We start from the raw sequence: 112,249 nt of genomic DNA on the forward strand, positions 1-112,249 counted from the left end.
CTTGCACATCTGGATATCCGATCCATCGCGAGTTCAGGAGGTCTCCGTACTGGTGGTGGCGAATCTCGTAGCCACAGTGGTTCGCTTTGTGGGCCTGAGGCGTGTGTTCGCACCGACCTGACCCGGTGAACGGCGGCGTGGGCCGACGTGAAGGTGCAAACGGTGACCCTGCGACGGGGTACTACTCAATTCGGGCGGATTCCCCCGCAGGGCGTCGTCGTCGGGTCAGGATGAGAGAGACCGCCAGCAACCAGATGACGGCGAGAGCGATGACAACGCTGACGCCGTAAGGACGATCGAGGATGGTCGCGTTGTCGGGTGTCTTGTCCGGAGAACGTGGTAGCAGTACGGGCAGCGAGAGGATGACCACGACCAGGCTCGCTGAGACGGCGAGCAGCGCGGGCGGCCACCACCGTTGTGGCAAGACTCTTTTCGCGGCGTAGCCGAGGGCGATGCATGCCGGTGCGAAGAGGGCGTCGTGAACGATCAGCCCGCCCGCGAGCCAGAAGACGATGGAGAGCTGATCTGCACGCGGCATGTCCCAGAGCTGTGAGAGTCCGTACCACCCCAACGCCAGCGCTGTCAGGATCAGGATCGCCCGGATGAGGCGCAGCTTCATAAGATCTCGATTCGTGTCAGCCACTTCGTCTGCAGCACCCCGGGCCGGTTCGGTGCGATGAGCCGGCACGGGTAGCCGTGGTCGACGATCAACTGCTCGCCGTGCAACCTGAGGGCGACGAGCGAGAGTGGATCGTCAGCGGTGTTCGCGGGCAGTGTGCTCACTCCGTAGAGTCCGGCCTCCAGTGAGATGAACCGGACGTCGCGGTGTCGGTCTCCGCCGACGAGCGCCACGAGATCGCGTACCTGGACTCCACCCCACATACCGGTCGCGCTCCACCCTTCCACGCACGCAATCGGAAGGGCGCTTTCGTGTTGCGGCATGGCCCGCAGCTGTTCGAGGGTCAGTTCTTTCGTCACGTTTCCGTTGCTGATGATCAGCCGGTAGTCGGGATCGCGCGCCGACTCTTGGACTCCCGCCGCTGATGCCGTTCGGTTGATCGGAATACCTTGTGGTCCTTCGCCTGAACGCGGCGCGAGAAACGCGAACCAGCGCAGGAAGGGCACGGTTTGTCCGGCAAAGGCCAGCACAGCGAGGGACCCGACGGCGACGGTGCCCCGAAGAACCGTGCGCCGTGACACCACCCCGCGCTCCGGTGCCGGTTCGCTCGTGGTTCTGTGCGCCTCGGACGTCGTGCCAGTCGTGTTGATCGGTGCGGTCGACTCGACTGGACTACCCAGGGCGCGTTGGATGATCGGCAGTTTGACGGCTATGTGTACCAGGATCGATGCCACCACCAGAAACGACATGGCGTAGTGGGTGGTGGTGAAGAAGAACGTCCATGGATACCACTGGGCGGTGTTGAGCAATCCGGTCAGGAGCTGAAAGATCGTCGAGCTCACCAGGACTGCGATCGAGGCGCGCTCGACAGCTCGTGCAGGTGTCCCGATCACGGGCTTGACGAAGAGCTTCGGGTAGACGAGTTGGAGTTTGACCAGCAGCAGCGGGATGGCCACGACGCCGGTGATCACGTGCAGTCCCTGCGTGGTCTGGTAGAGCCACACCGGACGGGACGGCCAGTAGAACCATCCGGGAGGGTGTTGTATCCAATGACTGAGCATCCCGGTCAGGAAACACACGGCGATACAGATCCCGAGCAGCATTCCGACGCGCGCAACAAGTCGGGGACTGCGCAGACCGGTATCGCGATCGGCGTCCTCATCGAGGGTGTTCATCGGCTCATCGACCTCGCGTGTCGGGGCCGAGACCCATCCGGGCGGGAAGAGGCTGCGAATACCCAGTACACGACACGCTCGCAGGTGGCCGTGGCCTGGGCCGATGACTCGATGTGGGAAGTGGTGAACGCCCGATGAGCAGCCGGGAACTCATTCTCGACGACCTCATGTTGGCTCGGAACGATCCCGCGCTGGCTTCGTTGCGAGACGGCGGGTTGTTCGACGACCTCGCAGCGCTTCATGCACGCGCGCACGGCGAGAACGTACGAGGGGTGGTGTCCGCAGGATGGATCGGACCGAGCACCGTTCGGATCTGTTACGACGTGGAAGAGTGCGCAGTCGTCACCGGTAAGCCCCATGCTCGACATCGGTGATCACCGCCCGGTGAGTTCCATCAAACCGCGACCGCCGATGGTCTCACAGCGATAATGCAGCCCGACCGTCTCGGCGAGTTCGCGGGCGTAGTCGATGCCGACCCGCGCCCAGGGAAACCAGTCGCCGTAAGAGCTTTCGGTTTCGACGCGAGCGGCACCCCGCCAGAGCCCGGCCAGACCGGAGTCGAGTTCGACGATGATCGACCCGCCTGCCGCGACCAGCTCGGACGCTCGTCTTGCCACGCGATCGGGATCTCCGCCGATGCCGATGTTCCCATCCAGCAACAGCACGTGTCGCCAACGACCCTCGCCGGGTAGGCGATCGAACAGACTGCGCCGGATGGCAACTCCGCCCTGCGCGCGGGTCATGCTCACAGCTTGATCGCTGTGGTCCACGCCCAGTGCCGCGATACCGTTGCCGGTCAACCGATGCACGAGCCGACCGGGACCACATCCGAGATCAACCGTCGGCCCGAGACATTTGTCGGCCACCCGGCGATCGAACTCCGAGTCCGAACCGACGAGGCTCGTACCGAGCCATCGATCTACCGGCAACAGATTTCGTGTGCCGTCGGCGTGCCTGAGCCACGTGCGCTCACCGGCAAGCCCCTCGGAGACGGCGCCGTCGAAATATACGGTGTCCGAGGACTCATCCGCGACGGTCATGATGATCGTTCCATCAGAGTCGCAGCGGTTCCCGCGAATCGGCTGCCGGGTGCACATCGTCGCGCGACCCCGTCGATGTCCTCGGGGTGGTCGACGTCGCACAGTTCGGGTAGCTCGGTCACCCGGAGCCCTCCTGACTCCAGTGCTGCTCGGGTTGCCGCGCCGGTTTCGGCTGACGACATCGGTACGCCGGTGAGGGTGTGCGCGCCGCGGGCGTCGTGGAGTCCCAGCCCCCACCACCCGCCATCGGTGGCGGGGCCGAGGACACAGTCCGTCTCTTCCAGTGCTGCCAATGCGGCCCGGAACTGACCGGCGGTGATCTGGGGAGTGTCCATCCCGACCTGAAAGACCGCACCGTGGACCACGTCGTCGGTGTCGCGATGCGCATTCTGGAGCCGTTCACCAAAGGTGTTGCCGTGCTGGGCGATCAGCGTGGTGTGGCGCAGTCGCCATCCGATCTCCTCGCCGGCGACGGCGTCACCGAGAGCGCCGGTCATCGCGACGACGACCGGCGCGGTCCCCACCGACAACGCGGTGTCGAGGGTGTCGAGAAGTGCGGCCGCCGCGAGCTCGGCCGCTTCGATCTCCGAAAACTTCTCGGTGAGGCGGGTTTTGACCTGTCCTGGTACCGGCGCCTTGGCGACGATCAGGATTCCTTGCGGCGTGTCAGTGAGCAACTCTCTCCTCCATCTGGTGAAGAACGGTCAGGAAGTCACGGGTGGCCCGCAGCGTTCCCTTCAGTGATCCCGACACTTTTGATCTGCCACCCGACCGCGGCCGATACGTGATGTCCAATTCTGTTATCTGCCAGCGGGCGGCGCCTGCTCGCGCAAGGAGTTCGACCGGGTACCCGAAACGGCGGTCCGTGATTTCCAGACCCACGAGATCGTCACGCCGGACCGCCCGCATCGGTCCGATGTCGTGAATGGGTATGCGGTAACGGTTTCTGAGGCGCCACGCTATCCACTGGGTACCGAGTCGAGAATGCAGAGGCCATGTGCGGCGGTCGACGGGCCGGCGTCGCCCGACGGCGAGATCGGCGCCGGCGGCCACGGCGGCAACCAGTTGGGTGAGGTCGGCGGGATCCATCGATCCGTCACCGTCGATGGTGCAGACGATCTCCGTGGTGCACGCTTCGATACCGGCGTGCACAGCCGATCCATAACCGGGAATCGGTTGACAGACAACGGTGCAACCCAGCGCAGCAGCGACGTCGGCGGTGCCGTCGACGCTGCCGTTGTCGACGACGAGTGCATCGATTCCGGCCGGCAGGGCGCGGATGATCGCAGGCAAGGACTCGGCTTCGTCGCGGCAGGGGATCACGACGGTGGCACTGACCCGTGATGCGCTCTGCTGTCCCATGTCTTCGACGCTAGGGGCGGCTGGTGCACATAGCCAGCAGAATCCGGTGACGGAAGAGTGACGTCTGCGCCGAAGTGTCAACGATGCCGGAAACGAAGCCTAGGTTGTAAGGGTGACCGAAACCCTGAACACCCTCTCGGATTCAGACACGTCAGGACACCAGCGCTGGATCAGCCGGGGAGATCTGCTATCGCTGCTGGCCGCAACAGCCTTGCTGACGACCGCAGTTGTCGCGCCCATCGTCGGTGACACCGCGTGGCGCATCAACATCTTTGCGCTCGCACCACCGCTGTTCGGGGAATACGGACCGCATTTCGGATACGGATCGGTGGCCGCGGTCCTCGTCGCGCTTGCCGTCATCGCGTACGGCCCTACGCTGGCGACCCGATTGTCGTGGAGGTCGATCATCTTCACCGCCATGGCGACCTGCCTGGCGTGGACCTTCTCGTTGGCGATGATCGACGGCTGGGACCGCGGGTTCGCAGGCCGGTTGATCAGGCCGGACGAATACCTTGCCGAAGTGCCAGGTGTCTCGAGCATCACCGGCATGCTCGACGGATTCTCCGGGCGAATCCTGGACTTCCAGCCGGACTCGTGGACCACACATGTGTCCGGCCATCCTCCGGGATCGCTGCTGACATTCGTCTTGCTCGACCGGATCGGTCTCGGCGGCGGCGCCTGGGCGGCCATCTGGGTCGTCCTCGTCGGGTGCAGTGCGGCAGGTGCGTTGCTGATCACCACCGCGCGCCTGAGCGATGAGGCGACGGCGCGGCGGATCGCACCCTTCATCGCGTTGACCCCGGGTGCAGTCTGGATGGGGGTGTCAGCCGATGGCTATTACATGGGCGTCGCAGCCTGGGGGATCGCGCTCCTGGCCATCGCCGCGACCACGTCCGGCCCGCGAGCAGTGGCAGCTGCCGTGGGGAGCGGGCTGGTCCTGGGGTTCGCGATCTTCCTGAACTACGGACTCGTTCTCATGGGTCTCGTCGCCATCGCAGTCCTCGTCGTCGCCCGGGTGTGGCGACCGGTTGTGTACGCCGTCCCGGCTGCGCTGGCTGTCGTCGGGATCTTCGCCGCGTTCGGTTTCTGGTGGCTCGACGGTTACCACCTGGTCGTCGAGCGCTACTACCAGGGCGTCGCGACGCAGCGGCCGTTCTCGTACTGGGGCTGGGCGAACTTCGCCTCGGCACTCTGCGCGGTCGGTCCGGCGGCCGCGGTGGGCATCGGCCGCGCTGTCCGACCAGGATTGATCCGACGTCGCGAGGCCGTGGTGCTGCTGGCGTTGGCGGGTCTGCTGGCGATGATCGTCGCCGACGTCAGTGCGCTGAGCAAGGCCGAGGTCGAGCGGATCTGGCTGCCGTTCAGCGTATGGCTGCTGGTCGCGACGGCCCTGTTGCCCCGACGATCCCACCGGTTCTGGCTGGCCGGTCAGGCCATCACGGCCTTGCTGATCAACCACCTCGTGTGGACCTATTGGTAGAAGACATGTTTGCTGGTGTGGTGCGAGTTCTGATGGCCGATGACGATCCGATCGTCAGCGACGTGGTGCGTCGGTACCTCGAGCGCGATGGGCTGCAGGTGGCGCTGGTCGGCGCCGGGGACGCCGCGCTCGAACATCTGCAGAACCACCAGATCGACCTCGTGATCCTCGACGTGATGATGCCCGGCCGTACCGGCATCGAGGTGCTGACCGACATCCGAAGCGGGCCTCATGCCGGGATGCCTGTCATCCTGCTGACGGCGTCCGGTGAGGAAGAAGATCGCCTGGTCGGATTGGCCGCGGGTGCAGACGATTACGTCATCAAGCCGTTCAGCCCGCGGGAGCTGGCGCTGCGGGTGCAGTCGGTGTTGCGGCGCAGTGTCGCGAACTGGTCGGGCCCCGCGGCGGCCGACGACCTTGCCGACGGCTTAGTCGTGATGGATGCAGAAGCACGCAGCGTCACGGTGGCCGGCGCACCCGTCAGCACGACCAAACGCGAGTTCGATCTCCTGCGCTTCTTCCTGTCCCACCGTGACGCGGTGTTCAGCCGCGAACAATTGCTCTCCCAGGTCTGGGGATGGTCGTTCGGCGACTTGTCGACCGTGACTGTGCACGTCAAGCGGTTGCGCGCCAAGCTCGGCGACTGCGATTCGTTGGAGACCGTGTGGGGTCAGGGCTATCGGTGGGTCTCCGCATCGGTCAGTGAACGGTGATCTGATGCCCACCGACATTCCGCAGATCGTCGGACTCTCGCTGCTCTGGTCGGCGCCGGTGGTGCTCCTGGGGACCTTCTTGCTGCTGGGTCTGCGGCGGTTGTCGCTGGTGACGAGCACCGTGGTCCTGGTCCTGATCCCGCCGGTGGCGATTCTGATGGGCGTCATCGGGGTCAGCGGGTTCATGTTCACCGACGACCTCAAACGCACCGCGACCGTCCTTGCCTCGGTCGCGATCATCGTCATCCCAGCGGCGGTTCTGCTCGCCCGGTTCCAGGCGCGACGCACGGTCTGGGAGCGGCACGCCCGGGAGCAGGAGCGGGCGGCCGAACAGTCACGTCGCGAGCTGATCGCCTGGGTCAGCCATGACCTTCGCACCCCGCTCGCCGACATCCGGGCCATGGCCGAGGCGCTGGCCGATGGCGTGGTCTCCGACACCGACGAGGTATCGACGTTCGCGCGTCAGATCGACAAGGACGCCATGCGGCTGTCGGGGATGGTCGACGACCTGTTCGAGATGTCCAAGATCAACGCCGGCGCCCTGCGGCTCGAACGCGAGAACCTGGATCTACGTGAGGTGGTCGACGAAGTCGTCGCGGGGTGCGCCGCCGCTGCCGACCGAGCCGATATCCGACTGCGGCCAGTCATGCCGGAGGACGCGGTCATGGTCGACGCCGATGGTCGAGCAGTGTCTCGGGTGCTCACCAACCTCGTCATCAATGCGATCGCGCACACGCCCAACGGTTGCCCCGTGGAGATCGAGGTGGGGCGGCGGGATTCGCACGCGTTCCTCCGGGTCGATGACGCCGGTCCCGGAATCGCCGAACACGAGATGGCGCGGATCTTCGAGATCGCCTATCGCGGTATATCCGCGCGGACGCCCACGGACGACAAGGGCATACCGGTCGGCTCTGGAATGGGACTGGCGATCGCCGAGGGTCTGGTCTCCGCACATGGCGGCCGGATCTCGGTGTCGAATCGGGACCCGGGCAGCCGGTTCGAGGTGCACCTGCCCGTTCCCGGCGGCCCTCCGGTTCCGAAAGCTCCCGAGATCAGCGCAGAGGCGCCGTCGCGAACTCGCGCAGGCCCTGCTCCGGCATGATCGAGGCGCGGAAGCCGAGCGTGGCGGCTGCCAATGCTGGGTCGGCCACGATGTGGCGGACGTCGCCAGGCCGATAACGGCCGGTGGTCACCGGCGCCGGACCGGCGATGCCGGTGGTGAGCGATTCAGCGACCTGTTTGATCGAAATCGGCTGTCCCGAACACACGTTGAACGCCTCGAACCGGCCGCTGCCCGTGTCGGGAGCGAGTCTTTCGATGGCCGCGACGTTGGCGGCGGCGATATCGCTGACATGGACGAAATCTCGCATCTGGCCGCCGTCCTCGAACACCGTCGGCGCCTGACGGGCCTCGAGCTGTGACCGGAAGATGGCCGCCACGCCGGCGTACGGGGTGTCCCGGGGCATGTGCGGGCCGTACACATTGTGGTAGCGCAACGCTGTCACCGCACCTCCGGTCTCCAAGGACCAGGCGCGGCAATAGGATTCCTGCGCCGCCTTGCTTGCCGCGTAGTAGCTACGCGGTGCCAGCGGAGCATCTTCGGGGGTCAGTGCCCACTCGGCGGGCTCGCCGCCGGGCAGGTATCGCTCGAATCTGCCGGCCTCGAGATCGGCGGTGCTGCGCGGCGGCGGGTCCACGATCGCCCCGAGGCCATCGCGGTAGGTGCCGTCGCCGTAGACGACCATCGATGATGCGAGCACCATTCGTCGGCATCGTGTTTCGAACATGGCCGCCAGTAGCCGCGCGGTGACGAGGTCATTGTCGGCCGCGTAGTCGGGGGCATCGCGGGCATCGACACCGGCACCGACCCGAGCGGCCTGATGGCAGACGACGTCCACCCCGTCGAGCAGTTCGACCAGTGATGCCTGCCGAAGATCGGCGACCAGTACGCCGTCGGGTGCGATGGCGTCCGACCCGTGTGCGGCAGGAATCATGCCGTCCACCGCGACGACGTCGTGGCCGCGTTCGGTCAACGTGGACCTGATGTGGGACCCGATGAATCCGGCGGCGCCGGTCAGCAACACCCGGGTCACAGCTCTGCCTCCATCAGAGAGGAGATGTCGTGTTCGCCGCGTGCGCATGGACATTCGGGTTCCGCTGCAGCCACACCGATTGCTCTGACGAGTACCTCGCGAACATGTTGGAGCCCGCGCTCGAACACCGCGAATACCTCCGACGCGGTGACCCCGTCGCCGGCCACCAGGCCCGCGTCGGTGTCGGTGACCAACGCGATGGCCGCGTAACACATCTGGAGTTCGCGAGCCAGGACTGCTTCGGGGTGCCCGGTCATGTTCACCAAGGTCCACCCTTGCCGGGCGTACCACTGGCTTTCGGCTCTCGTGGAGAAGCGTGGACCTTCGACGACCACCATCGTCCCGTCGGGAACCGCGTCCGGTGCGGCTGTGGCGGCTGCGCGACGCAGCGTCGGACAATAAGGATCGGCGAATCCTACGTGGATGGCGGGGCCGTCGAAGAAGGTCTGTGCGCGACTGGTCGTCCGGTCGACGAGCTGATCGGGAATGACCATCGTCCCTGGTGCGAGGTCGGGGCTGAGTCCACCCACGGCACAGGGCGCGAACACCTGCCGGACACCCACCGACCGCAACGCCCACGCGTTGGCCCGATACGGAACGGTATGCGGCGCGTATTCATGCGAAAGCCCGTGGCGGGGCAGGAACGCCACCGGTACCCCGCCGACATCGCCGATGGTGACAGCGGCACTCGGGTCGCCGTACGGAGTTCTGACCTCGACCTGCTCGGCACCGGAATCGAAGAACGAATAGAAGCCGGATCCGCCGATGATTCCGACACGGGGTGCTGTGGCAGCGCTCATGAATCCAGCCTGCCTCACCGGGCACTCGACTGACGAGTCGCAGGGGCGACGTCACAGATTCGTAATACGAGACCGGCCCGTATCTCCGCCTCTGGTGCCGGACCATCAGGTGTTCGCGTATGAGCCGCCCGGGCCACGATCGTTCGGCCGACGTCGACAAGGGCTAGGACTATTCGGGCACGCGCAATATCAGCGCCGATCCTTGTCCGCCACCGCCGCACAGCGCTGCGGCCCCGACGCCACCGCCTCGACGTCCCAGCTCGAGCGCCAGGTGCAAAGCAATTCTGGCACCGGACATCCCGAGAGGGTGCCCAATGGCGATGGCGCCGCCGTTGACGTTGACCCGCGTGTGGTCCAGCCCGAGATCACGCGTCGACGCGATGCCGACAGCCGCAAAGGCCTCGTTGATCTCGACGAGATCGAGCGTTGTGGGGTCGATACCCTCGGTGGCGCACGCAGCGGCGATGGCACGCGCGGGTTGCAGTTGGAGCGTCGAATCAGGCCCCGCGACCATCCCGTGGGCACCGATCTCCGCGAGCGGGGTGAGCCCGAGAGCGAGCGCCTTGGCTTTGCTCATCACGACGACCGCGGCGGCGCCGTCGTTGATGGTGGATGCGTTGCCCGCGGTGATGGTGCCCTCCGAGGAGAACGCGGGTCGCAGACGCGCGAGAGCGGTCGGTGTCGTGTCGGCGCGGACACCCTCATCATGGGCGAAGATGACCGGCTCGCCTGTGCGTTGCGGGACGGTCACGGGGACAACCTCGTCCGCGAACAGTCCGTTCTTCCAAGCGGTGGCCGCCCGCTGGTGCGACGCGGCAGCGAACTCGTCCTGGTCGGCGCGGGCCAGCGGGTTGATGCTGTCGGTGAGAGCGCCCATGGCCTGGTCGGTGAAGATGTCGTGGAGCCCGTCGTAGGCGAGGTGGTCGCGCATGGTCACCTGGCCGTACTTGAAACCCGTGCGGGACTTCTCGAGCATGTGCGGGGCCTGGGTCATGGATTCTTGCCCACCGGCGACCACGATGTCGACGACACCTGCCCGGATGATCTGATCGGCGAGCGCGATCGCGTCGATACCGGACAGGCACACCTTGTTGATGGTCAAGGCGGGCACCGACATCGGGATGCCCCCGGCCACCGCGGCTTGCCGGGCGGGGATCTGCCCAGCCCCCGCCGTGAGGACCTGGCCCATGATGACGTACTGCACCTGATCGCCTGTGATTCCGGCTTTGTCGAGCGCCGCCCTGATCGCGATGCCACCGAGGTCGGAACCGGAGAACCCTGACAGTGAACCCATGAGACGTCCGACAGGTGTGCGCGCTCCGGCGACGATGACCGAAGGCGTCATGTCGCTCATGAGATTTCGACATCCAGAGTGGCACCGGTGGCCGCGACGACGTCGTCGGCGCTCACGCCGGGTGCAAGCTCCCGCAGGACGAGGCTGCCGTCGCCGACGACGTCGATGACCGCGAGGTTCGTGATGATGCGGTCGACCACACGCTCTCCGGTCAGCGGCAGAGTGCAGTCGTCGAGGATCTTCGGGCTGCCGCTGCGGTCGGTGTGCTCCATGAGGACGATGACCCGGGCCGCGCCGTGGACGAGGTCCATCGCCCCGCCCATGCCTTTGACCATCTTGCCGGGGACCATCCAGTTGGCGAGGTCGCCGTGGCGTGAGACCTGCATGCCACCGAGGACGGCGGTGTCGATGTGTCCGCCGCGAATCATGCCGAAGGACAACGAGGAATCGAAGAATGCTGCACCCGGATTGACGGTGACGGTTTCTTTCCCCGCGTTGATCAGATCGGCGTCGACCGCGTCGTCGGCCGGATACGGGCCGGTGCCGAGGATGCCGTTCTCCGAGTGCAGGGTGACCTGTACGCCGGAGGTCAAGAAGCCCGGAATCAGTGTGGGCAGCCCTATTCCGAGGTTGACGTACTCTCCGTCGATCATGTCGGCGGCGGCACGCGCGGCCATCTGGTCTCTGGTCCATCCCTTGACAGTGGTCGGTGCGCTCATCGGGTTGCTCCTGCGGTCGCTGTGACGGTGCGTTTTTCGATGCGCTTGTCCTGCGGTCCGGTGTGCACGATCCGCTGAACGAAGACGCCGGGTAGATGAACCGCTGCAGGATCGATCTCGCCTGGTTGCACCAGCTTCTCGACCTGCGCGATGGTGATGCGGCCCGCCATGGCTGCGAGGGGGTTGAAGTTCATCGCTGTTTTCTCGAAGACGAGGTTGCCCTCGGTGTCGCCGACTGCGGCATGAACCAACGCGAAGTCGGCGTTGATCGACTCCTCCAGGACGTAACGTTTCTCGCCGAACGTCCGGGTTTCCTTGGGCGGCGAGGAGATGGCGATCGATCCGTCGGCGGCATAGCGCCATGGCATTCCGCCTTCGGAGATCGGGCTCCCGACACCGGCTGGGGTGAAGAACGCGGGTATCCCGGTGCCACCGGCGCGTAGGCGCTCGGCGAGGGTGCCCTGCGGGGTGAGTTCGACTTCGAGTTCGCCGGCGAGGTACTGACGCGCGAACTCCTTGTTCTCACCGACGTACGAGGCGGTGACGCGGCGGATACGGCCCAGCGACAGCAAGATGCCGAGACCGTGGTCGTCGACGCCGCAGTTGTTGGAGAACACCTCGAGGTCGCTCGCCCCGGCGTCGGCGATGGCGCCGATCAGGGCATCAGGAATGCCGCACAATCCGAACCCGCCGACCGCCAGAGTCGCGGCGTCCCGGATGTCCGCGACCGCTTCGGCCGCCGAACCCACAACTTTCGATGCCATCAATGCTCCCACTTGTTCACTGGACAGACGATCTGCGCTATGGGCCCAGTGAAGGTTTCCGCAGCTCGCAGATCAAGTATTTGGGGCCAAGACGAGTCCAATTGATCGCAGTGTGAACGCTCGAGGCTGTTGCGTTCACTGAGTGAACACGCGAGACTTGGTGCATGGCTGATCTGGACAACCCAAGCGTGGTGGCGCGTGTCGGTTCCCTGCTGCGAGCCGTCGGTGCCGCCGAACCCGCCGGTGCATCGACCACAAACTTGGCCAAGGCCGCCGGTATCGCTCGTCCGACCGCCCATCGTCTGCTGACCTCGCTGTCGGGTGAAGGCCTGATCGATCGGGACATGAAGACCGGACGCTGGGCGCTCGGACCGGAGTTGTACCTGCTCGGCGCGAGCGCCGCGAATCGCTACGACATCACCGGCCAGGCCCGCGACATCCTCGACGGTCTCGCACGTGACACCGGAGAAAGCGCGTTCCTTTCCGCACGCCGCGGCGACGAAACCGTTTGTGTGCTGAGTCAAGAAGGTAGCTTCCCGCTGCGTTCGCACGTCCTGCACGAGGGCATCCGTTTTCCGCTGGGGGTCGCTTCCGCAGGCTTGGTGATCCTCGCCCATCTGCCCGCTCGGGACGTTGACGGCTTCTTCTCGCGGACCGCACTCGAAAGCACCTGGGGTGAGATGCATTCGGAGTCATCGATCCGGCGGCGGATAGCGGCGACGCTGCAGAGTGGATACGCCGTCAACCCGGGGCTGCTCGTCGAGGGAAGTTACGGTATCGGGTCGGCCGTGTTCGACCGATCAGGCCGTCCGGCCTGGGCGCTGAGCCTGACCGGGGTGCAGACGCGGTTCCGGCCGGAGCGGCTACCGACGTTGGGTGCAACGCTTTTGGATGCGGCACACCTGTTGTCGACGCGGCTTCGGCTCTAGTGTGTCCGACTGCGAGTGTGTCCGATTGCGTAGCGCTCGAACCTGTTCAATTCAGGAATGATTTCCCGTACAGTTATCAGGTAAGTCGATGCGATTGCCGCGGCAGTGGTATTGACCAGGTATTCGGGTTCAGCCCCAACAGGTCGGATGCTACTCACAATCGAGCACTGTGACACCTAGCGCAGAAATGGCGTCCGAGCGGTGAGCGGCGCTGCGCCCGGTCCGGCCAGCGCTTCTTCTGACACCACCCGCCCCGACACCGCGAGCAGCAGATCGATGGCCCGGCCGCGCACCGCCAGGCCATCTTCGGGCCCCATTGCCAGCTCGGTGTCGGTCGTGATCAGTCGCAACCCTTCGATGCGCTCTCGTCCGCCGCCGAACCGAACCGAGGTTCTGGACTGATAGTCCAGCGCGTCGATGACGGAAGCAGTGGGATAGTTCGACTTGATCTGCAACGGGCGACGGATGTCTTCCCCGTGGACGAACGCCTCGACCAGTCGCGTGGCCGGGTTCGCGGGCGGCGTGCGCGTCGATGTGACCACCGCACGCATCGCTTCCAGGGTGTCGCGGGGGTTGTCGCATCTGGTCTTGGAGATCCCGGAGGCGTTGTCGTCGTCGAAATCGAAACGCGCCACGATCATTCGCCGGACGAAGCTGAGTCTGGAGGTCCCCGCGGAGTCGATCAGGTGTGCCACGACGTCGTGCACATCCCAACCCGGGCACAGTGACGGCGTCGCCCACGAGCGGTCGGCCAGTTGACCCAGGTCTTCGACGAGCCGCGCTCGTTCAGCGTGAACGACCGGCCACACGTCGGACAATGCGATTCCCATGCTCTGTTGGACCGGGGCCGGACGAAGAACTCATCGCGGCCCCATGTCCGCGGCCGTTCGGTTCTTGCTGAACCGTTGCCCGGTCACGTCGTAGAGATGGTGCAGGGGGCTGGCGCGAGGGAGTGAGTAGCTCGCGCCCCGAGTAGCCGTTACCATTTCGTGACTTTTCGTGACCTTTTCGTGATGTTCGGTGAGTCCTTGCCGACACCTGGTCTGTTCACACTCGAAGGGGTCGAGCAATGGCATTGGACATCAACGGATTCCAGGAAGGAACATGATGGCTGCCATCTTGTTTGGATCAATCAGTACTCTCGCGGACACCTCCGAAATTCAGCGCCGTGCGTTCAACGAAGCCTTTGAAGCTCACGGATTGAACTGGAAGTGGGGTCGAGACGACTACATCTCCATGCTATCGAGTAACGGTGGCGCGCAACGCATTGCCGACTACGCCGAGTCTCGCGGCGAGACCGTTGATGCGGCTGCAGTGCACGCGACCAAATCGTCGATTTTCCAGGAACTGGTGGCGATGCTGGGTATCGAGCCTCGCGCCGGCGTCCTTGACGCGGTTGCGGCTGCGAAGACCCACAACGTCAAACTCGGCCTGGTCACGACGACATCACCCGAGAACGTCACCGCGTTGCTCGCCGGACTTCCGGACGTTTCTCGCGAAACCTTCGACGTGGTCGTCGATTCGGCCACTGTGGACACGGGGAAGCCTGACCCGGCGTCGTACAAGTACGCGTTGGATCAACTCGGGGAAGACGCGGGCTCGTGCGTCGCGATCGAAGACAATGTCGGCGGCGTGCACGCGGCCACCGCCGCCTCGGTGATCTGCGTGGCGTTCCCGAACCAGAACACCGTGAGTGGCGACTTTTCTGAAGCCGTCGAGGTAGTCGGTGAGCTCGATGCAGATCGTCTGCGCGCCTTGACCGGCAACGACCACTAGCGCTCAACGGCAGTCAGAGAGGATTCAGATGAGCGACATCCAAGCCCGTGTCACCGCTACCGAACGTGCATTCCACGTGGAAGGCTACGAGAAGATCGAGTACGACCTGTTATACGTCGACGGCGTCTTCGCCATCGACCAGCCACATCTGGCCGACACCTATCGCGGCTACGGCCGTTGCCTGATGGTGATCGATGAGAGCGTATACGCGCTTTACGGAACGCAGATCCATCGTTACTTCGACCACCACGACCTGCAGCTCACGGTTGTTCCCGTCGGCATTGCCGAAACTGCGAAATCGCTGGGCACCTACGAGGACATCGTCGGCGAATTCGACGCATTCGGCCTCGTCCGGACCGAACCCGTCCTGGTGGTCGGCGGCGGTCTGACAACCGATGTGGCCGGTTTTGCGTGCGCCAGCTATCGACGGAATACACCGTACATTCGCATACCGACCACCTTGATCGGACTGATCGACGCGAGTGTGTCGATCAAGGTGGCGGTCAATCACGGCAAGCACAAGAATCGGCTGGGCGCCTACCATGCCTCTGAAAAAGTGTTGCTGGACTTCGCGTTTCTCCGAACCCTGCCTGCCGACCAGGTACGAAACGGTATGGCCGAGCTCATCAAGATCGCGACCGTCGGTAACTCCGCCATCTTCGACATGCTCGACGAGTTCGGCCCCGAACTCCTGCGCACCCGATTCGGACATCTGGACGGAACTGCAGAATTGCGCGCGGTGGCCGACAGGCTGACATATCAGGCCATCGAGACCATGCTCGAACTCGAAGCGCCCAATCTCCATGAGCTGATGCTCGACCGGGTCATCGCGTTCGGGCACACGTGGAGTCCCACACTCGAACTCTCACCTCCGGAGCCGTTCTTCCATGGTCACGCGATCAACATCGACATGGCGCTGTCGACAACGCTCGCCGAGAAGCGCGGGCTCATCTCCGTCGACGACCGAGACCGCATCCTCGGAGTGATGAACCGCCTGGGCCTCGCCCTCGACAGCGACCATCTGACCCCCGAATTGCTCTCTGAGGCAACGCAGTCCATTCTCAGGACGCGAGATGGACTGTTGCGGGCGGCGGTCCCCAACCCGATCGGGCACTGCACGTTCCTCAACGACGTCACCGTCGACGAGCTCGCCGACACACTCACCGTGCACAAGAAGATCTGTCTCGACTTCGAGCGCGAGGGTGCAGGGGTCGACATGTTCACCTCGGCCCCGATGGCCTCCGTCGATGGCTGAGACGGTGTCGATCCCGTCGCATCCGGTGACGCCGTCGTCAATCCTCGCGGCGGAGCTGGCCGAACTCGCGGAGTTGGTCGACGCGGCTCCCGAGCTCGATCCCGGGCTCAAGGAGCGGCTACGCCGGGCGCGCGACCTGGCGCGTGGCCTCGATCCCTACCTGCAGGAGTGCTCGACACCGGAGTCGCCGGCGCTCGCTGCTCTGGCGGCGCGTACCCGGGCTGAACCATGGGGAGACCGGTCTCTGGTCTCCGGATCGGGGCCGTTGGAACAGGAGATGCTCTCGGGACATGTGGAAGGCCAGACGCTGAAGTTCCTGGTCCACATGACCCGCGCCCGCCGGGTCCTCGACATCGGGATGTTCACCGGGTACTCGGCGCTGGCCATGGCCGAGGCGCTCCCCGACGATGGCGAGGTGGTTGCGTGTGAGGTCGATCCCTATGTCGCCGACGTCGCCCGCCAGTGTTTTGCCGAATCACCTGCTGGGGGACGGATTCGGGTGGAGGTGGGTCCGGCCCTGAATACCGTTCTCCGGCTGGATGGTCCGTTCGACCTGGTGTTCATCGACGCCGACAAGACCGGGTACCTCGACTACTTCCACTACCTCATCGGTAGTGACCTCCTCGCGCCGCGCGGCGTGATCGCCGTCGACAACACGCTCCTACAGGGGGAGCCGTACGCGTTCAACGGTGCTCGATCCACCAACGGGCAGGCGATTGCCGACTTCAACCGGGTCGTCGCCAAGGATGCCAGGGTGGAGCAGGTATTGCTGCCGTTGCGGGACGGGTTGACTCTCATCCGGCGTACGGGTGTGGACGGGTCATGACAGCAGCGTCGTCGATCAGGACAATCGGTGCACTGGCGGGACTCCTCGTGACGTTGCCGGTCGATCTCGCGATCACTGCGATCGCCGTGCTCCGTCGCGTGCCACCGCCGGTGGTGGACGAAACGAGCAGGCGCCGCACGGTGCTCATCACCGGCGGCAAGATGACCAAGTCATTGTCGATCGCCCGCGCCTTTCATCTGGCCGGGCACCGGGTCATCCTGGCGGAGTCCGCGAAGTATCGATTCACCGGCCACCGGTTCTCGAAGGCCGTCGACAGGTTTCACTGCCTTCCGGAACCGACGTCGCCACACTATGCCGACGCATTGCTCGACGTGGTCAAGCGCGAAGAGGTCGATGTCTTCGTGCCGGTCTCGAGTCCGGCGTCCAGTGTCTTCGAGGCGGATGCGGGGGAGAACCTCGGCGACTTCTGTGACGTCGTCCACGGGAACGTGCGTACGGTGCGGATGGTCGACGACAAAGATCACTTCTCGGAGTTCGCGCGGTCGATTGGTGTCCGGGTGCCGGACTCGCGGCGCATCACCGACCCGATCCAGATCTCGGAGTTCGACTTTCCGCCGGGCCGCGAGTACATCCTGAAGCGTATTGCCTACAATCCCGTCGGTCGCATGGACCTCACGAAACTCTCCCGCGAGACGCCGGAGCGCAATCTGCAGTTCGCTGCGAGCTTGTCGATCTCCGAGGATGATCCGTGGATTCTGCAGGAATATGTTGCAGGCCAAGAATATTGCACGCACGGTACCGCGCGTTCAGGGGATCTGCAGGTGTACGCGTGCTGCGAGTCGTCGGCCTTCCAGGTCAACTACGAGATGGTGGACAAACCGGAAATCCTCTCGTGGGTACAGAGGTTCGTGGGTCGGCTCGGCGTGAGCGGCCAGTACTCGTTCGACTTCATCGAGGGTGCCGACGGGCATGTCTACGCAATCGAGTGCAATCCCCGGACCCACTCGGCCATCACGATGTTCGAAGGCCACCCACAGCTGGCCGCCGCCTATCTCGACGACCGTCACCCGATGATCGTTCCGGAGGTGGATTCGCTGCCGACGTATTGGATCTATCACGAGCTCTGGCGGTTGCTGACAGAACCGGGTCGACGCGATCGCATGCGGGTCATCGGACGGGGACGCGACGCGATCTTCGCAGCATGGGATCCTCTTCCGTATCTACTCGTTCATCACCTCCAGATACCGTCTTTGCTCGTCAAGAGCCTGGTCACCGGAAAGGTCTGGACGCGTATCGATTTCAACATCGGCAAGCTCGTCGAGCTGGGGGGCGATTGATGCAAACGCTGAAGGTTCTCGCGCTGGCGGGCTCGCCCGTCGACTACTTCCGCGCCGACCTGTCCCGGGTGTACGCAACGGGCTTCGTGGATGCGCTCAGGGGTCTGGACGGTTACCGGGTGGAGGTGGCCTACGTCTCGCCCGATGGCAGCTGGCGGTTCCTGAGTGGGCTGACCGAGGACGAGATCGCTGCAGCGCAGCCGATCTCTCTGTCGGACGCCGTTGGCTACATCCAGGCGCGCCGGTATGACGTGATCGTTCCTGAGATGTTCTGTCTCCCGGGTATGACGGCGTACCGGTCTCTGTTCGACGTGATCGGCGTCCCGTACCTGGGTAACCGCGCCGATGTCATGGCGCTGACGGCCGACAAGCAGTTGACCCGCACTGTAGTCGCCGCTGCGGGAGTCGCGGTCCCCGCCGGTGAGGTGGTCAGGGCCGGTGAGAAGTACACCGGAGAATTGCCCGTGGTCGTCAAACCCGCGGACTCCGACAATTCCATGGGTGTGGCTCTGGTACGAGAAGACCCGGACATGGACCTCGCGATCGACGATGCGCTGCTGTACTCGGATTCGGCGCTCGTCGAAACCTACGTACCGTTGGGCCGAGAGGTACGGTGCGGCATCATCGTTCGCGACGGCGAGTTGGTGTGCCTGCCGCTCGAAGAGTATGCAGTCGATGAGCAGGATCACCCCATCCGCGCTCGCGCCGACAAGCTGGACCGGACAGCGGACGGTCAGCTGTATCTGGTGGCGAAGGAGTCCACCAAGGCGTGGATCGTCGACGTGGACGACCCGGTGACCGAGGCGGTGTGGGCCGCTGCTCGACGCGCTCACGTCGCTCTCGGTTGCAGGCATTACAGTCTGTTCGATTTTCGGATCGATCCGGCAGGCGTGCCCTGGTTCCTCGAGGCCGGACTGTACTGCTCGTATTCACCGAGCAGCGTGATTGCTGTGATGGCCTCCGCCGCAGGTGTCACCGTCGATGAGTTGTTCGCGATCGGCCTGCGGGAGATCGCACAGGAGAAGGCTCGCTGATGAGGTATCAGGTCGTCGATCCGATCGGTGCCCGCGTGACCGACCTGTCCTTGGACGAGGTGGGCCCCGCTGAGGTGGACCGACTCGAGAACCTCCTGGCCGAGTTCGGCGTGGTGGTCATACCTGACCAGAACGTCGACGACAGCGGATTTCTCGCGTTTCTGGAACGGTTCGGCGAGCTGATGTTCACTTCGGGCGAGTTGCCGCTCGCCGGCTACCCTGACCTCAACGTCATCAGCAACGTCGGCCGGACGACACCGCCGAAGTCCACCTTTCACGTCGACACGACGTACGTGTCGCAGCCGCCCCGGTACACCGCGTTGCGTGCGGTGCACGTGCCCACAGAGGGCGGCCACACCCAGTTCAGCAACCAGTACGCGGCGTACGACACGCTTCCGGATGAGATTCGCGACGACCTGGCCGGTCGCGTAGTGACCCATGTTGTCACCGGGGTGGATCCGGGCGCTGACGCGGAAACGTCCGCTGCCCATCCGATCTTCCTGGACCACCCGTTGTCGGGAAGGACCGCGCTCTACTTGTCGGCAGCGGCGAGGTGTGCGGCGATGAGCGGCAAGACGTCGGAAGAGACAGCGGAGATCATTGCCTACCTCATTGCCCACTCGACCCGCGAGGACAACGTCTTTCGGCACGCCTGGTCCGCCGGTGACGTGGTGATGTGGGACAACCGGGTTGTCATGCACCGCGCCGACCACAGCGGTGTGGTCGGCGACCGTGTGATGCATCGGGGAATGGTCCGTTGACGTTCTCCCATCCACCGACCGTGCCGAAACTCGCGCCGACCGTGTCCTTTTGGTCGTCGAGCGTGCCCTTGTCGCTCGAATCCGACGATGTCAGAACCCTTTGATATTCTAGTTGCGGGCAGCGTCAAGTATGTCGAAAGACGTTGCAGCACAGAAGAAAGAGTCTTGTCGAACACTTGTGCTAGCCCGAAATCCGCGGTACATTCATTTCATGAACTTCGGGGGACTGTTCGAACACCTATCAACAATGGCGGCGGATCCACTGCTGCTGACCCTGTCCGGGTAACACATGGACGCGATCGTCGAACGGGCCCCACGCAACTACATCCACCACAAAGGCTGGACCGTCTTCATCGGCGGAGACGAAGCGGAGCGGAGCGCGAACCATGTGCAGACGGGCACCCCTGGTTCATAAAACCGGGCACCACCGAACCGATGCGGCGACACGCCAGACGCACCATGACCAACGAACCACTCGCCGCCTGAACCCAACTCTCTCAACGCAGACTGCCTCCGAGGCCGCCACAGATTTCCGAGAAACTACACACGACGACGCAGTCTCAAGCTACTACCGCAGCATTGGATGACCCCGGTGCGGCTGGAACATTGACAACTTCACAGTGTGAGCACGTCTCGGGGCAGCAGTGTCAGTCCGGTATGGCAGGGACATCTGGCGCGACCACCCCGAACAGGTCGGCGATCGCGGCAAGGCTCGCTACCTGTAGTGAACTCGCGTCGACGACACCGGCGCCGGGTAGTTTTCTGGTCACGGTGACACTCGCGACGACGGTCGGTCTCGGGCTGCTGTGGTGAACCTCAGTTGACTGCGGAGCCCTCGACATCGCCGGATTTCAGCTGTCCTAGAACAAGAATGAGGATCAGGGCAACGGCTACGGGGATGCAGGCGAGGAGAACAATCGTGCTGGTGGCGACCCCGAGTCCGATGAGCGCACCACCGACGATCGGTCCGACGACCGATCCGAGTCGGCCCATCGACGAGGTCCAGCCGACCCCCGTTGCCGCGGTTGCCTGCGGATACAGGGACACCGAGACGGCGGCCTGCCCGATCATCCCGGCCTGAAGACCCAGGCCCACTCCGGCGAACACCACGAGCAGCAGGGCTTTGTCGGCGCCGAGGAAGGCCGACAGTACGAGGAAGACGATCGCCACCGCGGTGGTGCCGGCCAACACGGAGGTCATTCGAAATCGCAACGCTCCGACCATCAGCACGCCGGCGCCGATGATGCTGCCGATTCCGAGCGCGGCCGAACCGAGCGGTGCCAGGCCCGTGGTGAATCCGTAGCTCGTCAGCAGGGTCGGAAGCCAGGACGAGAAGATGTAGAAGACCGAGAACACCAGAAAGGCGAAGGCCCACAGCAAGATCGTGCGGGAGCGGACCTGTGGTTCGAAGAGCCGGGCAACCGATGCGTCGTGTTTGGCCCTCGGTGACGAGGCGACCACACCGGTGACCGTGCGCTCGTCGGGAAGCCACCGCCACAGGAACGGCAGTAGTACCGCAGACGCGATCGCGCCGAGGATGAACACCCATTCCCATCCGAATGCCCCGACGATCTGGGATCCGGCGAGGCCGGCGATGAGCGCACCGAGGGAGATGCCCATGGTCACGAACACAGCTATCGATTGGCGGTAACGAGTCGGGTTGAGTGCGGTGGCCTGCGCCACGGCTGCGGGCATCACGGCACCGAGCCCGAACCCGGTGATGAACCGGAGCGCGCTGAGTTCGATGATGGAACCGGCCCACGCAGTGAGCAGTGATCCGATCGTGAAGGCGACCACGGCGGCGAGGATGACGTGGCGACAACCGAAACGGGCCGTCAGGCGTCCCACCGCGATGTAGCCGAGTGCGACGCCGAGGCTGGTCAGAGACAGCGCCGGAGTGAAGTGAGAGGCCGAGACGTCCCAGTCCTTGGACAAGGCCGGGACGGACAGGCCAAGGGCGATGGTGTCGTAGCCGTCCAGCACAACGGCGATGAAGGCGAGGGCGAGCACGGGCCAGTTCGGCCGGGTGATCTCGCCGGTACTGGTCTGCTGGGTCATGGTCGGTCCGCTCATGATGGCGTCCTTGTGGTTGTCGATGCGTGAGCACCGGTTGGGTTGATTTTAGTCGCCCGCGGAACGGGCTTTCGGTAGGAATCCCTGCGCTTCGATCTCGACGGTGAGGCCTGGGTCGACCAGGGCAGACACCTCGACGAGGGTCGAGCACGGGAACGGTTCGGTGAAGACCGCGCTGCGAGCGCGGGAGACTGCCTGCTTGTCGGCGATGTCGGTGACGTAGATACGCAGAACGACGATGTCGTCGGCGTGGGCCCCGCACGCTCGGGCGAGCGCCTGCGTCCGGCGGAAGGCCTCGACTGCCTGCGCATGGGTATCGTTGCCGCCGATCGGGCCGGACGGTGAACCCGCGTGCATTCCTGACAGGAAGAATTGGTCGCCGACGATTCGGGCGTTGCTGAACATGTCCGGGCGCGGAGGTGCCGGAACGGAGGGGTCGTCCACCCCGGTCATCGGGTGCCCACCGCTCGGCGTGCGTCTGACTCACGGGTGAGGCGGTCGCGCACGTCCGAGAAGTCATAGGTGGGGTAGAACTCCGTCCGGAACGTGCCCCACGCTCGCCGCTCGAGTTCGACGTTCACCGCCGCCAGCCGATCGGCGGGTAGCCGCAGCGTGACGATCTGTCCGATGCCCATCGCGACCACCCAGGAGACGACCTCGCAATCCTCGGGTGGGAAACCGTGCCACCAGTCGCTGGCGTCGAGGCGGCCCTGCAACTGCTCCAGGTTCTGGCTCTGGTCGTGCCGCAGGAAGATCGTCAGCATCAGGGTGTCGGTGCCGGTCATGTGTTCGCGGCCGCGAGGGTCTGCGCCTGCGCGGTGGCGTCGGCGCGGTACAGCCGCCGGATCCGCGAGACGCCGAGGTCGTGCTGATAGAGGTGTTCTTCGCGGTCGGCGTCGCCGGCCAACACCTCGAGCACCGCACGGTCCTGTTCGAGGACCTCCCAGTGTTTCGCCTCCAGCTGCGTCCGGTACAGGAATCGCCAGGTTTCGCGTTCCCAGCCGCTGACCCTGCGGGTGCGCCAGTGGAAGATCGCCGACGTGTTCCGGTCGATCGGTGTGCTCATCCCGACGATGCCGAAGACTCCTCCGGGCCCGGCGGCCGGACCGTACGGGATCTCCAGATCGACGAAGTCCATCGATCCGCGGACGAACTCGACCCAGTCGAAGTTCACACCGCGCTGGTCGGTCTTCTCGAAGAAGAACCCCCGGTCGGTCTCCCGGATACGGAACCGGGCGGAGATGTCGCCGCCGAACATCGAATGCGAATTGCGGTGCAGGAATGCCCCGTGCATGGGATCGAGGACGTTGTCCATGTAGAACCGCCACGGCCCGGCCCACTCCGCGTAGTTCGGGAACCACGACACCTCGGGGTCGGCGAGCCGATCCGGGAGCGCGAACGGCGTCGTCACCGAGTCCGCGGTCAGCGGGATGAACGCGAAGATCGTGTCGGCGGCCTCGACGACGTCCAGTGACACCGTCGCGCGGCGGCCTTCGAGCGCGCACCCGGGCATGCCGGGAACCGAGACGACTGTGCCGTCCCCGTCGACCTGGACCCCGTGATAGAGGCAGGCGATCCGGTCGCCGAGGTGTTGTCCCACCGACAGCGGTGCACTGCGATGGGGACAACGGTCTTCGAGCATGCGGATCGTGCCTTCCGCGTCACGGAACAGCACCCAGTCCACCTCGAGTCGGCGGACCGGGACCATCGCACCGGGCTCGACCATGTGGGACGGGAGAATCGGGTACCACCGATCACGGAGGCCGGTGGCGGCGATCTCATCGGCATCGAGGTGCCGGCGGGTGCCGACGGCGAACTGGGGTCCGCGCGGGCGGGTGGCCGGCTTGGCGCTGGTGGTGGTGTCGGTGGTCATGTCACTTCCCCAATCTGCGCATCTCGGCGCGGAAGGTGTCGTCGGACCACGCTTTACCGTCGGGTCCGTGTAATCCCAGGGCATTGAGTCCCGCGACGACGTCGTCGAGAGTCGTTGCACCGCTGCTGAACACTTCGGTGAGCGAGCCTGAGAGCTTCATCTCGTACGGCGTGATCGGTTCCGGGTGGGTCTGGTTTGCTTCGAGATATGGCTCGCGGGCTGTGCGAGTTGTCATCGGAGTGCTCCTTCGACAAGTGGGGTGGGTGGGGTGAGATACGTGCCGCCACGTGCTGCGAGTCCTTCTGCGATGGCGACGAACGATGAGCTCCACTCTGTGAATGAGGCTCGGCTTGCGGTGTGGACCGGGCGCGCGGACCCGTCCACGACGACGAAGATCGCGTTGTCGATCTCGCCGGCGAACTGCTGGGCGACAGTCAGATCGGACTCGACGTCCTCCGCGGAGGCGACGACGAGCGTCGGAACCGTGACGGCGGCGAGGGAAGCGCTCACATCCGCCGGCGGGGTCGTCGGATCCGCGAGTACGAGACTCAGGACGGCGTCCGGATGCACGATGGCGAGTCGCACGGCTTGCGCCGCATCGTCGCCCGCAGCGAACACATGAGTGGGTTCACCGGCCTCGACCGCGGCTTGCGCGCCGTCGTCCCACCACAGGGTCGTGGCGATCATGAGTGTGCCTCGGAGGGAACGTGTACGGGAGGGACGAAGGGGCCGGGTACCGGATCGAGCGCGGCGACATCCACTTCGATCATCGTCGGACCGGTGCGGTCGATGGCGGAGGCCAAGGCGCCGGCAATGCTTCCTGCGCCCTGCACGAGGTGGTACGGGATGTCCATCGAAGCGGCGAGGAGGTCGAAGCGGGGAGTGTGCAGGTCGACACCGGAGCGGCGGAAGCCGTTCTTCTCCTGCATGTTCCGCAGGACCCCGTATCCGCCGTCGTTGAAGACAAGCACGATGACGTGGGCGCCGGATCCGGCAAGTGACGCGAGCTCACCGAGGTGGACCGCGAGACCGCCATCGCCGACCATGACCAGCGTCGGCACGTCGGGACGCGCGTGTGCGGCGCCGATACCCATCGCGAGACCCTGGCCGATGCCGCCGCCGAGGGGGAAGACGTTGGTGGCTCGCTCGAAGATCGGCAGCAACCGGTTTCCCCACTGGCTCGACGGGATGGTGACGTCGCGGGCGATCACGGACCGGCGGGGCAGTACGGTCCGGACCGCATCGCAGATCTCGGCGTATCCGCCGATGTACTCGGTCAATTCGCGGCGGACACGGTCGCGGACCTCGGTGATCCGGGCCTGCCAGGTGCCAGACCCGGACGGCTCGCCGAGCGCAGCGGTGATTCCAGCGAGGGTCGTCTCGGCGTCACCGACGATTGCGACCTCGGCCGGATACACCCGTCCGACCGTGCTCGGATCGACATCGATCTGGATCAGGGTCGACGGTAGCGACAGTGAATAGGTGGCTGTCTCGTTGGAGCGGAAGTGCGTTCCGACTGCGAGGACGAGATCAGCGTCGGCGATGAGTTCGCGGGCCGCCGGAGTGGTTGCGAAGTTGCCGATGACCAGCGGATCGTCCTCGGGAACGATTCCCCTACCCGAGTTGCTGGTGAGAATGCCGGCTCCGAGACGATGGGCCAGCGCGGACACGATCTCTCCCGCGCCGGCGGCGCCGCCGCCGAGCCAGATGAGGGGTGACTTGGCGCCTGCCAGCAATTCGGCCGCTCGAGTCACCGATTGTGGGTCAGCGGGTGCCACCGCACGCGGCGTCGACTCGGTGGGACGCTGGTGTTCGGGCGATGCCAGATACTGCAGATCGGTCGGCCACTCGACGCTTGCGGGCCCCGACGGCGCGGACAGGATGCGGGAGATGGCCCACTCGAGCTCTGCCGCAGCCTCTTTGGCGTCGGTGATGGTGGCCGAGTGGGCGGAGACAGCCTCGAGCATCCGGGGCTGGGCCGGGAACTCGTGGATCACGCCGCGGCTCGAAGCGGGGCGTCCAGGACTGAGGTACTCGCTCTCGATCTGCCCGGTGATGTGCAGGACCCGGCTGCCGGCGGTGAGTGCTTCCACCATCGATCCTGCCGCGTTTCCTGCTCCGGTTCCGGTGCTGGTCAATGCGATTCCAATCCCTCCGGACGCTCGTGCAAAGGCGTCGGCCGCATTGACGGCCGCGGCCTCGTGGCGCATCTCCACGAACTCGAGGTCGCGATCGACAGCCTCGACGAGCGGCAGGTTGTGGATGCTGATCACGCCGAAGGCGGTGGTGATGCCGTGTTTGCGCATCACGTCGACCAGCACGTCGCCACCGGTACGGCGACGGGTCTCGGGTTCTCGGTTCATGGTGTTCTCCTGATCGAAGGTCGTCGGGCGTCAGACGTAGCGGTGGACTCCGCCACCGACGTCGAGGGCTGCGCCCGTCATGTAGCTGTTCCTGGGTGAGAGCAACGTAGTGATAGGAAACGCCAGCTCGTCAGCGGTTCCGAAGCGGCCCAGTGCGATTCCGCGGTCGCGGGCGATCTCTGCGCTCCACGTGTCGAAATCGGCGTCTGAACCGCTGTCTTCGAAGCGGCGCTGCCATTGCCCGGTGTCGACGAGGCCGAGAAGCACCGAGTTGACCCTGATCCCATCGGAGGCGAGGTCACTCGCCAGTGAACGGGACAGATTCAGCAGTCCGGCACGAGCGGCTGCGGTGATCGCGAGTCGGAGCTCCGGCTGGCGGGACAGGATGGCGTTGACCACCACGACCGAGCCCGCGTCGGATGCCGCCAGCGTCTTGCGTGCTGCCCGGACCACATTGAGGGCGCCGAAGATCTTGAGGTCGAACTCGTCTCGGACCTCGGAGTCCGTGGTCTCATCGAGAGTTCGCATCAGAGACCGCCCTGCATTGCAGACGGCACCGTCGAGACCACCGAATTCGTCCACGGCTCGGCCGACGAACTCCTCGACCGACGCCCTGTCGGTGACGTCGCAGGAGGCGGTGACGACGTCGGTCATCGAGGCGAGGTCGGCTGTGGCCTCGCGCAGTCGCGACTCATCTCGAGCGCACAACGCGAGTTGGGCGCCCTCCTCGGCGAGCAGTCGCGCCGTCGCGAGTCCGATCCCGGAACTGGCGCCGGTGATCAGGATTCGTCGACCCTTCAACTGCAGGTCCATCGGTTCTCCTCGTGGGGTGGGTGGTCAGTGGTCATCGGAAGATGAATCCGCCGTCTACGACGATGGTCTGGCCGGTGACGAACGCGGCATCGTCGGACAGCAGGAATCGCACGACACCGGCAACGTCCTCGGGCGTCTGTTCACGTGGTAGCGCGCGGCCGGCGGCATACGTCTGGTAGCGGGCGTCGGGGACGCCCTCGGTCGCCTCGATCCGGATCAGACCCGGGGCAACCGCGTTGACGCGAACCCCGAAGGTCCCGGCGTCGCGGGCCATCGACCGCGTCATCCCGATGACCGCGGCCTTCGACGAGACGTAGTGCACGAGGCGCGGCGACCCGTACATCGCGACGTCGGAGGCGATGTTCACGATCGCGCCTCCCGACTCGGACAGGTGCGGCCACAGGTACTTCGTCACCGACCAGGTGCCGCGGACGTTGACATCGGTGACGCGGCCGAACTCGTCGTCGGCGAGCTCGAAGAATGTCGCGCCCCCGACACCGTCGGCGATCGCGGCGTTGTTCACCAATCCGATAAGGCGAATATCGTTGTCTCTCAGATGGTCTGCAAGGTCGCGTACCGAATCGACATCGGCGATGTCGGTGACGATCGCGGTGGCGTCGTAACCCGCTGCGGTGAGGTCTTCGGCCGCGGAGTGCGCGGTTTCCGGGTCGCGCTCCGCGATGACGACGGCATGGTCCTCGCGGCAGAGTCGCTCGGCGATGGCGCGGCCGAGGCCTCGTCCACCTCCGGTGACGACGACGGTACCTGCGGCGCTCACGGCAGCCTCCGGACGAAGTCTGCGACGAGCTCGGCGACGGCATCGGGCTGTTCCTGGATGGCCACGTGCCCGGCGTCGGCTATGACGTGCAGACGAGCCCCGGTGATCGCATCAGCCAGCAACCGTGATTCCTCCACGCCGGTGACGAGATCGTACTCACCGACGAGAACGGTGGTGGGACAACTGATCTTGACCAGTTCCGGCCCGTGGTCGGTTGCTGCCATGAACGCGGCGGCCGCCCGGAATCCGGCAGGACGCAGGTCCGCCATCGACCGCCGCACCGCGTCGACGACCGCAGGGTCTGCAGCCGGCGCAGTCAACCGGGGTGCTCGCTGCGCAGCGACAGCGTGTGCACCGAGGGTGTTCAGCTCGTCGACCCGTGAGAGCATCGCGTCGGATTGTGCGCGGGTGGTGCCCGATCCGCGGGTGCTGTCGGCGAGTATCAAACCCGCGATCATGTCTGGGCGTCGGAGCGCGACTGCGGTGGCGACCACACCGCCCCACGAGGTTCCCATGAGTACGACGGGACGGTCCGGCGACAGGGCGCAGACCAGTTCGATCACATCGGAGACGATGTCGTCGCCCGGCCGTGGATCGGCGGATTCGCCGTAGCCGGGTGCATCCAGGCACCACGAGGAGATCCCCCGCGCTGCGAGCCGGTTGGCGACGGGACCACACGAGCGGGCAGAACCGCCGATCCCGTGCAGGAGCACGATCCGGGGGTGCCTCGAGGACTCGGTGCCCGCCGCGCGTTCGACGAAGTGCAACCGATCCAGGACCGTTGCTGCCGCGGTCACGAGACACCTACGGTGTCGGGTGCGCCGTAGAAGTAGTCGGCGTCGCGGGCGATGACCAGTGTGCGGGCGCCGGGATCCGGGATGCCGGCCATCGCAGAACGGACGGCAGTGGTGGGCGGACCCGCGGTTCCCCACTGATCGGACAGCTCGGGGGTACGGCGCCACGTCCGGCACAGCCACGCGTCCTCGTCAACCTGGGCGACTTCAGAGGTGTACTCGCACACGAGCCCGGCGGGGTCGGTGAAGTACGAGAAGGTGTTGTCGCCCGGCCCATGCCGACCCGGACCCCACTGCGGTGAGATGCCGTGAGAGCGAAGACTTCCGATGCCGCGCATGAAGTGATCGATGGTCGGCATCTCGTACGCGATGTGATTGAGTGACGGCCAGGGAGCCTGGTTCAGGGCGATGACGTGATGATCGGAGTTGCACCGTAGGAACGTCATCTGACGTTCGGACCAGTCGGAGATCCGCATGCCGAGTACCTGCGTGTAGAAGGCCGCGGTGCGTTCGATGTCGGTGGTGTTGAGGACGACATGGGCGATCTTACGAGGGACTGCCCGGCGGCCCGCGGGTTCTTGCGTGGACACCGCGAACGTGTCCGCGGACAGTTCGACGATTCGGCCTTCGGGGTCGACCAGCTGGAGTCCGTAACCGCCGCCGGCGTCGTCGAGCTGACCCGGGGAACGCAGCAGTGGTACGCCGATGCGGTCGAGTGCACGTGCGGCGTCATCGACGTCCCGCGGTGTGCCGAGGGCAAAGCTGATGCAGCCCAATGCGTTCAGGTCACCGCGACGGAGATCGAGGACATGGTGGTCGGTACCGGTTGCGCGCAACCAGAACCGGTCACGGTCCTCATCGACAGTTGTCAGACCCCAGACCTCGTGATAGAAGTCGCGGGAGGCGGCGGGATCCGGAACACTGAGCGCGACCGATCGCAGACTGCGCAGGTTACACACCGGCTGTTCGGTGAGAGTCGGGAACTGGGAGTAGAGCACGATGATTCCTTCTACAGATCGAGGACGAGTTCGGCCGAGCGGCAACGGGATACGCAGGGGAACATGGTCGCGTTCGCGGCGTGCTCGCTCTCACTGAGCAGGAAGTCGCGGTGATCGACGTCGCCTTTGACGACACCGACCTCGCACGTGCCGCAGATTCCTTCGGTACAGGAACTGGCGACGTCGATTCCCGCCTCGATGAGGGCGTCGAGCACGGATTCCTCGGGGCCGACCGCTATGCGCGTGCCACTGCGTTCGAGGACGACGTCGAATGCCGACTCGTCTCCCTCAGGGGTGGCGGCCGGTGGGGCGGCGAACCGTTCGGTCCTCAGCGAGACTCCCTCTGGAACAACGGCTGCAACGGCGTCGAGAAGCGCTGCGGGGCCACAGCAGTAGATCACCGAGCCTGCCGTTGCGGACCCGACCATCGCGACCAGATCCGGCAGTCCACCGTTCTCGTCGTCGGCGTGGACGGTCGAGTGGCCTTCGTGTGCCGCCACTTCATCGGCGAAGGCCATCGACGTCCGCGATCGCCCCGCGTAGAGCATCCGCCAGGGCTGACCGCCGGAGTGCAATCGCCGCATCATGGTGATGATCGGCGTGATGCCGACACCGCCGGCCACGAGGACGTGTTCGGTGGCATCGGCGTCGAGTGCGAACGCGCTGCGGGGACCGTCGATCTCGATCTCCGCGCCCACGGACAGCTGGTCATGCACGAGAGTGCTACCGCCGCGCGATTGTTCGGCGCGAAGGACCGCCACCGTCCACTGTGTCGTGTCGGCGGGGTCTGAGCACAGCGAGTACTCGCGGATCAGCCCGCCCGGCAGATGCAGTGCGATGTGTGCCCCGGGTTCCCAGGAGGGCAGCGATGCACCGGTCGGGTCGACGAAGGTGATGCTGGTGACGCCGTCCGCTTCCCAGGTCTTCTGGTGGACGCGGAGAACTCTCGACGTGGTCGCGTGCATCGCTGTTCCTCTCGGTGTCGTTGTCTGAGCGAATGGTTCAGCGGGTGACGCCGAACATCTCCGAGCTCGGGGGATAGGTGGGCAGCTGCGGCTTGGGGGCTCCGATGATGACGCAGAACAGGGCGTCGACCTCGCCGACGTTGGCGAGGCTGCGGGGCACACCCGCGGGGACGCGGATCAGGTCGCGGTAGCCGAGTCGGCGGACGGCCTTCTTGGTGCCGTCCTCGACGTCGTGCACGGCCACCTCCAGTTCACCTTCGAGGACGAAGAAGACCTCTTCGACGTCGTGGTGGGTGTGCTCCGGACCGACGGCTCCTGCCGGCAGCCGCATGTTCGAGAACGTGAAGTGCTCGGAGGGCAGGGTGCGGTTGTCGCCGTCGTGATTGCCGGTGGCGCCGGAGCCGATGTAGCGGATCTGCGCTCGCTTGAAGCGATCTCCGCCCTTGGCAGCCTGGAAGCCCAGGGTGTCCCAGTCCTCGTAACGGCTTTCGCGTCCTGCGATGCAGGCATCGATCTGCTGCTCGAGGTCGGTGGTGGACCCGGCGGGGGTGGTCTTCTCGGAGGTGGTCATTGCGGATGTCCCTTCGTTCGGTGGGTGGGTGTTCGTGACGTGAGGAGGTGTCATGCCCGGTGGGCGATGGCTTCGATCTCGACGGTGGCTCCGTAGGGGAGCGCGGCGACCTCGACGAAGGATCGAGCCGGGCGAGGTGCGGCGAAGATGCTCTCGTAGTGACGATTTGCGGCGTCACGCAGGGATACGTCGGTGACGAAGTATGTGGTCTTGACGACGTCGTCGAGCGTCATGTCGATCGTTCCCAGCCTCTCGGTGAGGCGAGCGACGGCGGCGTCGAGGGCCGGCTCGACCCCTGCGACCGCACGTCCGTTCTCGTCGACAGACAGTGCGCCGGAGACGAAGCCGAAGCCTGCGACGGCGTATGCCGGGCTGTAGGGGTGCGCGGAGCCGGTGGCTGCGGGCGTGGAGGTGGTCATGGACAGGTCCTTTCGGTGGGAGCGCCCCAGGTCAGGGGTGCTTCGGTCAGATCGAGGTAGATGCTCTTCTGGTCGGAGTACTGGCGGATCGCGTCGCGACCCTTCTCGGTGCCGAGACCGCTGTCCCGCAGACCGGTGAACGGGGTCGAGATCGAGAACTGCTTGTAGGTGTTGATCCAGACCGTGCCCGCGTCGATCGCATCGCCGACGCGGAGTGCCCGCCGGTAGTTTTCGGTCCAGATCCCGCAGGCGAGGCCGAAGTCGTTGTCGTTCGACTGGTCGATGACGTCTGCCTCGTCGTCGAACGGGAGCACCACGGCGACGGGGCCGAAGACCTCCCGCCTGCAGATGTCAGCGGTGTTTGTGACATCGGTGAGGATGGTGGGCGGGTAGTAACTGCCGTCGGCGAGCCTCGGGTCGTCCGGAATGGCGCCTCCGAGGCGCACCTGCGCACCGGCATCGGTTGCTGCATCAACCATCGCTGCGACCGAGTCGCGGTGCTGCAGTGAGATCATCGGTGCGACCGCGGTCTGCGGATCGGTTCCGGGGCCGAGGCGCAGTCGGCCGGCTCGCCTGACAAGCTCATCGGTGAAGGATTCGAAGATGCTGCGATGTACGAATACTCGTGATCCGGCGATGCAACTCTGACCGCTGGAGGAAAAGATGCCGAACAGGACGCCCTGCAGCGCTCGCTCGACGTCGGCGTCCTCGAAGACGATGGTCGGCGACTTGCCGCCGAGTTCCAGGGTGATCGGCATGAGCTTGTCCGCGGCCACGTGCGCGAGGTGCCTGCCTGTGGAGGTGCCTCCGGTGAAGCTCACCTTGGCCACGTCGGGGTGCCGGACGATCGCCTCGCCCACCGTACGACCGGGGCCAGGAAGCACGGAGAGCACACCGCGTGGCAGGCCTGCCTCCTCACACAACCGGGCCAGCAGCAAGGTCACCCAGGGCGCCCAGACCGGCGGCTTGCTGATGACAGCGTTGCCTGCGGCCAGCGCGGGAGCGAGTTTCTGAGCGTCGGAAGCGATCGGTGAGTTCCAGGGGGTGATGGCACCGACCACGCCCATCGGACGGTGAGTCGACATCGTCAGCCATGGACCCCGAGGCGTGGTGAGTGCCCCGTCCATCGTTTCCAGCGCCGCTGCCATGTAGCGAAAGGTGTTGGCAGCACTGGTCGCCAGCGCACGGGTCTCGGTCAGGGTCTTGCCGGTGTCGAGCGTTTGCAGTGCCGCGATCCGATCGCGTGCGGCGTCGATCGCATTGCCGATCCGATGAAGCACAGCTGCCCGTTCGTGTGGCAGCATCGCTGCCCACCCACTCGTGCGGGCGGCGGACAAGCCCTCGCGCACAGCGATGTCCACCGTCTCGGTGGTCGCCGCATGCAAGGTCGCGAAGATTCGCCCGGTCGACGGATCGACGGATTCGATGACTGCTCCGCTCCCGACCTCCCAGCGGCCCGCCACGTAGATGCGGTCTGGAAGATCGTGCGCGGCGTCGACACCCGCGGCAGCGGGGTCGGCTGGTGCGTTCACGGCGAGGGTCATGCGGTGTCCGTTCCGACGAGATGGGTCTCGACGCTTCACGCGTCGGACGCAAACTATCTTTGCGCTAAGACAGTTGTAATCCCTTAGCGCTAAGAGGTCAACGCCAGAAACCCCTGTACAGACGTTCGTAACGTCGCTTTTACGCCTCCGAAACAGGAGAGATGCAGGTCACACCACATGTGGCAGTGGTCACTGCGCGGAGAATATTTTTTCGGAAACTGCGTCCTGCGAGCAGATCGTCAGCCGGAAATGCCTGCGTCGACGTCGTCGTCCAGCACGGAACGCACCGACGTCTCGAGCTTGGTGAGGAGACCTGCCAGGGTTGATGCCTCGTCCTTGGTGAGCTCTCCGAGCATGGTCTGCAACTTCGCGAAATGTTCGTCGGCCACCCGGTCGACGAGTGCGCTGCCGGTATCGGTGAGTTCGACATAGACCACCCGGGCGTCGCCGGCGTCTTTCGAACGGGTCACGAGTCCGGCGTCTTCGAGGCGTTTGACCCGCAATGACAGTCCACCGGTGGTGACCAATGTCTGTTCTGCGAGTTCACCCGCTGTCAGGCGATGGTGCGGCACCGAACGCCGCAGGCAGGCGAGCACGTCGAAACCGGATTCGGTGATGTCGAACTTGTCGAATGTCTCGGAGATCTCGCTCCGGTAGACGAGGAAGCTCCGGTGCAGCCGGCCGAACACCTTCAGTGCCGACACATCGAGCTCCGGCCGGGCAACAGCCCAGTGCGACACGATGACATCGACTCCGTCCATGATTCTGAGGACACTACCCGTCGAGTTTCCACGCACCGTGGATGCTCCGCGTAAATTGTCTGCTCGGGTCACTCTGGCACGCGTATGCAACGTTGGCCGATGACTCAGACACGCGCCGGACTCCGCTGCTAACGCCCTGCGCGGAGTCCGGCATCGACGGTCGACCAGGACCGGTGCAGCTCGTCTTGAAAGTACCGCCAGGAGTGAGTGCCGGTGGCGGGGAGGTGGATGGTCGCCGGGATCGACAGTTCTGCCAGACGATCCGCCATGGCTTCGGTGCAGAAGCGGGCGCCGGCCTCGATGGCTCCGCCGACGACGATCCGGTTCTCGACCGGCGGCGCCCCCGGTGGCGCCGAGTACGCGTTGTCGTACTTTCCGGCCCTGCCGTCGCCACTGGATAGATATAGCGCTGTGCCACGCAGCTTTTCGGCGTTGAGCAGGGGATCGTGCTGCGCCCACATGGGAGAACCCGCGGGGCCCCACATGTTGTCCGGGTCGGCGCCGCTCGAGTAGACGATACCGCGCACCGCGGCCTGACCCGCAGGGGTACTGGTCTGCGCACACCCGCTGATCGACGCGACCGATCGATACAGGCCGGGAGCCGCAGTGGCCAGGTCGAGGACCGATGTCGCTGACATCGACAAGCCGACGATGGCGTTGCGTCCGTTCGTGTTCAGCGCAGCGTCGATGACGGGTGGCAGTTCCTTGGTGAGAAAGGTTTCCCACATCGGGCGGCCAACCTGTGGATCATCGGCGATCCAATCGGTGTAGAGCGTCCCCGAACCCCGCTGCGGAATCAGGACGTTCACGCGCTTGTCGGCGTAGAACTGCAGGGCGTCGGTCTCTTCCACCCATCCCGACCCGTCCTCGCCACCGCCGGCGCCGTTGAGCAAGTAGACGGTCGGCGCGCCGGGAACGGCGCCGGACGGCCGAATCAGCTGGAACGGGATGTCGGCACCCATGGCCGGGGAGTGCACCGTGATCTCCCAGAGGCTGCCTTGCACGTGGCTGAGCGACGTCACGTGGGGGTCGGAGCCAAGCGCCGGGTCGGCGTGGGCAGTCGCCGGGAACATGACACCGGTGGCGATGAGTGCTGATGCTGCCGTCAACAATCGGAGCAGACGAATGGCCGGCCGGCGTGTACGAATCACGGCTCACATTAGCGTGGCTAAGCACAAACTTCAGTGCGTGCGGTGACCGAATGAGCGAGAGCTGCTCCGCCCGTACGGATCTGCCCCGCTTCCAGCGTGCTGGAAGCGGGGCAGATCGCGACAAGTTGCGTAGCTGTAGGCCGAGTGTCTACTTCAGTGCAGACCCCAGTGCTTCGTTGAAGGTCTTGCTCGGGCGCATCACAGCAGCGGTGACCTCGGGGTCGGGGAAGTAGTAGCCGCCGATGTCGACGGGCTCACCCTGCGCGTCGCCCAGTTCCTGGACGATGGTGTCCTCGTTCGTACTCAGCGTCTCGGCCAATGCGGCGAAGTGCTTTTGCAGATCCTTGTCGTCGGTCTGCTCGGCCAGCTCCTTCGCCCAGTACAGGGCGAGGTAGAACTGGCTGCCGCGGTTGTCGATCTCGCCGACCTTGCGCGAGGGTCCCTTGTTGTTCTCCAACAGTTTGCCGGTCGCCGCATCGAGCGTCTTGGCCAGGATCGTCGCGCGCGCGTCACCGGTCTTCTTACCCAGGTCTTCGAGGCTGACGGCGAGAGCGAGGAACTCACCGAGCGAGTCCCAGCGCAGATGGTTCTCTTCCAGCAACTGCTTGACGTGCTTGGGCGCGGATCCGCCGGCGCCCGTCTCGTACAGTCCGCCGCCTGCCATCAGTGGGACGATGGAGAGCATCTTGGCGCTGGTGCCGAGCTCGAGGATCGGGAACAGGTCCGTGAGGTAATCGCGGAGGATGTTGCCCGTGGCGGAGATGGTGTCCAGGCCGCGCACGACCCGCTCGAGGGTGTACCGCATGGCACGGACCTGCGACATGATCTGGATGTCGAGGCCGTCGGTGTCGTGGTCTTTGAGGTACTTGTTGACCTTCTTGATCAACTCGTTCTCGTGCGGACGGTACGGGTCGAGCCAGAAGATCACGGGGATCCCGGAGTCACGGGTGCGCGTGACTGCGAGCTTGACCCAGTCCTGGATGGGCGCGTCCTTGACGATGCACAGTCGCCAGATGTCACCGGCTTCCACGGTCTGCGTCAGCAGGACCTCTCCGGTGGCGAGGTCGGTGATGTTGGCGGTGCCGCCCTGGGGGACCTCGAAGGTCTTGTCGTGTGAGCCGTACTCCTCGGCCTTCTGTGCCATCAAGCCGACGTTGGGGACGGTGCCCATGGTTGTCGGGTCGAACGCGCCGTTGGTCTTACAGAAATTGACCATCTCTTGATAGATGCGGGAGAAGGTCGACTCGGGGTTGACGGCCTTGGTGTCCTTGGGCCGGCCGTCAGCGCCCCACATCTTGCCGCCCGCGCGGATCATCGCGGGCATCGACGCGTCGACGATCACGTCGCTGGGGGAGTGGAAGTTCGAGATGCCGCGGGCCGAATCGACCATGGCGAGTTCGGGGCGATGCTCATGGCACTTGTGCAGGTCGTCGATGATCTCCTCGCGCTGGGACGCGGGGAGCGACTCGATCTTGTCGTAGAGATCCGACAGGCCATTGTTGACGTTGACGCCGAGTTCCTCGAACAGGTCACCGTGCTTGGCGAACGCGTCCTTGTAAAAGACCCGCACGGCGTGGCCGAAGACGATGGGATGCGAGACCCGCATCATCGTCGCCTTGACGTGGAGCGAGAACATGACGCCGGTCTTGTAGGCGTCCTCCATCTGCTCTTCGTAGAACTCGATGAGCGCTTTCTTGCTCATGAACATGCTGTCGATCACGTCGCCGTCGGTCAGCGAGACCTTGGGCTTGAGGACGATGGTCTCGCCGCTGTCGGTGAGCAGTTCCATCTTCACTTCACGGTCACCGTCGACGGTGGTCGACTTCTCGCCGTGGTAGAAATCGCCCTTGCGCATGTGCGCGACGTGGGTCCGCGATGCAGGCGACCATTCGGTCATGCTGTGCGGATGCTTACGTGCGTATTCTTTGACCGCCTTGGGCGCGCGCCGGTCTGAGTTGCCCTCTCGCAAAACGGGATTGACCGCGCTGCCGAGGCACTTGGTGTACCGGTCCCGGATCTCGGTTTCCTCGTCCGTCTTCGGGTTGCCCGGGAAATCGGGAAGCTTGTAACCCTTCGCCTGGAGTTCCTTGATCGCAGCCAGCAGCTGTGGCACCGAAGCGCTGATGTTCGGCAGTTTGATGATGTTGGTGTCGGGCAGCTGCGTCAGTCGACCCAGCTCGCCGAGGTTGTCCGGCACCCGCTGATCTTCAGGCAGGAGATCGCTGAACTCGGCGAGGATGCGGGCGGCCACAGAGATGTCGGTGGACTCGACCTTGATGTCGGCAGCATCGGCAAACGCACGGATGACAGGCAAGAATGCGTGGGTCGCAAGCATCGGCGCCTCGTCTGTCAGTGTGTAGATGATCGTCGGCTGCTTTGCGTTCATATCGCGTTCGTCTCCATGTTCGTCATGCGGCAGGGATCTTCCTGCCTTGCATCTACCAGTATCACGTCGGACTCGAGATCGTGCGTACGAACGGGTCGGGTAGGAGGCCGAAGGGGTGGGGCGCGGAAACCTCAACGGACCTCGGAATCGGCGGCGAATGCCCGGAACGCTCGCATGAGCGAGGGGGTCAGCTCGCGGAGCACGTCCTGGCCGAGATACTCGGCGAGCAGTTGATCGAGCTCGGCGTAGGACGCCATCCCGACGCCGATCAGGCGTTGTCCTTCGTCGGTGACGAAAAGCTTCGCGCTGCGCCCTCGGCCACCGTCGCCGATCTTCTCGACTGCGCCGATCTCCTCGAGTCTGTTCAGCGTCGCCTGCATACTCTGCGGCGTCACCGCCGCCCTACGGCCCAGTTCGCTGTACGACAGTCCCGGACTTCGCGACAGGTGGCCGAGTGCAGAGATGTGGCGGACCGCGATGCCCTCGCCTTGTAACGCGGCGTCGACCCGGTCACGGATCTGGCGACCGAGGACCGTCAGCAGAAATGCCGCGCTCGGCGTAGGGGTCGACCGGGCCGGTTCGGGCTGCCGCAACGGGCGGGGTCCGAGCTGTTCATCGGCCATGTTGACAACGCTTCCGCACGAGTTACAGTCTAACTGAAACTGGCGCCTGCAGGTCAGGCCGCCATCGGCGAGTCGAAAGAAGACAGGGCATGGAAACCTTGCGGAACGTGGTCATCTGGGTCCATCTGATCGGCTTCGCGGTGACGTTCGGTGCTTGGGCCACCGAAGTGGCAACGCGCCGATTGCGTACGACTCGGGTCATGGATTATGGCCTGCTGGTGTCGCTCATCAGCGGCGCGATTCTCGCTGCGCCGTGGCCCGCCGGCACCGACATCAACTACCTCAAGGTGGGCATCAAGTTGGCCATCCTGGTGGTGCTCGGCGGCGTGCTCGGTATGGGCAATGCCCGGCAGCGACGTACCGGGGAAGCCGTGCCCCGCGCACTCTTCTTCGCAGTCGGCGGACTGTCGTTGCTGGCTGCCGGGATAGGGGTCATCTGGCGATGAGTGTCCGACGCTGAAAATTATCCGCAACCATGTCGAGAATGGGGCGTCGGCTCCGTCCCAGTGGTACGAGCGGCCACAAGGGGTCGCGATGACGAAGGAGAATCGCCATGAAATATCTGATGCTGAAGCACTACCGCGGTGGCCCAGGAATCAACTTCACCCCGATGGACGAATGGACACCGGAGGAGGTCGATGCCCACATGCAATACATGAACGACTTCGCTGATCGACTGCGGGATTCCGGCGAGTTCGTCGACTCGCAGGCACTGTCGCAGGAGGGCACGTTCGTGCGATACGACGGCGAAGGTCGTCCGCCGGTCACCGATGGCCCGTTCGCCGAGACAAAGGACCTCATCGCCGGCTGGATGGTCATCGATGTGGAGTCGCAGGAACGCGCGTACGAGCTGGCGGGCGAACTTTCAGCCGCACCCGGCGCCGGCGGAGAGCCGATCCACGAGTGGCTGGAGGTTCGGCCTTTCCTCACAGCCCCGACGACTGTCACCGAGTGAACCCTGCGCTGCTGCGGGAACTGATTCCCGGAGTGATCGGCGTCCTCGTCCGTCGTGGAGCAGACTTCGCGTCGGCCGAGGACGCCGTGCAGGAGGCCTTGATCCAGGCCTTGGACGTCTGGCCGGCCGATCCACCCCGCGATCGGAAGGCGTGGCTGGTCTCGGTTGCGTGGCGCAGATTCATCGACGCCGCCCGCTCCGACTCGTCGCGTCGCGGTCGGGAGGTCGCGGTGGACCTCGAACCCCCACCCGGGCAGGCGTCGGCTGTGGACGACACCCTGGCGCTCTACTTCCTCTGCGCACACCCGACGCTGTCACCGGCATCGGCCGTGGCGTTGACGCTGCGGGCGGTCGGTGGTCTGACGACGAGACAGATCGCGCGGGCGTATCTGATCCCGGAAGCGACGATGGCCCAACGGATCAGCCGGGCCAAGCGGCGGATCGCCGGCCATCGGCTCGATGAGCCCGGTGACCTTCACACCGTGTTGCGGGTCCTGTACCTCGTGTTCAACGAGGGCTACAGCGGGGATGTCGACCTGGCGGCCGAGGCGATCCGAATCACGCGCCAGCTCGTCGCGCTCACCGACGAGCCGGAGGTCGTGGGCCTGTTGGCGTTGATGCTTCTTCATCACGCCCGCCGCGAGACCCGTACGGGGGTGGGGGGACGTCTCATACCGCTGGCGGAGCAGGACAGGTCGCAGTGGGACTCGCGCCTGATCGCCGAGGGCGTGATGATCCTGCAGACCGCGTTGGCTTGCGACCGCCTCGGTGAATACCAGGCACAGGCGGCGATCGCCGCGCTGCACGCCGACGCCACGAGCACGCCCGAGACCGATTGGGTTCAGATCGTGGAGTGGTACGACGAATTGGTGGCTCTCACCGACAGTCCCGTGGTCCGGCTGAACCGTGCGGTCGCGGTCGGGGAGGCGGACGGTCCGCAGGCGGGGTTGGCAGCCCTGTCCGACGTGAGCCCGGATCTACCGCGCCATACCGCGGCGCAGGCCTACCTGTATGAACGAGCAGGTGATTTCCGGCGGGCTGCTGCGCTGTATTCGGAAGCGTCCCGGCTGGCGACCAGTGTCGGAGAACGCGACCACCTCACGCGAGAGGCCGCGCGGGTGCGACAGATACTGCCGTCGTGATCTGTCGTCATCGGAAAACTTTCGGCGTGTTCGCTTGCGCGACATCCCCCGTTCCCCATATTGTTGCGGAGTTGGTCCGCCTGGCGGACCCGAGGGGGATGCGTCGGTTGGGACGCCTTCGATACGTTCGATCCGTATGTCCTCCACCACGAGTTGCCGATCGGGGCACGTCATCGGTCCGCCCGCGGATGCATGAGCGCAGGCCCCAGTCATCGTGCGAGGTAGTTTCGTAGATCTTCCGCGTTGCGAGGTGGGTCCCCGCTTGTTGGTCGAATCCTGCCCCTTGCCAGTCGATGTCGAGACGACTGAGCATCATCTGCCCGAAGCCGCGAGCGGTGTCGGACGTTATGCCCGCCAATACCTGCCCTGCTGAGAAGGGGCGAGAAGCACGGTGTCGCCGACCGGTTCGGCGACCCGTGTTGTTCTCCGTTCGCCTCGACGTACACGGGTAGACCATACATTTTCTCGCCGATGTATGGTGTGGTCGCAGTCGACGGATCAACGGAAAGCGAGCCCGCCATGACCACCGCTCAAACCGTTCTGGTGACGGGTGCCTTCGGTTTGGTGGGCTCGTCCGTGGTGGACGAGTTGGTGAGCCGGGGTCACAACGTCGTGGCGACAGATCTGGGATCACCCGCGAACCGAAAGGCCGCACTGAAAAGGCCGGGGGCGCAGACGTGGTGGGCCGATCTCACCGACTTCGCCGACGTCGAGAAGCTGCTCACGTCGGTCGCGCCACAATCGATCATCCATTTGGCGGCGGTGATCCCTCCTCTTTGCTACGCACGTCCCGACCTCGCCCACAGGGTCAATGTCGGTGCAACAGAGAATCTGGTACGCGCCGCGTCGGCGATGCCCGTGCCGCCGCGTTTCGTCCAAGCGTCGAGCGTTGCGGTGTACGGACCACGCAACCCCCACCGCGAGACGGAACTGCTGACCGCGCAGACGCCTCGTCGCCCGGCGGATGTCTACGGCACCCAGAAAGCAGCCGCGGAAGACATCGTCCGGTCTTCCGGACTGGACTGGGTGATTCTGCGACTCGGCGGGGTGCTGACCGCGGAACTGGGTGCGACCATCAACCCGGACGCCGTGTTCTTCGAGGCGTCACTGCCGGCTGACGGACGTATCCAGACAGTGGATGTACGCGATGTGGCCACGGCATTCGTCAACGCATGCAGCATCGAAGAAGAACCGGCTGTGTATCTGATCGGTGGCGATGACAGCCATCGGCTGCGACAGTCCGACATCGCCTCTGCGACCTCGGCAGCCATTGGTCTGTCCGGCGGGTTTCCGGCGGGGAGACCGGGCGACCCGGGCAACGATCCGAGTTGGTTCGCCACCGACTGGATGGACACGGAGTCGTCGCAGCGAGTTCTCGCGTTCCAGCGGCACTCGTTTGCCGACCTCATGGCCGACACCCGGCAAGCGGCCGGGTGGAGACGTCACGTGGTGCGGCCGACGTCGCGGTTGGCGCGCGCAATCCTCGCCCGCAGGTCCCCGTATCGCGGTTATCCCGGTTCGTACGCCGACCCGTGGGGAGTCGTGGCGGCAAAGTGGGGTCCGGCGGCATCGTCAGAGTGAAGAGGTAAAGTACCTGTACGAAAGCCATTCGTACAGGAGGTCGGCCGATGACGGTGTCTGAACAAGAATCGACTGCACCGGCAGCACGTCGGCGGCGAGTGAACCACGAGGCTGTCATCGCGGCCGCTCAACAGATGGTCGACGAACTCGGCCCGGACGCACTCACGATGACAGCGCTCGCCTCGAGTCTCGGCGTGCGGGTGTCGTCACTGTACAACCACGTGAAAAGCCTGGACGAGATCAAGAACGAACTGCAGTTGCGTGCCATGCGTGAGCTCGGCGACCTGGCCAAACGGGCCGCGATGGGCCGGACGGGGGTGGACGGTCTGCGGGTACTCGCTCGCGTGTTCGTCGACTACGCCGCACAATGGCCTCATCGGTGCAGGTCATTGACCCGAGTCCCTGCCGACACCGCGGCGTTTTCGGCTGCGAGTGCAGAAGCGGGTGAGGCGCTCGCTGTCATGATCCGCACCGCGGGGGTGGCCGATGAACGGGTTCTGCAGACCCAACTCGCGCTTTTCGCCGCGATCAGCGGGTTCGTCACCCTGCAGTTGTCCGGCTTTTTCTCTGTCTTTGGTAACGCGGACGACGTCTTTGAGCAGATCTTGCGTGGTGCGGTCACCGCGGCGGTTGTCGGCTGAGCCTGCGCCCGTGGGGGCTGACGCCCATGCCCCGAGGTGATGTGGGCCACGAATTCCGATCGTCGAGGCCGGGTTTGTTATGGTCACTCAATACGAATGTCTTTCGTATAAACGCGAAACCTAGATGCCGGCATGCGCCTGCAGCAGAGGAGGCGAGGGATCATGGAGAGAATGTCCGGGCCGGACGCCCTGATGCTGAACATGGAAACCGTGACGACCCCGATGCACACGCTCAAGCTCGCAATCCTCGACACCGGACATCGCGGGAGCCCGTTGAGTCTCGACGAGATCCGCGCCGCCTTGGCTCACCATCTAGGCGCATTCCCGAGGGCGACGCAGCGCGTGGTCTCGATCCGTGGGCACCGGGCGAGGCCCTTTTGGGTAATCGACAACGACTTCCGATTGGACCGGCACCTGGAGGAGGTGACTCTGGATGGCCCGGGCGACCAGCCCTTCGACGATCTGCTCGCCGAACTCGCAACCAGGCGGCTGCCGCGTGAGCGGCCGCTATGGGCCCTCACCTTGGTCCACGGAATTGCCGACGGCAAGCAGGCCGTGGTGGTGCGAGTTCACCATGCGGTGGCCGACGGGTTGGCGGCGCTCAATTGCTTCCTCCACGCCACCACCGAGTCTGCCGGTGGTCCGCTGCCGCAGCGCCACCCACTTCCAGGGCCGAGCTCCGTCGCCCCGGACGGACGGGATCTCGATCGCCGGCGGATGCGTGCGCTGGCGCGCCGTGACACCCTGCGGCTGATCGCAGATCTGCCGTCGGTCATCGTCGGCGTCGCCCGCACGGCCCGCGCGGCATGCCGGTTCGATCGCCGCGCTCTGGTGCCACGTTTCATGGGTGCGCAGCGCACCAGTTTCAGCACACCCAGTGCGCATCGCCGCCGATGCGCACGAAGTACGTTGAGGCTGTCCGACGTTCAGCGTGCAGCAGTCGCGACCGGCACCACGGTCAACGGTGTGTTCCATGGGATTGTTGCTGCTGCGGTCCGCCAGGAGATGATCGCTCGGGACGAGATGAGCTCCCGTCCATCGGTGGCGATGTTCGGGGTGTGCCGGGACCTGACGTCGACCAGAACCGAGGGCAATGATTTGGCAACGGCTGCAGCCTATCTCCACACGGAGGTTGCCGACCCCATTGAACGGGTGCGCAAGACTGCGGAGAGTTGCTCCGCATCCGTGGCCCTGCGCCGGGCGGTGGGCTTCGAACTCACCGATCAGATGGCCACCTACACAGGACGTTTGGGGCCCCGTGCCCGCCCGATCGCGGCGCCGATCGCCCCTCGGGTCATGAACAACGTGACCACGGCAAACATGCCGGGACCGAGGCAGCCCCGCTGGGTCGGGGACATCAAGGTCGAGTCATGGACATCGTTCGCGCTGGCCATCGCGCCTGCCGATGTCAACCTGACCGCGTACAGCTACGCGGGAGTCCTTTCCCTGGGTTTGATAACCACGCCGGAGTCGATGCCCGACCCTGCGCGTTTTCTCGGCCGGATGAGCGAAGCACTCGATGAACTGACGCATACCCTGGCCGCACGGGGCCTCGCTGACACGAAAACGTCTCGCCGTGACCACATCTGACGACAGCGACGGCCGAGACCGTTGGACCGATCGCTTCGAGTCGTCCCTCACGAGGCTCAGCCTGATCGCCGAGGTGATGCCTCGTGCGGTCGTCGGTGCTCGGACGGCAAGTCGGCGATCACCGCACCGCTCGATTCCCCCGTCGTCCTTCGGAGTCCGGACAGTAGGAGAGTCGGCGCTCGATGAGTTCTTCATAGCAGCGTTCTCGATGCTGCGGGCGGTTCCCGATGAGCAGGTGGTGCGGGCCTACGTGAACGAGTGTGCCCGCGAGGCCGTCGCGGTGAAAGCTCGGGGAGTAGGGGTCAACCTCGCGCCGACCGAGCTGTCGATCACGCGCAAGCTCCGGAGGAATCTCGGGGGCATGTCCTACGATCGCATCGACTTCACCTGTGCCCCTGTGTATTCGATGCGCGCGGGCGCGGAAGAATCCGAAGCTGATTCGGTCGCGACCGCCCGCATGCTCGTCCACCAGGACAAGGGGCACCCGTGGCTGCTGTGGGTGCACGGCGCCGGTCAAGGACGCATCGACGATCTCCTGTCCTTGCGTGCTGCGCAATTGCACGAACTCGGATACAACGTCGTCTTTCCGGTGCTGCCAGGCCATGGTCTGCGCCGCCGTCGAGGCGGGGTCTATCCCAGCTTCGACGTCTTGACCAACGTGGAACTCACGGTGCGGGCAGTCGCAGAGGTGCGGGCGCTGATCCAGTGGATGGCGACCGTGGACGACACCCCGGTGTCTGTCGGTGGGATCTCGCTGGGCGGGCCGATTGCAGGACTGATCGCCGGCCTCGAACCCAGCGTGGAATCCGTGTTGGCGGTGGTGCCGATGCTGGACCTGCACGAGACGATGGCTCACCATCTCGTCCGCGGGGGAGACCGGGGCCGCGCCCTCGCGGAACTGTTCCGGTCGCAGGCCGTGCGGGATGTCGCATCTGCGGTGGATCCGTTGGCGGTCACACCTTTTGCAGCCCCGGAGCGACGGTTGGTGGTCGCGGCTCTCAACGATCGGGTCACGTCCGTTTCCGCGGCGCAGCGGTTGCATGCGCATTGGGGTGGCGCTGTGCATTGGTACCCCGGTGGTCACATCAGCGGCGTCATGGCGGGTGACGTACGCGCGGCGATCACCGATTTTCTTCGGCCGGGGTCGGCCGCGTCCTGACGTCGATCGACTGAGTGGACCTCAGGTCAGGGCGTCGGGTTCGGCATCGGCCAGGAGTTCGTCGCGGTCGGATTCGAGGACGACACCGGCGGCGATCGCGGCGTCGGTCGCGGCGGTGTACTGCCGCAGGTAGTCATCGACATCGTCATATCTTTGGGCGAGCACTGCCGGCTCGATTCGATCGGTACTGCCGAACAGACGGCAGATCCGGGACTCGTTGTCTCGCCCGAGGCCGCTGAGGACAGCCACGGGAACGTCGACGCAGGGAGTGCGCACACCGCCGCGAACATTGCCCACACCGTCTGTCTCGAAACGGATCTCACCCTCGGTGGCCTTCGTGGTGAGCAGGCGCTCTGCCCGCGCGGGACCCTCACCCGTCCTGACCCAACGGGTCAGTGCGCGGAGCGCGGCACGCAACACGAACCGCTGTTGCCCCCTGTTCACCGGACCCGAGCATCCGAGGAATTCCTCGAACGGACCGACCAGGTAACGGTCGGCATGAGCGTTGCCGGCTATCTCCCACAAACGGAACAGCGGCCCATCCTCTTGTCGCGCATCGTGATAGCGGAAGTCGCCCAGGATGTCGGTCTCGGTCTGTACGACGAAGACGGGGACGGTGAGGTCGTCACGAATCGGCGTCGCCGCTTCCCGGAAGACCGGTAACAGGTCGATCGCGCGGTCAGGTGTGTGCAGCGGCAGGCCTGCGGCAGCCCGGCTGTGGATCAGGAATCCGTCGAAGATGTTGTCCAGCTGGGACACGCGGTTGACGTAGGTCGTGAGTGCGAGAGCGGATTGAGATTCTCCGATCGCGAGCAAACAGGTGATGTCGACATGTTCGAGGGGGCCTTGCGAACTCCCGAGTGCCCCGGCGACCTGGGTGAAGATGTCGTAACAGAACGCATCTCCAGGGTGGGACAGTTCCTGGTACCGCTGCTGGCCGATCAGGCCGGGCGCCGGTGTCGACCCTGGGGGTCCAACTGTTCCCTGGCCGCCGGCGACACCGGCGTACTGGGCGGAGATGCCCACCCAGATGTCGCCGTTCCGGACCAATTCCTCTGCGAGGTAGGTATATCCGGGACCGGCATCGGAGCCGCTGCTCACATTGAGCCATTCCACGACCACGTTGCCGCTGCAACGTGCGCTGTCGGCCGGTTGTCGCACCAGCGCGCGGGTGCAGAAATCAGCGACGCCGGTCGCCGCCACATGGTCGCCGCTTTCAGGTGATGCGACCTCGAAGGCTCTCGCCTCGCCGCGCACCACGAACTCGGCCTCGTCGTATCCGGCCTCAGCGAGATCGGGACCCGGAGTGGCGGCGACCAGTCCGCCGCCGTCTACCCGGGCCAATTCGGTGAAAGAGGCAACCATGACCTGACCATACATGCGCGGGCAACTGTATGGTCTGGCAACCACGGGGAATTCTTCAGTGCCCCTCCGGTCGGTGTCAGTTCAGGGCGGCCGCCAGCCGCCGCCATTGCTCGCGCGGATAGGCCTGCGGATCAGTGTCGAGCACCTGCACGCAGACGTGATCGGCACCTGCCGACCGGTGTTCATCCACCCGGCGCGCGATGGCGGCCTCGTCGCCCCACGCGATGATCGCGTCGAACAACCGGTCCGACACCGTGTCGATGTCTTCCTGGGTGAACCCCGACCGCAGCAGATTGTTCGCGTAGTTCGGCAGTTGCAGGTAGTTCCGAAGCCATTCGGTGCCGATGGAGCGGGCGTGGTCGGCGTCGGTGGTCAGGATCGCGGTCTGCTCGGGCAGCAGCAGCGGACCTTCGCCCAGGGTTTCTCTGGCCGTGGCGGTGAAGTCCGGGGTGACCAAATAGGGATGCGACCCGTTGGCACGAGTTGCGGACAGGCGCAGCATCTTCGGGCCCAAGGCGGCCAGCACACGTGACTCGACGGGCACCGTCTCCTCGGCGGTATCCAGTCCCTCGAGAAACGCTTCGGTGGCCGCGAGAGGCTTCTTGTACCGGCCCGGATTGCCCGAGTCGACCAACGGCGCGTGCGAGACACCGATGCCGAGCAGCAGCCGGTCTCCGTGCTTGCCGGTCAGGCTGGTGTACTGCGCCGCGACATCGGCCGGTTCGTGCATCCAGAGATTGAGGATGCCGGTCGCGATGACCGTCTTGCTGGTCGCTTGCAGGAGATTGGCGACCGCATCGAACACCGGGCCGCCCACGTCGGGGATCCACAACGCCGAGAACCCCAACTCGTCGAGCTCGGCGGCTGCGTCCGCGGACTGGGTGAGATCGCCGTAACGCAACTGCGAACTCCAGATTCCTACGCCTGCGAGCTTCAAGACTCTCCTCCTCGGGTGACGCCGAGCGCCGGCGTTCTGCCGGCCTTCGTGCGCTCAGTGGTAGCTGGTCGCCGATGCTAGCCGACAGCCGTTCCACGGCAGGGTCGTACTCCGGTGCGCTGTGGGAACAGGGATGTGCGCGCAGGATCAGGTGACCGCGAGCAGTCGCGCATAAGGTGATCCCCACCTTGGATCTCCATCGAAAGGATCGCCATGTCACCCACCGCTTCGAGACCACCGGTCCGCGGGTCGCTGCTCACCGCGACTCTCGTCGCTCTCTTCGTCTCGGTACTCGGGCTGTCGGCAGCGCCGGCGTCAGCGGAAACGACGAAACCGACCGTAGTGCTGGTGCATGGAGCTTTCGCCGACTCGTCGGGCTGGAAGGACGTCGCGACCGAGCTTGCTGCGCAGGGATATCCGGTGCAGTTGTTCGACAACCCACTCCGTGGCCCGTCCCATGACTCAACTCTCCTCGAGAAGCAGCTGTCGACGATCTCGGGCCCGATCGTGCTTGTCGGGCATTCCTACGGCGGCGCAGTCATCACCAACACCCACGACCCGGACGTGGTGGCGAACGTGTACATCGCCGCTTTCGCGCCGCAGCAGGGTGAGTTCGTGCAGGGCCTGCTCAACCCGATCACTTTCCCCGGCAGTCGGCTGCTGCCGCCCGCGTTGCAACTGAAGGTCGTCGACGACGAGACCGGCATCGCAGGCAAGAACGTGGACGGCTACATCGCACGCGAGTACTTCCGGGACATCTTCGCCCAGGACGTCACGCCTGCGGTCGCCGCGGACATGTTCGCGCACCAGAAGTCGACAGCCTTGGTCGCCAACCTCGAACCGTCGGGCGCGCCGTCCTGGCGGAAGGTCCCGAGCTGGTATCTGGTGTCCGGGCAGGACAGGGTCATTCCGCCTGCGCTGCAACGCTTCATGGCCTCGCGGGCTGCGTCCGGTCACACCTATGAGGTCGACGCCGCCCATGCATCACTCGTCTCCCGGCCGGAGGCGGTGACCAATGTGATCGTCGCGGCCGCGCAGGGTTGACAGTCTCAGCCGTCCTTCGGCTCGCCGCCCGTCATCACCTGGGTCCACCACGAATCGAGAGGGCTCGGGCTCGGCCAGCGCACGTCGGGTGTCACCCGATCGTCGCGTGAGCGCGCTCTTTGGCCCGATGACTCGGACGTTCGATCCTCGGTCGGGGACTTTCGGGGTGCCTGCAGGCTCATCGTGTGCCCCCGGCCTCGGCGAGCGGCGGTGTCGGCGGGTCTTTCGGCGTCGCTTCCCGCGTGGCCCGCAACGCGCCTGCGACGGTCGGGTAGATCGCGATTTCCGTGGACAAGCCGAGTTCGTGCATGGGCCGTGCGGTCGTCGGTCCGACGGCCGCGACCGCATACCCTATCCCGTTGGCCTGGGCCTTTTCCTTTGCCATGAGGAGTGCGGCCATGCCCGCACAGCCCAGGAACCGGGTGTCCGACAGGTCGATGATCAGGACGGACGGGGATGCGGACATGGCGCAGTCGACTGATTGGACGAACCGGGGCTCGGTCGCCTGGTCGAGGTCGCCGTACACGTTCAGAACGGCTACACCGGCGTGGTCGTCCGAGGTGATCGCCGAACGTGGACGGCCGGAGGTTGAATGGTCGAGAACGAACTGTGACGTCGTCATTGCAAACGCCCCTCACTGTGGATGGGGAGGCGCTGGATACGCAGGAGTGGTTGCCAGCGCTGGGCGCGGCTGGTTTTCAACCTGAAAACATCCTTGCAAAACACCTGTCGTTTCGCAACAACTTTCTCCACGCAGCTACATGCCGTTGCGGGACAACATCATAGAGCTCGCCGCGAGCCGGCGGGCAGCGTCACTCCGGTGGGTGATCCTTGTGGACTAGGTCCTGGGCAAGCTTTGCAAGCGGAGTGTTGCTGTCCTGGGACAGCTTTCGTAGCAGATTGAAAGCCTGCACCGCATTGATGTCGAAGCGTTCCATGATCATGCCCTTGGCTTGCCCGATGATGTCGCGACTGGCCAGGGCGCTGCGGAACTGCGCGCCACGCTCGGTGGCCGCCCATGCGACGGCAGCGTGTGCCGCGTACAGGAGTCCGATCTCTTCGGCGTCATCAGGGAATGAGTTGGGCGTGAGCGAGTACAACGTCATCGACCCCAGCGTCTCGCTGTGGGTATAGAGACGAAACGAGAGGATCGAGCGGAACGGGGTCATCGCGACGGCGTCGGCGGCGTACTTGGGCCACCGGGTCTCGGTCGTCAGATCGTTCACCCGCACCACGGGTTCTTCCCACGCCGCCTCCAGACAGGGTCCCTGCTGGTGGGTCACCTGGATCTTGTTGTGCGTGTCGACCAGCGGATCAGTCGAGACCTGAGTGCTCAACGAGTCCCGGTTGGTGGTGACGGTGATCCCGGCGTGTTCGGCACCCGCCACGTTCTCGACCGCAGCCGTGACCACGCCTCCGAGTACCTCGTCGAGCGCTTGCTGATCGCTTCCGTGCAGGCCACGTGCCAGATCGGCAATCGCGATATGGATATCGGTGATGGTCTGCTCGTCGTCAGGCATGGGACTCCAAAGAACGGTGCTAGCGATGGCGGGTCGAGGTGGGGCTTTGTCTCGACCAACCGCCCATCTTGCCACGACCGGTATACCCGGTGTCAGCGATGGTGACCGAGCTCGCGGCCCCGGCATTGTTCACCCAGGTGTCGCACCGGCCGTAGGTCGCAATCGCGGTGACCAGGCCCCACCTGATCCGCAATCTACGGAATGTGACGCTCATCGGCTTTTCTCGAATGTGAACTGACGCGAAAAGCAGCCGCAAACCCCTCTGTCGGGCTTGGTAAAACTGCTGCCGGCCGCCGCGACGGATGACGTTGTCTGGTTTGGGCTTCGGACAAACAAGGTACCCACCGTCCATGACGTCGACGTTTTCCCGTGAGGATGCTTTCGCGGGGTGGTCGCGTTTGCACGGCGGTATCGACCCGGCTGGCTCGGTCTGGATCAGGGGCTGGGTGCGCGTCGCGCACGCCTGTGCGAGCCCACTCATCCGGGCGGGTGTGAGCCCGAGCGCTGCGACGGTTCTCGGGGTTCTGGTTACGGCATCTGTTCCCATGATTGCGCTCGCCGGCTCCGGGTGGCCGTTGCTCGCGCTGGTGGTTGTGCTGGTGGGGGCGGTGCTCGACGGCGTCGACGGGGCAATCGCATTGCGGACGGGCACCGCGTCGCGCTGGGGTCGGGTGCTCGATTCGTTCGCGGACCGCTGTTCGGATCTACTGCTGATACTCACCCTCGTGATCCTCGGCGCCCCGGTGTGGCTCGGTGTCGGCCTCGCCGTGGCGACGCTGATGCTCGAGTCGGTACGCGCCAGCGCTCAGGCAGCCGGGATGGAAGGCCCCGGTGCACTGACGTGGTGGGAACGACCCTCGCGGGTGATCGTCACCTCGTTCGCCGCGGCGAGTAGTGGAATCGTTTGGTGTGCAAGGCAACTCGGAGTCACCGTAGTGCCGTGGATCGACGGGGCGAGCCTGGCGACGCTGTATTCGATCGCAGCCGGGCTGCTGGCGGTGGCCGGGTTGGTGCACCTGCTGGTTGCCGTGCACCTGCAGCTCCGCCGATAACGGCCGTCAGTCGGCCACGCCGATCATGTTCGCGACGATCGCCGCGGACATCATCACCAGGGGCAGACCCCCACCGGGATGAGACGATCCGCCGACGAGATACAGGCCGGGCACCGGACTCCGATTCGAGGGCCGCAAGAACGCCGCCAGCGCACCATTCGACGAGGTGCCGTAGATCGACCCGCCGGGAGTCAGCGTGCGCCGCTCGAGGTCGGCCGGGCTGATGATCACCCGGTGCCGGATCCGCGCGGACACATCCAGGCCGCGAGCGGCCATCAGGTCCAGGATCTGGTCGGCATACTCCTCACGGAGGCCGGGTTTGTCCCAGTCGGTGCCGCCCGCAGGGTCATGCGGCGGCGCGTTGACCAGGACGAACCAGGCCCCGGTCCGAGCGTCGGGCGTCAGCGCATGATCGGCCGGCGCACTCACGTAGATGGTGGGGCGGGGAACCGGACGCGGCCTGCCATTGCGCCCGAACACCGCGTCGAACTCCTCGTCGTAGTCCTCGGCGAACAGCACGTGGTGGTGCGGTTGATCGTTCGGAGGATCATCGAGTGCCAGCAACAGCACGAACCCCGACAGCGACCGTGTGGTGCGGCGAAGTCGTCGAGCCGCCGCGCGCGCCCCCGGCTGATCGGGGGAGAGCAGGTCGTTGAAGACCTGCTGGGCGTCGGCGTTGGCCACCACGAACTCGGCATCGGTCACGGAGCCATCGGATAGCCGCACTCCGCGTACCCCGGTCGCATCGGTGAGGATCTCGGTGACCTGGGTGCCCAGCCGAACCTCCACACCCAGTGTTTGCGCGCGGCTCAGCAACACGGCGGCGATACGGCCGAGCCCGCCGTCGACATACCAGGAGCCGAAGGCCTGTTCCGCGTACGGAACGCTGGCCAGAGCAGCGGGTGCCTGCCGCGGATCGGACCCCGTGTAGGTGGCGTAGCGGTCCAGTAGCATGCGGAGCCGAGGGTCCGCCAGGTAGGACGTGCCGAGTCCGCGCAGAGACTTCCACGGTGCGATGGTCATCAGGTCGCGAAGCCGCCGGGAGAGTCGGAGCATCGTCCGCACATCGATCGGCGATTCCAGGAAGGGTGTCACGGTGGCGTTCCAGATACGTTCGGCCCGTTCGGAGAACGCACTCCACTGCGCGCCTCGGCCGGGCCCGAGCGCGGCGTCGAGTGCGCTCGGGATCTCGGTCACCTCGCCGGGCAGGTCGAGTACGACGCCGTCGGGGAAGGTGTAGCGGCAGGCGATCTCGAGCCGCCGGAGCGGTAGTTCGTCGGCGGTGGTGGCCCCACCGATGGCCGCGAAGAGATCATCGAGCACCTGAGGGAGCGTCAACAGTGAGGGGCCTGTGTCGAAGACGAATCCGTCGACGTGCTCGACGCCGAGTTTCCCGCCCACCGAGGGTGCCTGTTCGATCAGGGTGACGGAGTGACCCTGCGCTGCGAGCCGGGCTGCCGCCGCCAAACCTCCGACACCGGCGCCGATCACGACAATCTGGCTCAAGATCTCCCTTTCCCGGTCGGCGTGCTGCCTCGACTGTCCACCGCGGAGTCGATCGAGCGCGTGAGCGACCATCCCGCGATCAGCACCATATGCAGTATCCACAACCACAAGCCCACCGCGACGACCCCGCCCACCACCGTCAATCCTGCGAACGGGAGGCCGACATCGATCGGGATGGAAAGGAACAGTGCGAAACCCTGGAGGAAACCGGCCAGCATCGACGCAGTGACGAGCGCCCCGACGAGCGCGACGCGCCACCGCGGGCTTCCCGGCATGACATGGCGGAAAACCCAGGTCAGCACGACCGTCAGCATGAGCCAGGTCGTCAGGAAGCCCAGGTAGTAACGCAGGACGAGGTCGCCGAAACCGCCGCCACCACCTTCTGGGGTGAGGCCGATGAGCTGCTCACCGATCGTCGAATAGATCCACGCCAGCGGCGGGACCACCACGAACAGGGCGAGGACGGTGGCGCGCGCCCGCCAGGCCCCCAGGGTCGAACTCCGTTTTGCTCCGTCTTGTTCAGTGCCCGGCGCCTGCGTGGGCGACAGCAGCAGCGCCGACCGACGAAGCCCCTCGCCATAGAACGACGCGGGGAACATCAGCACCAGTGCGCTCAGCAGGCCGGCGTGTACACCCGCATCGACGAGGGCGTCATAGGCCGATCGCGCACCCATGTCCGGCGGGATCAGCACGCGCAAAGAGAGCAGTCGCTGCTGGACCTCGTCAGCGTTGTCGAACCAGCTGATGCTCCAGACGGCGAACAGCAACCACGGCGCGATGGCGATCGCGGAGTAATAGGTCAGGGTGGCCGCGGTGCCGGCGACGTCTCCTCGTGAGAGTCGGCTCGAGGCATCACGGACGACGGTGCTCAGTTCGGCGATGATCCGCACGCGGCTCGCCGTGGGCGCCGATGCCGCGGCCGGCCTGTCCATCACGGAGTGAAGATGCCCCGAGTCGACGATCTCAAACCGCTTGTCCACGGCTGGACGCTGGGGCGTGTTTGACATCACCCGCGGCTGGGAACACTGGACCAGCAGTCGACCGCCTGGCGGTTCGACGCGGTGGTGGGGGTGAAGGCTCGGAGCCGCGCACTGCTGTAATACGCCCCCAGACAAGCGGGTCGACACTTTTGTATTTCAGTCCCTGGAGAGGCGTGAAGATGACTGCTTACCGAACGGTCCGTACCGCTTGGCGAAACCCGGGTGTGAGCCGAGTGGTACCTCTGCTGTCCGGCACGTCCGCGATCCTCGGGGCCGGTCGCCGATGACCGTCGCCGGAATGACGAGTAGGCACAGCGATACCGGTAGCGACGCCTGGACGGTGCGATGCGACCGCTGCGAACACCGATTCAGGGTGGCGGCCGTCGGGCATCGCGCCGCCGCGGAACTGGTTGCTGCAGCGAATGGTTGGGACATTGTCGACCAGCACACGCTGTGTCCGGCGTGCGCGTCGGTTCGCTGACGCCGGGGCTCGCGGCGGTCAGAGTTGACGGTCGAGAACCCGGTGCAAACGATGTCGGCCTGCGTTTCCCGAATCGACTGACGCCTCTGTTAGTGCGACGTAAGGTCACACCTAGCCTGCCACAAGCGGGCACACTGTTAGTTGCAGCCACACCTGTCAAGCCCCGATGCAGGTGACCGACGTGCCGTGCATTTGATAGATGCGCGGACTTGGCCCGGGAGTTGTCCACGTGAACGTTCTACCCAGCACGACCCTGTCCCACCCAGTCTGGTGTGACAACGCAGTCTGGTGCCGTCATGGCTGAACGCGGCGCGAAACCCGAAGTCCCCACGTTGCGACGGAAGGCTCTGAAGGCGATCAGTCACCTGTTCAGCCCACTGGAGCCCGACGATTACCTCGAGATGATCAATCCGCTGTGGACGACGAAAGAGTTGCGCGGGCGCATCGAGGAGGTACGGCCCGAGGGCGCGGACGCCGCTACGGTCTGGATCAGGCCCGGATACCAGTGGCCGGGTCACATGCCGGGGCAGTACGTCCGGCTCGGCGTGGTGATCGATGGTGTCTTCCATTGGCGGGCATATTCTTTGACGTCAGACCCTGAGCCGCGCGACGGGCTGATCGCGGTCACGCCCAAACTCGTCGAGAACGGTGTGGTGTCGCCCTACCTGGTCCGGAAGATTCGGCCGGGCGAGATCATCCGGCTCGGCGAGATCGAGGGTGTCTTCACGTTGCCCGATCCGTGTCCGGAGAAGCTGCTGTTCATCAGCGCCGGCAGCGGCATCACGCCGATCATGAGCATGTTGCGAAGTCTGGACCACAACGATGCCATGAACGACGTGGTGGTGATCCACTCCGCACGTACCGAAGACCAGGTCATGTTCCACAGGGACCTGCAGGAGATGGACAATCGGCAGGACGGAATGCAGCTGACCATTCGGCTGACCGGTGACGACGGGCGCATCAAGCCCGAGGATCTCGACGACCTGTGCCCGGACTGGCGCGAGCGGGAAGCCCTGTGCTCGGGCCCTGAAGAGCTGTTGAACTCCCTCGTCGAACACTGGGAGGACAACGACCTCTCCGACCGCATCCACTTCGAACGGTTCCAGCCGGTCATCGGCGGGAACGCGGGCGATGGCGAAGGCGGTGGGGTCCGATTCGTCAAGAGCAAGACCGATGCCAAGTGTGAACCCGGACAGACCATCCTTGCCGCAGGCGAAGATGCCGGGCTCGAACTCAAGTACGGCTGCCGGATCGGCATCTGCCACACCTGTGTCGGAACCCTGAAATCCGGGCAACTCAGAGACCTGCGTACCGGTGAAGTCAGCGAGCCGGCCGGAGCCTCGGTGCGGATCTGTGTGAACAGCGCCGAAGGCGACGTCGAAATCGACCTGTAGATCGAAGGAGAACTATGACGATCCACGAAGCGAAGCGGGAAACAAGAACCACCAGCAAGCCGGATCCGCGCAGTCCGCTGGCCCATCTGTCCGATGAGACGATCGAGCAGTTGGGCAAGGAATTCGACGCGATTCACGACGAGGTCTACGGCGATCTCGGAGACGCCGACCGGCGATACATCAAGACGGTGATCGCCACCCAGCGTAATCTCGCGGTCGCGGGTCGGGTCCTGCTACTCGGATCACGATCCAAGGTGGCCTGGGTGGCCGGCACGTCCTGCCTGGGTATGGCCAAGATTCTCGAGAACATGGAGATCGGCCACAACGTGATGCACGGGCAGTGGGACTGGATGAACGATCCAGACATCCACTCGTCGGTGTGGGACTGGGACACCGCGTCCACCGCCGAGGCGTGGAAGCACTCGCACAACTACATCCACCACGCGTTCACCAACATCCGGGGCAAGGACAAAGACCTCGGCTACGAGATCATGCGGATCGATCCGCATCAGCCGTGGAATCCGGTCTACTTGGCGCAGCCGTTCTACAACATGCTGCTCACGGCGTTCTTCGAGTGGGGCGTCGCGCTGCACGATCTCGACCTCGACGCCATCCGCAAGGGCGAGAAGCCGATGTCCGACCTGTGGCACGACCTCAAGGGCATCGGAGTCAAGATGCGGCGGCAGGTGATCAAGGACTACATCGGTTGGCCCGCGATCAGCGCCGGCGCTTTCGCGTTGACCCAGATCGCGTCAGGCGGCAACATCAAGCAGCCCAAGACCTCCCGGCTGGCGAGCCGTCTACGGCGCGCGCCCGGTGCGGGCAAGCGGACGAAGACTGTCGCCGCCGTCATGGATCGCGCTCTTCCAGGTGTGGAACAGACGTTCTTGGCAACGTTCGCTGCGGACTTCACCGCCAACATCATCCGAAACGTGTGGGCGCACGCGATCATCTTCTGCGGACATTTCCCGGACCAGACCTACACCTTCAGCAAAGCCGAGACGGAGAATGAGACACGAGGCGGCTGGTACGTGCGGCAGTTGCTGGGCGCGGCCAACATCGAGGGCAGCCCGCTGTTCCACGTGATCAGCGGGAATCTCGGTTACCAGGTCGAGCACCACCTCTATCCAGACATGCCGAGCACCCGGTACTCACAGGTGGCGCCGAAGGTGAAGGATATCTGCGAGCGCTACGAACTGCCCTACAACACAGGCCCTTTCGCCCAGCAATGGGGTCAGGTTCATCGCACCATCTTCCGGTTGGCTCTGCCGGGTGGAAAGCCGCGCCCCAAGCCCGACCCCTTCCACCGGCCTCCGCACAGCGCGGCTGACCCGGAACGGGTGAGCGAGGCCGCTCGCTTCCGGTCGCGGGTTCCGGCCAGCCATCCTGATGCCGGCCCCGAGCACGAGTCCGGTGGCGTCAACGTGGAGCCGCCGCCTCGCGACTGAGCGTCCCGAAACAGACCCAGTCGTCCGGCGCACCCAGCTGCAGCACTACCGCTGGGTGCGCCTGTAACGGCTGGGTGTGTGACGGTGAACGAGGCGGTCCGAGACTAGTGAAATCGTGCCGCCGCCGCGGCTGCTGATTCGGGGGAGTGCAAGAACGGCCCCTGCGCTTGCTGACAACCGGCTGCAGTGACCGCCTCGAGTTGTGCCGCCGTCTCGACACCGGTGGCGATGACGGTCATGTCCGCCGCCCGGGCAATCGCGACGATGCTCTGGATGACCGTGTCCGCGAAATGCGAGGTCGTGAGATCTCGGATGAACGCCGGGGCGATCTTGATTGCATCGACCTGCTGGAGCTGGACCAGCGACGAATAACCCGCCCCGAAGTTGTCGATGGCCACCCTGATCCCGAGTTCACGCAGTCGTCGCAGCTGATCGAGTGGTCGGATGCCCTCGGAGAACTCATCCGCGGCGAAAATCGTCTCGGTCACGTCGAGTCGGAGGTCGCCGGGGTGCACGCAACATTCATCGAGGGCTGCGGCCACATTCTGCGGGAGCCGGTCGTCGCAGAACTGACGGGGCGACAATGTGATGGCGAGCGTGAGTTCGCCTGCACGGTAGCCGAAGACATCGTTCAGGTCGTGCAGGGCCTTGGAGAGGTTCAGCCGCCCGAGCGCATCGCCGAGTCCGATGTGATCGGCCAACGTATTGAATGTGTTCGGCTCGATCTCGTTGTGAATCGGGTGGTGCCAGCACAGTGTGGCTTCCACGCCCACCACCCGGCCGGTCGCGGTGGCGTGGATCAGCTCATAGCGGTTGCCGAGCTGGCCGTCGGCCGGAGCAGCGATGAGCGCGCGCAGATCCTGTTCGAGCTGCTGCCGGAACTGGAACTCGCGCCGCAGCCGCACATCGAAGACGGCGGAGCGCGCGCGGCCGGACTGCTTCGCGTAGTAGAGCGCGATGTCGGCGTCCCGCAAAAGGTCACCGCCTGAGCGGTTCTCACCCTCGGTCGTGCACACCGACCCGACGCTCGCGGTCATTCGGACGCTCGAGATCCCGGTATCGATCGGGGACTCGGTGATCGCTGTCAGCAGGTGTTCGGCCTGCCTTTGAGCCGAGGCCGGACCCGTGCCGTCGCCGGGGCTGACGATGCTGAACTCGTCGCCTCCGATCCGGCCCACGGACGAGCCGGGCCCCGCGGCCGCAGCAAGGCGCCCGGCCACCGCTCGGAGTACCTGGTCGCCGTAGCTGTGGCCCAACGAATCGTTGATGATCTTGAAACGGTCGAGGTCGAGAAAGTGCACATTGATCGGACTGTTCGGTTCGACGTCCGATGCCAGCTGCGTGTCGAGTTGCCGCAGTAGACCGTCGTGGTTGAGCAACCCCGTGAGGCTGTCGTGGCTCGCGCGATGGCGCTGTTGTTCGGCGTCGAGGACTTGCTGGGTGATGTCGGTGTACGACGCGATCGCCCTCGGTTCGTCGAGATCGACGTCGAATGCCTTGCAGGTCACCGAGAACCACCGATGTTCGCCGTCGGTACGAGTGGCCAGCTTGCCGGTGAATCCGTCTCCGGTCTGGCGCATGTGATCGACGAGTGCCCGAATGTCGTCGTTGGGGAACATGACGGGCAGACTTCCGAGGTGGGCGCCGGGAACCGTCGACGGATCGAGCCCGAGGAGGGTGGCCGAGGCCGGGTTGGCCATCTCGATGAAGCCGTGCGGGTTCAGGACGAGGACTGCCTCGGTCAGTTCCGAGACCACGGTGCCGAACAACTCGATCGCGCGGCGCGACGCGGTCAGGTCAGCACACAGCAGCACATAGCCCGCACCCATCGCGGTGACCGATACCCGGACGTTCCGGATGGCGCCGTCGCGATGACGATGGACACTCTCGATCGTGCCACCGAGCGCAATGGCTTCGCGGGGGACGAAGGCGGCTCCGATCACGTCGGTCAGGTCGCGGCCGAGTGCCTTCGATGCGGACGTGCCGTACACCTTCTCGGCGGCCGGATTCCACGCCTGGACCACTCCCTCCGCGGAAATGGCGATCACGGCATCGCTCACGTGATCGACCAGAGCGGCCTGGTATTTCAAGGCCTCTTCCGCGGCCTTCTTGGTCGAGATGTCGCGCATGATGACCTGGAACGCAGGGCGGCCCTGCCACTCTGTTCGCACCGAGACGATCTCTGCGAGTTTTGTGGTGCCGTCGGTCAACAGCATGAGGGCTTCGGCGGGCTCGGTTGCGGTGTCTTCCTCACCCAGGCTGGCCAGCCTCTCGAGCATCCCCGGAATCGAGTCGGGGTGTACGAACTCGGTGATCCAATGCCCGACCATCTGGTCGGTGGACTGCGCCCGCGCCAGTCGGAGCCCGGCAGGGTTCACGTAGACGACGACGCCGCCCTCGTGGACGCAGATTGCGTCCGGGCTGAGTTCGACGAGCAGGCGGTATCGCTTGGCGAGCGACTCGGCGGAATCCGGTTCGACGGGTACGACGAGTTCTTCTTCACCGTCGGAGGGGGTCGGCGACGCGTTGTCACCTTCGATCACGTGCACTTCCCTCCCTGTTCACAGCCGGTCCTGATCCTGACGGTTCTGGCGGCAACATCTCTCCGAGATGATTCGCGAATGAAATTAACCATAGTCGTTCGCACAAATCATGCAGGTCAGGGACGGTATAAGGGCACACATTTGTGCACCTCCCATTTCACGGAAAGAGACCAGAATGAATTCTATTGCTAACGCCCGGATCGCGGGACTGGGCGCTGTCACCGGGTACGGCTGGGGACGGCAGGCGTTGTGGACAGGACTGGCCTCCGGGAAGCCCGCAGCCGAACTCACCGCGGGCTTCGGTGGCAGTCCGAGCGAATCCGGTTGGGTGTCGCGGATCCCCTCGGGCGGCAACCTCGAAGACGGATCGACGCGGTTCGCCCGGGCCATGCGTTGGGCCGCAAGGGAGGCCATCGAGGATGCCTTGGAGCGCGGATGGACTCCCGGCAAGCGGGTTGGTCTCGTCCATGCCACGGTCTTGGGCGACCTCGAGTTGAGCCGCGCGTTCCAGCCCGGCCAAGGTGAGGGGTTGTCGGTCCGTCAGTACCTGGGTATGGCGCCTTCGACGCCGGCGTCGCTACTCATGCGCGACTACGGGTTTCATGGGCCCGCGGTGAATGTATCTGCGATGTGCACGTCCGGAACCGTCGCGTTGCTGACAGCGAAGATGTGGCTCGACACCGACACCGTCGACGACGTGATCGTGTTGTCGACGGACCTGTCTGCGACCCCCGAGGTGGTCTCGCAGTTCGTGCGACTCGGGGTCGCCATCACCGATGCCGAGCCGCTCGACGCTTGCCGGCCATTTCAGACCGGTAGTCGAGGTTTCGTATTCGGAGAGGCTGCCGTCGGTTTCGTCCTGTCCAAGCAGGACACCGACGGTTATCTCGACCTGCTGGGTGGAGCCATGAGTCACGACGGCTTCCATGTCACATCAGTCGATCCATCGCTCGAGCACGTCAAGGGTTGCTTCGCCGACGCTCTGATCGACTCGGGTGTCGAGGCCGGCGAGGTGTCGTACCTCAACGCCCATGGTCCGGGAACCGCGCAATGTGATGCCGCAGAAGCGGCGGCGGCGACCGCGCTGCTGCCGAGTGACATCGGTATCTACTCGGTCAAACCGCTGGCCGGGCATTGCCAGGCAGCCGCTGCGGCGGTTGAGATCGCAGGTGCGGCAATAAGTTACACCGAGGGTGTGGTCCCGGGTGCGCCGTCGGTCGCTGAAGGTGATTCTCGCCTGGTCGACGGCCTCGTCCGGATGGAGCCGGGGATCACCGTCAAGTCGTCTCTCGGTATGGGAGGGCACAATTCGGTGGCAGTGCTCGGCCCGGTTCGCTGAACAGTGCTCGAGTGACATCTGGCCGGTGGCGCGGGGGCCTGTGCGGGCCCCGCGCCACCGCGCCGAAGAGGACCCGGCGAGCACCGCGGATGGCGGTACCTCGCCCGATCTCGGGCGGTATCGCCTCAGGCCGGGTCGGCCCGGTCGGCGGTCTGGTGATCCCCGCCGATGTCGGTCCCGGATCGGGCGGGGTTCAACGACCGCCTGACCGCTTCTCGGGTCGAGAGCCGCTGCTCGCTGCGGGGGTCGGGGCCGCAGATCATGTCGTGGCGCAGGCTGTCTACCAATTCGACGACCGTGTTCCTCGGTATCCCGGTGATCGCCGCTGCGACCCGGCCGACCAGGCCGGTCGGAATTCCGGGGATCGAGGGGCGGGGCCGGCGGACGTCGAGTTCGTCCGCAATGAGCCCGATGAGCTCGGGATAGCTGAGTTGGTCGGGGCCACCGAGATCGTGATGGCCGTTGGTCGGCTCCCCGGTGCCCGCGTCGACGAGTGCCGCGATGACATCTTCGGTCGCGATCGGCTGCACCCGGGTGTTCATCCACTTCGGAATCGGCAAGACGGGTAGACGCTCGACGAGCCGCCGGACGAGTTCGAACGAGGTCGATCCGGCACCGACGATCAGCGCCGCCCGCTGCACGTTCGCCGGGGTGTCGGCGTCGAGGAAGATTCGCTCGACCTCTTGACGGGAGGCGAGGTGGTCCGAGAGTTCGACACCTTCTGGGATGAGTCCGGACAGGTAGACGATCTGACGTGTATCCGCCAGGTCGCAGGCGTCGGCGAAGGCGTGCGCCCCGGCGGCGTCTCTCTCCTCGAACCCCTTGTCGTCCATGGAATGAACCAGGAAGTACGCCACGTCTGTGTCGGCGATCGCGGCGGAAATGCCCTCGGGCTCTTGGAGATCGAAACGGCGGACCTGCACCGCGTCGGCCCACCCGAACTCCGAGGCGCGGTCGGGATCACGCATCCCCGCTACAACATCGTGGCCCGACTCGAGCAGGGCCGGGATCAGCCGTGATCCGATATAGCCGGTTGAACCGGTGACAAAAGCACGCATGGTGTGATCTTCCTGCTGGCGGTTACGGGCGGAAGATCGCGCGCTCCCTACGTGGTCAGAGAACTACCCCTCCACGCGCCTCCGGAAACGCAGGCAGCAATCTGCTGCGTCGTGCGTGCGTTCACGTCATCGCGGCGATGGCCTGATCCAGGGTCGGGTAGAGGGTGAGCGTCTGGTCGAGACCGACCAATTGAATCGGCCGGGACGTCGACGGACCATCGGCGACGACGCCGAACAGGCCGCCGGGTGCAATCGCCTCGTATGCCGTGACCAGTGCGCTCATGCCGGCGGAGGCGAGGAACTCAGTGCTCGTGAGGTCGATGATCAGTCCGCTGGGTTCGCCGCTCAGGGCGCTGCTGACGGCGTCGGACAGCTGCGGCGCAGTCAGTACATCGATGCTGCCCTGCACGGTGAGGATTGCCAGCTCCTTGTGCTGGACGGTCAGGATCGTCAACGCTGCGCCTCCCGCAACAGAGGTCTGACCATCGGCAACAAACGCATCGGCATCTTCGGAGTGCACGGCGGTATTCCCTTTCGGCAAGCTGTCTCATCAACACTCGGTCAGAGTGACCCTGCGAGTGCGACGGCGTCGTCTTCACCGATGGATGTCATTGTTTCATGCCCGCCGACGCCGACGGTCCCAGCAGTGGCTTCGGGGCCCTGAACGGAGGTTTGATGACGTGAACAATCTTGGAAAATCTAGTAGGATATTCCTCTGACCTGGTACGAAGGCGAAGGGAAGTGACGTGAGTACCCGCGGCGGCGACGATGTGTACGTGAAGATGGCCGAACTGGTGCGAGACATGAGTGCCAAGGTGCCGGACGATCCGACCGACGTGCTGCAGGAACTTCTCGAGAGCGCGGTCGCATACATTCCGGGGTGTGATCACGCGAGTATCACCACGATGGTGGGCCGTGCCGAAGCCGCGACCCCGGTGACCACGCACGAGCACGCCCGAACCATCGATGCCCTCCAGGTCAAGCACGGCGAGGGCCCGTTTCTGGAGGCGGCGTCCGAGTTCGAAATCGTCCACATCGCTGATCTGGAAACCGAAGAACGGTGGCCTGCCTTCACCGCCGACGTGTGCGACCTGACGCCGGTGCGGTCGATGGCGATCTTCCGGCTGTTCATCGCACGCGGCGGTCTGGGCACTCTGAACCTGTACGCCGACAAGCCCCATGCCTTCGACCAGGAGGCGCGCGACCTCGGGTACGTCTACGCCTCGCACGCTGCTGTCGTCTGGGGCACCGCTGCGCGAGGCGACCAATTCCGTAGCGCGCTCGCAAGCCGGGACATCATCGGCCAGGCGAAGGGCATGCTGATGGAACGTTTCGACATCGGCGCCGTGCAGGCGTTCGAGCTGTTGCGCAGGCTTTCTCAGGACTCCAATGAACGCCTCGTCGACATCGCGGCCAAACTCGTGCAGCAGGACCACCCTGTCGGCACCTGATCCACGGGGCCGCGGTACCTCCTGTGGGCTCGGCCGAACTGTCAGCTGCTGCGGATCAGGTCTTGCGCACCGCAGCCACGTCGCGCTGAACACTCTGGGCAGTGCGCTCGGGCAGTGGGGGGACCGCGGCAGCGGCTTTTCTCGCGCCGAGGTAGGCGGCGAGCCCACCCATCGCGAGCAGCGCGACTCCGATGATCAGCGCGGCGAGCCAGGTCGCGACCACGGTGGACAGCGCGAGTACGCCGAAGGCGACGAAGGTTCCACCGCACAAGACCAGGACACCGAGGCCTGCCGCCGAGATCCCGACGCCCAGTCCGAGTCGCGAGCCCTTGGACTTCACTTCTGTGAGGGCGGTCGTGATCTCCGTGCGGACCAGGGTGCGTAGCTGCGACTGAAGGCGATCGACGAGTTGAACCACAGTGAGATCGTCAGCTGCGACATGGTCTCCGGTGGATGTCGACGCGTACCGCTGTGGTGGTGTGGCCGACGATGTCGCTGGTGGGCCCGGCACTGAAGCATGTGCGTTCGTGGGCGCCGGGACGGGATCCGCCGCGGTCGCCGGACTTTCGTTGACGTCCAGAGCAGTGTCATCGTCACCGTGGGTTCGCCGTAACTGCCTGCCGCGGTCGATGAATTCGGCGTCCTTCTCGGCGTTCTTGTCGGACACCTTGGTGTCGCGGGGCGGTAGCTGCAGCGATTTCTCGGCGGGGATACCCGCTTGCAGTTGCCGGCCGCGCTCGAGTTCGGCGTCGACTTCAGCGCCGAACAGCAAGGCCAAGTTGGTGATCCACAGCCACAGAAGGAAGACGACGACGCCGGCCAGAGCGCCGTAGGTCTTGTTGTAGCTGCTGAAGTTGGAGACGTACAGGGCGAACAGAACCGAGGCGACGATCCAGGTGACGATGGCCACCGCCGCGCCGACGCTGATCCACCTGAACTTCGGCTGCTGCACATTGGGCGTGGCGTAGTACAGAATCGCCACCGTCAGGACCACGAAGAGGAGCACGATCGGCCAGCGTGCGATGTTCCAGACCAGCAGCGCGCTGTCACCGAGGCCGATGACGTCGCCGATCGACCGCGCGACAGGTCCGCTGATGGCGAGCATCAATGCCACCGCCGCGGCCATCACGAGCGCGATGACCGTCACCAGCAACACGACCGGCCGCAGTTTCCAGATGGGGCGACCTTCGTCGACCTCATACATCCGGTTCATGGCCCGGCCGAAGGCGCCGACGTAACCCGATGCCGACCAGATCGCCCCGACGAGACCGATGACCAGCGCCAAACCGGCCGACGGTGCGTCCACCAGTTGCTCGACCGGCCCTCGCAGCGTGTCCACTGCCGAGGACGGGCCGAGGTCGTCGACCATCTGCAGGACCGAGTTGACCGTCTTCTCGCCTTGGCCGAAGATGCCCAGCAAGGAAACCAGGGCGAGTAACGCGGGAAAGAGCGACAGCACGGCATAGTAGGTCAGCGCGGCGGCCAGATCGGTGCACTGATCGCGGGAGAACTCGCGAATGACCTTGCGTACCACATAGAAGAAAGAGGGCTTGGTCAGATCCGTCGGTGAATCGGGCTTACGTGGGTCGTCGGGATCCGGTGTGTTCGCATCGGTCTTTCTGGCGTCGACTTCGCTCATGCCAGCGGTTACCCGTGGTGGGTACACCAGAAACCCGAACCGGCGCCCCGGTTTCGGCTGTCGTCGGCGGTGAGCCGGTCAGTCGATCTCGAAGTCGATCAAACGAGCCTCGGCTGCCGCGAAGTCATCGATCGCAGCGAGGACAAAGGTGGTGAGAACGTCCTCGACCGGGGCCGTCGGGTCGCTGAGCTTACTGTCCAACACCTCGACCGATGAGACGGGCCGCGGCTCATCCCTGACCCGCGGATGACGTCGCCACAGTGACACCTTGAGTGTTGGGAAGCGCGGCCTCCTGCGAGCTTCCCTGGTCATGATGGCAACGGTATCAAGCACCGCCAGAGCGCGCCGAGCACGACAATCGGTGCCGGACGGAAAGCCGGTATGGATCCGGCCCACCGTCACCAGTCGGCGATGACCGGGACAACGCGGTCACCCAGGATCTCGAGAGGGGTGATGGCGGCGACGTTCGGCACCCAACCGTGCACGTGACTGATCCCGAGGTCGGCGAGGGCCTTGAGCTGACCCAACAACTCGTCGACGCCCGCGCCGTCCGCGCCGGGATCGAGCGGGAACATCACGGTCTTCTCGATGGCGTCGTAGTCGGTGCCCAGCGTCTCGCAGTGTCCGCGAAGAACATTCAACTTGTGCTCGACATCCGGTCCGCCGAAGAGGTTGCAGGCCTGGGCGTATTGCGCGACCATGCGCAGGGTCTTCTTCTCTCCGCTGCCGCCGATGAGGATCGGCGGGTGGGGGCGCCGCAGCGGCTGTGGCACATTGAGGGTGCTGCCGAGCTTGTAGTGGGTGCCGTCGTAAGGGCCCTGATCGTCACCCCACATCTGCAGACAGATCTGGAGGGTCTCCTCGAGTCGCTCGAACCGTTCGGCCGTACTGGGGAACGGCAGACCCAGACCGACGCACTCCTCCTCGTTCCAGGCTGCGCCGATCCCGAGGTAGGCGCGGCCCTTCGACAGCACATCGAGCGTGGTGACCGCCTTGGCCAGCAGTCCGGGTTCGCGATAGACGGTGGCCGTGACCCACGCCAGCAGGTCGACTTTTTCGGTGACCGCGGCGAGGTAGCCGAGCGCGGTGTAGGCCTCGAGCATGTCGGTGTCGACGGGGCCCACCGGTCCGATCTGCCATAGGTGGTCCATCACGCTGATCTTCGCGAAGCCCTTGGCCTCGGCTGTCTGGGCGATGGTCACCAGATCGTCCGCCAGCGCGGGCGGGCCGTCGGGAAAGGTGAAGTCTGCGATGTGCAATCCGAGTTCCATGTGCTCAACGCTAACCCCGTTCAATCGTGCTACCCAGGGACTGTGAATCCTCCCTTCGCGGAGTCGGCGGCTCCGTGGGGACGTCCGGACCGTCGCGTCGGTACCGAAGATGTTGTGCAGCAAAAAGATCCATGAACAAGGGTAAAACTCACGGTGAATCATCTGCCACATCCGGGACACGCAACCCTCTCACCAGCGTTTTTTGACTGATTCAAGAAAACGGCTGACACGGGCGGCATGTTGTGTTTATCGTTGAACATGGCCACTGCCCCGGAGAACGCGGAACGCCTTCGATCGGCCTCGCTTCGCGTGACACGCCCCCGCGTCGCGGTGATGGATGCTGTCCATGACCACCCGCACGCCGACACCGACACCATCTTCGGTGCCGTGCGTGCAGTGCTCCCTCATGTCTCCCGGCAAGCGGTCTACGACGTTCTCGATGCCCTGACCTCAGCTCGCCTCGTGCGCCGGATTCAGCCTGCCGGTCATGTCGCCCTTTACGAGTCCCGGATCGGCGACAACCACCACCATGTCGTCTGCCGCACCTGTGGGGTCGTCGCCGATGCCGACTGTGCCGTCGGAGACGCTCCCTGCCTGACTGCGTCCGACTCCCACGGCTTCCTGCTCGACGAAGCCGAGGTCATCTACTGGGGCTTGTGTCCCGAGTGCGTGAGTGCCCCTCAAGTCTGATCACAGCCCGTGATCACAGCCCGATTGAATCAACCCCGAAAGGAACGCTGTGACCTCTGATAGCCGCCCGCCCAACCCTGACACGGGAACCAGCAGTGCCAGCGAGAGCGAGAACCCGGCGATCAAATCGCCGGAGCCGAAGGGCACCGCGCCGCGGACCAACAAAGACTGGTGGCCGGAGCAGATCGACCTGTCGGTGCTGCATGCGCACACCTCGAAGTCGAACCCGCTCGGTGAAGATTTCGACTACCCGACCGAGTTCGCGAAGCTCGATGTCGACGAGTTGAAGGCTGACGTCATCAACGTTCTGACCACATCCCAGGACTGGTGGCCCGCCGACTACGGCCACTATGGCGGTCTCTTCATCCGGCTCAGCTGGCACGCCGCCGGCACCTACCGGATCTACGACGGTCGTGGCGGCGGCGGTCAGGGTGCGCAGCGATTCGCGCCACTGAACAGCTGGCCCGACAACGCCAACCTCGACAAGGCCCGCCGACTGCTCTGGCCCGTCAAGCAGAAGCACGGTAGCAAGATCTCATGGGCTGACCTGCTGGTCTTCGCAGGCAACACCGCCTTGGAATCGATGGGCTTCAAGACCTTCGGCTTCGGCTTCGGCCGCCCGGACATCTGGGAACCCGAAGAGGTGTTCTTCGGACCCGAAGACGAGTGGCTGGGAACCGACAAGCGATACACCGGAGAGCGTGAGCTCGCCAAACCTCTCGGCGCCACCACCATGGGCCTGATCTACGTGAACCCCGAAGGGCCTGAGGGAAAGCCGGATCCGGTTGCCGCCGCACACGACATCCGGGAGACGTTCGGCCGCATGGCCATGAACGACGAGGAGACCGCTGCGCTGATCATCGGTGGGCACAGCTTCGGCAAGACCCACGGTGCGGGCACCGCGGACACGATCGGACCCGAGCCCGAGGGCGCGCCGATCGAACAACAAGGCCTGGGCTGGAAGAGTGAGTTCGGCAAGGGCAAGGCCGAGGACACGGTCACCAGCGGCCTCGAAGTGGTCTGGACCTCGACACCGACCCAGTGGGGCAACGGATTCCTGGAGAACCTGTACGGCTACGAGTGGGAGCTGACCAAGAGCCCCGCCGGTGCATGGCAGTACATCGCCAAGGACGGAGCCGGCGCGGGCACCATCCCGGATCCGTTCGGCGGCCCCGGACGCGCTCCGACGATGCTCGTCACCGATGTCGCGCTGCGCGAGGACCCGGTCTACGCCGAGATCACCCGTCGCTGGCTCGATCACCCCGAGGAACTGGCGGAGGCTTTTGCCAAGGCCTGGTACAAGTTGCTGCACCGCGACATGGGTCCGATCACCCGCTACCTCGGACCGTGGATTCCCGAGCCGCAGCTGTGGCAGGACCCGGTGCCGTCCGCCGAAGGCGACGCCATCGACGAAGCCGACATCGCCTCCCTCAAGAGCAAGGTGCTCGAGTCCGATCTCTCGGTCGCTCAGCTCGTCGGCGTCGCGTGGTCGTCTGCGGGCAGCTTCCGCAGCACCGACAAGCGAGGCGGTGCCAACGGCGCACGCATTCGTCTCGAGCCTCAGAAAGACTGGGACATCAACGAACCCGCCGAGCTCGCCAAGGTTCTGCCAGTTCTCGAGCAGATTCAGCAGGACTTCAACGGAAGCGGCAGCAAGAAGGTGTCGCTGGCCGATCTGATCGTGCTCGCCGGTGCGGCGGCGGTCGAAAAGGCCGCCAAGGATGCCGGACACGAGGTGACGGTTCCCTTCACCCCGGGCCGTACCGACGCGACCCAAGAGGACACCGACGTCGAATCGTTCGAGGTTCTCGAGCCGCAAGCCGACGGATTCCGTAACTATGCGCAGCCAGGGGAGAAGCAGCCGCTGGAGCAGTTGCTGCTCGAGCGGTCGTACATGCTCGACCTGACCGCGCCGGAGGTGACGGTTCTCGTTGGTGGACTGCGCGCACTGGGCGCCAACCACGGCGGCAGCAAGCACGGTGTGTTCACCGACCGGCCGGGTGTGTTGACGAACGACTTCTTCGTCAACCTGCTCGACTTCGGCACCGAATGGAAGGCGTCCGAAACCGAAGAGAACGTCTTCGTCGGCACCGACCAGAAGACCGGCGATACCAAGTGGACGGCCACGGCCAACGACCTGGTGTTCGGTTCGCACTCGCAGCTGCGGGCGCTGGCCGAGGTCTACGCGCAGGCGGACGCCGACCGCAAGTTTGTCGACGACTTCGTCGCGGCGTGGGTCAAGGTCGCGAACAACGATCGGTTCGATGTGAAGTGATGTCTCGAGACCGACGCCTCTGACGTCGCTCGCACGGCACCCCGCTCGCCACTGGCGAGCGGGGTGCTGTCGTTTACGGTGGGAGGGCGGTGACGTGGGTGTGAACGAGCGGTTGACAGGAGAGGACCAGGTGGACGGAACATCGGACAAGACCGAGCGACTGGCGGCGGCGAAGGCCGCGGGCAGGATCCCGACGTCCGGTGTGCGCTACGCACTGTTGGTGGTGGCGTGTGTATTTCAGGCGCTTGTCGCGGTGTTCACGCTGATCCTCCTCGTGGACACCACGATGAACTCGACCAGCGCGGTCGCTGTCAAGGCCGTCGTCTTCGTCGTCATGTCGTTGGTGATCCTGGCTTTCGCCGTCGGGACGGTGATCACCGCCCGCTCGCTGTCGCATCGGGCCATCGTCTGATCACGCGGTGGGAGTTCCCGCTGCACCGGGGACATCGGCGAATTGCCGTCGATACGTCGTAGGAGTGGTGGAATACGCAGAGACGAAGTTCTGCCGGAAGGTGACCGCGCTGCCGAACCCGCAGGCGGTAGCGATCTCGTCGACGCTCCAGTCGGTCGTCTCCAGTAGCAGCCGCGCAGAGTTGAGCCGCTGTTCGAGAATCCACCTGGCCGGTGTTGTTGCTGTGGCACTACGGAACTGGCGCACGAAGCTCCGGCGACTCATCCTGGCCTGGTCGGCCAGTGTGTCGACGGCGAGCGGTTCGTGTAACCGGCTCAAGGCCCACTCCTGGACTCTTGATATGGCGGTGTCCGTGGCCGCGCGGGCGAGTGGGCGCTCGATGTACTGCGCTTGACCGCCGTCCCGGTGCGGCGCGACCACCAGGCTGCGCGCGACCCGTGTGGCGGTCGCGGAACCGAGATGCTTGCGAACGAGGTGTAGGCATGCGTCGATCGCCGAGACGGTGCCTGCGGACGTCAATACGTCTCCGTGGTCGATGTACAGAACTGACTCATCCGACGTCATGCCCGGACGTCGTGCGGCGAGCTGGGGCATCATTTCCCAGTGAGTCACTGCCGAGCGGCCGTCGAGGAGCCCGGTGTCCACGACGGCGAACGCGCCGAGGCACAGGCCGGCGATCGTCGCGCCGCGGCCGTGCGCCGCCGCGAGCTGTTCGCGCAGCAGATCGCTGACTGCAGGGAGGGCGACCGGCCAGGATGGGATCACGACGATATCGGCCCAGTCGACTGTCTCCGGACCCGCCACCTCGCCGATCGGGTATCCCTCGGCTGTCCGGACCCGACCCGGCTGGTCTGACCACAAGCGGGTTTCCCAATCGGTGGCCAACTCGAGGCGCACCACCTCTCCGAACACCATCAGCGGTGCGGCCAGATGGAACATGGTGATGTTGTCGAAGGCGTAGATGGCGATGCGCACGATTGCTCCCAGGGTGGCCCGATCTCATCGAAAGTATGCATCCATGCCACTGTCGGCGCCACCCTTGCTGCTCGACAATGGAAGTACCGCACCTGTTCGAGGTGCGACACAGAGTCCGATCTCAGTTTGAGGAGTGAACAATGACTGCACCTCGTCGCGCGTTGATCGTCGTGGACATCCAGCGGGAGTACTTCGAAGGGCCTTTGGAGATCCAGTACCCGCCGCGCGAGGAATCGCTGTCCAACACGGTGAAGGCGATTGCGGTCGCCCGGGACAACGACGTGCCTGTGGTCGTTGTGCAACACCAGATGCCGGAGGGCGCGCCGGTCTTCGTCGAGGGCTCGGCGGGCTGGTCGTTGCATCCCGATATCGAAGCGGTCCTCGAACCGGCGACCAAGCGGGTCCACAAGGTGTACGGAAGCGTGTTTGCCGGCACAGATGTCGCAGAGTGGTTGCGCACCAACGACCTCGACACCATCACGATCGCCGGGTTCATGACGAACAACTGCGATTTGGCAACCGCTGTCGAAGCCGAGGGACTGGGCTTCGCCGCTGAGATCCTCTCCGATGCCAGTGGCGCGATACACCTGGCGAACGAAGCCGGAGAAGTGTCCGCAGAGTCGCTCCACTCAACACTGATGGTTCTTCTGCAGTCCAATTTTGCGGCGGTCACCACCACGGCGCAATGGTCTGATGCAGTCCGGGCCGGAGCGGACTTGCCGAAGAGCAACCTCGTGGTATCCGCTCTGCAGGGCCGCTCGGTTGCGGCCCACTGAAGGTCAGTTGCTGTAAACCCTTGAGATACTGACGAATACGACCGCGCGTCCTTGTTCGGCCATCACGCGGTCGTATTCGTCCCAGTTGTCGTGGGTGCCGCCCGCAGCAGTGAAGACCTCCCGACGCAACGCCCGCAGTCGTTCGTCGTCGAGCCACGGCTGGGGGTCCTCTGGCCCGGCGATCTCCGCGGTGCCCTCGACCGCTGCCCATTTCCAGCCCTGGCGGAATGTCGTGGTGACCTGGGGGCGGGCCCTCAGGTTGTTCAGTTTGACCGTCCCATAGGTGACGAATCCGAGAACCGATTCACCAGTATCGGGGTGGGGTAGCAGGCCGACGTTGACCATCGAGGACTGAATGGTGTTGTCCGCGCGGAGGGTGGCGACAATCGCCAGACCGTTGTCGTCGCGCGCCAGTGCCACGGCATCTTCGGCGGAGTCGAGTGCGGTCATGGTCAGGCTCCTTGTGTCGATCCGGCGGGACATCGCCGCTGGGTGTTCATTGTGCCGAATCAGGTCGGGCCACATCGGTCTCCCAACGGGCTCGCCTCTCCTCGTCTGTCTGTTCCCACCAGGGGGTGCCGCGCTCACCGAGCGCGACCTTCGCGGCCCGGACACCGGCCCGCGATTCAGCGGCCCCCTCGGTTCGGCGGACCTCCCGCCGCCACGCCATGAGGATCGACCTCAGTTCGGCGTTCCGCTCCTCGGGGATCGCGGGATCCGTCGCGCGCCATCGGCGGCCCTTCACCACGATGTAGCGTCCGTCTTCTGTGTGCTCGGGGCCATCCGCCATTGATCCAGGTTGCCAGAAGCAGCGACATCGGGCCAGGGTTCACGATCTGACGCCCCGTCCGACAGAAGCACACCGTTCAGTCATATGCACACGTTGTAACAGGTGCTTTTGACTGAACGGTGTGTTTTTGTGTTGCCCGAGGGTGGAGTCCATCATGCATCTGGGGTCTCGGTGGCAGAAAGTCGCGCCTCGATACCTCCGACGACTACGTCGATCGACAGCTCTAGTTGGACTTTGTCGTAGGTATCTACCCTCTGTTCGGCGATCCTGGCGAGAGTGGGTATCTCAGGATTGTGCTCAGACATGGCTTGACGGAGCAACTCTGGGCGCGGAGCGGCATCGGCCGTTGCGATCGCGACCACGTCCCTGGCGTGGCAGAGGCAGATGTTCGTCAGCAGCACCAGGCACCGGAGGGCAGTCTCGTCATCGGCGCCGGCGTCGATCAGCTTCTGGACGATGACCTCGGATGCCTCGAGCATGGTCGTGACAAACGGATTGCCGAGATGGAGATGGTCGGCGAGCGGCCCGATGGCGATGACTGCGTCGGTGAAGCCGATCGCGTAGGTGCGGCAAGCCTCCCTCCACGGAATCTCTGCGGCGAGCCGAACTGCAGAAAAGCTCTCCGCGAAGGCGTCCATGGCGACGAGTCCGAGCAAGGTCTCCCGGTCGCTGACGTGATGATTGACCGCCTTTCGGTCGACACCCAGCACCCCGGCGACAGCCTGCATCGTGACCGCACCAGGATCGAGTGTCTTGGCGGCTGCAACGATCTGGTCCCTGTCGAGCCCGGCCCGGACTCCTCGTGCACGGCGAACGGGTGCAGTGCGTTCTCTGGGAACCACGAGCCCTGCCTCCTCGGGATGGGGGTTGACGACCTCGGAACGGCCAGCTTACAGTCGCCCAAGCAGCAGTTCCCGGCCGGGAACTGAAAGCCGAGGGGGTAGGTATGCGACTTGTCGACGATGGTCGGAGCGATGGGTCCGTGCACAGGGTGCTCACCACTGAGCGTCTACTCGGTACCGCACGACGATGGAGGCGATTCGGGGCGCCGACACCGGCGGGCGAATCGCTGAATGCAGACGGAACGCCCGACTACGGAATCTTCGGTCCGGGAAGCGAAGTGTGGGAGGTACTGCTCCATCCCGCAACCATAGTGTTTCACAACTCGATCCAGGGTTTCATGCAGACGATCTACAAACCGATCGAGGCCGGCATCCGCGACTGCGATCCGATCTCGCGCAAGGGCCGCGACGGCACCCTGACGTTCTTCGATTCGTTCGAGCGGCTCCAGCGCAATGCGGGCATGCACGCTCCGATGTGGCTCGGCGACACCGCCACCGCAGAAAAGATGGTGAAACATCTGCACACCATTCACCGACGGGTGGCGGGCGACATCATCGACGTTGGTGAGCCGGAGTTGGGTGGCTACGCCGCGACCGACACGCGTGAGGTGATGTGGGCCGCCCTGACCGAGATGCACCCGATGCTGCGCGTGTATGAGGCCTTTGCCTTCCGGGATGGGAAGCTGCCCCATCGACTTCCGGCCGCAGCCCGCGATCGATTCATAGGGGAGTCCGCGCGCTACGTTCGTCTGCATGGTGTGCCCGAGGGCGAGATACCGACCACGATGGCTCAGCTCGCTCTGCTCTACGAGAAGTACGACGACTTGTTCCGCCACAGCCCGACGATGAAACTCATTCCCGAGACCGGCGAGGACTTCGAAGAGGTCATGGGCAAGGCCATGATCAAGAACTTCCACATCACCCAGGTTCGGGCCATTATTCCGCTGATGATTCAGGCCATCATCTTCAATCTTCCTATTGCAGGCGTGCTTTCAGGCAAGGCGCGCCGCGCGATGGGACTGAGTCCGACGAAGGCGCGACTTGCGATCCTATCCAAGATGGCAGTGCTACCGATTGTCTGGCTCATGCAGCAGCCGCCGATCGAACGCCGTTTCATGAGATTGATGTGGGGACCCGACGGTGTCGTGCTCATCGAATCGGCGCGCCTGTTGCACAGGCAAGCGCGGGCCGCTCAGTCCGGCTGAGCACGCAGCAGTTCTGTTGTCGCGTCGCCGGATATCGGGCGTCCGAGCAGATATCCCTGCGCCAGTTGGCATCCGCAATTCCGGAGCGCCTCGAGCTGCTCCGAGGTCTCGACCCCCTCGGCGACCACGGTCACATCGAAGGCGTTCGCGAGCGAGACGATCGCGGAGATGATGGCCTCGCCGCGCGGGCTCGGCAATCTCGCGATGAACGATTGGTCGATCTTGAAACACTCGAACAGCGGGTAGCGGTCGAGGTACGAGATGGAGCTGTGCCCGACGCCGATGTCATCGAGCAGGATCCCCACGCCCATCCGGTGGAGTTCGGTGAGAGTGTCGGCAACTCGTTCTGTGTCTTCGACCCAGACGGTCTCGGTGATCTCCAGGCCGAGGGCGGTCGGGGGCAGGCCGGTCGCCGCGAGAACCAGGGCGACCTGATCGGGCAGCTTCGCATCCCGCAGCTGCAGGGCGCTGACGTTCACGCGGATGGTGATGTCGCTGGTCTGTCGCCATACGGCGGCCTGGGTGCACGCCGTTCGCAGGGCCCACATGCCGAGTTCGGTGGAAAGCCCGGTGCGTTCGGCAACGGCCACGAACTCGGTGGGACCGATCGGACCGAGTGCCGGGTGGTTCCACCGCGCCAGGGCCTCGACCGCGACGATCCGGTTGCTGTCGATCTCGACGATCGGTTGGTACACCATGTGCATTTGATCGCCGCGAATCAATGCCTTTCGCAACGCAAGTGAAAGAGTTCGGATGCGTTCGGCGTCATATACATCGGCGTTGTCGAACACCGCGTGTCCGCCGGTGCCGGTGCTCTTCGCGCGGTACATGGCCAGATCGGCTTGATGGATGAGGTCTCGCCTGGTCGACGCCTCATCGGACACGGCGATTCCGATGCTGGCGCTGCGCGGAGTCGGAGAGTTGTCGTCGACCATCGGTTGCCTGATCTCGTCGGTGATCGAATGTGCGATCTCCTGGGCATGGGCCACGTCCCGGATGCCCTCGCAGATGATCAGGAACTCATCCCCGCCGAGGCGGGCGACGGTGTCCTGCGGACGGATCGCCGACTTGAGCCGGCGGGCGAAATGGCGCAAAGCGACGTCACCGGTGTCGTGTCCGAGGCTGTCGTTGATGATCTTGAAGTCGTCGATGTCGAGCAGGAGGACAGCGACAACAGTTCCGTTGAGCCGGGCGCGCGCAAGCGCCTCATCGATGCATTCGTAGGCGACCTCGCGGTTGGGCAGACCCGTCAGCTGATCGCTCATCCGGCGGTGCCTCAGCCGCCGATCCAGTTCGATCCGGCGAATCGCCGTGGACAGGACACCAGCCACTGTTTGCAGGAACGCGACCTCGCGGGGACCGTAGGAACGGGGACGGGCGCTGTGCACCGACAGCGCACCCCACGGCCCGGAGTTGCCGGCGATGGGTACAGATGCCCCGCTCTGCAAACCGGCGGAGACCATCGCGCTGGTGTCGAATCGGGTCTCGCCCACGATGTCGTCGCAGACGACCGGCGCATTGCGCAGGATGGTGTAACCCATCAGTGAATAGGTTCCTGCAGGTATCGACACATTCTTGGACTTGGTCCCGGTGTACGCCTCGAGGACCAGAACTGCGTCCTCCTGGGGGTCGACCCGGGTAATAGTCGATCGTTCGACACCCATCATGGTTGCCGCCGCGGCGGTCGCGATCGGGAGCAGCTGAGGGAGGTCTCCGCTGATCGCGATCCTGCTGAGTTCGGCTACGGCCTGTTGCTCCGCGGCGAACTGTGCGGCACTGGCGGCCGCATCGAGCAGTTGGAGGTCCCGGACGTGACCCGCACGACGGTCTCGGACATAGGAGGCGACCATTCGCGGGTTGTCCCCATCGCGCTCGACCACGAACGTCGAGATGGCGACCGGGATGCCCTCTCCTGTCGCGAAATGACGCATCTCGCTACGACCCTGCCAGTGTCCCACCGTGCTCAGCCCGTGCTCGACCTCACCCGCGACCTTCAAGCCTTCTGGCGTGAAGAAGTCCTCTGTCATGAGACTGCCGTCGAAGGGCAATGCACTCAGTCCCAGCAATTCGAGACCGGCCGGGTTGAGATAGCGCACCGTGCCCGAGAACTCCGACAGAGAGATGAGATCGGGCGAGCGCTCCATCAGCGCTTGCAGGATCGCCAACTCCTGCTCGGGTCCTCGCATAGACGGTCATCCTCCCAGAGCCGTGGGGTCGGCCGGGCCTGCGGGGCTGGACCTCAGACTGTCTATGAATGTACTGGGGTCCGTTGGGTCGCGGACGCGTTTGACCATGAAGCCGTCACGGCGCGGCACGTCAGCGCCCACACTTACGTCACCGACGTGCCGGAGGAGGTGTTCGGCCGGTGTTCACCGAAGCGCCACCGCATGTTCCGGCCACCGGCCGGGGAGAAGCCGACACTTCGAGCATGCGGATAGTGCAGGTCGCCAACTTCTACGGACCACGTTCGGGAGGACTTCGGACCGCGGTCGACGAACTCGGGACCGGATACGTTCGGCATGGTCACCACGTCACCCTGATCGTTCCGGGACCTGCCGCCGCTCGCGAGGTCCTCGTCTCAGGCGTTGTGCGGGTGACGGTGCCGGCCCCGGTTCTCCCGTTCACGGGGGGATATCGCGCCGCGCGATTCGCCTCCGTTGCGGCGGTGGCTGCGTCGGCGACCCCCGACGTCATCGAGGTGTCCGACCGACTGACCCTGCGGCGCATGGGTGTCTGGGCACGAGAACGGGATGTCGGCAGCGTCATGATCGCGCACGAACGTCTCGACAGACTCCTCGGTCAGATACTTCCACGAGAGGTGGCACAAACGTTCGCCGACATCGCCAACCGCGCGACCGCGCGTGACTACGACACGGTGGTGTGTACCACTGCGTTCGCGGCCGAGGAGTTCGACCGCATCGGTGCGAGCAACCTCTGCCGGGTTCCGCTCGGCGTCGACCTCGAGGTCTTCCACCCCGAGCGCCGCAGCGACGCGCTACGCGACCGGGCCCGACGAGGAGCCGAGCACCTGCTGATCCACTGTGGGCGGCTGTCGGTGGAAAAACACGTCCACCGAAGTATCGATGCTGTTGCACTGCTGTGTGACTCGGGTATGTCGGTACGCTTGCTGATCGTCGGAGATGGCCCGGTCATGCGTAAGCTGAAGCGGCGTGCAGCAGGTCTACCCGTCGACTTCGCGGGCTACCTGGGTAGTCGAGCCGAGGTCGCCGGGTTGATGGCGTCGTCCGATGTGGCGTTGGCACCGGGACCCCACGAGACATTCGGTCTCGCAGCCCTCGAAGCGCTCGCCACGGGTACCCCGGTGGTGGTGTCGCAGAGATCCGCGCTGTCGGAGATCGTGCGGGCCGAGTCCGGCGCACTGGCTCCGGATACGGCGATGGGTGTGGCCCAGGCGATCATGGCCGTGCTGGATCTCCCTGAGGCACAGCGGCGATCACGGGCGCGCGAGCGAGCGGAACAGTTCAGCTGGCCGCACGCTGTCGATGGCATGCTCGCGGCTTTCGTCGGCTGATCCGATCGTCACTGCCACCACGTGTCGGACGGGGCGACCGGCAGGTGGCGCTTGTGCCGGGTGCGCAGATATGCGGCCTCGATCGTCTCGGCGGCCTCGTCCGAGATCGATTCCCCCTGTAGGTAACGATCGATCTCGGGGTACGTCACCCCGAGCGCCTCTTCGTCGGGCAGTGCAGGCCGGTCGTCCTCGAGGTCGGCCGTGGGAACCTTCTGCCACGTCGATTCGGGAGCGCCCAGCGAGCGCAACAGTTGCGCACCTTGGCTTTTGGTCAGGCCCTCCAGCGGATTGACGTCGGTACCCCCGTCGCCGTACTTCGTGAAGAATCCGGTGACGGCCTCGGCAGCGTGGTCTGTTCCGACCACGAGCAGGTTGCGCTCACCGGCCACGGCGTACTGGGCCACCATGCGTGCTCGGGCTTTCACGTTCCCGCGCACGAAGTCTCGCAGTCGGTCGACACCGAGACCGCCCGCGATGGCGGCGGACTCGGCATCGACACCAGGTTTGATGTCGATGCTGATCACCCGTGATGGCTTGATGAAATCCAGCGCGATGTCGACATCGGACTGATCGGACTGCTGTCCGTGCGGTAGCTGCACCCCGACGAACTCGACGCCGCCGGCCGCCTCATTGACCCGGTCGACGGCCAACTGGCTCAGCTTCCCCGCCAGGGTGCTGTCCTGGCCACCGCTGATGCCCAATACCAAACCTTGTGTGCCGGTGGCGCGCAGGTACGAGACAAGAAACTGCACTCGCTGCTCGATCTCGCGTTCGACATCGATCGACGGCGAGACGTGTAGCTCCTCGCGGATCTGGTCGCGGAGCGTGGTCATGGGTTCTCCTCTCGTGGCCGGGGGGTCTGCTCGTCCGGATCGCCGGTCCCCGCCTGTGCGTGCCGGATGAGCAGATCCACACTGGCGGCGATCGTCGACGCGAGGACCTGCTCCGGATCCCCATCGAAGACGCGATGCAAGGTCTCGACCGAACCGTTGTCGTAGACACCGAACCACACGGTCCCCGGCGGCACGTCTTCCTGGGTTTCGGGCCCGGCTTCTCCGGTCACCGCGACCGCCAGATCGGCGCCGAGCAACGTCGCGGTACTCCGGGCCATCGCACGAGCCGCAGCTTCGCTGACCACCGGTCCGTCCGGGACGTCCAACACGTCGTGTTTGACCTCCTTGCGGTAGGCGACGATGCCTCCGCAGTACCAGTCACCCGAGTTGGTTGCGCGTCCCAACTCGGCGGCCAGGTTGCCCGCGGTGAGCGACTCGGCGGTGGCAATCACCCGATGGTTCTGGTCAGCCAGCTCCGCCAACTTCTCACACCACTGCGCAAGCTCTGAAGTGGTAGGTATCCGCTCCTCGGGATCGGCAATCATCGACTCCTCCGTCCTTCGAATATTGCTGTGCTACAGGTTCATAGGCATAGCCATTCCCGACGGCCTCGAAACGTCGGTCACTCCCGTCGGGCGACCCAGTCGTCGGTGCTCGCATCGAACGCGATCAGACCCCGATCTCGAAAGGCGTCGAGCCAACCCTGCATCGGCCACCATCCCCACCGCGAGTGGAAGATCCGGGCATTGCGCAGGATGTCGTCGAGGTGTTCCACCGGGGGATCGGACACCGGGTGGTACTGGTGATAGGCGTGGGCGCCGCCGACCCAGGCGAGACGGAAGTAGTGCGCCGCAGCCGACATGGCGAAATCGGTGTCCTCCCCGCCGTAGCCCTCGTACGCGGTCGAGAAGCCGCCGAGCATCTGCCAGTTCGCAGCGCTCAGCGCAAACGACAACGACCAGAACAGCGTCATCTCGGTGTCGAGGATGACGACGCCGGCATCAGGGTTCGGGCGTGCCCGATGCGGATCGGTCAGCGCCGCGAGGTCGCCCAGATCGGCCTGCGGCGGCAGATAGGTGACAGGCCCGGAGAAGAGCAGTCGCTCTCCTTCTCGTCGTTCGGTGGCAGCGGCGTAGTACCGGAACAACTCGGGGCCGGGAACACAGTCGACATCGAGGAAGACCAACAGGTCCGCGCCGGCATCGATCGCGGTCCGCGCGCCGAGGTTGCGGGCGTGTGCCAGCGGCAGGTGGGCGCCGACGGACTCGACGTCGACCACCTGGGTCGAGGGATACGGTGCCGCGACGTCGTGCACCGCAGGATCATCCATGGCAACGATGATGTGTTCGGCCGGTCGCACGGTAGCTGCGGCCACCCCATCGAGTTGGTGCGCGAGGTGGTCATGGCGACCGGAGACGATGGTTATGGCAACGATCTTCGGTGGCTGGGATGCGGCCGTCACCCGAGGACCGCCTCGATGGCGGCCGCCGCTCGTCCTGCGGCGCCCGCGGTGCGCCAGCGGGACCACGACGTTGCCGAATCAGGCACTGCCCGCAGGATCACTGCCCACTCCTCCGCGGTGGGCCACGCGGAACAGACATGCGCGAGGCCCGCACGGGCAACGTTTCTTCCGGTGCGGAGTTGTTCGTCGAAGGGGCGGTCCTGAGGGAGGAGTACCGCGGGCCTCTGGGCGACCGCGACATCTGCGACGCTGCCCTGTCCGGCATTGGTGACCACGAGCCGGGCCCCACACAACTCCCGCCACGGATCGTCGCTCCACGTTCCGAAGGCCGGGCCGAGCCCGCGGACGGTGAGGTCGGGGTGGTCGTCGGCGAACTGCGAGACCGCAGCCTGCGAGGTGGTGGCTCCGCCGGTGCCGGTCAGGACCAGGACATCGGACTCCCAGTCGGCATCGATGTGAACCGGACGGCCGTCGAACCGACTGATCCCTCCCGTGAACGTGGTCTTGTGCAGGTGCGCGGTGAGCCAATCCGGCCGGTAGAGCTCCTCCGGCCACGGGGCGATGATGGCGTCGGCCAACTGGTAGGCCAGCAGATGCGGCGGATCCGTCCGTTCCCCGGGCATCGCGGTGACGACCACGGGAACACCGAGCAAGCGGACGAAGGCGGCGACCTCCACAGACACGTCGACGACCATGGCATCGGGGCGGTGCACGGACACGAACTCCGCAATCTCGGCCATGCGCGTACGGAGTCCACCATCCAGGCGCGGAGCCCAATGTAGCGCTCCGTTGGCGGTGACGTCGATCGGGCTGTCCGACAGATCATCTCGGGTGAGCCTGATCCGGTCGGCGAAGACGGTGCTGTTGATGTCGGCACTGCTCAGCGCCACGACCGGAACCCTGAGCCGTTCGGTGATCGCCTCCGCGCGCATCCGGTGTCCACTGCCCTGGTGGTGGATGTAGTAGCCGATCACGCCGGGATGTTCTCGCTGCCGGCCATCTCGGAGTACAGCAGCTGATACTGCTCCACCATGGCGTCTTCGCTGCAGTGGGTGAGCGCGCGTCGCCGAACGTTGCGGCGGTCGTACCCCGCGGCCGTGAGAGCCGCAGTCGCCAGTGCCGCAACGTCACCGGGAGGGACGAGGATCCCGCCGTCGGAACCGACGATCTCGGGGATACCGCCGCGATCGAAGGACGCCACGGGGGTCCCGCAGGCCAGTGATTCGGCGACCACGAGTCCGTACGGCTCGTCCCACATCGGGGTGACCAGAGTGACCGCCGACGAACCGACGAGGTCGGCCAGTGCGCTGTGCCCGAGGTGCCCGACGTACTGGATCTGGTCGTCGAGTGCAGGTTCGATCATCGTGGTGAAGTAGTGCTCGTCGCTCCTGGGGCCGGCGAGACGGAGCGGCTTTCCGGCCAGTCGAGCGGCCTCGATCGCCAGATGTGCGCCCTTCTCCGGCACCAGGCGACCGAACCACACAAAGTCCGTGCCGCCGGCACCCTCCGGCCAATGGGCGATCCGTACTCCGTTGCGGACGACAGGTGTCGGACCCAGGACGTGCTCCCACAGCCGCGCGGTATGACCGCTGACTGCCACGCATCGCGGATGGGGCGCGACGGTCATCGCAGACTCGAGCCAGGGCGTAGGCGGGGTGTGCAGGGTGGTCACCATGGGGGTGGCCAGTGCCGGGGCCATCGCGATGGGCAGGTAGTGCAGGCTGTGGTTGTGGATGAGGTCGAACCGGTCGGGGTCGGCCACGAGGTCGAGCATCAGTGACAGATACGCGTGATGGTCACGCATCGCCGTCTCGGACGGCATCGACACATCACCCCGCGCGACCGCCGATGGCTCGAAGATGTTGACGTGCATCACATGTACGCCGGGGCCGACATCCGATCCCGGGCCGGCGAACAGGGTCACCTCGTGTCCCGCGGCGGTCAGCGCTCGGGTCAGGTGCCAGACGTGCGCTTCGAGGCCGCCCGCGAAAGGTTCCGCGATGGGGTGACGACTCGAAGCGATGACGGCGATCTGCAACGGCCGATCAGTCGTCCGGTCAGGCATCGAGGCACCTGCTGTAGAGCGCGGAGTGCTGTTGGGCAAGCCACTGTCGCTGCGAGAGCCGCTGCGACCACGACGGTGCCGGGGTGGGAGTGTCGTGGGCCGCTTTGAGTGCGGCAGCGAGGGTCTCGGCGTCGAAATGGTCTTCATCCAGGTCGAACTCGAAACAGTCCTGTTGCTGACCGTAGAAACCGCAGCTGGGAGCCAGGACCGCCGTGCCCAGATCGTGGCACGCCTCGAGCCAGCCCGAGTGCGTCCCGAACCGGTACGGAAGCACCGATACGGACAGGCTTTGTAGGTACGCCCACAATTGTTCGTCCGAAAACCGCGGGTGCTCGACCACGCGTGCGCGACGGTGGGATCCGAGCGTCCGGAGGGCCCGTCCGACGTCGGGGTCGTATCCGTGGGCGTTTGCATCAAAGATGTCGTCGTGCACGTTGATCTGTACCACCACGTCGTCGTACGACCCGGCGATCTCGACCAGGGCCTGCGCGACCGTCAGCGGATCGCAGTTGGCACGCGCACTCTTCGCATGCACGCCGACGGTGAACTCAGGGGAGTCGGTCGGACGTCGATGGAACCACTGCGGCGGGACCACATGTGGGTGGGGCAGGACGGTAGCGGTGCGGTGCCACCGTTCCTGGATGCGCTCTGCGGCACCGGGGGTGAGAGTGATGATCTCGTCGACCTCCGGAACCAGGATGTCGAGTATCTCCTCGTGTGCACCTGGTTCCCGATGGTGCGGATTGCGCAGGTCGTGCAGTGTGTAGACAATCGGCTTACCGCGTGATCGGAGCTCGGAGATCACATCGCTCATGACCTCGGGAGTGACATCGTCGAACCCGAAGTGGATGTGGAAGACGTCGAACTCCGCGTGATGGGCCGCGATCCATTGGGGGTCGAACATGCGCGGCGGCCACCACACAGCGGGATCGGCCGGACCACCGACCGGAACAGGGTCAGCCAGACGAATGATGTTCGTTTCCTCTGGCATCAGGGGCGAGATGTGCCGGACGTACACGTGCGAGTTCGGCACCGACGCGACCCTGATACTGCTGCGCTTCACCCACGACCTCACTCCACCATCGCTCACGGAATCCCAGAAGGCTGACGACTCAACCGAGACAGGCATGACGCAGGCGGATCGTGCCCGCCTCGCCATGCCTCATCGTGCGTGTACCCAGCTGTCGGGGTGGCTAACCGTGCGCGCCGACCGTCGTCAGGATCAGGTGGCGCGAAGATCTCGTAAAGATGCAGCGTGTGTGCGTATGGAGGTCGTCAACACGCTGGTCGCTGGCACCGCAGGTCCAGCATGCTGAATCCACCCGGCCGGACCCGACGAAGTGGTCCGGCCCCCTCATCCTCAGGAGTGGACGTGGCAGATCTCTTGTTCGTGCCGGCGATCTTCGGCGGTTTCGGTGTGTGCGTACTCGTCCTGCGCCTCGTCGCTGCCAGGACCCGACCGTGACCGCCGACGGCGCGACGAATGTCGTGTTGCTGATCATCGCAATCGTGGTGGTGCTGTATCTCTGTGCAGCCCTGGTACTTCCCGAAAGGTTCTAGGCAAACGTGAACTCCTCTGTGGCCGCCGCCCTCCAGGTCGGGTCGGTGGTCTTCATCCTCGCGGCAGCGTATGTGCCGCTCGGCGACTACATGGCCCGCGTGTTCTCCGGTGGGCGCGGCAGACCGCCAGGCCGCGGGACAGACCTGGCGCCGGAACGCTTGCTCTACAAGATCGCCAGGATCGACCCGCGCCGATCCCAGACCTGGACCGGATACGCCACCGCAGTGCTGGCCTTCTCCTTTGTGGGGGTGCTGTTCCTCTACGCCCTGCAGCGTCTCCAGGGTGTGCTGCCCTGGAGCGACGGCCGCGACGGGGTCTCGCCCGCGATGGCCTTCAACACTGCGATCTCCTTCGTCGCGAACACCAACTGGCAGTCCTTCTCACCTGAGGTGGTGATGAGCAACCTCACCCAGATGGCCGGGCTGGCGGTGCAGAACTTCCTGTCCGCTGCGGTTGGTCTCGCGGTGGCGGTAGCGCTCATCCGCGGAATCATCGGTTCGAAGGGCGACGGCGAACTCGGGAACTTCTGGGTGGATCTGACCAGGGCCACCCTCCGGATCCTGCTGCCGCTGAGCATCATTGTCGCCCTACTGCTGCTCACCCAGGGCGCAGTGCAGTCGTTCAGGAGCGGCTTCGACTTCACCGGGCTCGACGGATCGAGTGGGTCCGGCGTTGTCGGACCGTTCGCGTCGCAGGAGGCGATCAAGGAGCTCGGCACCAACGGCGGCGGAACTCTGTCGGCCAACTCCGCCCACCCGTTCTCCAACCCCACGCCGCTGAGCAACATCGTGGAAATCATTGCGCTGCTGATCATCCCGGTATGTCTGACCCGCACCTACGGCACGATGGTCGGTGACCGACGGCAGGGCCTCACGATCCTCGGGGTCATGGCCGCCATCTGGTCGGGCATGGTGGCCCTGGTCTGGGCGTTCGAATCGCACACCAACGGCCTCGCGGCCCAGACGGCCGGGACGATGATGGAAGGCAAGGAACAACGGTTCGGAGTCGCCGGGTCCGCTCTGTTTGCCGTGTCGACAACGGGAACCTCCACCGGCGCGGTGAACTCGGCGCACGACTCGTACTCCGCCGGCGGCGGTGGAGCGCTGATCTGGAACATGCTCCTGGGTGAAGTCGCACCCGGCGGCGTCGGGACCGGTCTGTACGGCATGCTGGTGCTGGCGATCATCGCGGTGTTCGTCGGTGGCCTGCTCGTGGGCCGGACACCGCAATTCCTGGGCAAGAAGATCGGCCAGCACGAGATCACCATGGCGGCGCTGTCTATCCTCGTGATGCCGGCATTGGTGCTGATCGGCACCTCGATCACAGTTACCTTGGCGTCCACCACAGGTTTTCAGGGCAACAGTGGCGAACCGGGATCGCCGGGGTCGATTCACGGATTCTCGGAGGTGCTGTACGCGTTCGCCTCCGCGGCCAACAACAACGGCAGTGCGTTCGGCGGGCTCACCGCCACCAGCGACTGGTTCCAGACATCACTGGGCTTCGCCATGCTGCTCGGCCGGTTCCTGCCGATCATCTTCGTCCTGGCACTGGCCGGCCTACTGGCCTCGGCGAAACCCCGACCGGTCAGTTCCGCAACCCTACCCACCCACGGCCTGCTCTACGGCGGCCTACTCACCGGCACAGTTCTTCTCGTCGCCGGACTCACCTTCTTCCCGGCCATGGCGCTGGGACCGATAGCAGAGGCACTTTCATGACCACAGTCGCGGAGCGGGAAACCGCGCCCGTCCGGGCCGACGACGATCTGGCCGGCAGCGGAGCGTTCGATCCCCGGCAGCTGATCACCTCGGTACCCCAGGCGCTTCGCAAACTCGATCCACGAGACCAGGCCCGCAATCCGGTGATGTTCGTCGTCTACCTCGGCGCGATCATCACGACGGTCCTGGCGGTGTGGCAGCCGTCGTGGTTCTCGATCGCGGTGGTGTTCTGGCTGTGGTTCACGGTGCTGTTCGCGAATCTCGCCGAAGCGGTAGCGGAAGGACGTGGACGCGCCCAGGCCGCGAGCCTGCGGAAAGTCAAGCAGGACACTGTGGCCCGTCGCCTCGACGCAGACGGCGCCATCACCGAGATCTCGGGCAGCGCACTCGTGATCGGTGACCTGATCGTCGTCGAGGCCGGGGAGGTGATCGCCGGAGACGGCGACGTGGTCGACGGTATCGCCACGGTCGACGAGTCCGCGATCACCGGTGAATCCGCACCCGTGATCCGCGAATCCGGTGGCGATCGCAGTGCGGTGACCGGTGGCACGGTGGTGTTGTCGGACAGGATCATCGTGAAGATCACGACGTCGCCGGGCGAATCGTTCGTGGACCGGATGATCGCGCTCGTCGAAGGAGCGTCACGGAAGAAGACACCTAACGAGATCGCACTCGACATCCTGCTCTCGAGCCTGACCATCATCTTCTTGCTGGCGGTCGTGGCGGTCGGGCCCATGCAGCAGTACGCGGGACAGAGCCCGGATGCGGTGAAACTCATTGCGCTGCTGGTCTGCTTGATCCCGACCACCATCGGTGCGCTGCTGTCGTCGATCGGGATCGCCGGGATGGACAGGCTGGTGCAGCGCAACGTCCTCGCCATGTCCGGGCGCGCGGTCGAGGCGGCGGGCGATATCGACACGCTGCTCATGGACAAGACCGGGACCATCACCTTCGGCAACCGCCAGGCGACAGCCCTGGTACCCGCACCCGGCGTGACGCTCTCGCATTTGTCTTTGGCTGCATGCCAATCGAGCCTGGCCGATGACACCCCGGAGGGCCGCAGCATCGTCGAATTGTGCCGTGTCGAGTTCGGTCAGGACCCCGAAGCGCTCGACGCCGCCGATCGCGCCACCCGGGAGATCGTTCCCTTCACCGCCCAGACCAGGATGAGCGGGATGGATGTGCCCGGCACCGCTGGTACGGTCAGGATTCGCAAGGGTGCGGCCGACGCGCTGCTGCGGTGGGTCGCCGACAACCACGGTGACACCCCGGCCGAGGTGAGCGACGAGGTTGCCAACATCTCGCGGGCAGGCGGCACGCCACTGGTGGTCGGCACTCAGACCGGCGACGACCGGGCCGTCATCCTGGGGACGATCGCGCTCTCCGATGTCGTGAAACCGGGTATGGCCGAGCGCTTTGCGCAGCTGCGGGCGATGGGGATACGCACGGTGATGGTCACCGGCGACAACCCGCTCACCGCGACGGCGATCGCCGCGGAAGCCGGGGTCGACGACTTCGTGGCCGAAGCGACACCCGAGGACAAACTGGCGTTGATCCGCAAGGAGCAGGCCGGTGGACGATTGGTCGCCATGACCGGCGACGGCACCAACGACGCCCCGGCACTCGCCCAGGCCGACGTCGGGCTGGCGATGAACACCGGGACCTCGGCCGCAAAAGAAGCCGGCAACATGGTGGATCTGGACTCCGATCCCACCAAGCTGATCGACGTGGTGGCGATCGGCAAGCAGCTGCTGATCACCCGCGGAGCGCTGACCACGTTCTCCCTGGCCAACGACCTCGCGAAATACTTCGCGATCCTGCCCGCGCTCTTCAGCGGCATCTACCCGCAGCTCGACAAGCTCAACATCATGGGTCTGCACTCGTCCGAGTCTGCGATCACCTCGGCGGTGATATTCAACGCCCTGGTCATCGTGGCGCTCATCCCGTTGTCGCTACGCGGCGTGCGGTACCGACCCAGTTCTGCGTCGAAGCTGTTGGGTCGCAATCTGTTGATCTATGGACTCGGGGGTGTGATCACGCCGTTCCTCGGTATCTGGCTGATCGACCTGGTGGTCCGTTTTCTCCCGGGAATGGGGTAGACGAGATGAGAACGATGTCGACGTGGCTACGGCAGTGTGTCGTGGCAGTCGCGGTCCTCGCGGCGATGACGGTGATCCTCGGGGTGGCCTACCCCGCAGTCGTCTGGGGGGTTTCGCGCATCGGCGCGACCTCGGCGGAGGGGTCGCAGGTCACCGACCGCAACGGGTGCGTCGTCGGGTCGAGCCTGATCGGCATCGATCCGCAGGTGGCCGCCGGCGAACCTGACAAGTACCTGCACGCCCGCGTGCTGGGATCCTCGGATGACCCGATGGCCCCCGGCGACCCCGCGGCGTCCGCGGCGAGCAACCAGGGCCCGAACAGTGAGAAGCTGGCCGGCTGGATCGCCGAACGCAGGCAACTGATCGCCGCTCGGGAGGGCGTGAGCGCCGACCGTGTTCCGGTCGATGCCGTCACCGGGTCAGGGTCGGGTCTCGACCCGCACATCAGCCCGGCCTATGCGGCGCTCCAGGTGCCGCGGCTGGCCAGGGAGAACGGGAAGTCGATCGCGGAGGTTCGGCAGATCATCGCCGATCACACCGTGGGCCGCCAGCTGGGCTTTCTCGGCCAGCCCAGGGTCGACGTCCTCGAGGTGAACCTCGATCTGGGGCTGACCGCTCCGGCCTGCGACTAAGGTCGGCGCAGTGACCGGCGAAACCAGGGGGCGTCTCGAGGTGTTCCTCGGCTGCGCTCCCGGTGTGGGCAAGACGTACGAGATGCTGGCGCAGGCCCACGCTCTGCTCGGAGAGGACGTCGACGTGGTCGTCGCGGTGGTGGAGACGCACGGGCGGTCCGTCACCGCGGCGATGACCGACGGACTGGAGATCGTTGCTCGCAAGGATGTCGAGCACCGCGGGACCGTGCTCGCCGAGATGGACCTGGACGCGGTGCTGGCCCGCCGCCCTCAGGTGGCCCTTGTCGACGAACTCGCCCACACGAACGCCCCCGGCTCGCGGAACGCCAAGCGCTGGCAGGACATCGAAGAGCTGCGCGCCGCCGGCATCGATGTCCTGTCCACGATCAACATCCAGCATCTCGAGAGTCTGAACGACGTGGTCCAGGAGATCACCGGGATCGTCCAGCGCGAGACCGTCCCTGACGACGTGGTGCGGGCTGCCGACGAGATCGAACTCGTCGACATCGCGCCGCAGGCACTGCGGCAACGTCTCTCGGCGGGCAAGGTCTATCCCGGGGACAGGGTGGGCGGTGCGCTGGCGAACTATTTCCGCGAGGGCAACCTGACCGCGCTGCGGGAATTGGCCTTGCTGTGGCTCGCCGATCAGGTCGACGACAACCTCGCGACGTACCGCGCCGCACACCAGATCACCGCCACCTGGGAGGCTCGCGAGCGCGTCGTGGTGGCGCTGACCGGCGGTCCGGAATCGGCGACACTGCTGCGCCGCGCAGGTCGGATCGCCTCGCGCTCGAGCGCTGAACTCGTCGTGGTGCACATCGCGGCTGCCGACGGTCTCTCCGCTCCCGCCTCGGTGGACATCGCCGAACTCACCGAACTGGCGAAAGGGTTCGGCGCACAAACCCACACAATCGTCGGCGACGACGTACCCGCCGCGCTACTCGAGTTCGCCCGAGGGGTCAACGCCACCCAACTCGTGATCGGCACCTCCAGACGATCTCGCTGGCAACGCATCCTCGACGAAGGGGTCGGCGCCACCGTCGTGCGGAACTCCGGAAAAATCGACGTCCACATGGTCACCCATTCCGAGTCCAAGGCACGAAACCCGCTCGACATCAGGCAGACCCGCTTCCACCGTCCGCTGAGCTGGATGTTCGCCGTCCTGGTGCCCGCCGCGGCGGCGGTACTGCTCGCCTTCCTGGACCGGTGGCTGGGTATCGCCAGTGAGTCGGCGTTGTTCTTCGTGGTGGTGCTCGCGGTCTCGATGCTCGGTGGCATCGGCCCGGCGGCGCTGTCGGCGATCGTGTCGGGGTTGTTGCTCAACTACTTCTTCACCTCGCCGCGCTATACCTTCACCATCAACGAGGCCGACAATCTGATCACCATCATCGTGATGCTGGTGATCGCCATAGCCGTTGCCGCTCTGGTTGATTCGGCCACTGTGAGGCGGGTGCAGGCGCAGCGGGCCGGTCGTGATGCCGAACTCCTCGCCACGTTCTCCGGCGCTGTTCTCAGTGGAGAAGGACTCGACGGCCTGCTGCGGCGGGTCCGCGAAACCTACGACCAGCGTGCCGTCTCGCTGATCCGTCGCAGCGGCCGAGAGGCGAGCATCGTGGAAGGATCGGTCGGGGAGGAGCCACCTGCCGACACCGGTGCCGCCGACACCGTGTGTCCTGTCCCCGGCAGCGATTTCGCGATGTTGCTCAGCGGCCCCAAACTCGGTGGACGTGAACGCAAGGTGCTCGTCGCGGTCGCCACCCAGGCTGCGGGCATCGTCGAACGGCGTGAACTCGCCGCCGAGGCGGCCGAGGCGCGAGCACTGGCGGAAACCGATCAACTGCGTCGCGCTCTGTTGTCGGCGGTGAGCCACGATCTGCGGACCCCGTTGGCCGCGGTCAAAGCGGCCGCGTCGAGTTTGCGGGGTACCGACGTCACCTTCTCGCCACAGGACACCGCAGAACTGCTCGCCACCATCGAAGAATCCACCGACCACCTGACCGCGCTGGTCGGCAATCTGCTCGACTCGTCGCGACTGGCCGCCGGGGTGGTTCGGCCAGACCTGCAGATGGTCTACCTGACGGAGGTGGTGAGCCGTGCCATGATGGGCATCTCCCGCCTCGACCCCACCGGTGCCACTCGTGTCGAACTCGATGTCGAACAGGTGCTCGTCTACGCGGACCCGGGGCTGCTCGAACGGGTGCTGGCCAACCTCATCGACAACGCACTGCGGCACAGCGGGCAGACCGCGTCGGTGCACGTGCTCGCTCGCCTTGACCCTGAGTCCGACCCGGTGCGGTGCACGGTGTCGGTGCGCGATCACGGGTCCGGGGTCCCGGCGCAGTCGTGGGACAAAATTTTCACCGCTTTTCAGCGCCTCGGGGACACGGGCAGTGGTGCCGGAGTGGGGCTGGGACTGTCTGTGGCGCAGGGTTTCGTTCGCGCCATGGGGGCGCAGATCACCCCGTCGGACACCCCTGGCGGCGGCCTGACGATGTCGTTCGAGCTCCCGGTCGAGCCACCTGTGGAGGCCTCATATGGTTGACCAGGTGCGGTCGGATCAGGCGCGGGCAGAGCGGGTGCGGGTTCTCGTCGTCGACGACGAGCCGCAGATCCTGCGCGCCCTGCGGATCAATTTGAATGCGCGTGGGTTCGACGTGACCACCGCCTCCAGCGGTGCGGGCGCCCTGACCGCTGCCGGGCAGACGAATCCACAAGTGATCGTCCTCGATCTCGGACTACCCGACATAGACGGATTCACGGTGCTCGCCGGGTTGCGAGGGTGGACCGACGTGCCGGTCATCGTGCTGTCGGCGCGCACCGATTCGGCCGACAAGGTGCAGGCCCTCGACGCCGGAGCGGATGACTATGTGACCAAACCCTTTGGCATGGAAGAGTTTCTCGCCCGGCTGCGGGCAGCGGTCCGGCGCGGACGTGCCACCGAATCCTCGGAACCTGTGGTCGAGACCGATGCGTTCACGGTCGATCTGCGCACCAAACAGGTCACTCGCGGGGGAGTGCCCGTCCACCTCACCCCCACCGAATGGGGCGTCCTGGAGCTGCTGGTGCGCAACGAGGACAAGCTGGTCAGCCAACGCGACATCCTCACCCACGTGTGGGGACCGAGCTACGGCACCCAGAGCAACTACCTGCGGGTCTACTTGGCCAGCCTGCGGCGCAAGCTCGAAAGCGATCCCACCACTCCCCGGCATCTACTGACCGAGGCCGGGATGGGTTACCGGTTCGTGCGGTCTTGATATCGGCGGCCCGAGGGTTTGGGTCGTCTCCGGTGGGTACCCGAGATGGCGATGAGTCCTGAAACGGTTCTTGCCTTCTGTGGAATTGCCCTGCTCGCTTACGTCACGCCTGGTCCGGACTGGTTTGTGGTGATGAGACACGCGGTCCGGTCAAGGCGGTCCGGCTGGGTCGCTGCGATCGGCGTCCAATGCGGATTATTGGTCCACATGACGGCGGCCGCAGTGGGGGTCGCCGCGATTCTGCTGGCCAGCGCGACGGCGTTCACCGTGCTCAAGCTCGTCGGCGCCGCGTATCTGGTGTACCTCGGAGTCCGTGCGCTGCTGAATTCGCGTTCGAGCTCCGGCGGTTCCGTCACCGAGGCGCAGGAACCGGCCGACCTGCGGTTGTTCAGCGTCTGGCGCCAGTCGTTCATAGCGAACGTCCTGAACCCGAAAGCGGCGCTCTTCTTCGTGGCGGTGCTCCCGCAGTTCGTGTCCACCGGTGGCGCTGTCACGCTGCAGATCCTCGGGCTCGGTGTGATCGACGTTGCCTTGGGAGTCGTCTGGTGGGCGGTGTTCGTGTTCGGAGTGCACCGCCTTCGGACGCTCATGGGTGGACGGCGTGCCAGGGTTCTGACCGACCGGATCTCGGGAACCGCTCTGATCGGATTGGGCGGGGGATTGGCGCTGACGCCGGCGAAGATGTGAGACCTGGTCGGTTGATGTCTGGCCTCGACCACTCCGCCGCGCGGCAGCGAGTAACTATTACTGAGAAACGCAGGAACGCTACAGCGATCGGGCGACTATTTCCTTCATGATCTCGTTGGTGCCCGCGTAGATTTTCTGTACGCGTCCGTCGGTCCACATACGGCCGATCGGATACTCGCTCATGTAGCCGTATCCGCCGAAGAGCTGGACACACTCGTCGAGAACCGACATCGCGCGGTCAGTGGTCCACCACTTGGCCATCGCGACCGTCGGGATGTCAAGCTCGCCCGTGAGGTGCTTGACGATGCAGTCGTCGACGAAGACTCGCGCGATGCGAGTCTCTGTGGCCGCCTCGGCGAGCTTGAACTTGGTGTTCTGGAAACCGAAGACCGGACGTCCGAACGCCTGACGGTCCTTGGTGTAGGCAATGGTCTGTGCGACAGCAGATTCCATGCCCGCGACCGAGGCGACGGCGATGATGAGACGCTCCTGCGGGAGCTGTTGCATGAGCTGGATGAAGCCCTGGCCCTCCTCGGTGCCGAGCAGGTTCGCGACCGGAACCCGGACGCCGTCGAAGAACAGTTCCGAGGTGTCCTGTCCTCGCTGGCCGATCTTGTCGAGCACTCGCCCTCGCCGGAAACCTTCGCGGTCGCCCTCGACGAGCACCAGCGAGATGCCCTTGGCTCCCTCACCGGTGTCGGTCTTGACCACGACGATGATGAGGTCGGCCTGAGAACCGTTGGTTATGAACGTCTTCGACCCGTCGATGACGTAGTCGTCGCCGTCGCGAATCGCCTTGGTCTTGATGTTCTGCAGATCCGATCCGGTGCCCGGCTCGGTCATGGCGATGGCGCCGACCACCTCACCAGAGGCCATCTTCGGCAACCACCGCTGCTTTTGCTCCTCTGTCCCGTAGGCGAGCAGGTAATGGGCGATGATGCCGTTGTGCAGGCTGACGCCCCACGACGAGTCACCGACCCGAGCCTGCTCCTCGATCAGCACCGCCTCATGTGCGAACGTGCCGCCACCGCCGCCGTACTCCTCAGGGATCGACATGCACAGCAGGCCGAGCTCTCCCGCCTGATTCCACAGATCACGATCAACGTGATGCTGGTCGATGTACTTGTCGACGTTGGGAGCGACGGTCTTCTCGAAAAACGACCGGACCAGACCACGCAGGTCGTCCAGGTCGTCAGTCGCCCAAGGGGAGACGTGAGTCATGGGGTTACCTTCCGGATTGCCATGGGATGCGGATGTTGTCATCACGGAGCGTAACATTGAGCAATGGCAGTAACGAGGCACCATGAAATCGTCGTCGTCGGCGGTGGCTTCTCCGGTTTGGGGACCGCGATCGCACTCAAAAGGGCCGGTTTTCACGACCTGCTCATCATCGACGACGCCGATGGTCCCGGCGGCACCTGGCAGTGGAACACCTACCCGGGTGTGGCCGTCGACATCCCGTCGTTCAGCTACCAATTTTCGTTCGCCCAGCGATCGACCTGGTCACGCAGCTACGCACCAGGCCGTGAGCTACGCGTGTACGCCCAGCAGATCGTCGATGAATACAACCTCGCGCCCCACCTGCAGTTCTGCACCCGGGTCCACAAGGCCACGTTCGACGCACAGGCCGCGCGCTGGTCGATCTCGACCAGTTCCGGGGATGTCACCGCACGCTGGTTGATTCACGCCGGTGGGCCGCTGAGCCAGCCCAAGCTGCCCGAGATCGACGGCATGGACACCTTCGAGGGCGCGACGATGCATACCAGCCGATGGAACCACGAGGTGTCCTTGGCGGGTAAACGGGTCGGGATCATCGGCACCGGAGCGACGGCGGTACAGGTAATCCCTGAGATCGCACCCGACGTCAAGTATTTGACCGTCTTTCAACGCACCCCTATCTGGTGTCTGCCGAAACCGGACTTCCCCCTCGGTCGCGTCGGACGCGCCGGCCTGAAGAAGGTGCCCGGAGTCAGGCAGGCCGCCCGCCTGGCGAGCCAGGCGTTCGTCGAGGTGACGTTCCCTGTGTTGGCGCATTTCCATCGGTGGGTTCCCGGTACCTTCGCCCTCGAAGTTGCCGCCCGCAAGTATGTCGCCATGCAGGTCCTCGACCCGACCACACGGAGCAAGCTCACGCCCACCTACGCCCTCGGGTGCAAACGGCCGAGCTTCCACAATTCATATCTGTCGACGTTCAACCGTGACAACGTCGCCCTGGAAACCAGGTCCATCGAGGCGATCACCCCAAAGGGGATCAGGACTACCGACGGGGTCGAACACGAACTCGACGTACTCATCCTGGCCACAGGTTTCAAGGTCACCGACAAGGATGCGTTACCGACCTACCAGCTCACCTCGAACGACGGCACCGACTTGGCCGAGCACTGGGATGCCGAGCGGTTCCACTCCTACCAGGGCGTCACGACGGCGGGCTTCCCGAACTTCTTCACCGTCTTCGGCCCCTACGGCTACAACGGCGCCTCCTTCTTCACGCTGGTCGAGAACAGTGCGACTCACATCGTGCGGGTACTCGACGAAGCTCGCCGCCGCCAAGCCACGTCGGCCGAAGTGACCGCGGCGGCACAGGACAAGTACATGACCTCGATATTGGCGCGCCGCCCGTTGCAAGTGTTCACCAACCCGACCTGCGCGGGCGCAAACAGCTACTACTTCACCAACAACGGTGATGTGCCCTTCCGGGCATCGACCACACTGGAAGCAGCGTGGCAGAGCCGGCGGTTCTCCCTTGACGACTACACCTTCGCCAAGTAGGCAGCGGAACACTCCCCGGGCGATGTCGCGCCAGTCCTCAGATCGGCTGGGCCCGACGGACTTGCTCTGCCACCCGCGCCGGGTCGAGTTCCACATTGCAGGAGATGACTGCCGGCCCGACGCGCAGGACCCCGGATGTCAGCGGTTGCGTCCGTAGTCCGCCGCGTCCGATCAGTGCTTTGCGGGTACCTTCGCCTGCCATCGTGTCCATCCACACGCAGGGGTGGGCGGGACGTCCGCCGCGGAATCGGACTGGCCCGTCGCCGGTGTCGATCTCGAACTCCTCGCCCCTCAGCGGATCGAGTTCCAGTCCACGGACCATGACGTTGCGGCGGGCCACCGCCGGATCGACGTCTCCTGCCGCGGCCTCCCAGGCCTCGAGGGCGAGAAAGGTGATGGCCGCCTCGGTGTGCGCCCGGACGCCGAAGAAGCGGTCACCGCGAATGCCCTTGTTCGCGGTGATCTCGACGACGTCGGGTGTCTGCGTCGTGACGTCGGCCGCCGGTCCGTCCTTCGCCCGGCCGAAGTAGGCGTGGGCAGGGGACACCAGGAGCGACACGATGTCGAAGTGGTATTCGCGATCCATCCCATTACCCTGGCACGCGAGTGGCGGATCAGCCGACGTAGAGGCCTTTACCGGTGACGAGGGGCAAGTCCAGGGTGGTGCGGATCCCGGGTGGCGCTGCGATGACGGCCGGTATGGCGTTGACGATGCGACCGGCGGCGGCCACGATCGCCGCATGGTTGTGGTCGCCCTTGACGCTGGTCGGGCAGATGTCGACGGCGTAGTTGGGTTCGCCGATGATCTCCACGCGGTACGAACCACCTTCTTGCGCGGGCCGCGCCCAGTCCGGGCGCAGGTCGTCGCGCAGTCGGGTGACGTGCTCGACGACGATCGCGGAGTGTCCCCTGACCTTTCCGTGGATCTCGAATCGCATGGCGGCAACGGTGCCCTTCTCGATTCTTCCCACTGCGACATCGAAACTTTCGGGGGCAGGTTCCAATTCGAAGTTCTCGGTGATCTCGTCGACCTCGATACCGAGACCGGCCGCGAGTTGCCGAATCGTTGTGCCCCAGGTGAACCCGAGAATGCCGGGTTGGAAGAGGATCGGTAAGTCGTCGAGGGGTTTGCCGAACCCCATGACGTCGAACATCACGGTGGCGCCATCGTAAGTGGCGTAGTCGGCGATCTCCATGACGCGGATCTGTTCCACGCGCTGACACGTCCCCGCCAGTGCGAGTGGGATCAGATCGTTGGCGAAACCTGGATCGACGCCCGTGATGAAGATACTGACGTCGCCCGTGTGGGCCGAGGCCTCGACCCGATCGATGTTCTTGTCGGGCAACAGCTGCCAGGGGAATTGCAAGATAACGGGCGACGAGCCGACCACATCGACTCCGGCTTCCAGAATCTTCTGACAATCCCTGAGCGCATCGCCGGTACGGATGTCGCCCATGGCGCAGTAGACGACGCAGTCGGGTTTCGTCGCCAGCACCGCGTCGATGTCGCCGACTGCAGTGACGCCGGTGGTGACGTCGAGGCCTGCCAGTTCGCCGGCGTCCTTGCCCACCTTGGATTCCGTGGAAACGCCCACTGCGGTCAGCTGGTAATCCGCGCTCTCGATGAGTTGGGTCAGCGCCAGGCGGCCGACGTTGCCGGTGCCGATGAGGGCGACGCGAATCGCCATGGATTTCTCCTCAGAAGTGTTGCTGTGCAGGGTGTTCGAGCGGGATCGACGCGAAGCAGGTCACATCGACTTGTGCGGGACGTCTGTGACCAAACCGCCGTCGACGACGAACTCGGTGCCGGTTGCATACGAGGATTCGTCGCTGGCCAGGAACAGCACGAATGTGGAGACCTCGCTCGAGTCTCCCGGCCGGCCCAGTGGGATCGTCACCAGGTCGTCCGGGATGTTCTCGGTCATCGGGGTACGAATGAGGCCCGGATGCAGTGAATTCACGCGGATGTTGTGGGGGGCCAGTTCCAGGGCGACGGACTTGGCCAACCCGCGAACCGCCCATTTCGTCGCGACGTATCCGTGTGCCCAGGGTGCCCCACGAAGACCTTCGATGGACGAGACGTTGATGATGGAACCGCTTCCGGCGGCGATCATGGCGTCGGTCGACGCCTGGATCCCGTAGAACGTGCCGGTGAGATTCACATCGATGATCTTGTGCCATTTGTCGTGCTTGAACTTCTGGATCGAACTGCCGTTCGCGATACCTGCGTTGTTGACGAGCACATTCAGCGAGCCGAAATCCTCGACGGCGACCCCGACCGCGGCCTGCCACTGGTCGAACTGTGACACGTCCAGGTGGACGTATCGCGCAGAGTCGCCGAGTTCATCGGCGAGCGCCTGGCCCTTCTCGTCAAGGATGTCCCCGATCACGACCTTGGCGCCTTCGGCGACCAGGAGTCGGGCGTGTGATGCGCCCATCCCCTGAGCCCCGCCGCTGATGATTGCCACTTTTCCGTCCACTCGTCCCATGGTAGGCACGCTACCTCGACCATCAGACATGTGTCCAGACTCAAGTTTTGTTTGGTGTCCATTCGCCGCGGCTTCGGCATCGGTGACGAATCGTAGGACGAGCTACGAGGACTTCAGACCAGCAGCACCGGAGCCCCGAGTGCCGAACGCGAGCTCGCGCAGCCGAACCCAGTCCAGTGGCGTCGGCGGGCGACGTATTCCGGGTCGGTTCCGCGGAACCAGGACCCGCAGTGCGCCTGGTGTGATGGTGCACCGCACGGGAGTGGAGAACATCAGCGCTTCGCCGTCGACGCCGACCGGGATCTCCGGTGCATCGGCCTCGACCACGACGTCGCCGACGGTGCTCTGGGTCAGTCCCTGTTGTCGGGTGCGGCGAAGCAGACCGAGGGCGTCTTTGGTGCTGTCGACCGAGATGGTGACCATTCCGAGGACGCCGCGGTCGATCCGCGGCCGATGGCCGAGTCCTGCGAGATCGTGAGTCTCATAGGGCCCGTTGCTGACCAGCACGGCCTGGGGATTGTCGATCGTCACGTTTCCCGCTCGGACCCGCAGTCCGGCGCCCCGGTGGTTGCCGATCAGGTCGGGCAGCATCCGCAGCATCGTGCCCCGTTTGTCATCGCGATATTCGGGACTTTGCACCACTTCGGCGTACGCGCCGAACGATGCGTTGTTCACGAACGTGCGGCCCTCGATCTCGCCCAGATCGACGCGGATCTCCGTCCCGTCGACCAGCGCATCGAGGCACGTGGCCGGATCGTCGAGGTCGAGTCCGAGATCGCTTGCAAAGTGATTGCGCGTGCCGGCACTGATCACCAGATACGGGAGGTCGTGTTCGGCAGCGATACCCGCGACGAGTGCCTGTGTCCCGTCGCCGCCCGCAACTCCGAGTAGATCGGCCCCGCGCTCGACCGCGTCCCGGGTCAGCGCTGCGACGTCGACGATGTCGGCGCCGTCGAGAAGTGCGACCTCGGCACCGAGCGCCTCAGCTTTTCTCTTCAGGTCGAACGTGCCGACCTTCCCTCCACCGGATCGGGGATTCATCACCAGGAACGCGTGCTCAGGTGGCGATGAGCCGCGCTCTGGCATTGCTGCGCCGCCATGGTCCCGCCGCAGCGCGGAATGGGCGCAGATCCCGGCGATCATCAGCAAGACGATCGACGTCAGCACCACCCACAGCAGATTCGCTCGAATGAGTATGCCCAGAAACACAAGTGGGGCAACGACCAGCGCCGCCAGCGACAGCCAACGCGCCACTCCACGAGTGGACAGGAACCAGAACAGGCCGACGATCGCGATCACCAGCGTGCCCACCGCCCCGATCAGCAGTGTCACCGTGTGTAGGCCCGCGAACACCACGAGGACTGCCGCCGTGGCAAATACGGCAAGAAACGCCGCCCGTGCGAACCAGCGGGCGGCAGCCGGCGGCGCGGGGTCCGGGTTGCCGCGGTGGCTGTTCATCCGACGACGGTGCCAGGTGCGGCGTACTACTTGGCTGCCGCTTTACGCGGCCGAGCCCGCCGGGTCGCCTTGGCCGGTGTGGCCGCGGCCGGTTCGGGTGCTGTGTCGGCGGTCGCGGCAGAAGCTCCGTCGCGCCAACTGATCTCGATCTCGATCTCCGTCTCGTCCCCGTCCACCTCGATCTCGAGCTCGAACTGGACTCGGTCGGCGACCTCGACGGTGATCGACTCACCGCCGGCCCCCAGGTCCACCTCGGAACCGCCGGCAAGGGCCTTGCCGAGGGCTATGAGTCTGTCGGACACCTGCTTACGGGTCAGCTCGGACGTCTTCTTGATCTCCAATTTCGGCATGATGCGCTCCTGGCTTCTCGTCGATGTACAGATCGGTTTGATGTGAAACATTTTCTGGCTCGCCGGCTCCGGGCCGGCGATCGCGGTCATGGGCAGGGGAGCTCTGGCGACGACGGATACCCTCGGCGACAACCGCTGCGCCGTCCGTGTTCGTCCGCTGCCTGATGACAGGGTGCCCGATCACCGCGCGTCTCGTTGCTCTTCCGTGGCGCATCGTCATGTCAATCCGCCTCGGAGTGGTCGGCTTCGAGCGTCGCGACGATCGCTCGGGACGGGATGCGCCCCTGCGCGACGATCTGCGCGGAGACCTGTCGGGCAGATGCTGAAATCGACGCGACGCCGATGTTCTCCCAGACGATCACCGCGGCGGTGGCGCCTGATCGGATCGCCCTCGCCAGGTTGTCGATGTCGTCGGCCGCCAGGATCTCGGCCAGTGTCCCTGTGAGTGAGCCCAACTCAGAGGCTTCCCCCAGGTCTTCGACCTCGGTCACCGAGATGTCGCCCAGCGCCGACTTCGTGACGATGAGCAGATCGAGCACCCGGATGACGCCGCGGTCGACGAGGTCCAGCAATGATCGCGTCATGGCAGCGGGGACATTGTGCTCCCCGGCCACGAACTCGACGATCACGTAGTCGACCGGACTCAGTTCGGCGTAGTCGATCAACCGGACCTCCATGTGCAGTCGTGCACGTCGGCGTGGAGCACTGCGCGCACGTTCGACGGTGAGTGACGCCAGTGTCCCAATCGATGTCTGGTGCTGTCGTCATCCGTAGGGAATGAGATGTGCGCGCGGGTAAGAAGACTTACTATTGGACCCAGGTGTTCCACGGGAGGGGCCTGGAACAATACCGGAAGAGGTGGTCAAGACATGGCCGACCAGTACACCGCTGCATTTCGCTTGCGTACGTCCCGATCGGATCCTCCGCCGGGTTTCGTCGAGCGTCAGCGCCTGAACTCGATGCTGAACCGTGGCGCTCGTCGAGCCGTCACCATCGTCTGCGCCGGGCCCGGTTACGGTAAGACCCTTGCGGTCTCGGCCTGGGTCGGGCGCGGTGATCCTCCGGGTCCGGTTGCTTGGCTGACCGCTGACAGCAGATATGACGTGCAGGGTCTGTGGGCTGACCTGCTGGACGCACTGCGGATTGCCGGAGTCGTGCCGCAGTCGAGTGTGCTCGCCACCCTGACTCCGGGAGTGCAGTTCGGCGAGCCCGAACTGGACCGGATCGTGGAGGCTCTGATGCATCTGCCGACCCCGATCGTCGTCGTGCTCGACGATTTCCACCACATCACTGACCCCGCCGCCCTGGACAGCCTCAATCGCGTCGCGGAGTACCGCATTCCGCAATTGCGCCTGGTGTTGGTCTCCCGCACCGAGCCCGGCCTGCGGCTGTCCAGACTCCGCCTCGTCGATGAGGTCGCCGACATCGATGGCAACGACCTGATGTACACGGCCGCGGAGACCCGCGAGGTGTGCGCCCGGAGTGGGGTGACCTTCGCCGACGGCGCATTGACCGAGCTCCACAGACGCACGCAGGGCTGGCCGGCAGGACTTCGGCTGGCGATGATCAGCGTCGGCGAGGCTGCCGGAGCAGTTCCGGCCCTCGAGCACTTCAGCGGCAACAACCGCAGGGTCGCCGAGTATCTGCTGGAGGAGATACTCGACCGGCTCTCGCCTAGCGACCGCCTGTTCCTTCTTGCCACGAGTGTCGTCGATCAGATGACCGCAGAGCTCGCGCGAGCACTGTCCGGTCGCGTGGACAGCAGGCAGGTTCTCGAGAACCTGGTGGCACGTAATGCGTTGACAGTGCGACTGTCGGATCGCCCGAACTGGTTCCGCTACCACCCGCTACTCCGAGAATTGTTGCAGGACAGGCTCTCCTCCGAGAATCCTGACAGTGTCGCCGAACTGAACCGCCGGGCCGCGGACTGGTACGTCGGGAGGAACGAACCGATCGATGCGCTGCGCCACTATGCATACGCCCGTGATTGGGCAACAGTGGCAAGAGTTCTCGGTCAGGTCGCCCTGCCGCTGATCCTGACCCCGCAGGCTGCGGCTCTGGTGTCGGCACTGTCGACCGTGTACGACGACGTGGCGAGGTCACCAACTGCCGAGACCTTGATCGTTGCGTTGGTGTGCGACTATCAGCGACACGACTTCGAGTCGATGCAGCGCAATGCCGACGACGCGGCGTTGCTGTTGGATGGGCTGGGCAACCCATTGGCCGACGTGTATCGGGTCATCATCGCCATGGCGCACACCGTTCATGCCAGGGCGTGGTCGCCGTCACGGCTGGTGGACACCGCGGACGCGTTGGTCGAACTTCTCGATCACGTTCCCCGACAGGAGGTTCCGGCGTCCGCTGCCTATGCCCTCGTCGCCATCAACAACCGCGCGACGGGACTCGTGCACGAGGGCCACCTCGACCAGGCGCAGATTGCGCTGTCCGCGGTGCGCACCCAGGGCGGACATCTCGGCATTGGTTTGACGGTGCTCTCGGCCGCATCCTATCTGTCGCTGATCGAGTTCCTGCTGGGTGATCTCGATCAGGCGGAGACCGAATCGACGGCGTCGTTGGCGGCTGCGGAGAGGCGGGGATGGGCGCGTGAACCCCAGTTGTTGGCCGCCTACGCAGCGGCGGCCCTGGTTCATCTCGAACGAGGTGAACTGGAGAAGGCCGAGCGGTACATCGACGCGGGCCTGACCGCCAGTACGAGAGGGTCTGACTTCGGTTGCCGGCTTCTCCTGCACGTGGCCGCCGTCCGCATCGCCGTTGCCCGCCGGGAACCGTCGACGGCACGGACGGCACTCCATCGTCTCGACCTGCTGACGGCGGCGGTTGCGTTGCCAGCCTTGTTGGCTGCGTGGTCACGCGCGTGCCACGCCGAGGTCGCGATGGCGGCAGGAGAACCCCACAGTGCGCTCGACGTCATCGGCGACCCCGTCGACGAAGTGGATTATGCGTCGAGCCTGATGCGCATCACACGCGCCAGAGCGCTGCTCGAACTCGCCCGGCCCGCCGCTGCTCTCGATGAGCTTCGTCCGGCAGGTCGGTTCGCCGAATTTCGGGCACTCGCCGCCGAAGGTGCGCTGCTGGAGGCGACCGCGCAAGGTCATCTTCGGCGCGACAACATAGCCGTCGAAAGGATTGGCGCGGCGGTGGCGTTGTCCGCGCCGATCGGGTTACGGCGTCCGTTCCTTCTGCAGGATGCGCAGATACCGATTCAGCTGAACCGGTACATCCGCCTCAGCGGCGACCGCAGCTCGTTCGTCACCGAACTCGCGGGCACCTTCGGTGTCGTCACCGAACAGGCGACGCCGCCGGCGACTGTCTTGCAAGACCTCACCGAACGCGAACTCGCAGTGCTGAAGTATCTGCCGACCATGCTCAAATCGTCGGAGATAGCAGCTGATCTGTTCGTGTCGGTGAACACCGTGAAGACTCACCAACGCTCGATCTACCGAAAGTTGGGTGTGTCCAACCGCCGAGAGGCGGTGGAGTCGGCGCGGTATTGGGAGATGCTCTAGACGACAGGGTCAGGGAACGTCGGGCCAGCCTCGCTCGGCTGGGATGTCGCCATCGGCAGCGGCTTTGGCCAACTGTGCATGGTCGGCGGTGTTCTGGTCGGCGTAGGCGCTCGAGAACTCGACAAGGGCATCCTCTACTTTGTCGCTGTTCCCCAGGTAATCAGCGATCGCCGCCGAATCCCCACTGCGGGCGTGCGCCCGGGCCAGCACATGACCGCAGGCAGCGGCGAACCGCGGTAGCACCGGAGCCACGCCCTCGCCTTTCGGGATCACCTTGCCGTCCCGGAATTGACGCACATAGAAGTCCAGATCCAGATCCAACTCCTGCCACTCGAACGAGGTCCAGCCCACGAACATGTCGGTGGCGCTCTGGATGAGATGCTGCCCGTGCACGACTCGGGCGCCGTGGTTGTCGTACTTGCTCCGGCCGAGAAATTGTTCGTACACAGACGGTCCGGCCTGTTTGACCTGGAGGAACAGGGGGTCTCCGGTACGACGTTCTTCGAGCAACGTCAGGAAGACCCGCATGCCGACACTGCCCACACCCACGACCTGGCGCACGGCGTCCACCGCGTCGTACCGGGTGAGCAGATTTCCGAGATGGTCGGGGACCGACTCGTGGTACTTCGACAGGACCGTCCGCAAGATCTGTTCCGCGGCGTCACCGAGTCGGTGGGTCCGGTATGGCGGATCCTCGGTGATCTGTCTCTTTCCCTCGACCGTGGTGAGCAGCTTTTTCGACACACCCCGACTGGTCCGTTTCTTGGCCCGGCTCTCGATGAGGGCGTCGAGCTTCTCTTCGTTTTCCTTCTTGGCGTACTGCACCAGTTGCTCGATGTCGATCTTGTCGTACCAGACATCGATCTGCGGCATCTCCGCGTAGGTCCTCATGTGCTTGCGATAGTTGCGGTAGCCCGCCCGAACCGCATCCTGCGCTGCCGATTCCGAGATCCCGTTGTCGCGTGCCAGCACGACCAGGCTCGCGAGAAAACGTTTGAGGTCCCATTCGAACGGCCCGGGCAAGGTCTCGTCGAAGTCGCGAAGATCGAAGATGAGGTTGCGTTCGGGCGATGTCCACATCCCGTAGTTGAGTACGTGTGCGTCGCCGCACATCTGGACCATGATGCCGGTGTGTGGGGTCGACGCCAGATCGGCGGCCATCACCGCTGCGGCACCGCGGTAATAGGTCCAGGGGGAGTGACTCATCCGGCCATGACGGATGGGCAACAGGTCGGGGGCCCGGATGTCGCTCTGCGCGAGAATCGTCTGCAGCGCGTCATGGCCACGCTTCTCGGAATTCCACCGTCCGAGCTCGCGGCGTGGGACCAACTTCCGGGACTGACGACCCGGGCTCGGATGTTCGGGCATCGGTGCGTCGACGAACTCGTGCTCCTGCGTCGGCCGTGCGTCGAGATCAGTCACCGGCACTCCTTTGTCGTGGTCTGCCCAAGCATTCTCCTCGACCGGGTGGTGAGCTTCATCCGATCTGGGTGAATCGGGCCCCGTACGTCAAGGACTCCCGGGCGGCCGACATCGCGCCTAGCGTGGAAGTCATGAGTATCCCGAATCTGACATTGAACAACGGCGTCGAGATCCCGAGCCTGGGCTTCGGCGTGTTCCAGACCCCACCCGACGAGACCGCCGTTGCGGTCGCGACCGCGCTGGAGACGGGCTATCGCCACATCGACACCGCTGCTGCCTACCTGAACGAGAAGGGGGTCGGCGACGCGATCGAGCGTTCCGATGTCGACCGTTCCGACATCTTCATCGAGACGAAGATCTGGATCACCGACTTCGGTTACGACGCCACTCTGCACGCCTTCGACAAGGCGGCCGGCAAACTGGGGGTCGAGCAACTCGACCTGCTGATCCTGCATCAGGCGCTACCCGGCGAGTTCGACCTCACGATCGCGGCGTACAAGGCACTGGAAACACTGCTCGCAGACGGCAAGGTCCGGGCCATCGGTGTCAGTAACTTCATGCCCGACCATCTCGATCGCCTGCTGGAAGAAACTTCTGTTGTTCCGGCGATCAATCAGATCGAGGTCCATCCCTACTTCCGCCAGTCGGAGCTCCTCGAGGTCAACGAGAAGCACGGCATTCTCTCGCAGGCTTGGGCTCCGATCGGCGGCATCACGTTCTACCGCGACGGCAAACATGGCTCCACACTGGAAGATCCGGTCATCAAGGAGATTGCTGCGGCGCACGGGAAGTCGCCCGCGCAGGCGATGCTGCGCTGGCACCTGCAGCAGGGGCGACAGGTGATCCCGAAATCGGTCACCCCGTCGCGGATCGTCGAGAACTTCGACGTCTTCGACTTCGAACTCACCGCCGATGACCTCGCTGCGATCGATGCCCTCGACACCGGAATCCGTGGCGGACCCGAGCCCGCGGTCGTCACGCGTGAGAAATTCGGCCTGGACATCCCGGAGGCGTGAACATGCAGATCGATCCCGTAATGCCGACAACGAAGAACCCGCCCGAGCAATTCACCGGAGACGTGTGGCTGGACCCCATCGCCTTTCCCCGTGAGGACGGCCAGCAGATGATCGTCGCGAAGGCGCGGTTCGCACCGGGGGCGCGGACGGCCTGGCACTCGCACGCTATTGGACAATGCCGACAACCCGCCGACCACCACCACGTGGCTAGAGCATGCGACCGATGAGGAGTACCTCAGCAGTAGTAGCTGACGGATCCTTTCCTTAGCCACCGAAAGATGTTGTAGAAGAACGGAATTGGGTCCGTTCCTGCCCTTGCGAACATGTGTTCGAGTGCGGTAGATTGTAGATAGTCGGCCCAATGATGACGAATCTTGATACATGCCCTTCCGGGAAGATGCCGCCGACTGTCCCTGTTGATCGTGGGTGGAAGGTGTTGTCTTATGCGGGTTCTCGATGCGGTATCGGCTGTGAGTGAGCTGGTGGTCCCTGGTGATTCTTCGGAGCTGTTGATGTTGGTGCGTGATCTGATCACGTTGCGTAATGCCACCGAGCATCAGGTCTCGGTGTGCGCTGCGGTTCTCGATGAGTTGGGTGTGGCGCGGCAGGCGGGGTCGACGACGTCGAAGTTGTTGGAAGCCAATGGTGCTGCGCCGGCGTCGGCGCAGCGGTGGATGCGGATCGGTGCCGGGCTGGCGGGCCTCGATCGCACGGCCGGGTGGGCCCGTGATGGGTACCTGTCGTCCGAGCATGTTGATGCGGTGGTCAAGGGCCTGGCCGGTATCGAGGGGCGCTCGGACGAGCCGGTCACCGACGCCGAGCGTTACGGATTTGGGGGGGAGCTGCTCAACGGGGCGGTGTCGGGGGCGCCGCCGGCTGAGATCAGTAGGACTGCTCGAAGTCTAGGTAACGCACTGGCTGCAGATACCGGTGGGAAACCGCCCGCGGAGGACCCTTCGCTGAACAGTCTCGATTATGCGGTCGGTAGCGACGGTCGGTGCGCGGGCAGGTTCGATCTGGATGTGAAGATCGGGGAGAAGTTGTTCTCCGCACTGGACTTCTGGTCGAAGCCGCGCCCGGAGCCTGATGGTTCCCCGGATGCGCGCACGCCGACGCAGGCGAGGGCCGATGCGTTGCATCAGTTGCTCGACTGCGGTGGTGGTGGGCAGGGGTTGATCTCGGCGCCGCGGACCGAGGTAAACGTGACCGTTCCTGCTGATCATCCTGATCAGGCGTCGTTGCGGTGGATGGGTCCGATCACCGAAGCAACGGCAGCGGCGCTGGCGTGTGATTCGACTTTCACCTTCATCACCCTCGATGGGCAGCAGGTGCCGATTGATCTGAGCCCACCGAAACGCTTGTTCACCGGGCCGGTCCGTAAAGCGATCATCATCCGCGACGAGCGCTGCATCAAGTGCGGGGCACCGGCGACGTGGACTGATGCCCATCACATCAAGCACTACATCGACGGCGGGGAAACAACCCTGGCCAATGGGTGTTTGTTGTGCCGGACCTGCCACGGCGCCGTCCACAACACCGGCTGGGACGTGATCATGGGGTCTGACGGGCATCCGTGGTTGATTCCGCCGGTCGAGATGGACCCACACCAGCGACCGCTGCCGGCCTACAACAGGCGAACCATGACCCTCGCCGCGTAACACCCTGCTACTGAACGACTCTGACTGGGCACTGACACTTTTCGACCAGCCGCACCTGACCGTGAGTCAGGACCGCGCACGCAACCTTGATAACTCCATAGTGTGAAAGCGCACGGTGTTGCCGCCCAGACGGGCTGGGCGGCAACACCGAGATCGGCTCAGAGGCCTTTGTCGGACAACAACGTCAACGTTGGGTTTGGCGTTGGGCGTACCGATCAGATCCGCGTAGTGTCGGCAGATCCGTTCGATGCCGACCTCGTTGAGTGAGTCGGGGGCGTCCCTGGTCTCCTGGACCGTCGCGCCGTCACCGGGCCACCCGGGTGCGGTGGCGGTGTAACCGTGCTCGGCGAACAGAGTGATCCACGGTTCCCACGCGCTCGAGTGGATCCACAATCCGTGGATGAAGATGACCGGATTTGTCCTACCGGCGGATGCAGTCATGCGATTGTCTGTTCCTTGTCGGTGGATGGGGTTCAGAGCGTCTTGACGGCACCTGGGTACGCAGATCCGGAAACGTTGACAACGAACACTCTGGCGCCTGTCGATTTCAGGAGAACCCGTTCGACGTATGGATGACAGACCGCAACCGCCACTACGGTGGGTGCGGCAGCCACGACATAGAGGACCAGAAAATGCGCACACTGATCGTCACCGCCTTTGTTTCCCTCGATGGCGTCATGGAGGCGCCAGGTGGGGAGCCGGGATACCGCAACTCGGGGTGGACCTTTAAAGACGTCGCGTTCGACCCCGCCGCGTACGAGATCAAGGGACGCGAACAAGAGGAGACCACCGCCCTCCTTCTCGGCCGGACCTCGTACGAGGCGTTCGCCCCGATCTGGCCCACGATGGACGACTTCGCCGGATACAACGCGATGCCGAGATACGTGGTCTCGACAACCTTGCAGTCCGACGACGAACGTTGGCCCGCAACAATTCTCCGCTCGGTGGACGACGTGGCGGCGTTGAAGGAGACCAAGGGCGGTCCGATCGCTGTGCACGGCAGCGCGACCCTCGGCCGCGGTCTCGCCGACGCCGGTCTCGTCGACCGCTATCACCTCCTCGTCTTCCCGCTGCTGCTCGGCGCAGGCAAGCGGTTGTTCAGCGACTCGGACAAGGACGCCACAAAACTGGATCTCGTGGAGTACGAGGCGTACGGCAACGGCATCCAGAAGCAGATCTTCGACGTCGTGCGCTGAGCAGGCCTCGGGTCGGGGCCCCGGAAGCCGCCGCATACGGTGACAGTGTCCGACCCGTCCCGAACTGAGGAGTATCTGATGAGCGCGCGCACCCCCAGTCAGTGGGAAGAGATCACCGCCGCCGATCCAGAGCACTCCACCCGATATATAGAGCGCTTCCGGGCGATGGCAGCCAAGGGCCAGGACATCGTGGGCGAGGCGCGGATGGTCGACGCGATGATGTCCCGCGGCGGTCGTGTCCTCGATGCGGGGTGCGGCCCCGGCCGACTCGGCGGCCATCTGCACGCGGCCGGCCACACGGTGGTCGGCGTCGACGTCGATCCGGTCTTGATCGCCGCAGCGCAGCAGGACTACCCCGGTCCGACGTGGCAGGTGGGCGATCTCGCCGAATTGGATCTGCCCGCACGGGGGATTGCCGCGAGTTTCGAGGTCATCGTCTGTGCCGGAAATGTGATGGCGTTCGTCGCGCCGTCCACCAGGCAGGCTGTGCTGGCGGGCTTCGCCCGTCATCTCGCGCCGACCGGGCGGGTGGTGGTCGGATTCGGGTCCGGGCGTGGCTACGAGTTCACCGAGTTCTTCGACGACGCAGCGGCAAGCGGGCTGTCCGTCGATCATCGGTTCTCGACCTGGGATCTGCGACCATTCACCGACCGGTCCGACTTCGTGGTCGCGATGTTTTCGCGGGCGGGCTGACGCGAACAGCGCGACGCTGCGGTGCACGACCGTTATCGTGAGCGGCATGCGATCGATCCGGAAACGTTTTCGAGTCAACTCGCCGGCACCGGCCGAGGCCGCGAGGGTGGTCATGGTCGGAGAAGGCTTCGGCGGGTTCCACGGCCTGCGCCGACTGGAGAAGTTGCTGGGACCCGAGCGGGCCTGTCTGACTCTGGTTGCCCCGCACGACTATCTGCTCTACAGCCCGCTGCTCCCTGAGGTCGCGACGGGCGTACTGGACCCCCGTGACATCGCGGTGCCGCTCCGCCAGACCCTGCGCCGTACGCGCACCGTGCTCGGCCGAGTGACCTCCGTGGACTTCGATGAACGCACCGTTCACGTTCAGGGTGACGACGGGGACAGCGAAATAGGCTGGGACAAACTGATTCTCTCGCCCGGCTCGGTGACGCGCCAGTTCGATATCCCAGGAGTGGCCGAAAACGCCTACGGACTGAAGACGTTGAGCGAAGCGGTCTACATCCGCAACCACGTCATCGCGCAACTCGACGCCGCCGACGAGTTGCCTGATACTCCGGCCGGACGCGACGAGCGCAAGGAGCGGTTGACCGTGGTCGCTGTCGGCGCCGGGTACACCGGCACCGAGTTCGTCGCGCAGATGCAAAAATGGGTCAAAGGTGTCGAGTCCCGCTGGGGGAGCATCAACCCGGACGACGTCCGCTGGATCTTGGTCGACCTGGCGACCGCGGTACTGCCCGAACTCGGACCCCAGCTCGGCGCCAAGGCGTTACGGGTGCTCGCCGCCCGCGGAGTCGAGGTCAAACTCGGGGTGAGCGTCGAGTCCGCGACCCCGACGTCTGTCACCCTCACAGACGGCTCGGTGGTCGGCTCCCGCACTCTCGTCTGGGGCGCAGGGGTGGCGCCGAGTCCGCTGATCCAAACGCTCGGCCTGCCCACCGAGAAGGGCAGGCTTGTCGTCAATGCCGATCTCTCGGTGCCGGGCCTGAAGGACGTGTGGGCGCTCGGTGACGCCGCTGCGGTGCCCGACCTGGCCGGGGATCCGTCGACACCGACGGCCCCCACAGCGCAGCATGCACAGCGACAGGGAATAGCGGTGGCGCACAACGTGGCCGCGACACTCGGAGTCGGCCAGGCCCGCGACTACCGGCACAAGGACTTGGGGCTGGTGGCGGACCTCGGCGGGTTCGATGGCGTCGCCAAACCCCTCGGGGTGGAGCTGACCGGGCCGGTGGCGAAATCCGTTGCACGCGGGTATCACCTGTACGCATTGCCGACCACGGCCGCCAAGGTGCGGGTCGCCACCGATTGGCTCTATGCATCAGTGCTGCCGACGCGAGTGGTGAACTTGAACCAGGTGCGTCCCGAGGACGCGCTCATCGCCAAGGCGCAGGGTGTGGATCTGTACTGACTCGGGGGCGGTACTCGATCGAACCGGGCTGGTGGGGGTTATGCCCTGCAGGTGACGGCCGCCAATTCAGAGATTGCGGACGCGGACGCAGACGTCTTGATATATCGAGAGCAGATCAGCCCCCGACGATTCCGTGGTCGCGCGGCTGACCCACTCGTCGAACGCCGACCGCAAAGCGAGTTGCGCGACCTCGAGAATCAGCCGAACGTGTGACCGGACCTCTTTGCCGTACTCGGTCTCGAGCAGCGCCGAGAGGCGCTGGGAATTGTCCGAGCACCGGCCGACCACCGCGGCACTCAGGCTGGGATTCGAGCAGACGAGCTTCTGGATGCGTGCAATGGTGCGGGCGACTTCACTCTGCTCGTCGCGGAATCCCTCGATGACCGCGGTGAACGCGGCCTCCGCGTCGGCGAGCGAGAACTCGGTGGGGTCTGCGGCGACCACGCAGGCCCGTAACGCTTCATCGAATCCGTACATGTCGAAGAGCACCGACTCTTCTTTTGTGGTGAAGTATCTGAAGAACGTCCGTGCGGACACTCCGGCATCTCGGGCGATCTCGTCGACTGTCGTCACCTCGAAACCCTGTCGCTCGAACAGGGTGAGCGCTGCCTGCTGGATCTCGTGCAGTGTCCTGGTGCGTCGCCGGGCCCGCAGATCGGTGGGGGCCTCTGGTGCTGACGTGGCTGGCATGTCACGAGGGTATCCGCCCCGGCCGAGGTTGTCGTCAGTCGGTGACAATGTGGCAGTCACTGCCACTTGGTATATGCTGCTGAAGTTCTGCACGGCTATGAGGGGAATGTGATCGTGACCGAGGATGCAATGGTCGACACCAAGGTGGGTGGTGCCGATGCTCAGAAGGCCGCGAACCCTGTTCTGCTGATCGGGTTGCTGTTGATCGCGACCTTCGTCGTGATCCTCAACGAGACGATCCTGAGTGTCGCCCTACCCACGCTGATGGTGGACCTCGAGATCACCGCATCGACGGCGCAGTGGCTGACCAGCGGCTTCCTGTTGACGATGGCCATCATCATCCCCACCACGGGCTTCATTTTGCAGCGCTTCCACATGCGCACCGTGTACATCGCGGCGATGAGCGCGTTCACCGTCGGCACCCTGGTCGCGGCGCTCGCACCAGGATTCGAGGTGCTGATGGTGGCCCGCGTGATCCAGGCCGGCGGCACCGCACTGATGATCCCGTTGCTGATGACCACCATCCTGAACGTGGTCCCCGAGCACTCGCGCGGTCGGACCATGGGCCTGGTGTCCATCGTGATCTCCGTGGCACCCGCGATCGGACCCACGGTGTCCGGGCTGATCCTCGAGTCGTTCGACTGGCGTGCGATGTTCTGGATCGTCCTCCCGATCGCCGCAGCGGTCCTCGTGCTGGGTGGACTCTTCGTCCGTAACGTCACCGAGCCCCGCAAGGCCCATCTCGACTTCATCTCGGTCCCGTTGTCGGCACTCGGTTTCGGTGGCTTGGTCTACGGCCTGAGCAGTATCGGTGAATCGGCGGCCGGGCACGCGCCGGTCCCGCCGTGGGTCCCCTTGGTGATCGGTGCCGTTGCGCTCGTCCTCTTCGTGATCCGGCAGCAGCGGCTCGTGAGTCGCGGGTTCGCACTACTCGATCTGCGGACCTTCAAGGTCGCCTCGTTCCGTCTGGCGGTCGGTCTGATGGGTGGTCTGATGCTGACCCTGTTCGGCGCCCTGATCCTGCTGCCCCTCTACCTGCAGAACGTGCTCGACAAGAGTGTGCTGACCACCGGCCTGGTCCTACTGCCGGGCGGTCTCGTCATGGGACTGCTGGCACCCGGTGTCGGGGCGCTGTTCGACCGCTGGGGCGCCCGTCCACTGGTGCTGCCGGGCACGATCGCGATGAGCGTGGGCACCTGGCTACTGGCCACCCTGAACACCACCTCGTCGCTGGCCCACGTGATCGGTGCGCACGTCATCCTCAGTGCGGGTATCGCGTTCGCCCTGACACCGCTGATGACCTCGGCCCTGGGCTCGCTTCCGCCGGAACTCTATTCACACGGCAGCGCGACAGTGAGTACGGTCCAGCAGGTCGCGGGTGCCGCAGGTACCGCACTGTTCATCACCCTGATGACCCGCGGAACCACGTCGTCGGTGAGCGATGGCGCCGACGATGTCACAGCGTACTCAGACGGCACCCACCTCGCGTTCATGGTTGCCGGGGTGCTGTCGGTGGTGCTCATCCTGGCCGCGACGATGGTCAAGTCGACAAAGAAAACCGGCGCCGACATCTCGCAGTAGTCGGCGCCGGTTCTCGGCTTTGGAGGGTGCCTGTGGTTCAG

At 65.1% G+C, this 112,249-nt stretch carries 112 protein-coding genes (2 of these 112 only partly in view); 46 read left to right on the forward strand and 66 right to left on the reverse strand.

Annotated elements, in window-relative coordinates:
* Window positions 1–121, forward strand: the end of a protein-coding gene (locus J3S28_RS17135; RefSeq protein WP_307797214.1) for a GtrA family protein. 278 nt of this gene lie to the left of the window's left edge; 121 of the gene's 399 nt are visible here — the last part of the coding sequence; the start codon falls outside the window, past its left edge; the stop codon is at window positions 119–121.
* 60 nt (window positions 122–181) lie between these two features.
* Here J3S28_RS17135 and J3S28_RS17140 read toward each other — a convergent pair whose 3' ends face one another.
* Complete coding sequence (locus tag J3S28_RS17140) at window positions 182–619, reverse strand: hypothetical protein (protein ID WP_207841937.1); 438 nt, start codon at window positions 617–619, stop codon at window positions 182–184.
* Window positions 616–1,794, reverse strand: a complete 1,179-nt coding sequence (locus tag J3S28_RS17145) for a molybdopterin-dependent oxidoreductase (RefSeq protein ID WP_207841938.1) — start codon at window positions 1,792–1,794, stop codon at window positions 616–618. Before J3S28_RS17145 ends, J3S28_RS17140 begins: the two co-directional genes overlap by 4 nt.
* Window positions 1,795–1,928: 134 nt before the next feature.
* Between J3S28_RS17145 and J3S28_RS17150 the strand changes: the two genes are divergently transcribed.
* Window positions 1,929–2,168: a hypothetical protein gene (locus tag J3S28_RS17150; protein ID WP_207841939.1), complete on the forward strand. Its 240-nt coding sequence runs from the start codon at window positions 1,929–1,931 to the stop codon at window positions 2,166–2,168.
* On the opposite strand, the gene J3S28_RS17155 is transcribed toward J3S28_RS17150, so the two are convergent.
* Genes J3S28_RS17155 through J3S28_RS17165 form a run of 3 tightly spaced genes read right to left on the reverse strand, consistent with a single transcriptional unit; the run spans window position 2,169 to window position 4,196 of the window.
* Complete coding sequence (locus tag J3S28_RS17155; RefSeq protein WP_207841940.1) at window positions 2,169–2,834, reverse strand: class I SAM-dependent methyltransferase; 666 nt, start codon at window positions 2,832–2,834, stop codon at window positions 2,169–2,171.
* Window positions 2,831–3,511 (reverse strand): TIGR04282 family arsenosugar biosynthesis glycosyltransferase, encoded by a 681-nt coding sequence (locus tag J3S28_RS17160; RefSeq protein WP_237341711.1) that lies wholly within the window; start codon window positions 3,509–3,511, stop codon window positions 2,831–2,833. The genes J3S28_RS17155 and J3S28_RS17160 overlap by 4 nt, the downstream gene beginning before the upstream one ends.
* Window positions 3,501–4,196, reverse strand: coding sequence for a glycosyltransferase family 2 protein (locus J3S28_RS17165; RefSeq protein ID WP_207841941.1), 696 nt, complete (start codon window positions 4,194–4,196; stop codon window positions 3,501–3,503). Before J3S28_RS17165 ends, J3S28_RS17160 begins: the two co-directional genes overlap by 11 nt.
* Window positions 4,197–4,308: 112 nt before the next feature.
* Here J3S28_RS17165 and J3S28_RS17170 point away from each other — a divergent pair, with 112 nt between their 5' ends.
* The 3 genes from J3S28_RS17170 to J3S28_RS17180 are packed head-to-tail and all read left to right on the forward strand — an operon-like array spanning window position 4,309 to window position 7,491.
* Entirely contained in the window at window positions 4,309–5,676 is a 1,368-nt protein-coding gene (locus J3S28_RS17170; RefSeq protein ID WP_207841942.1) for a glycosyltransferase family protein, read from the forward strand.
* A 32-nt stretch (window positions 5,677–5,708) separates the two neighbouring features.
* Entirely contained in the window at window positions 5,709–6,389 is a 681-nt protein-coding gene (locus J3S28_RS17175; protein ID WP_237341712.1) for a response regulator transcription factor, read from the forward strand.
* Between the two features lie 4 nt (window positions 6,390–6,393).
* Window positions 6,394–7,491, forward strand: a complete 1,098-nt coding sequence (locus tag J3S28_RS17180) for a sensor histidine kinase (RefSeq protein ID WP_207841943.1) — start codon at window positions 6,394–6,396, stop codon at window positions 7,489–7,491.
* Here J3S28_RS17180 and J3S28_RS17185 read toward each other — a convergent pair.
* The 5 genes from J3S28_RS17185 to J3S28_RS17205 all read right to left on the reverse strand — a co-directional run bounded on the left by J3S28_RS17185 (window position 7,442) and on the right by J3S28_RS17205 (window position 12,059).
* On the reverse strand, window positions 7,442–8,473 hold the full coding sequence (locus tag J3S28_RS17185) for an NAD-dependent epimerase/dehydratase family protein (RefSeq protein WP_307797244.1): 1,032 nt from the start codon (window positions 8,471–8,473) through the stop codon (window positions 7,442–7,444). The genes J3S28_RS17180 and J3S28_RS17185 overlap by 50 nt on opposite strands.
* Before the next feature lie 5 nt (window positions 8,474–8,478).
* Window positions 8,479–9,282, reverse strand: a complete 804-nt coding sequence (locus J3S28_RS17190; RefSeq protein ID WP_207841944.1) for an S-methyl-5'-thioadenosine phosphorylase — start codon at window positions 9,280–9,282, stop codon at window positions 8,479–8,481.
* A 169-nt stretch (window positions 9,283–9,451) separates the two neighbouring features.
* Window positions 9,452–10,627 carry an acetyl-CoA C-acetyltransferase gene (locus J3S28_RS17195; RefSeq protein ID WP_207842162.1) on the reverse strand — a complete coding sequence of 392 codons (1,176 nt, stop codon included), beginning with the start codon at window positions 10,625–10,627 and terminating at the stop codon, window positions 9,452–9,454.
* A 5-nt stretch (window positions 10,628–10,632) separates the two neighbouring features.
* Window positions 10,633–11,295, reverse strand: coding sequence for a 3-oxoacid CoA-transferase subunit B (locus tag J3S28_RS17200; RefSeq protein WP_207841945.1), 663 nt, complete (start codon window positions 11,293–11,295; stop codon window positions 10,633–10,635).
* Window positions 11,292–12,059, reverse strand: coding sequence for a CoA transferase subunit A (locus J3S28_RS17205; RefSeq protein ID WP_207841946.1), 768 nt, complete (start codon window positions 12,057–12,059; stop codon window positions 11,292–11,294). The genes J3S28_RS17200 and J3S28_RS17205 overlap by 4 nt, the downstream gene beginning before the upstream one ends.
* Before the next feature lie 164 nt (window positions 12,060–12,223).
* Here J3S28_RS17205 and J3S28_RS17210 point away from each other — a divergent pair, with 164 nt between their 5' ends.
* Window positions 12,224–12,988 (forward strand): IclR family transcriptional regulator, encoded by a 765-nt coding sequence (locus J3S28_RS17210; protein ID WP_207841947.1) that lies wholly within the window; start codon window positions 12,224–12,226, stop codon window positions 12,986–12,988.
* Window positions 12,989–13,164: 176 nt separating this feature from the next.
* On the opposite strand, the gene J3S28_RS17215 is transcribed toward J3S28_RS17210, so the two are convergent.
* Window positions 13,165–13,818, reverse strand: a complete 654-nt coding sequence (locus J3S28_RS17215; RefSeq protein ID WP_207841948.1) for a maleylpyruvate isomerase family mycothiol-dependent enzyme — start codon at window positions 13,816–13,818, stop codon at window positions 13,165–13,167.
* A 277-nt stretch (window positions 13,819–14,095) separates the two neighbouring features.
* Between J3S28_RS17215 and J3S28_RS17220 the strand changes: the two genes are divergently transcribed.
* From J3S28_RS17220 to J3S28_RS17245, 6 genes are read left to right on the forward strand one after another with little or no spacing between them, the layout of a single operon-like run.
* The gene (locus J3S28_RS17220) at window positions 14,096–14,764 is read left to right on the forward strand and encodes an HAD family hydrolase (RefSeq protein ID WP_207841949.1); all 669 of its coding nucleotides are present in this window, start codon (window positions 14,096–14,098) and stop codon (window positions 14,762–14,764) included.
* Window positions 14,765–14,792: 28 nt separating this feature from the next.
* Complete coding sequence (locus tag J3S28_RS17225) at window positions 14,793–16,019, forward strand: sedoheptulose 7-phosphate cyclase (RefSeq protein WP_207841950.1); 1,227 nt, start codon at window positions 14,793–14,795, stop codon at window positions 16,017–16,019.
* Entirely contained in the window at window positions 16,012–16,845 is an 834-nt protein-coding gene (locus J3S28_RS17230) for an O-methyltransferase (RefSeq protein ID WP_237341713.1), read from the forward strand. The genes J3S28_RS17225 and J3S28_RS17230 overlap by 8 nt, the downstream gene beginning before the upstream one ends.
* A complete protein-coding gene (locus J3S28_RS17235; RefSeq protein WP_207841951.1) occupies window positions 16,842–18,143 on the forward strand; it encodes an ATP-grasp domain-containing protein in 1,302 nt (433 codons plus the stop codon). The genes J3S28_RS17230 and J3S28_RS17235 overlap by 4 nt, the downstream gene beginning before the upstream one ends.
* Entirely contained in the window at window positions 18,143–19,177 is a 1,035-nt protein-coding gene (locus J3S28_RS17240; RefSeq protein ID WP_207841952.1) for a D-alanine--D-alanine ligase family protein, read from the forward strand. Before J3S28_RS17235 ends, J3S28_RS17240 begins: the two co-directional genes overlap by 1 nt.
* Window positions 19,177–19,938, forward strand: coding sequence for a TauD/TfdA dioxygenase family protein (locus J3S28_RS17245; RefSeq protein WP_207841953.1), 762 nt, complete (start codon window positions 19,177–19,179; stop codon window positions 19,936–19,938). Before J3S28_RS17240 ends, J3S28_RS17245 begins: the two co-directional genes overlap by 1 nt.
* A 647-nt stretch (window positions 19,939–20,585) precedes the next feature.
* On the opposite strand, the gene J3S28_RS28395 is transcribed toward J3S28_RS17245, so the two are convergent.
* The 20 genes from J3S28_RS28395 to J3S28_RS17340 form a co-directional block, all read right to left on the reverse strand.
* A complete protein-coding gene (locus tag J3S28_RS28395; RefSeq protein ID WP_372436022.1) occupies window positions 20,586–20,708 on the reverse strand; it encodes a hypothetical protein in 123 nt (40 codons plus the stop codon).
* 46 nt (window positions 20,709–20,754) lie between these two features.
* The gene (locus tag J3S28_RS17250) at window positions 20,755–22,011 is read right to left on the reverse strand and encodes an MFS transporter (protein ID WP_207841954.1); all 1,257 of its coding nucleotides are present in this window, start codon (window positions 22,009–22,011) and stop codon (window positions 20,755–20,757) included.
* Window positions 22,012–22,059: 48 nt separating this feature from the next.
* Complete coding sequence (locus J3S28_RS17255) at window positions 22,060–22,464, reverse strand: RidA family protein (protein ID WP_237341714.1); 405 nt, start codon at window positions 22,462–22,464, stop codon at window positions 22,060–22,062.
* Entirely contained in the window at window positions 22,461–22,796 is a 336-nt protein-coding gene (locus J3S28_RS17260; protein ID WP_207841955.1) for a hypothetical protein, read from the reverse strand. The genes J3S28_RS17255 and J3S28_RS17260 overlap by 4 nt, the downstream gene beginning before the upstream one ends.
* Complete coding sequence (locus J3S28_RS17265; protein ID WP_207841956.1) at window positions 22,793–23,884, reverse strand: Rieske 2Fe-2S domain-containing protein; 1,092 nt, start codon at window positions 23,882–23,884, stop codon at window positions 22,793–22,795. The genes J3S28_RS17260 and J3S28_RS17265 overlap by 4 nt, the downstream gene beginning before the upstream one ends.
* A 1-nt stretch (window position 23,885) precedes the next feature.
* Window positions 23,886–24,119: a recombinase-like helix-turn-helix domain-containing protein gene (locus J3S28_RS17270; RefSeq protein ID WP_207841957.1), complete on the reverse strand. Its 234-nt coding sequence runs from the start codon at window positions 24,117–24,119 to the stop codon at window positions 23,886–23,888.
* Window positions 24,116–24,571 (reverse strand): alpha/beta fold hydrolase, encoded by a 456-nt coding sequence (locus J3S28_RS17275; RefSeq protein ID WP_207841958.1) that lies wholly within the window; start codon window positions 24,569–24,571, stop codon window positions 24,116–24,118. Before J3S28_RS17275 ends, J3S28_RS17270 begins: the two co-directional genes overlap by 4 nt.
* Window positions 24,568–26,247: a thiamine pyrophosphate-binding protein gene (locus J3S28_RS17280; RefSeq protein ID WP_207841959.1), complete on the reverse strand. Its 1,680-nt coding sequence runs from the start codon at window positions 26,245–26,247 to the stop codon at window positions 24,568–24,570. Before J3S28_RS17280 ends, J3S28_RS17275 begins: the two co-directional genes overlap by 4 nt.
* Before the next feature lie 30 nt (window positions 26,248–26,277).
* Window positions 26,278–27,060 (reverse strand): SDR family oxidoreductase, encoded by a 783-nt coding sequence (locus tag J3S28_RS17285; protein WP_207841960.1) that lies wholly within the window; start codon window positions 27,058–27,060, stop codon window positions 26,278–26,280.
* Between the two features lie 31 nt (window positions 27,061–27,091).
* Window positions 27,092–27,838 carry an SDR family oxidoreductase gene (locus J3S28_RS17290; protein ID WP_207841961.1) on the reverse strand — a complete coding sequence of 249 codons (747 nt, stop codon included), beginning with the start codon at window positions 27,836–27,838 and terminating at the stop codon, window positions 27,092–27,094.
* Window positions 27,835–28,635 (reverse strand): alpha/beta fold hydrolase, encoded by an 801-nt coding sequence (locus J3S28_RS17295; protein ID WP_372436023.1) that lies wholly within the window; start codon window positions 28,633–28,635, stop codon window positions 27,835–27,837. The genes J3S28_RS17290 and J3S28_RS17295 overlap by 4 nt, the downstream gene beginning before the upstream one ends.
* Window positions 28,632–29,630, reverse strand: coding sequence for a VOC family protein (locus J3S28_RS17300; protein WP_207841962.1), 999 nt, complete (start codon window positions 29,628–29,630; stop codon window positions 28,632–28,634). The genes J3S28_RS17295 and J3S28_RS17300 overlap by 4 nt, the downstream gene beginning before the upstream one ends.
* 11 nt (window positions 29,631–29,641) lie before the next feature.
* Window positions 29,642–30,595, reverse strand: a complete 954-nt coding sequence (locus J3S28_RS17305; protein ID WP_207841963.1) for a PDR/VanB family oxidoreductase — start codon at window positions 30,593–30,595, stop codon at window positions 29,642–29,644.
* Window positions 30,596–30,632: 37 nt separating this feature from the next.
* Window positions 30,633–31,166 (reverse strand): cupin domain-containing protein, encoded by a 534-nt coding sequence (locus J3S28_RS17310; RefSeq protein WP_207841964.1) that lies wholly within the window; start codon window positions 31,164–31,166, stop codon window positions 30,633–30,635.
* Window positions 31,167–31,216: 50 nt separating this feature from the next.
* On the reverse strand, window positions 31,217–31,585 hold the full coding sequence (locus J3S28_RS17315; protein WP_207841965.1) for a RidA family protein: 369 nt from the start codon (window positions 31,583–31,585) through the stop codon (window positions 31,217–31,219).
* Window positions 31,582–33,129 carry an aldehyde dehydrogenase gene (locus J3S28_RS17320; protein ID WP_207841966.1) on the reverse strand — a complete coding sequence of 516 codons (1,548 nt, stop codon included), beginning with the start codon at window positions 33,127–33,129 and terminating at the stop codon, window positions 31,582–31,584. The genes J3S28_RS17315 and J3S28_RS17320 overlap by 4 nt, the downstream gene beginning before the upstream one ends.
* Window positions 33,130–33,368: 239 nt before the next feature.
* Complete coding sequence (locus J3S28_RS17325) at window positions 33,369–33,890, reverse strand: MarR family winged helix-turn-helix transcriptional regulator (protein ID WP_207841967.1); 522 nt, start codon at window positions 33,888–33,890, stop codon at window positions 33,369–33,371.
* A gap of 128 nt (window positions 33,891–34,018) precedes the next feature.
* Complete coding sequence (locus J3S28_RS17330; protein ID WP_237341715.1) at window positions 34,019–34,999, reverse strand: alpha/beta hydrolase; 981 nt, start codon at window positions 34,997–34,999, stop codon at window positions 34,019–34,021.
* A gap of 190 nt (window positions 35,000–35,189) precedes the next feature.
* Window positions 35,190–37,427, reverse strand: coding sequence for an NADP-dependent isocitrate dehydrogenase (locus J3S28_RS17335; RefSeq protein WP_207841968.1), 2,238 nt, complete (start codon window positions 37,425–37,427; stop codon window positions 35,190–35,192).
* A 131-nt stretch (window positions 37,428–37,558) separates the two neighbouring features.
* Complete coding sequence (locus J3S28_RS17340) at window positions 37,559–38,050, reverse strand: MarR family winged helix-turn-helix transcriptional regulator (RefSeq protein WP_237341716.1); 492 nt, start codon at window positions 38,048–38,050, stop codon at window positions 37,559–37,561.
* A gap of 89 nt (window positions 38,051–38,139) precedes the next feature.
* On the opposite strand from J3S28_RS17340, the gene J3S28_RS17345 reads away from it, so the two are divergent.
* The 7 genes from J3S28_RS17345 (at window position 38,140) to J3S28_RS17375 (ending at window position 45,118) form a co-directional block, all read left to right on the forward strand.
* Window positions 38,140–38,496 (forward strand): Fe-S protein, encoded by a 357-nt coding sequence (locus J3S28_RS17345; protein WP_207841969.1) that lies wholly within the window; start codon window positions 38,140–38,142, stop codon window positions 38,494–38,496.
* Between the two features lie 107 nt (window positions 38,497–38,603).
* Window positions 38,604–39,005: a YciI family protein gene (locus tag J3S28_RS17350; RefSeq protein ID WP_207841970.1), complete on the forward strand. Its 402-nt coding sequence runs from the start codon at window positions 38,604–38,606 to the stop codon at window positions 39,003–39,005.
* Complete coding sequence (locus J3S28_RS17355) at window positions 39,002–40,147, forward strand: RNA polymerase sigma factor (protein WP_207841971.1); 1,146 nt, start codon at window positions 39,002–39,004, stop codon at window positions 40,145–40,147. The genes J3S28_RS17350 and J3S28_RS17355 overlap by 4 nt, the downstream gene beginning before the upstream one ends.
* A 519-nt stretch (window positions 40,148–40,666) precedes the next feature.
* Complete coding sequence (locus J3S28_RS17360) at window positions 40,667–41,728, forward strand: NAD-dependent epimerase/dehydratase family protein (protein WP_207841972.1); 1,062 nt, start codon at window positions 40,667–40,669, stop codon at window positions 41,726–41,728.
* Between the two features lie 47 nt (window positions 41,729–41,775).
* Window positions 41,776–42,369 (forward strand): TetR/AcrR family transcriptional regulator, encoded by a 594-nt coding sequence (locus J3S28_RS17365; protein ID WP_207841973.1) that lies wholly within the window; start codon window positions 41,776–41,778, stop codon window positions 42,367–42,369.
* 162 nt (window positions 42,370–42,531) lie between these two features.
* Window positions 42,532–43,959 (forward strand): wax ester/triacylglycerol synthase domain-containing protein, encoded by a 1,428-nt coding sequence (locus J3S28_RS17370; protein WP_207841974.1) that lies wholly within the window; start codon window positions 42,532–42,534, stop codon window positions 43,957–43,959.
* The gene (locus tag J3S28_RS17375) at window positions 43,946–45,118 is read left to right on the forward strand and encodes an alpha/beta fold hydrolase (protein ID WP_307797218.1); all 1,173 of its coding nucleotides are present in this window, start codon (window positions 43,946–43,948) and stop codon (window positions 45,116–45,118) included. The genes J3S28_RS17370 and J3S28_RS17375 overlap by 14 nt, the downstream gene beginning before the upstream one ends.
* A 21-nt stretch (window positions 45,119–45,139) precedes the next feature.
* Here the strand turns inward: J3S28_RS17375 and J3S28_RS17380 are convergent, their stop codons facing one another.
* Both J3S28_RS17380 and J3S28_RS17385 read right to left on the reverse strand, forming a co-directional pair.
* Window positions 45,140–46,483, reverse strand: coding sequence for an alpha/beta hydrolase domain-containing protein (locus tag J3S28_RS17380; RefSeq protein WP_207841975.1), 1,344 nt, complete (start codon window positions 46,481–46,483; stop codon window positions 45,140–45,142).
* Window positions 46,484–46,559: 76 nt separating this feature from the next.
* Window positions 46,560–47,420 carry an LLM class F420-dependent oxidoreductase gene (locus J3S28_RS17385; protein ID WP_207841976.1) on the reverse strand — a complete coding sequence of 287 codons (861 nt, stop codon included), beginning with the start codon at window positions 47,418–47,420 and terminating at the stop codon, window positions 46,560–46,562.
* A gap of 213 nt (window positions 47,421–47,633) precedes the next feature.
* On the opposite strand from J3S28_RS17385, the gene J3S28_RS17390 reads away from it, so the two are divergent.
* Window positions 47,634–48,464, forward strand: a complete 831-nt coding sequence (locus tag J3S28_RS17390) for an alpha/beta fold hydrolase (RefSeq protein ID WP_207841977.1) — start codon at window positions 47,634–47,636, stop codon at window positions 48,462–48,464.
* A 178-nt stretch (window positions 48,465–48,642) separates the two neighbouring features.
* On the opposite strand, the gene J3S28_RS17395 is transcribed toward J3S28_RS17390, so the two are convergent.
* From J3S28_RS17395 to J3S28_RS17405, 3 genes are all read right to left on the reverse strand, one after another.
* A complete protein-coding gene (locus J3S28_RS17395; RefSeq protein WP_207841978.1) occupies window positions 48,643–49,086 on the reverse strand; it encodes an STAS domain-containing protein in 444 nt (147 codons plus the stop codon).
* A 190-nt stretch (window positions 49,087–49,276) separates the two neighbouring features.
* Window positions 49,277–49,984, reverse strand: a complete 708-nt coding sequence (locus J3S28_RS17400) for a GAF and ANTAR domain-containing protein (RefSeq protein ID WP_207841979.1) — start codon at window positions 49,982–49,984, stop codon at window positions 49,277–49,279.
* A gap of 19 nt (window positions 49,985–50,003) precedes the next feature.
* Window positions 50,004–50,198 carry a hypothetical protein gene (locus J3S28_RS17405; RefSeq protein ID WP_207841980.1) on the reverse strand — a complete coding sequence of 65 codons (195 nt, stop codon included), beginning with the start codon at window positions 50,196–50,198 and terminating at the stop codon, window positions 50,004–50,006.
* 136 nt (window positions 50,199–50,334) lie between these two features.
* Between J3S28_RS17405 and J3S28_RS17410 the strand changes: the two genes are divergently transcribed.
* Window positions 50,335–51,036: a CDP-alcohol phosphatidyltransferase family protein gene (locus tag J3S28_RS17410; protein WP_207841981.1), complete on the forward strand. Its 702-nt coding sequence runs from the start codon at window positions 50,335–50,337 to the stop codon at window positions 51,034–51,036.
* Between the two features lie 6 nt (window positions 51,037–51,042).
* Here the strand turns inward: J3S28_RS17410 and J3S28_RS17415 are convergent, their stop codons facing one another.
* Both J3S28_RS17415 and J3S28_RS17420 read right to left on the reverse strand, forming a co-directional pair.
* Entirely contained in the window at window positions 51,043–52,542 is a 1,500-nt protein-coding gene (locus J3S28_RS17415) for a phytoene desaturase family protein (RefSeq protein ID WP_207841982.1), read from the reverse strand.
* Window positions 52,539–53,522, reverse strand: coding sequence for a YhjD/YihY/BrkB family envelope integrity protein (locus J3S28_RS17420; RefSeq protein ID WP_307797220.1), 984 nt, complete (start codon window positions 53,520–53,522; stop codon window positions 52,539–52,541). Before J3S28_RS17420 ends, J3S28_RS17415 begins: the two co-directional genes overlap by 4 nt.
* A gap of 777 nt (window positions 53,523–54,299) precedes the next feature.
* On the opposite strand from J3S28_RS17420, the gene J3S28_RS17425 reads away from it, so the two are divergent.
* Together J3S28_RS17425 and J3S28_RS17430 are read left to right on the forward strand one after the other, a co-directional pair.
* On the forward strand, window positions 54,300–55,397 hold the full coding sequence (locus tag J3S28_RS17425) for a ferredoxin reductase (protein ID WP_207841983.1): 1,098 nt from the start codon (window positions 54,300–54,302) through the stop codon (window positions 55,395–55,397).
* Between the two features lie 14 nt (window positions 55,398–55,411).
* On the forward strand, window positions 55,412–56,845 hold the full coding sequence (locus J3S28_RS17430) for a fatty acid desaturase family protein (protein ID WP_207841984.1): 1,434 nt from the start codon (window positions 55,412–55,414) through the stop codon (window positions 56,843–56,845).
* 104 nt (window positions 56,846–56,949) lie between these two features.
* On the opposite strand, the gene J3S28_RS17435 is transcribed toward J3S28_RS17430, so the two are convergent.
* Window positions 56,950–59,388 (reverse strand): sensor domain-containing protein, encoded by a 2,439-nt coding sequence (locus J3S28_RS17435; protein WP_207841985.1) that lies wholly within the window; start codon window positions 59,386–59,388, stop codon window positions 56,950–56,952.
* A gap of 175 nt (window positions 59,389–59,563) precedes the next feature.
* Here J3S28_RS17435 and J3S28_RS17440 point away from each other — a divergent pair, with 175 nt between their 5' ends.
* Window positions 59,564–60,727, forward strand: coding sequence for a beta-ketoacyl synthase N-terminal-like domain-containing protein (locus tag J3S28_RS17440; RefSeq protein ID WP_207841986.1), 1,164 nt, complete (start codon window positions 59,564–59,566; stop codon window positions 60,725–60,727).
* Between the two features lie 125 nt (window positions 60,728–60,852).
* Here J3S28_RS17440 and J3S28_RS17445 read toward each other — a convergent pair whose 3' ends face one another.
* Window positions 60,853–61,785, reverse strand: a complete 933-nt coding sequence (locus J3S28_RS17445) for an NAD(P)H-binding protein (RefSeq protein WP_207841987.1) — start codon at window positions 61,783–61,785, stop codon at window positions 60,853–60,855.
* Between the two features lie 121 nt (window positions 61,786–61,906).
* A complete protein-coding gene (locus tag J3S28_RS17450; RefSeq protein ID WP_307797222.1) occupies window positions 61,907–62,305 on the reverse strand; it encodes an STAS domain-containing protein in 399 nt (132 codons plus the stop codon).
* A 226-nt stretch (window positions 62,306–62,531) separates the two neighbouring features.
* Between J3S28_RS17450 and J3S28_RS17455 the strand changes: the two genes are divergently transcribed.
* A complete protein-coding gene (locus J3S28_RS17455; RefSeq protein ID WP_207841988.1) occupies window positions 62,532–63,236 on the forward strand; it encodes a GAF and ANTAR domain-containing protein in 705 nt (234 codons plus the stop codon).
* Window positions 63,237–63,291: 55 nt separating this feature from the next.
* Here J3S28_RS17455 and J3S28_RS17460 read toward each other — a convergent pair whose 3' ends face one another.
* The 3 genes from J3S28_RS17460 to J3S28_RS17470 form a co-directional block, all read right to left on the reverse strand.
* Window positions 63,292–64,875 carry a YhjD/YihY/BrkB family envelope integrity protein gene (locus tag J3S28_RS17460; RefSeq protein ID WP_207841989.1) on the reverse strand — a complete coding sequence of 528 codons (1,584 nt, stop codon included), beginning with the start codon at window positions 64,873–64,875 and terminating at the stop codon, window positions 63,292–63,294.
* 78 nt (window positions 64,876–64,953) lie between these two features.
* Entirely contained in the window at window positions 64,954–65,187 is a 234-nt protein-coding gene (locus tag J3S28_RS17465) for a hypothetical protein (protein ID WP_207841990.1), read from the reverse strand.
* Between the two features lie 86 nt (window positions 65,188–65,273).
* Complete coding sequence (locus tag J3S28_RS17470; protein WP_207841991.1) at window positions 65,274–66,146, reverse strand: LLM class F420-dependent oxidoreductase; 873 nt, start codon at window positions 66,144–66,146, stop codon at window positions 65,274–65,276.
* A gap of 258 nt (window positions 66,147–66,404) precedes the next feature.
* Here J3S28_RS17470 and J3S28_RS17475 point away from each other — a divergent pair, with 258 nt between their 5' ends.
* The 3 genes from J3S28_RS17475 (at window position 66,405) to J3S28_RS17485 (ending at window position 69,523) form a co-directional block, all read left to right on the forward strand.
* The gene (locus J3S28_RS17475; RefSeq protein WP_207841992.1) at window positions 66,405–66,836 is read left to right on the forward strand and encodes a Fur family transcriptional regulator; all 432 of its coding nucleotides are present in this window, start codon (window positions 66,405–66,407) and stop codon (window positions 66,834–66,836) included.
* 49 nt (window positions 66,837–66,885) lie between these two features.
* On the forward strand, window positions 66,886–69,111 hold the full coding sequence (gene katG, locus J3S28_RS17480) for a catalase/peroxidase HPI (RefSeq protein ID WP_207841993.1): 2,226 nt from the start codon (window positions 66,886–66,888) through the stop codon (window positions 69,109–69,111).
* Between the two features lie 130 nt (window positions 69,112–69,241).
* On the forward strand, window positions 69,242–69,523 hold the full coding sequence (locus tag J3S28_RS17485; RefSeq protein WP_207841994.1) for a hypothetical protein: 282 nt from the start codon (window positions 69,242–69,244) through the stop codon (window positions 69,521–69,523).
* Here J3S28_RS17485 and J3S28_RS17490 read toward each other — a convergent pair whose 3' ends face one another.
* On the reverse strand, window positions 69,524–70,498 hold the full coding sequence (locus J3S28_RS17490) for a GlxA family transcriptional regulator (protein WP_207841995.1): 975 nt from the start codon (window positions 70,496–70,498) through the stop codon (window positions 69,524–69,526).
* Window positions 70,499–70,638: 140 nt separating this feature from the next.
* On the opposite strand from J3S28_RS17490, the gene J3S28_RS17495 reads away from it, so the two are divergent.
* Entirely contained in the window at window positions 70,639–71,274 is a 636-nt protein-coding gene (locus tag J3S28_RS17495) for an isochorismatase family protein (protein WP_207841996.1), read from the forward strand.
* Window positions 71,275–71,277: 3 nt separating this feature from the next.
* Here J3S28_RS17495 and J3S28_RS17500 read toward each other — a convergent pair whose 3' ends face one another.
* The 3 genes from J3S28_RS17500 to J3S28_RS17510 form a co-directional block, all read right to left on the reverse strand.
* Complete coding sequence (locus tag J3S28_RS17500) at window positions 71,278–71,724, reverse strand: TIGR03618 family F420-dependent PPOX class oxidoreductase (RefSeq protein WP_207841997.1); 447 nt, start codon at window positions 71,722–71,724, stop codon at window positions 71,278–71,280.
* A 46-nt stretch (window positions 71,725–71,770) separates the two neighbouring features.
* Complete coding sequence (locus J3S28_RS17505) at window positions 71,771–72,064, reverse strand: hypothetical protein (protein WP_207841998.1); 294 nt, start codon at window positions 72,062–72,064, stop codon at window positions 71,771–71,773.
* A 152-nt stretch (window positions 72,065–72,216) separates the two neighbouring features.
* Entirely contained in the window at window positions 72,217–72,906 is a 690-nt protein-coding gene (locus tag J3S28_RS17510; RefSeq protein WP_207841999.1) for a TetR/AcrR family transcriptional regulator, read from the reverse strand.
* Between the two features lie 104 nt (window positions 72,907–73,010).
* On the opposite strand from J3S28_RS17510, the gene J3S28_RS17515 reads away from it, so the two are divergent.
* On the forward strand, window positions 73,011–74,111 hold the full coding sequence (locus J3S28_RS17515; protein ID WP_207842000.1) for an oxygenase MpaB family protein: 1,101 nt from the start codon (window positions 73,011–73,013) through the stop codon (window positions 74,109–74,111).
* Here the strand turns inward: J3S28_RS17515 and J3S28_RS17520 are convergent.
* Window positions 74,099–76,297 carry a sensor domain-containing protein gene (locus J3S28_RS17520; protein ID WP_207842001.1) on the reverse strand — a complete coding sequence of 733 codons (2,199 nt, stop codon included), beginning with the start codon at window positions 76,295–76,297 and terminating at the stop codon, window positions 74,099–74,101. The genes J3S28_RS17515 and J3S28_RS17520 overlap by 13 nt on opposite strands.
* Before the next feature lie 242 nt (window positions 76,298–76,539).
* Between J3S28_RS17520 and J3S28_RS17525 the strand changes: the two genes are divergently transcribed.
* Window positions 76,540–77,643 (forward strand): glycosyltransferase, encoded by a 1,104-nt coding sequence (locus J3S28_RS17525; RefSeq protein WP_207842002.1) that lies wholly within the window; start codon window positions 76,540–76,542, stop codon window positions 77,641–77,643.
* An 8-nt stretch (window positions 77,644–77,651) separates the two neighbouring features.
* Here J3S28_RS17525 and nadE read toward each other — a convergent pair whose 3' ends face one another.
* The 6 genes from nadE to J3S28_RS17555 all read right to left on the reverse strand — a co-directional run bounded on the left by nadE (window position 77,652) and on the right by J3S28_RS17555 (window position 83,066).
* Window positions 77,652–78,476 carry an NAD(+) synthase gene (gene nadE / locus J3S28_RS17530; protein WP_207842003.1) on the reverse strand — a complete coding sequence of 275 codons (825 nt, stop codon included), beginning with the start codon at window positions 78,474–78,476 and terminating at the stop codon, window positions 77,652–77,654.
* The gene (locus J3S28_RS17535) at window positions 78,473–79,021 is read right to left on the reverse strand and encodes a CinA family protein (RefSeq protein WP_207842004.1); all 549 of its coding nucleotides are present in this window, start codon (window positions 79,019–79,021) and stop codon (window positions 78,473–78,475) included. The genes nadE and J3S28_RS17535 overlap by 4 nt, the downstream gene beginning before the upstream one ends.
* A gap of 77 nt (window positions 79,022–79,098) precedes the next feature.
* On the reverse strand, window positions 79,099–79,938 hold the full coding sequence (locus J3S28_RS17540; RefSeq protein ID WP_307797224.1) for a glycosyltransferase family 2 protein: 840 nt from the start codon (window positions 79,936–79,938) through the stop codon (window positions 79,099–79,101).
* Entirely contained in the window at window positions 79,935–80,912 is a 978-nt protein-coding gene (locus J3S28_RS17545) for a hypothetical protein (protein WP_207842005.1), read from the reverse strand. The genes J3S28_RS17540 and J3S28_RS17545 overlap by 4 nt, the downstream gene beginning before the upstream one ends.
* Window positions 80,909–82,003, reverse strand: a complete 1,095-nt coding sequence (locus J3S28_RS17550; protein ID WP_207842006.1) for a glycosyltransferase — start codon at window positions 82,001–82,003, stop codon at window positions 80,909–80,911. The genes J3S28_RS17545 and J3S28_RS17550 overlap by 4 nt, the downstream gene beginning before the upstream one ends.
* Entirely contained in the window at window positions 81,996–83,066 is a 1,071-nt protein-coding gene (locus J3S28_RS17555; RefSeq protein WP_307797226.1) for a glycosyltransferase family protein, read from the reverse strand. Before J3S28_RS17555 ends, J3S28_RS17550 begins: the two co-directional genes overlap by 8 nt.
* A 398-nt stretch (window positions 83,067–83,464) precedes the next feature.
* Between J3S28_RS17555 and J3S28_RS17560 the strand changes: the two genes are divergently transcribed.
* The 7 genes from J3S28_RS17560 to J3S28_RS17590 are packed head-to-tail and all read left to right on the forward strand — an operon-like array spanning window position 83,465 to window position 91,951.
* Window positions 83,465–83,563, forward strand: a complete 99-nt coding sequence (locus J3S28_RS17560; protein ID WP_084834682.1) for a potassium-transporting ATPase subunit F — start codon at window positions 83,465–83,467, stop codon at window positions 83,561–83,563.
* A gap of 6 nt (window positions 83,564–83,569) precedes the next feature.
* A complete protein-coding gene (kdpA, locus tag J3S28_RS17565) occupies window positions 83,570–85,279 on the forward strand; it encodes a potassium-transporting ATPase subunit KdpA (protein ID WP_207842008.1) in 1,710 nt (569 codons plus the stop codon).
* The gene (gene kdpB, locus J3S28_RS17570; protein ID WP_207842009.1) at window positions 85,276–87,378 is read left to right on the forward strand and encodes a potassium-transporting ATPase subunit KdpB; all 2,103 of its coding nucleotides are present in this window, start codon (window positions 85,276–85,278) and stop codon (window positions 87,376–87,378) included. Before kdpA ends, kdpB begins: the two co-directional genes overlap by 4 nt.
* Window positions 87,379–87,383: 5 nt before the next feature.
* Entirely contained in the window at window positions 87,384–88,010 is a 627-nt protein-coding gene (locus J3S28_RS17575; RefSeq protein ID WP_207842010.1) for a potassium-transporting ATPase subunit C, read from the forward strand.
* 10 nt (window positions 88,011–88,020) lie between these two features.
* Window positions 88,021–90,552 carry a DUF4118 domain-containing protein gene (locus tag J3S28_RS17580; protein ID WP_207842011.1) on the forward strand — a complete coding sequence of 844 codons (2,532 nt, stop codon included), beginning with the start codon at window positions 88,021–88,023 and terminating at the stop codon, window positions 90,550–90,552.
* On the forward strand, window positions 90,545–91,264 hold the full coding sequence (locus J3S28_RS17585) for a response regulator (RefSeq protein ID WP_207842012.1): 720 nt from the start codon (window positions 90,545–90,547) through the stop codon (window positions 91,262–91,264). Before J3S28_RS17580 ends, J3S28_RS17585 begins: the two co-directional genes overlap by 8 nt.
* Before the next feature lie 51 nt (window positions 91,265–91,315).
* Complete coding sequence (locus tag J3S28_RS17590; protein WP_207842013.1) at window positions 91,316–91,951, forward strand: LysE family translocator; 636 nt, start codon at window positions 91,316–91,318, stop codon at window positions 91,949–91,951.
* 78 nt (window positions 91,952–92,029) lie between these two features.
* Here the strand turns inward: J3S28_RS17590 and J3S28_RS17595 are convergent, their stop codons facing one another.
* Window positions 92,030–93,172, reverse strand: coding sequence for an acyl-CoA dehydrogenase family protein (locus J3S28_RS17595; RefSeq protein ID WP_207842014.1), 1,143 nt, complete (start codon window positions 93,170–93,172; stop codon window positions 92,030–92,032).
* A 63-nt stretch (window positions 93,173–93,235) separates the two neighbouring features.
* Here J3S28_RS17595 and J3S28_RS17600 point away from each other — a divergent pair, with 63 nt between their 5' ends.
* Window positions 93,236–94,720 (forward strand): flavin-containing monooxygenase, encoded by a 1,485-nt coding sequence (locus tag J3S28_RS17600; RefSeq protein WP_207842015.1) that lies wholly within the window; start codon window positions 93,236–93,238, stop codon window positions 94,718–94,720.
* Between the two features lie 37 nt (window positions 94,721–94,757).
* On the opposite strand, the gene J3S28_RS17605 is transcribed toward J3S28_RS17600, so the two are convergent.
* The 6 genes from J3S28_RS17605 to J3S28_RS17630 form a co-directional block, all read right to left on the reverse strand.
* Complete coding sequence (locus J3S28_RS17605; RefSeq protein WP_207842016.1) at window positions 94,758–95,306, reverse strand: molybdenum cofactor biosysynthesis protein; 549 nt, start codon at window positions 95,304–95,306, stop codon at window positions 94,758–94,760.
* 28 nt (window positions 95,307–95,334) lie between these two features.
* Window positions 95,335–96,408: an NAD(P)H-dependent amine dehydrogenase family protein gene (locus J3S28_RS17610; protein ID WP_207842017.1), complete on the reverse strand. Its 1,074-nt coding sequence runs from the start codon at window positions 96,406–96,408 to the stop codon at window positions 95,335–95,337.
* Between the two features lie 60 nt (window positions 96,409–96,468).
* The gene (locus J3S28_RS17615) at window positions 96,469–97,209 is read right to left on the reverse strand and encodes a glucose 1-dehydrogenase (protein ID WP_207842018.1); all 741 of its coding nucleotides are present in this window, start codon (window positions 97,207–97,209) and stop codon (window positions 96,469–96,471) included.
* A gap of 102 nt (window positions 97,210–97,311) precedes the next feature.
* Window positions 97,312–98,667, reverse strand: coding sequence for a diacylglycerol kinase family protein (locus J3S28_RS17620; protein WP_207842019.1), 1,356 nt, complete (start codon window positions 98,665–98,667; stop codon window positions 97,312–97,314).
* A gap of 26 nt (window positions 98,668–98,693) precedes the next feature.
* The gene (locus J3S28_RS17625; protein ID WP_207842020.1) at window positions 98,694–99,017 is read right to left on the reverse strand and encodes an amphi-Trp domain-containing protein; all 324 of its coding nucleotides are present in this window, start codon (window positions 99,015–99,017) and stop codon (window positions 98,694–98,696) included.
* Window positions 99,018–99,238: 221 nt separating this feature from the next.
* Entirely contained in the window at window positions 99,239–99,694 is a 456-nt protein-coding gene (locus J3S28_RS17630) for a DUF6325 family protein (protein WP_207842021.1), read from the reverse strand.
* A 192-nt stretch (window positions 99,695–99,886) separates the two neighbouring features.
* Here J3S28_RS17630 and J3S28_RS17635 point away from each other — a divergent pair, with 192 nt between their 5' ends.
* Window positions 99,887–102,544 carry a winged helix-turn-helix domain-containing protein gene (locus J3S28_RS17635; protein WP_207842022.1) on the forward strand — a complete coding sequence of 886 codons (2,658 nt, stop codon included), beginning with the start codon at window positions 99,887–99,889 and terminating at the stop codon, window positions 102,542–102,544.
* A 9-nt stretch (window positions 102,545–102,553) separates the two neighbouring features.
* Here the strand turns inward: J3S28_RS17635 and J3S28_RS17640 are convergent, their stop codons facing one another.
* Window positions 102,554–103,912, reverse strand: a complete 1,359-nt coding sequence (locus J3S28_RS17640; protein ID WP_207842172.1) for a DUF2252 domain-containing protein — start codon at window positions 103,910–103,912, stop codon at window positions 102,554–102,556.
* A gap of 185 nt (window positions 103,913–104,097) precedes the next feature.
* Here J3S28_RS17640 and J3S28_RS17645 point away from each other — a divergent pair, with 185 nt between their 5' ends.
* Window positions 104,098–104,982 carry an aldo/keto reductase gene (locus tag J3S28_RS17645; protein ID WP_207842023.1) on the forward strand — a complete coding sequence of 295 codons (885 nt, stop codon included), beginning with the start codon at window positions 104,098–104,100 and terminating at the stop codon, window positions 104,980–104,982.
* A 443-nt stretch (window positions 104,983–105,425) separates the two neighbouring features.
* Window positions 105,426–106,640: an HNH endonuclease gene (locus J3S28_RS17650; protein WP_207842024.1), complete on the forward strand. Its 1,215-nt coding sequence runs from the start codon at window positions 105,426–105,428 to the stop codon at window positions 106,638–106,640.
* A 66-nt stretch (window positions 106,641–106,706) separates the two neighbouring features.
* Here J3S28_RS17650 and J3S28_RS17655 read toward each other — a convergent pair whose 3' ends face one another.
* Window positions 106,707–107,081, reverse strand: coding sequence for an alpha/beta fold hydrolase (locus J3S28_RS17655; protein ID WP_207842025.1), 375 nt, complete (start codon window positions 107,079–107,081; stop codon window positions 106,707–106,709).
* Window positions 107,082–107,272: 191 nt separating this feature from the next.
* Between J3S28_RS17655 and J3S28_RS17660 the strand changes: the two genes are divergently transcribed.
* The 3 genes from J3S28_RS17660 (at window position 107,273) to J3S28_RS17670 (ending at window position 109,937) form a co-directional block, all read left to right on the forward strand.
* On the forward strand, window positions 107,273–107,836 hold the full coding sequence (locus tag J3S28_RS17660; protein WP_207842026.1) for a dihydrofolate reductase family protein: 564 nt from the start codon (window positions 107,273–107,275) through the stop codon (window positions 107,834–107,836).
* 78 nt (window positions 107,837–107,914) lie between these two features.
* On the forward strand, window positions 107,915–108,529 hold the full coding sequence (locus J3S28_RS17665) for a class I SAM-dependent methyltransferase (RefSeq protein WP_207842027.1): 615 nt from the start codon (window positions 107,915–107,917) through the stop codon (window positions 108,527–108,529).
* Between the two features lie 46 nt (window positions 108,530–108,575).
* Window positions 108,576–109,937, forward strand: coding sequence for an NAD(P)/FAD-dependent oxidoreductase (locus J3S28_RS17670; RefSeq protein WP_237341718.1), 1,362 nt, complete (start codon window positions 108,576–108,578; stop codon window positions 109,935–109,937).
* Between the two features lie 66 nt (window positions 109,938–110,003).
* Here J3S28_RS17670 and J3S28_RS17675 read toward each other — a convergent pair whose 3' ends face one another.
* The gene (locus tag J3S28_RS17675; protein WP_207842028.1) at window positions 110,004–110,627 is read right to left on the reverse strand and encodes a TetR family transcriptional regulator; all 624 of its coding nucleotides are present in this window, start codon (window positions 110,625–110,627) and stop codon (window positions 110,004–110,006) included.
* A gap of 114 nt (window positions 110,628–110,741) precedes the next feature.
* Between J3S28_RS17675 and J3S28_RS17680 the strand changes: the two genes are divergently transcribed.
* Complete coding sequence (locus tag J3S28_RS17680) at window positions 110,742–112,208, forward strand: MDR family MFS transporter (RefSeq protein ID WP_307797229.1); 1,467 nt, start codon at window positions 110,742–110,744, stop codon at window positions 112,206–112,208.
* Window positions 112,209–112,245: 37 nt separating this feature from the next.
* On the opposite strand, the gene J3S28_RS17685 is transcribed toward J3S28_RS17680, so the two are convergent.
* A protein-coding gene (locus tag J3S28_RS17685; RefSeq protein ID WP_207842029.1) for an IF2 family translation initiation factor crosses the window boundary here: on the reverse strand, window positions 112,246–112,249 show its final stretch. Its footprint extends 674 nt past the window's final position; only the last 4 of its 678 coding nucleotides appear in the window; its start codon lies off the right edge, out of view; it ends in the stop codon at window positions 112,246–112,248.

The sequence above is a fragment of the Williamsia soli genome (genome assembly GCF_017377795.1).
Lineage (GTDB): Bacteria > Actinomycetota > Actinomycetes > Mycobacteriales > Mycobacteriaceae > Williamsia > Williamsia soli.

Excerpts from the sequence above, each read along its gene's own strand:
- J3S28_RS17140 (WP_207841937.1), bottom strand. The coding sequence starts at position 619 with ATGAAGCTGCGCCTCATCCGGGCGATCCTGATCCTGACAGCGCTGGCG.
- J3S28_RS17145 (WP_207841938.1), bottom strand. The coding sequence starts at position 1,794 with ATGAACACCCTCGATGAGGACGCCGATCGCGATACCGGTCTGCGCAGT.
- J3S28_RS17150 (WP_207841939.1), top strand. The coding sequence starts at position 1,929 with ATGAGCAGCCGGGAACTCATTCTCGACGACCTCATGTTGGCTCGGAAC.
- J3S28_RS17155 (WP_207841940.1), bottom strand. The coding sequence starts at position 2,834 with ATGACCGTCGCGGATGAGTCCTCGGACACCGTATATTTCGACGGCGCC.
- J3S28_RS17165 (WP_207841941.1), bottom strand. The coding sequence starts at position 4,196 with ATGGGACAGCAGAGCGCATCACGGGTCAGTGCCACCGTCGTGATCCCC.
- J3S28_RS17175 (WP_237341712.1), top strand. The coding sequence starts at position 5,709 with ATGGCCGATGACGATCCGATCGTCAGCGACGTGGTGCGTCGGTACCTC.
- J3S28_RS17180 (WP_207841943.1), top strand. The coding sequence starts at position 6,394 with ATGCCCACCGACATTCCGCAGATCGTCGGACTCTCGCTGCTCTGGTCG.
- J3S28_RS17190 (WP_207841944.1), bottom strand. The coding sequence starts at position 9,282 with ATGAGCGCTGCCACAGCACCCCGTGTCGGAATCATCGGCGGATCCGGC.
- J3S28_RS17195 (WP_207842162.1), bottom strand. The coding sequence starts at position 10,627 with ATGACGCCTTCGGTCATCGTCGCCGGAGCGCGCACACCTGTCGGACGT.
- J3S28_RS17200 (WP_207841945.1), bottom strand. The coding sequence starts at position 11,295 with ATGAGCGCACCGACCACTGTCAAGGGATGGACCAGAGACCAGATGGCC.
- J3S28_RS17205 (WP_207841946.1), bottom strand. The coding sequence starts at position 12,059 with ATGGCATCGAAAGTTGTGGGTTCGGCGGCCGAAGCGGTCGCGGACATC.
- J3S28_RS17210 (WP_207841947.1), top strand. The coding sequence starts at position 12,224 with ATGGCTGATCTGGACAACCCAAGCGTGGTGGCGCGTGTCGGTTCCCTG.
- J3S28_RS17215 (WP_207841948.1), bottom strand. The coding sequence starts at position 13,818 with ATGGGAATCGCATTGTCCGACGTGTGGCCGGTCGTTCACGCTGAACGA.
- J3S28_RS17220 (WP_207841949.1), top strand. The coding sequence starts at position 14,096 with ATGGCTGCCATCTTGTTTGGATCAATCAGTACTCTCGCGGACACCTCC.
- J3S28_RS17225 (WP_207841950.1), top strand. The coding sequence starts at position 14,793 with ATGAGCGACATCCAAGCCCGTGTCACCGCTACCGAACGTGCATTCCAC.
- J3S28_RS17230 (WP_237341713.1), top strand. The coding sequence starts at position 16,012 with ATGGCTGAGACGGTGTCGATCCCGTCGCATCCGGTGACGCCGTCGTCA.
- J3S28_RS17235 (WP_207841951.1), top strand. The coding sequence starts at position 16,842 with ATGACAGCAGCGTCGTCGATCAGGACAATCGGTGCACTGGCGGGACTC.
- J3S28_RS17240 (WP_207841952.1), top strand. The coding sequence starts at position 18,143 with ATGCAAACGCTGAAGGTTCTCGCGCTGGCGGGCTCGCCCGTCGACTAC.
- J3S28_RS17245 (WP_207841953.1), top strand. The coding sequence starts at position 19,177 with ATGAGGTATCAGGTCGTCGATCCGATCGGTGCCCGCGTGACCGACCTG.
- J3S28_RS17250 (WP_207841954.1), bottom strand. The coding sequence starts at position 22,011 with ATGAGCGGACCGACCATGACCCAGCAGACCAGTACCGGCGAGATCACC.
- J3S28_RS17255 (WP_237341714.1), bottom strand. The coding sequence starts at position 22,464 with ATGACCGGGGTGGACGACCCCTCCGTTCCGGCACCTCCGCGCCCGGAC.
- J3S28_RS17260 (WP_207841955.1), bottom strand. The coding sequence starts at position 22,796 with ATGACCGGCACCGACACCCTGATGCTGACGATCTTCCTGCGGCACGAC.
- J3S28_RS17265 (WP_207841956.1), bottom strand. The coding sequence starts at position 23,884 with ATGACCACCGACACCACCACCAGCGCCAAGCCGGCCACCCGCCCGCGC.
- J3S28_RS17270 (WP_207841957.1), bottom strand. The coding sequence starts at position 24,119 with ATGACAACTCGCACAGCCCGCGAGCCATATCTCGAAGCAAACCAGACC.
- J3S28_RS17275 (WP_207841958.1), bottom strand. The coding sequence starts at position 24,571 with ATGATCGCCACGACCCTGTGGTGGGACGACGGCGCGCAAGCCGCGGTC.
- J3S28_RS17280 (WP_207841959.1), bottom strand. The coding sequence starts at position 26,247 with ATGAACCGAGAACCCGAGACCCGTCGCCGTACCGGTGGCGACGTGCTG.
- J3S28_RS17285 (WP_207841960.1), bottom strand. The coding sequence starts at position 27,060 with ATGGACCTGCAGTTGAAGGGTCGACGAATCCTGATCACCGGCGCCAGT.
- J3S28_RS17305 (WP_207841963.1), bottom strand. The coding sequence starts at position 30,595 with ATGCACGCGACCACGTCGAGAGTTCTCCGCGTCCACCAGAAGACCTGG.
- J3S28_RS17310 (WP_207841964.1), bottom strand. The coding sequence starts at position 31,166 with ATGACCACCTCCGAGAAGACCACCCCCGCCGGGTCCACCACCGACCTC.
- J3S28_RS17315 (WP_207841965.1), bottom strand. The coding sequence starts at position 31,585 with ATGACCACCTCCACGCCCGCAGCCACCGGCTCCGCGCACCCCTACAGC.
- J3S28_RS17320 (WP_207841966.1), bottom strand. The coding sequence starts at position 33,129 with ATGACCCTCGCCGTGAACGCACCAGCCGACCCCGCTGCCGCGGGTGTC.
- J3S28_RS17325 (WP_207841967.1), bottom strand. The coding sequence starts at position 33,890 with ATGGACGGAGTCGATGTCATCGTGTCGCACTGGGCTGTTGCCCGGCCG.
- J3S28_RS17335 (WP_207841968.1), bottom strand. The coding sequence starts at position 37,427 with ATGAACGCAAAGCAGCCGACGATCATCTACACACTGACAGACGAGGCG.
- J3S28_RS17340 (WP_237341716.1), bottom strand. The coding sequence starts at position 38,050 with ATGGCCGATGAACAGCTCGGACCCCGCCCGTTGCGGCAGCCCGAACCG.
- J3S28_RS17345 (WP_207841969.1), top strand. The coding sequence starts at position 38,140 with ATGGAAACCTTGCGGAACGTGGTCATCTGGGTCCATCTGATCGGCTTC.
- J3S28_RS17350 (WP_207841970.1), top strand. The coding sequence starts at position 38,604 with ATGAAATATCTGATGCTGAAGCACTACCGCGGTGGCCCAGGAATCAAC.
- J3S28_RS17360 (WP_207841972.1), top strand. The coding sequence starts at position 40,667 with ATGACCACCGCTCAAACCGTTCTGGTGACGGGTGCCTTCGGTTTGGTG.
- J3S28_RS17365 (WP_207841973.1), top strand. The coding sequence starts at position 41,776 with ATGACGGTGTCTGAACAAGAATCGACTGCACCGGCAGCACGTCGGCGG.
- J3S28_RS17370 (WP_207841974.1), top strand. The coding sequence starts at position 42,532 with ATGGAGAGAATGTCCGGGCCGGACGCCCTGATGCTGAACATGGAAACC.
- J3S28_RS17380 (WP_207841975.1), bottom strand. The coding sequence starts at position 46,483 with ATGGTTGCCTCTTTCACCGAATTGGCCCGGGTAGACGGCGGCGGACTG.
- J3S28_RS17390 (WP_207841977.1), top strand. The coding sequence starts at position 47,634 with ATGTCACCCACCGCTTCGAGACCACCGGTCCGCGGGTCGCTGCTCACC.
- J3S28_RS17395 (WP_207841978.1), bottom strand. The coding sequence starts at position 49,086 with ATGACGACGTCACAGTTCGTTCTCGACCATTCAACCTCCGGCCGTCCA.
- J3S28_RS17400 (WP_207841979.1), bottom strand. The coding sequence starts at position 49,984 with ATGCCTGACGACGAGCAGACCATCACCGATATCCATATCGCGATTGCC.
- J3S28_RS17405 (WP_207841980.1), bottom strand. The coding sequence starts at position 50,198 with ATGAGCGTCACATTCCGTAGATTGCGGATCAGGTGGGGCCTGGTCACC.
- J3S28_RS17410 (WP_207841981.1), top strand. The coding sequence starts at position 50,335 with ATGACGTCGACGTTTTCCCGTGAGGATGCTTTCGCGGGGTGGTCGCGT.
- J3S28_RS17425 (WP_207841983.1), top strand. The coding sequence starts at position 54,300 with ATGGCTGAACGCGGCGCGAAACCCGAAGTCCCCACGTTGCGACGGAAG.
- J3S28_RS17430 (WP_207841984.1), top strand. The coding sequence starts at position 55,412 with ATGACGATCCACGAAGCGAAGCGGGAAACAAGAACCACCAGCAAGCCG.
- J3S28_RS17440 (WP_207841986.1), top strand. The coding sequence starts at position 59,564 with ATGAATTCTATTGCTAACGCCCGGATCGCGGGACTGGGCGCTGTCACC.
- J3S28_RS17445 (WP_207841987.1), bottom strand. The coding sequence starts at position 61,785 with ATGCGTGCTTTTGTCACCGGTTCAACCGGCTATATCGGATCACGGCTG.
- J3S28_RS17460 (WP_207841989.1), bottom strand. The coding sequence starts at position 64,875 with ATGAGCGAAGTCGACGCCAGAAAGACCGATGCGAACACACCGGATCCC.
- J3S28_RS17465 (WP_207841990.1), bottom strand. The coding sequence starts at position 65,187 with ATGACCAGGGAAGCTCGCAGGAGGCCGCGCTTCCCAACACTCAAGGTG.
- J3S28_RS17470 (WP_207841991.1), bottom strand. The coding sequence starts at position 66,146 with ATGGAACTCGGATTGCACATCGCAGACTTCACCTTTCCCGACGGCCCG.
- J3S28_RS17475 (WP_207841992.1), top strand. The coding sequence starts at position 66,405 with ATGGCCACTGCCCCGGAGAACGCGGAACGCCTTCGATCGGCCTCGCTT.
- J3S28_RS17495 (WP_207841996.1), top strand. The coding sequence starts at position 70,639 with ATGACTGCACCTCGTCGCGCGTTGATCGTCGTGGACATCCAGCGGGAG.
- J3S28_RS17500 (WP_207841997.1), bottom strand. The coding sequence starts at position 71,724 with ATGACCGCACTCGACTCCGCCGAAGATGCCGTGGCACTGGCGCGCGAC.
- J3S28_RS17505 (WP_207841998.1), bottom strand. The coding sequence starts at position 72,064 with ATGGCGGATGGCCCCGAGCACACAGAAGACGGACGCTACATCGTGGTG.
- J3S28_RS17515 (WP_207842000.1), top strand. The coding sequence starts at position 73,011 with ATGCGACTTGTCGACGATGGTCGGAGCGATGGGTCCGTGCACAGGGTG.
- J3S28_RS17520 (WP_207842001.1), bottom strand. The coding sequence starts at position 76,297 with ATGCGAGGACCCGAGCAGGAGTTGGCGATCCTGCAAGCGCTGATGGAG.
- J3S28_RS17525 (WP_207842002.1), top strand. The coding sequence starts at position 76,540 with ATGCGGATAGTGCAGGTCGCCAACTTCTACGGACCACGTTCGGGAGGA.
- nadE (WP_207842003.1), bottom strand. The coding sequence starts at position 78,476 with ATGACCACGCTCCGCGACCAGATCCGCGAGGAGCTACACGTCTCGCCG.
- J3S28_RS17535 (WP_207842004.1), bottom strand. The coding sequence starts at position 79,021 with ATGATTGCCGATCCCGAGGAGCGGATACCTACCACTTCAGAGCTTGCG.
- J3S28_RS17550 (WP_207842006.1), bottom strand. The coding sequence starts at position 82,003 with ATGCCTGACCGGACGACTGATCGGCCGTTGCAGATCGCCGTCATCGCT.
- kdpB (WP_207842009.1), top strand. The coding sequence starts at position 85,276 with ATGACCACAGTCGCGGAGCGGGAAACCGCGCCCGTCCGGGCCGACGAC.
- J3S28_RS17575 (WP_207842010.1), top strand. The coding sequence starts at position 87,384 with ATGAGAACGATGTCGACGTGGCTACGGCAGTGTGTCGTGGCAGTCGCG.
- J3S28_RS17585 (WP_207842012.1), top strand. The coding sequence starts at position 90,545 with ATGGTTGACCAGGTGCGGTCGGATCAGGCGCGGGCAGAGCGGGTGCGG.
- J3S28_RS17590 (WP_207842013.1), top strand. The coding sequence starts at position 91,316 with ATGAGTCCTGAAACGGTTCTTGCCTTCTGTGGAATTGCCCTGCTCGCT.
- J3S28_RS17595 (WP_207842014.1), bottom strand. The coding sequence starts at position 93,172 with ATGACTCACGTCTCCCCTTGGGCGACTGACGACCTGGACGACCTGCGT.
- J3S28_RS17600 (WP_207842015.1), top strand. The coding sequence starts at position 93,236 with ATGGCAGTAACGAGGCACCATGAAATCGTCGTCGTCGGCGGTGGCTTC.
- J3S28_RS17605 (WP_207842016.1), bottom strand. The coding sequence starts at position 95,306 with ATGGATCGCGAATACCACTTCGACATCGTGTCGCTCCTGGTGTCCCCT.
- J3S28_RS17610 (WP_207842017.1), bottom strand. The coding sequence starts at position 96,408 with ATGGCGATTCGCGTCGCCCTCATCGGCACCGGCAACGTCGGCCGCCTG.
- J3S28_RS17615 (WP_207842018.1), bottom strand. The coding sequence starts at position 97,209 with ATGGGACGAGTGGACGGAAAAGTGGCAATCATCAGCGGCGGGGCTCAG.
- J3S28_RS17620 (WP_207842019.1), bottom strand. The coding sequence starts at position 98,667 with ATGAACAGCCACCGCGGCAACCCGGACCCCGCGCCGCCGGCTGCCGCC.
- J3S28_RS17625 (WP_207842020.1), bottom strand. The coding sequence starts at position 99,017 with ATGCCGAAATTGGAGATCAAGAAGACGTCCGAGCTGACCCGTAAGCAG.
- J3S28_RS17630 (WP_207842021.1), bottom strand. The coding sequence starts at position 99,694 with ATGGAGGTCCGGTTGATCGACTACGCCGAACTGAGTCCGGTCGACTAC.
- J3S28_RS17635 (WP_207842022.1), top strand. The coding sequence starts at position 99,887 with ATGGCCGACCAGTACACCGCTGCATTTCGCTTGCGTACGTCCCGATCG.
- J3S28_RS17640 (WP_207842172.1), bottom strand. The coding sequence starts at position 103,912 with ATGCCCGAACATCCGAGCCCGGGTCGTCAGTCCCGGAAGTTGGTCCCA.
- J3S28_RS17645 (WP_207842023.1), top strand. The coding sequence starts at position 104,098 with ATGAGTATCCCGAATCTGACATTGAACAACGGCGTCGAGATCCCGAGC.
- J3S28_RS17650 (WP_207842024.1), top strand. The coding sequence starts at position 105,426 with ATGCGGGTTCTCGATGCGGTATCGGCTGTGAGTGAGCTGGTGGTCCCT.
- J3S28_RS17655 (WP_207842025.1), bottom strand. The coding sequence starts at position 107,081 with ATGACTGCATCCGCCGGTAGGACAAATCCGGTCATCTTCATCCACGGA.
- J3S28_RS17660 (WP_207842026.1), top strand. The coding sequence starts at position 107,273 with ATGCGCACACTGATCGTCACCGCCTTTGTTTCCCTCGATGGCGTCATG.
- J3S28_RS17665 (WP_207842027.1), top strand. The coding sequence starts at position 107,915 with ATGAGCGCGCGCACCCCCAGTCAGTGGGAAGAGATCACCGCCGCCGAT.
- J3S28_RS17670 (WP_237341718.1), top strand. The coding sequence starts at position 108,576 with ATGCGATCGATCCGGAAACGTTTTCGAGTCAACTCGCCGGCACCGGCC.
- J3S28_RS17675 (WP_207842028.1), bottom strand. The coding sequence starts at position 110,627 with ATGCCAGCCACGTCAGCACCAGAGGCCCCCACCGATCTGCGGGCCCGG.